The sequence below is a fragment of the Sorangium sp. So ce381 genome (assembly GCF_051473845.1).
In the GTDB taxonomy this organism is placed as follows: domain Bacteria; phylum Myxococcota_A; class Polyangia; order Polyangiales; family Polyangiaceae; genus Sorangium; species Sorangium atrum.
Window position 1 is genome coordinate 3237844 of record NZ_CP150336.1, and the last position, 113999, is coordinate 3351842.

The 113999-nt window shown below is 71.7% G+C and carries 94 protein-coding genes and 1 pseudogene (2 of these 95 only partly in view); 44 read left to right on the top strand and 51 right to left on the bottom strand.

All coding sequences use genetic code 11. From position 1 onward, the window contains the following. The 4 genes from WMF29_RS12355 to WMF29_RS12370 form a co-directional block, all read right to left on the bottom strand. Positions 1-145, bottom strand: the start of a protein-coding gene (locus tag WMF29_RS12355; protein ID WP_437329026.1) for a hypothetical protein. Its footprint begins 1601 nt before the window's first position; the window shows 145 of its 1746 coding nt (coding positions 1-145); it begins with the start codon at positions 143-145; the stop codon falls past the left edge of the window. 281 nt (positions 146-426) lie between these two features. Next, the gene (locus tag WMF29_RS12360) at positions 427-1797 is read right to left on the bottom strand and encodes a sigma 54-interacting transcriptional regulator (protein WP_437329027.1); all 1371 of its coding nucleotides are present in this window, start codon (positions 1795-1797) and stop codon (positions 427-429) included. Between the two features lie 151 nt (positions 1798-1948). After that, the gene (locus tag WMF29_RS12365; protein ID WP_437329028.1) at positions 1949-2179 is read right to left on the bottom strand and encodes a hypothetical protein; all 231 of its coding nucleotides are present in this window, start codon (positions 2177-2179) and stop codon (positions 1949-1951) included. Positions 2180-2464: 285 nt separating this feature from the next. Continuing rightward, the gene (locus WMF29_RS12370; RefSeq protein WP_437329029.1) at positions 2465-2836 is read right to left on the bottom strand and encodes a cupredoxin domain-containing protein; all 372 of its coding nucleotides are present in this window, start codon (positions 2834-2836) and stop codon (positions 2465-2467) included. Positions 2837-3169: 333 nt separating this feature from the next. On the opposite strand from WMF29_RS12370, the gene WMF29_RS12375 reads away from it, so the two are divergent. The 3 genes from WMF29_RS12375 (at position 3170) to WMF29_RS12385 (ending at position 6469) form a co-directional block, all read left to right on the top strand. Beyond that, complete coding sequence (locus WMF29_RS12375) at positions 3170-3811, top strand: glutathione S-transferase family protein (RefSeq protein ID WP_437329030.1); 642 nt, start codon at positions 3170-3172, stop codon at positions 3809-3811. Continuing rightward, positions 3801-4790, top strand: a complete 990-nt coding sequence (locus WMF29_RS12380) for an RNA polymerase subunit sigma-70 (protein ID WP_437329031.1) — start codon at positions 3801-3803, stop codon at positions 4788-4790. The genes WMF29_RS12375 and WMF29_RS12380 overlap by 11 nt, the downstream gene beginning before the upstream one ends. A gap of 200 nt (positions 4791-4990) precedes the next feature. Beyond that, on the top strand, positions 4991-6469 hold the full coding sequence (locus WMF29_RS12385) for an FAD-dependent monooxygenase (protein WP_437331111.1): 1479 nt from the start codon (positions 4991-4993) through the stop codon (positions 6467-6469). Between the two features lie 76 nt (positions 6470-6545). On the opposite strand, the gene WMF29_RS12390 is transcribed toward WMF29_RS12385, so the two are convergent. From WMF29_RS12390 to WMF29_RS12410, 5 genes are all read right to left on the bottom strand, one after another. Then, entirely contained in the window at positions 6546-8456 is a 1911-nt protein-coding gene (locus tag WMF29_RS12390; RefSeq protein WP_437329032.1) for an ATP-binding protein, read from the bottom strand. A 328-nt stretch (positions 8457-8784) separates the two neighbouring features. Then, positions 8785-9942 (bottom strand): hypothetical protein, encoded by a 1158-nt coding sequence (locus WMF29_RS12395; RefSeq protein ID WP_437329033.1) that lies wholly within the window; start codon positions 9940-9942, stop codon positions 8785-8787. Positions 9943-10057: 115 nt separating this feature from the next. Beyond that, positions 10058-13375 (bottom strand): beta-propeller domain-containing protein, encoded by a 3318-nt coding sequence (locus WMF29_RS12400; RefSeq protein ID WP_437329034.1) that lies wholly within the window; start codon positions 13373-13375, stop codon positions 10058-10060. Between the two features lie 464 nt (positions 13376-13839). Then, a complete protein-coding gene (locus tag WMF29_RS12405; RefSeq protein ID WP_437329035.1) occupies positions 13840-15084 on the bottom strand; it encodes an ATP-binding protein in 1245 nt (414 codons plus the stop codon). Between the two features lie 109 nt (positions 15085-15193). Then, positions 15194-16687: a protein kinase domain-containing protein gene (locus WMF29_RS12410; RefSeq protein WP_437329036.1), complete on the bottom strand. Its 1494-nt coding sequence runs from the start codon at positions 16685-16687 to the stop codon at positions 15194-15196. Positions 16688-17719: 1032 nt separating this feature from the next. On the opposite strand from WMF29_RS12410, the gene WMF29_RS12415 reads away from it, so the two are divergent. Further along, positions 17720-18091 (top strand): response regulator, encoded by a 372-nt coding sequence (locus tag WMF29_RS12415; RefSeq protein WP_437329037.1) that lies wholly within the window; start codon positions 17720-17722, stop codon positions 18089-18091. Here the strand turns inward: WMF29_RS12415 and WMF29_RS12420 are convergent. The 3 genes from WMF29_RS12420 to WMF29_RS12430 form a co-directional block, all read right to left on the bottom strand. Beyond that, positions 18060-23555, bottom strand: coding sequence for an AAA family ATPase (locus WMF29_RS12420; protein ID WP_437329038.1), 5496 nt, complete (start codon positions 23553-23555; stop codon positions 18060-18062). The genes WMF29_RS12415 and WMF29_RS12420 overlap by 32 nt on opposite strands. Positions 23556-23808: 253 nt before the next feature. After that, positions 23809-24048 (bottom strand): DUF6531 domain-containing protein, encoded by a 240-nt coding sequence (locus WMF29_RS12425; RefSeq protein WP_437331112.1) that lies wholly within the window; start codon positions 24046-24048, stop codon positions 23809-23811. A gap of 78 nt (positions 24049-24126) precedes the next feature. Continuing rightward, positions 24127-25029 (bottom strand): hypothetical protein, encoded by a 903-nt coding sequence (locus tag WMF29_RS12430; RefSeq protein ID WP_437329039.1) that lies wholly within the window; start codon positions 25027-25029, stop codon positions 24127-24129. Between the two features lie 598 nt (positions 25030-25627). On the opposite strand from WMF29_RS12430, the gene WMF29_RS12435 reads away from it, so the two are divergent. Beyond that, a complete protein-coding gene (locus WMF29_RS12435; protein ID WP_437329040.1) occupies positions 25628-26686 on the top strand; it encodes an IS1 family transposase in 1059 nt (352 codons plus the stop codon). Between the two features lie 211 nt (positions 26687-26897). Here the strand turns inward: WMF29_RS12435 and WMF29_RS12440 are convergent, their stop codons facing one another. From WMF29_RS12440 to WMF29_RS12455, 4 genes are all read right to left on the bottom strand, one after another. Further along, a complete protein-coding gene (locus tag WMF29_RS12440) occupies positions 26898-27401 on the bottom strand; it encodes a hypothetical protein (protein ID WP_437329041.1) in 504 nt (167 codons plus the stop codon). Positions 27402-27694: 293 nt separating this feature from the next. Continuing rightward, entirely contained in the window at positions 27695-27979 is a 285-nt protein-coding gene (locus WMF29_RS12445; RefSeq protein WP_437329042.1) for a hypothetical protein, read from the bottom strand. After that, positions 27976-28536, bottom strand: coding sequence for a sigma-70 family RNA polymerase sigma factor (locus WMF29_RS12450; RefSeq protein ID WP_437329043.1), 561 nt, complete (start codon positions 28534-28536; stop codon positions 27976-27978). Before WMF29_RS12450 ends, WMF29_RS12445 begins: the two co-directional genes overlap by 4 nt. Beyond that, complete coding sequence (locus tag WMF29_RS12455) at positions 28533-28868, bottom strand: transcriptional regulator (protein ID WP_437329044.1); 336 nt, start codon at positions 28866-28868, stop codon at positions 28533-28535. The genes WMF29_RS12450 and WMF29_RS12455 overlap by 4 nt, the downstream gene beginning before the upstream one ends. 521 nt (positions 28869-29389) lie before the next feature. Between WMF29_RS12455 and WMF29_RS12460 the strand changes: the two genes are divergently transcribed. The 10 genes and pseudogenes from WMF29_RS12460 (at position 29390) to WMF29_RS12505 (ending at position 37825) form a co-directional block, all read left to right on the top strand. Then, positions 29390-31390, top strand: a complete 2001-nt coding sequence (locus WMF29_RS12460) for a protein kinase domain-containing protein (RefSeq protein WP_437329045.1) — start codon at positions 29390-29392, stop codon at positions 31388-31390. A gap of 166 nt (positions 31391-31556) precedes the next feature. Next, positions 31557-31850: a hypothetical protein gene (locus tag WMF29_RS12465; RefSeq protein WP_437329046.1), complete on the top strand. Its 294-nt coding sequence runs from the start codon at positions 31557-31559 to the stop codon at positions 31848-31850. Then, a pseudogene (locus WMF29_RS12470) lies at positions 31847-32104 on the top strand (sigma factor); the annotation flags it as partial. The gene WMF29_RS12465 and the pseudogene WMF29_RS12470, both read left to right, overlap by 4 nt. A gap of 205 nt (positions 32105-32309) precedes the next feature. Then, positions 32310-32549, top strand: coding sequence for a sigma factor-like helix-turn-helix DNA-binding protein (locus WMF29_RS12475; RefSeq protein ID WP_437329047.1), 240 nt, complete (start codon positions 32310-32312; stop codon positions 32547-32549). A gap of 25 nt (positions 32550-32574) precedes the next feature. Then, positions 32575-33369, top strand: a complete 795-nt coding sequence (locus tag WMF29_RS12480; RefSeq protein ID WP_437329048.1) for a hypothetical protein — start codon at positions 32575-32577, stop codon at positions 33367-33369. Between the two features lies 1 nt (position 33370). Beyond that, the gene (locus tag WMF29_RS12485) at positions 33371-34552 is read left to right on the top strand and encodes a PEGA domain-containing protein (RefSeq protein WP_437329049.1); all 1182 of its coding nucleotides are present in this window, start codon (positions 33371-33373) and stop codon (positions 34550-34552) included. A gap of 19 nt (positions 34553-34571) precedes the next feature. Next, a complete protein-coding gene (locus WMF29_RS12490) occupies positions 34572-36164 on the top strand; it encodes a hypothetical protein (RefSeq protein ID WP_437329050.1) in 1593 nt (530 codons plus the stop codon). Further along, positions 36154-36519 carry a hypothetical protein gene (locus WMF29_RS12495; RefSeq protein ID WP_437329051.1) on the top strand — a complete coding sequence of 122 codons (366 nt, stop codon included), beginning with the start codon at positions 36154-36156 and terminating at the stop codon, positions 36517-36519. Before WMF29_RS12490 ends, WMF29_RS12495 begins: the two co-directional genes overlap by 11 nt. Positions 36520-36658: 139 nt before the next feature. Beyond that, complete coding sequence (locus WMF29_RS12500) at positions 36659-37435, top strand: PP2C family protein-serine/threonine phosphatase (protein ID WP_437329052.1); 777 nt, start codon at positions 36659-36661, stop codon at positions 37433-37435. Positions 37436-37642: 207 nt separating this feature from the next. Next, positions 37643-37825: a hypothetical protein gene (locus tag WMF29_RS12505; RefSeq protein WP_437329053.1), complete on the top strand. Its 183-nt coding sequence runs from the start codon at positions 37643-37645 to the stop codon at positions 37823-37825. A 99-nt stretch (positions 37826-37924) separates the two neighbouring features. On the opposite strand, the gene WMF29_RS12510 is transcribed toward WMF29_RS12505, so the two are convergent. Further along, entirely contained in the window at positions 37925-38362 is a 438-nt protein-coding gene (locus WMF29_RS12510) for a nucleotide triphosphate diphosphatase NUDT15 (RefSeq protein WP_437329054.1), read from the bottom strand. Positions 38363-38573: 211 nt separating this feature from the next. Here WMF29_RS12510 and WMF29_RS12515 point away from each other — a divergent pair, with 211 nt between their 5' ends. Beyond that, positions 38574-39269: a hypothetical protein gene (locus tag WMF29_RS12515; RefSeq protein ID WP_437329055.1), complete on the top strand. Its 696-nt coding sequence runs from the start codon at positions 38574-38576 to the stop codon at positions 39267-39269. Between the two features lie 101 nt (positions 39270-39370). Here the strand turns inward: WMF29_RS12515 and WMF29_RS12520 are convergent, their stop codons facing one another. From WMF29_RS12520 to WMF29_RS12530, 3 genes are all read right to left on the bottom strand, one after another. Beyond that, entirely contained in the window at positions 39371-40252 is an 882-nt protein-coding gene (locus WMF29_RS12520; protein WP_437329056.1) for a tRNA1(Val) (adenine(37)-N6)-methyltransferase, read from the bottom strand. 93 nt (positions 40253-40345) lie between these two features. Next, on the bottom strand, positions 40346-41044 hold the full coding sequence (locus WMF29_RS12525; protein ID WP_437329057.1) for a hypothetical protein: 699 nt from the start codon (positions 41042-41044) through the stop codon (positions 40346-40348). A gap of 148 nt (positions 41045-41192) precedes the next feature. Further along, the gene (locus tag WMF29_RS12530; protein WP_437329058.1) at positions 41193-42107 is read right to left on the bottom strand and encodes an SIMPL domain-containing protein; all 915 of its coding nucleotides are present in this window, start codon (positions 42105-42107) and stop codon (positions 41193-41195) included. A 186-nt stretch (positions 42108-42293) separates the two neighbouring features. Here WMF29_RS12530 and WMF29_RS12535 point away from each other — a divergent pair, with 186 nt between their 5' ends. Continuing rightward, entirely contained in the window at positions 42294-44462 is a 2169-nt protein-coding gene (locus WMF29_RS12535) for a serine/threonine protein kinase (RefSeq protein ID WP_437329059.1), read from the top strand. A gap of 19 nt (positions 44463-44481) precedes the next feature. On the opposite strand, the gene WMF29_RS12540 is transcribed toward WMF29_RS12535, so the two are convergent. From WMF29_RS12540 to WMF29_RS12550, 3 genes are read right to left on the bottom strand one after another with little or no spacing between them, the layout of a single operon-like run. Continuing rightward, complete coding sequence (locus tag WMF29_RS12540; protein WP_437329060.1) at positions 44482-46941, bottom strand: SpoIIE family protein phosphatase; 2460 nt, start codon at positions 46939-46941, stop codon at positions 44482-44484. A gap of 17 nt (positions 46942-46958) precedes the next feature. Further along, positions 46959-47336: a hypothetical protein gene (locus WMF29_RS12545; protein ID WP_437329061.1), complete on the bottom strand. Its 378-nt coding sequence runs from the start codon at positions 47334-47336 to the stop codon at positions 46959-46961. After that, positions 47317-47841, bottom strand: coding sequence for a hypothetical protein (locus WMF29_RS12550; protein WP_044964684.1), 525 nt, complete (start codon positions 47839-47841; stop codon positions 47317-47319). Before WMF29_RS12550 ends, WMF29_RS12545 begins: the two co-directional genes overlap by 20 nt. 769 nt (positions 47842-48610) lie before the next feature. Here WMF29_RS12550 and WMF29_RS12555 point away from each other — a divergent pair. After that, positions 48611-51496 carry a PQQ-dependent sugar dehydrogenase gene (locus WMF29_RS12555; RefSeq protein WP_437329062.1) on the top strand — a complete coding sequence of 962 codons (2886 nt, stop codon included), beginning with the start codon at positions 48611-48613 and terminating at the stop codon, positions 51494-51496. A 21-nt stretch (positions 51497-51517) separates the two neighbouring features. Here WMF29_RS12555 and WMF29_RS12560 read toward each other — a convergent pair whose 3' ends face one another. Next, the gene (locus WMF29_RS12560; protein ID WP_437329063.1) at positions 51518-55540 is read right to left on the bottom strand and encodes a serine/threonine-protein kinase; all 4023 of its coding nucleotides are present in this window, start codon (positions 55538-55540) and stop codon (positions 51518-51520) included. A 469-nt stretch (positions 55541-56009) separates the two neighbouring features. Between WMF29_RS12560 and WMF29_RS12565 the strand changes: the two genes are divergently transcribed. Further along, the gene (locus tag WMF29_RS12565; RefSeq protein WP_437329064.1) at positions 56010-56429 is read left to right on the top strand and encodes a hypothetical protein; all 420 of its coding nucleotides are present in this window, start codon (positions 56010-56012) and stop codon (positions 56427-56429) included. Positions 56430-56517: 88 nt separating this feature from the next. Here WMF29_RS12565 and WMF29_RS12570 read toward each other — a convergent pair whose 3' ends face one another. Beyond that, positions 56518-57051, bottom strand: a complete 534-nt coding sequence (locus tag WMF29_RS12570; RefSeq protein WP_437329065.1) for an N-acetyltransferase family protein — start codon at positions 57049-57051, stop codon at positions 56518-56520. 204 nt (positions 57052-57255) lie between these two features. Here WMF29_RS12570 and WMF29_RS12575 point away from each other — a divergent pair, with 204 nt between their 5' ends. Beyond that, positions 57256-57696 carry a CBS domain-containing protein gene (locus WMF29_RS12575; RefSeq protein WP_272103138.1) on the top strand — a complete coding sequence of 147 codons (441 nt, stop codon included), beginning with the start codon at positions 57256-57258 and terminating at the stop codon, positions 57694-57696. 126 nt (positions 57697-57822) lie between these two features. On the opposite strand, the gene WMF29_RS12580 is transcribed toward WMF29_RS12575, so the two are convergent. Then, complete coding sequence (locus WMF29_RS12580; protein WP_437329066.1) at positions 57823-58122, bottom strand: hypothetical protein; 300 nt, start codon at positions 58120-58122, stop codon at positions 57823-57825. A gap of 20 nt (positions 58123-58142) precedes the next feature. On the opposite strand from WMF29_RS12580, the gene WMF29_RS12585 reads away from it, so the two are divergent. Beyond that, a complete protein-coding gene (locus tag WMF29_RS12585) occupies positions 58143-58271 on the top strand; it encodes a hypothetical protein (protein WP_437329067.1) in 129 nt (42 codons plus the stop codon). A 533-nt stretch (positions 58272-58804) separates the two neighbouring features. Continuing rightward, positions 58805-59242, top strand: a complete 438-nt coding sequence (locus WMF29_RS12590; protein ID WP_437329068.1) for a hypothetical protein — start codon at positions 58805-58807, stop codon at positions 59240-59242. Positions 59243-59517: 275 nt separating this feature from the next. Here WMF29_RS12590 and WMF29_RS12595 read toward each other — a convergent pair whose 3' ends face one another. Together WMF29_RS12595 and pepN are read right to left on the bottom strand one after the other, a co-directional pair. Continuing rightward, on the bottom strand, positions 59518-60165 hold the full coding sequence (locus tag WMF29_RS12595; protein WP_437329069.1) for a class I SAM-dependent methyltransferase: 648 nt from the start codon (positions 60163-60165) through the stop codon (positions 59518-59520). 35 nt (positions 60166-60200) lie between these two features. Next, positions 60201-62816, bottom strand: coding sequence for an aminopeptidase N (gene pepN / locus WMF29_RS12600; RefSeq protein ID WP_437329070.1), 2616 nt, complete (start codon positions 62814-62816; stop codon positions 60201-60203). A gap of 743 nt (positions 62817-63559) precedes the next feature. Here pepN and WMF29_RS12605 point away from each other — a divergent pair. Beyond that, positions 63560-64420, top strand: coding sequence for a Uma2 family endonuclease (locus WMF29_RS12605; protein ID WP_437329071.1), 861 nt, complete (start codon positions 63560-63562; stop codon positions 64418-64420). Between the two features lie 46 nt (positions 64421-64466). Here the strand turns inward: WMF29_RS12605 and WMF29_RS12610 are convergent, their stop codons facing one another. The 3 genes from WMF29_RS12610 to rarD all read right to left on the bottom strand — a co-directional run bounded on the left by WMF29_RS12610 (position 64467) and on the right by rarD (position 67898). Continuing rightward, the gene (locus WMF29_RS12610) at positions 64467-65525 is read right to left on the bottom strand and encodes a lysylphosphatidylglycerol synthase domain-containing protein (protein ID WP_437329072.1); all 1059 of its coding nucleotides are present in this window, start codon (positions 65523-65525) and stop codon (positions 64467-64469) included. Positions 65526-65790: 265 nt separating this feature from the next. Further along, positions 65791-66882 carry a TauD/TfdA family dioxygenase gene (locus tag WMF29_RS12615; RefSeq protein WP_437329073.1) on the bottom strand — a complete coding sequence of 364 codons (1092 nt, stop codon included), beginning with the start codon at positions 66880-66882 and terminating at the stop codon, positions 65791-65793. Then, positions 66879-67898: an EamA family transporter RarD gene (rarD, locus tag WMF29_RS12620; protein ID WP_437329074.1), complete on the bottom strand. Its 1020-nt coding sequence runs from the start codon at positions 67896-67898 to the stop codon at positions 66879-66881. Before rarD ends, WMF29_RS12615 begins: the two co-directional genes overlap by 4 nt. 337 nt (positions 67899-68235) lie before the next feature. On the opposite strand from rarD, the gene WMF29_RS12625 reads away from it, so the two are divergent. After that, positions 68236-68580: a hypothetical protein gene (locus tag WMF29_RS12625; protein ID WP_437329075.1), complete on the top strand. Its 345-nt coding sequence runs from the start codon at positions 68236-68238 to the stop codon at positions 68578-68580. Positions 68581-68669: 89 nt separating this feature from the next. Here the strand turns inward: WMF29_RS12625 and WMF29_RS12630 are convergent, their stop codons facing one another. Next, on the bottom strand, positions 68670-69041 hold the full coding sequence (locus WMF29_RS12630) for a thioredoxin family protein (RefSeq protein ID WP_437329076.1): 372 nt from the start codon (positions 69039-69041) through the stop codon (positions 68670-68672). 100 nt (positions 69042-69141) lie between these two features. Here WMF29_RS12630 and WMF29_RS12635 point away from each other — a divergent pair, with 100 nt between their 5' ends. The 5 genes from WMF29_RS12635 to WMF29_RS12655 all read left to right on the top strand — a co-directional run bounded on the left by WMF29_RS12635 (position 69142) and on the right by WMF29_RS12655 (position 72747). Beyond that, positions 69142-69678, top strand: a complete 537-nt coding sequence (locus tag WMF29_RS12635) for an RNA polymerase sigma factor (protein ID WP_437329077.1) — start codon at positions 69142-69144, stop codon at positions 69676-69678. A 78-nt stretch (positions 69679-69756) separates the two neighbouring features. Then, positions 69757-70581, top strand: a complete 825-nt coding sequence (locus WMF29_RS12640; RefSeq protein ID WP_437329078.1) for an N-formylglutamate amidohydrolase — start codon at positions 69757-69759, stop codon at positions 70579-70581. A 112-nt stretch (positions 70582-70693) separates the two neighbouring features. Beyond that, entirely contained in the window at positions 70694-71308 is a 615-nt protein-coding gene (locus tag WMF29_RS12645) for an ArsR/SmtB family transcription factor (RefSeq protein WP_272103159.1), read from the top strand. Further along, positions 71299-72117, top strand: a complete 819-nt coding sequence (locus WMF29_RS12650) for an SRPBCC family protein (protein WP_437329079.1) — start codon at positions 71299-71301, stop codon at positions 72115-72117. Before WMF29_RS12645 ends, WMF29_RS12650 begins: the two co-directional genes overlap by 10 nt. A gap of 225 nt (positions 72118-72342) precedes the next feature. Beyond that, a complete protein-coding gene (locus tag WMF29_RS12655) occupies positions 72343-72747 on the top strand; it encodes a hypothetical protein (RefSeq protein WP_272103161.1) in 405 nt (134 codons plus the stop codon). Between the two features lie 84 nt (positions 72748-72831). Here WMF29_RS12655 and WMF29_RS12660 read toward each other — a convergent pair whose 3' ends face one another. Next, entirely contained in the window at positions 72832-74391 is a 1560-nt protein-coding gene (locus tag WMF29_RS12660; protein WP_437329080.1) for an SLC13 family permease, read from the bottom strand. Between the two features lie 135 nt (positions 74392-74526). On the opposite strand from WMF29_RS12660, the gene arfB reads away from it, so the two are divergent. Next, the gene (gene arfB / locus WMF29_RS12665) at positions 74527-74958 is read left to right on the top strand and encodes an alternative ribosome rescue aminoacyl-tRNA hydrolase ArfB (protein ID WP_272103163.1); all 432 of its coding nucleotides are present in this window, start codon (positions 74527-74529) and stop codon (positions 74956-74958) included. 51 nt (positions 74959-75009) lie between these two features. On the opposite strand, the gene WMF29_RS12670 is transcribed toward arfB, so the two are convergent. From WMF29_RS12670 to WMF29_RS12680, 3 genes are all read right to left on the bottom strand, one after another. Continuing rightward, positions 75010-75963: a Uma2 family endonuclease gene (locus WMF29_RS12670; RefSeq protein WP_437329081.1), complete on the bottom strand. Its 954-nt coding sequence runs from the start codon at positions 75961-75963 to the stop codon at positions 75010-75012. Positions 75964-76049: 86 nt separating this feature from the next. Next, a complete protein-coding gene (locus WMF29_RS12675) occupies positions 76050-76595 on the bottom strand; it encodes an NUDIX hydrolase (RefSeq protein WP_437329082.1) in 546 nt (181 codons plus the stop codon). A gap of 167 nt (positions 76596-76762) precedes the next feature. Further along, a complete protein-coding gene (locus tag WMF29_RS12680) occupies positions 76763-78250 on the bottom strand; it encodes a D-arabinono-1,4-lactone oxidase (RefSeq protein ID WP_437329083.1) in 1488 nt (495 codons plus the stop codon). Positions 78251-78520: 270 nt separating this feature from the next. On the opposite strand from WMF29_RS12680, the gene WMF29_RS12685 reads away from it, so the two are divergent. Beyond that, positions 78521-79489, top strand: a complete 969-nt coding sequence (locus WMF29_RS12685; RefSeq protein ID WP_437329084.1) for a hypothetical protein — start codon at positions 78521-78523, stop codon at positions 79487-79489. Between the two features lie 85 nt (positions 79490-79574). Here the strand turns inward: WMF29_RS12685 and WMF29_RS12690 are convergent, their stop codons facing one another. From WMF29_RS12690 to WMF29_RS12710, 5 genes are all read right to left on the bottom strand, one after another. Then, positions 79575-80399 (bottom strand): hypothetical protein, encoded by an 825-nt coding sequence (locus WMF29_RS12690; protein ID WP_437329085.1) that lies wholly within the window; start codon positions 80397-80399, stop codon positions 79575-79577. A 14-nt stretch (positions 80400-80413) separates the two neighbouring features. After that, positions 80414-81460 (bottom strand): nicotinamidase, encoded by a 1047-nt coding sequence (locus WMF29_RS12695; RefSeq protein WP_272103169.1) that lies wholly within the window; start codon positions 81458-81460, stop codon positions 80414-80416. Positions 81461-81516: 56 nt separating this feature from the next. Beyond that, the gene (locus tag WMF29_RS12700) at positions 81517-83478 is read right to left on the bottom strand and encodes a hypothetical protein (protein ID WP_437329086.1); all 1962 of its coding nucleotides are present in this window, start codon (positions 83476-83478) and stop codon (positions 81517-81519) included. A gap of 133 nt (positions 83479-83611) precedes the next feature. Then, positions 83612-84472: a protein phosphatase 2C domain-containing protein gene (locus WMF29_RS12705; RefSeq protein ID WP_437329087.1), complete on the bottom strand. Its 861-nt coding sequence runs from the start codon at positions 84470-84472 to the stop codon at positions 83612-83614. 275 nt (positions 84473-84747) lie between these two features. Further along, positions 84748-85437 carry an NUDIX hydrolase gene (locus WMF29_RS12710; protein WP_437329088.1) on the bottom strand — a complete coding sequence of 230 codons (690 nt, stop codon included), beginning with the start codon at positions 85435-85437 and terminating at the stop codon, positions 84748-84750. Between the two features lie 153 nt (positions 85438-85590). On the opposite strand from WMF29_RS12710, the gene WMF29_RS12715 reads away from it, so the two are divergent. Further along, a complete protein-coding gene (locus WMF29_RS12715; RefSeq protein ID WP_437329089.1) occupies positions 85591-86466 on the top strand; it encodes an STAS domain-containing protein in 876 nt (291 codons plus the stop codon). Between the two features lie 49 nt (positions 86467-86515). On the opposite strand, the gene WMF29_RS12720 is transcribed toward WMF29_RS12715, so the two are convergent. Further along, positions 86516-88006 carry a L,D-transpeptidase gene (locus tag WMF29_RS12720; protein WP_437329090.1) on the bottom strand — a complete coding sequence of 497 codons (1491 nt, stop codon included), beginning with the start codon at positions 88004-88006 and terminating at the stop codon, positions 86516-86518. 235 nt (positions 88007-88241) lie between these two features. Between WMF29_RS12720 and WMF29_RS12725 the strand changes: the two genes are divergently transcribed. The 5 genes from WMF29_RS12725 (at position 88242) to WMF29_RS12745 (ending at position 90567) form a co-directional block, all read left to right on the top strand. Then, positions 88242-88373: a hypothetical protein gene (locus WMF29_RS12725; protein WP_272103173.1), complete on the top strand. Its 132-nt coding sequence runs from the start codon at positions 88242-88244 to the stop codon at positions 88371-88373. Between the two features lie 13 nt (positions 88374-88386). After that, complete coding sequence (locus WMF29_RS12730; protein WP_437329091.1) at positions 88387-88929, top strand: RNA polymerase sigma factor; 543 nt, start codon at positions 88387-88389, stop codon at positions 88927-88929. Further along, positions 88919-89464, top strand: a complete 546-nt coding sequence (locus WMF29_RS12735) for a hypothetical protein (RefSeq protein WP_437329092.1) — start codon at positions 88919-88921, stop codon at positions 89462-89464. The genes WMF29_RS12730 and WMF29_RS12735 overlap by 11 nt, the downstream gene beginning before the upstream one ends. A gap of 197 nt (positions 89465-89661) precedes the next feature. Beyond that, positions 89662-90054 carry a DUF2809 domain-containing protein gene (locus WMF29_RS12740; protein WP_437329093.1) on the top strand — a complete coding sequence of 131 codons (393 nt, stop codon included), beginning with the start codon at positions 89662-89664 and terminating at the stop codon, positions 90052-90054. A 96-nt stretch (positions 90055-90150) separates the two neighbouring features. Further along, the gene (locus WMF29_RS12745; RefSeq protein ID WP_437329094.1) at positions 90151-90567 is read left to right on the top strand and encodes a GFA family protein; all 417 of its coding nucleotides are present in this window, start codon (positions 90151-90153) and stop codon (positions 90565-90567) included. Here the strand turns inward: WMF29_RS12745 and trxA are convergent. After that, on the bottom strand, positions 90564-90956 hold the full coding sequence (trxA, locus tag WMF29_RS12750) for a thioredoxin (RefSeq protein ID WP_272103178.1): 393 nt from the start codon (positions 90954-90956) through the stop codon (positions 90564-90566). The genes WMF29_RS12745 and trxA overlap by 4 nt on opposite strands. Before the next feature lie 260 nt (positions 90957-91216). Here trxA and WMF29_RS12755 point away from each other — a divergent pair, with 260 nt between their 5' ends. Continuing rightward, the gene (locus WMF29_RS12755) at positions 91217-91726 is read left to right on the top strand and encodes a hypothetical protein (RefSeq protein ID WP_437329095.1); all 510 of its coding nucleotides are present in this window, start codon (positions 91217-91219) and stop codon (positions 91724-91726) included. 49 nt (positions 91727-91775) lie between these two features. On the opposite strand, the gene WMF29_RS12760 is transcribed toward WMF29_RS12755, so the two are convergent. The 5 genes from WMF29_RS12760 to WMF29_RS12780 all read right to left on the bottom strand — a co-directional run bounded on the left by WMF29_RS12760 (position 91776) and on the right by WMF29_RS12780 (position 97642). Then, a complete protein-coding gene (locus WMF29_RS12760; RefSeq protein ID WP_437329096.1) occupies positions 91776-92255 on the bottom strand; it encodes a hypothetical protein in 480 nt (159 codons plus the stop codon). 427 nt (positions 92256-92682) lie between these two features. Further along, the gene (locus WMF29_RS12765) at positions 92683-94677 is read right to left on the bottom strand and encodes a hypothetical protein (RefSeq protein WP_437329097.1); all 1995 of its coding nucleotides are present in this window, start codon (positions 94675-94677) and stop codon (positions 92683-92685) included. A 498-nt stretch (positions 94678-95175) separates the two neighbouring features. Further along, positions 95176-95925 (bottom strand): hypothetical protein, encoded by a 750-nt coding sequence (locus WMF29_RS12770; RefSeq protein WP_437329098.1) that lies wholly within the window; start codon positions 95923-95925, stop codon positions 95176-95178. Further along, positions 95922-96491 (bottom strand): RNA polymerase sigma factor, encoded by a 570-nt coding sequence (locus WMF29_RS12775; RefSeq protein ID WP_437329099.1) that lies wholly within the window; start codon positions 96489-96491, stop codon positions 95922-95924. Before WMF29_RS12775 ends, WMF29_RS12770 begins: the two co-directional genes overlap by 4 nt. 35 nt (positions 96492-96526) lie before the next feature. Further along, positions 96527-97642: a hypothetical protein gene (locus WMF29_RS12780; RefSeq protein ID WP_437329100.1), complete on the bottom strand. Its 1116-nt coding sequence runs from the start codon at positions 97640-97642 to the stop codon at positions 96527-96529. 229 nt (positions 97643-97871) lie between these two features. On the opposite strand from WMF29_RS12780, the gene WMF29_RS12785 reads away from it, so the two are divergent. The 3 genes from WMF29_RS12785 to WMF29_RS12795 all read left to right on the top strand — a co-directional run bounded on the left by WMF29_RS12785 (position 97872) and on the right by WMF29_RS12795 (position 105045). After that, a complete protein-coding gene (locus WMF29_RS12785) occupies positions 97872-100052 on the top strand; it encodes a substrate-binding domain-containing protein (protein WP_437329101.1) in 2181 nt (726 codons plus the stop codon). Positions 100053-100317: 265 nt separating this feature from the next. Further along, a complete protein-coding gene (locus tag WMF29_RS12790) occupies positions 100318-104220 on the top strand; it encodes a protein kinase domain-containing protein (protein ID WP_437329102.1) in 3903 nt (1300 codons plus the stop codon). Positions 104221-104340: 120 nt separating this feature from the next. Continuing rightward, the gene (locus WMF29_RS12795; protein WP_437329103.1) at positions 104341-105045 is read left to right on the top strand and encodes a hypothetical protein; all 705 of its coding nucleotides are present in this window, start codon (positions 104341-104343) and stop codon (positions 105043-105045) included. A gap of 102 nt (positions 105046-105147) precedes the next feature. Here WMF29_RS12795 and WMF29_RS12800 read toward each other — a convergent pair whose 3' ends face one another. Next, positions 105148-106455 (bottom strand): ammonium transporter, encoded by a 1308-nt coding sequence (locus WMF29_RS12800; protein ID WP_437331113.1) that lies wholly within the window; start codon positions 106453-106455, stop codon positions 105148-105150. Positions 106456-106684: 229 nt separating this feature from the next. Next, positions 106685-108337, bottom strand: coding sequence for a 4-alpha-glucanotransferase (locus WMF29_RS12805; protein WP_437329104.1), 1653 nt, complete (start codon positions 108335-108337; stop codon positions 106685-106687). A gap of 289 nt (positions 108338-108626) precedes the next feature. Here WMF29_RS12805 and glgX point away from each other — a divergent pair, with 289 nt between their 5' ends. Both glgX and WMF29_RS12815 read left to right on the top strand, forming a co-directional pair. Then, the gene (gene glgX / locus WMF29_RS12810; protein WP_437329105.1) at positions 108627-110966 is read left to right on the top strand and encodes a glycogen debranching protein GlgX; all 2340 of its coding nucleotides are present in this window, start codon (positions 108627-108629) and stop codon (positions 110964-110966) included. A 252-nt stretch (positions 110967-111218) separates the two neighbouring features. Continuing rightward, positions 111219-112787: a serine/threonine-protein kinase gene (locus WMF29_RS12815; protein ID WP_437329106.1), complete on the top strand. Its 1569-nt coding sequence runs from the start codon at positions 111219-111221 to the stop codon at positions 112785-112787. Between the two features lie 84 nt (positions 112788-112871). Here the strand turns inward: WMF29_RS12815 and WMF29_RS12820 are convergent, their stop codons facing one another. Then, positions 112872-113537, bottom strand: coding sequence for a winged helix-turn-helix transcriptional regulator (locus tag WMF29_RS12820; RefSeq protein WP_437329107.1), 666 nt, complete (start codon positions 113535-113537; stop codon positions 112872-112874). 98 nt (positions 113538-113635) lie between these two features. Between WMF29_RS12820 and WMF29_RS12825 the strand changes: the two genes are divergently transcribed. Then, positions 113636-113999, top strand: the 5' portion of a protein-coding gene (locus WMF29_RS12825; protein ID WP_437329108.1) for a dihydrofolate reductase family protein. Its footprint extends 197 nt past the window's final position; 364 of the gene's 561 nt are visible here — the first part of the coding sequence; the start codon lies at positions 113636-113638; its stop codon lies off the right edge, out of view.

The following is a 113999-nucleotide window of genomic DNA, read 5'->3' on the forward strand; positions in this document are numbered from 1 at the left end:
GCGGCTCATCGCCGCTGAGCACGGCTTGCGCCGCTTCGCCGAGCGCGGCGGGGGCGTCGTCCGTCGCCGCGACACAGCCGAGCGCGGCGGGGCTCGATGCGAGGAGCGCGAGGAGCAGGTACCGGGGAGTGCCTTGCGTTGTCATGGTGTCGCGGCTCTTTAATGCAGCGCCCGTGCCGGGCGCGCAGCGCTCGTGCCGGGCGCGCAGCGCTCGTGCCGGGCGCGCAGCGCTCGTGCCGGGCGCGCAGCGCTCGTGCCGGGCGCGCAGCGCTCGTGCCGGGCGCGCAGCGCTCGTGTTTGCCCGCGCCGGGCGGCGGATCTCGCGGATCGCCGGCGCTGCCGTCCTCCTTCCGGCGGCGCTTTCCGCGCGGCGCGCCCCTGTCCCCGTAGGCGCGCGCCCACAGGTGTAGGCGCGCGCCTACGCGGCTACTCCTCGCGGGCCGACAGGTCGTGCCGGCGGAGCAGCTCGTGGAGGTGGCTCCGGTCCATGCGCGCCGCGCGCGCGGCCGCCGAGAGGTTGCCGCCGTGCGCGCGGAGCAGCCCCCGGAGGTACGCGCGCTCCCAGCGCGACGTGGCCTTCTCCTTGGCGGCGCGGAACGAGAGCGCCGGGTCGAAGGCATCCTCGGCCGCGGGCGGCGCGGCGCTGTCCGGCGCGCCCCCCTCGTCGTCCCCGCCGTCGCGCCACGGCGCCGCGTCGCCGAGGAGGACCGCGCGCTCCACGGCGGCCCGCAGCTCGCGCACGTTGCCGGGCCAGTCCTGCTGCGCGAGCGCCTGGAGGAGCTCGGCGGGCGGGCTCGGATCGCCGTCCGTGACCAGCTGCTCGTAGAAATGGGCGACGAGCAGCGGGATGTCCTCGATCCGCTCGCGCAGCGGCGGGATGCGGATCCGCACCACGTTGAGGCGGTAGAAGAGATCGGCCCGGAAGCGGCCGCGGTTGACCTCCTTCCGGAGGTCGCGGTGGGTCGCCGCGACGACGCGCATGTCGAGCGGCACCGGATCGAGGCTGCCGACGCGCTTGACGACGCGCTCCTCGAGCGCGCGGAGCAGCTTGGGCTGCATGTCGAGCGGCAGCTCGCCGATCTCGTCGAGGAAGACGGTGCCGCCGCGCGCCGCCTCGAAGGCGCCCGGGCGCGACGCGACCGCGCCGGTGAAGGCGCCCTTCACGTGCCCGAAGAGCTCGGCCTCGATGAGGTTCGGCGGGATCGCGGAGCAGTCGACGACGACGAAGGGCCCGCCCGCGCGCGGGCTGCTCTGGTGGATGGCCTCGGCGACCAGGCCCTTGCCGGTGCCGGTCTCGCCCTCGATCAGCACGGTGGAGGCGCTCCCGGCGATCCTGGGCAGGAGGGCGAACAGGCGGCGCATGGCGGCGCTCTGCCCGAGGGCGCGGCCGTAGCGCTCCTCGTGGCTGAGCGGCTGGCGGACCTCCTCGTCGAGGTGCTCGAAGCGCAGCGAGGTCTCGCCGACGCCGAGCACGGTCCCGGCCTTGAGGTAGGCGGAGCGGACGCGGTACCCGGCCATGGTCGTGCCGTTCTTGCTGTCGAGATCGCGGAGCAGGAACCCCTCGGCCGTCGCGGTGATGGCGCAGTGATGGCGGGAGACGGTCGGATCGGTGAGCGTGAGGTGCGTCCCCGGCGCGGAGCCGATCACGAGCTCCGGCTCGTCCGAGTCCCGCGTGAGGCCGCGCTCCGGGCCCTCCAGGACCTTGAGCCGGAAGCGCCTGAACACGAGCTCCGTGGAGCGGGACTCGAGCGCGCGGGTCTCGTCGGGCGAGGAGGGCGATGGCTGGCCGTGCGACATCGGGTCGAGGCTACCACGGCGCCGAGCGGCGGCTCTCCGCGGCGGACCCGCCTTGTACGCCGCGACCACCCGCTCGCGGAGATCGTTCGAGATCGGCGCCGCCGTCTCCCGGCCTGGACGAGCGCGAAGGAGAGGAACGAATACCCGTCGGTCAGGGCGCCTCGGAGAGCTGCGGTTTACACCTGCCCTCCGAGCACACCGCCGTCATTCCTTCAGGATACACGGGCGCGCAGGGAGGGCACGCGACGATCTCTTCGGGGCAAACGAGGGCGCCGAGATCCGCGCTCTGGTTGAGGGCGACGATGCCTTTCCCATCGCACGACTCGCAGCACCCAACGCCGTCGCGCAGGGCGCAGTCCGCGAGCAGGAGAGAGGTGAGCAAGCCCAGACCGACGGACAAGCTCCGGTATATTCCAAACACGTTGCAATCGGCGCACGTCCGGTCACCTGAGGATAAGACAATCGATCGTAGGATATGCATCCGTCTTCGATGGCATGTCAGGCGGTGGTGTGCCAGGCGACGCTGCATGCCGTGACGACGTGCTCGAGGTGCGGCGCGTCGCTCACGGCGCGCTTCCTACGTGGAGGCACCGTGTCCCACCTGTCGACGGATCTGCCAACCGGAGGGCTCGCTCGCGGTGAGCCAGGGAGCGCTTCCGTCTGCTGCTCACTTCCTCGGCGCGACGGCGATGGTGCCCTTGATCATCCCCATGCCGCACTCGAATTTGAGCTCCCCTGCCTTCAGCTCGGGGAGGTCGATGGTCACCGGCTGTCCGGTCGGCAGCTCCTTGCGGATGCCGAGGCTCGGGAAGACGATCTCCTTGGTGCAGTCACCGCTGTCGTGGCGGACGAGCTTGAGCTCCAGCCGCTCCCCCTCGACCGCGGCGATCTTGTCGGGCACGAAGGCGCCGTGGACCATGATCTCGACCACGCGCGGCGCCTTCTGTGGCTCGGCGCTCGCGGGCTGCGAGCAGCCGAGCGCGGAGGCGACGGAGGTGATGCCGAGCGCGATCGAGAAGATTGCGTGTGTGGTCTTCATGAGAGAATCTCCTTGAGGTTCTGGGTGGAAGACGCGCGGGCCTCCGCCGCATTACGGTCGAACGCGGATTTCAGCTCGCCCGCCGGAAACGGCGGAGCCGGAGGGAGCGAGAGCCGCTGTCTCGCCCGGCTCCAGCGCGATGCGTCGCGCTCCCCAGTTCTCTTTCAGGTGCGCGAGCGAGCTCGTCCCCGGGATGGGCAGCAGGAGCAGGTGGACGAGCTCCTGGCCCGACTGGGCGCGGGCGCTTCGGCCGGCCGCGGTTGAAAAAACTTCGCGGCCCCCGAACAGTTTCGGCCCCGGCGGCAGTCTTGGATGGGAGAGGTCAAGATCGCCATGAAACTCTATGATTTCGCGTTCTCTCCCAACTGCCGCAAGGTCCGTGCCGTCGCCTACGAGCTCGGCGTCTCGTTCGAGCCGGTCCATGTCGACCTCTTTCAACGAGCTTCCCGCGCGCCCGAGTTTCTCGAGCTGAACCCGAACGGGCGCGTCCCGGTGCTGGTGGACGACGACCTGGTGCTCTGGGAGTCGACCGCCATCATGCGCTACCTGGCCGCAAAATGCGGCGGCGGCCTGGTGCCGGCCACGGCGCGCGCCCAGGCCGAGCTGGATCGCTGGCTGGCCTGGCAGCTCGCGCACCTGGGACCGGCCATGACAGCGGTCGCGTTCGAGCGCATCGTGAAGCGCCTGACCGGCCAGGGGGCGCCCAACGAGGCGGTCATCGCCACCAGCAGCGCCGACTTCGCGCACCTCAGCAAGGTGCTCGATGCGGCGCTGTCCGGGCGCGACTACCTGGCCGGATCGCTCTCGCTCGCGGACTTCGCGCTCGCGTCGCACTACAGCCTGGCGCCCCTGTGCGGGCTTTCGCTGGCCGAGTTTCCGCGCATCGAGTCGTGGCTCACGCGCGTGCTCGGCCGCGATAGCATGCGCCGCGCCCTCGCCGACGCCCAAGCTGCCATGAGGCTCCATGCCGCCTAAAGACGACGCCACGTTCTTGCGATCGGTCGAGCCCCTGCGGGGCGCGATCCGCCTGCACTGCTACCGCATGCTCGGCTCCGCGCACGACGGCGACGACGTGGTGCAGGAGACCTGGCTGCGCGCCTGGCGCGCCAAGGATTCGTTGGCGGACGAGGCGCTTGTCAAGCCGTGGCTCTTCCGCATCGCGACCAACGTCTGCCTGGACGAGCTGAAGCGCCGGCCGCGGCGCTTGTTTCCGACGGACGCGTTCCCCGCGACGGAGGACGCCAGGCCTCCACTGCCGCGCGTCGAAGAGCCCGTCTGGCTGGAGCCGATGCCCGGCGCCTGGCTGGAAGGCGTCGAGGAGCGCGACCCCCAGGCGCGCTACGCGCTCAAGGAGAGCGTCGCCTTGGCCTTCGTGGCGGCCCTACAATGCCTGTCCCCGCTGCAGCGCGCGACGCTGCTGCTCCGCGACGTGGTCGGACTGTCGGCGGCGGAGACGGCGCAAGCGCTCGCCACGAGCGTGGAGGCCGCGAACAGCGCGTTGTTCCGCGCCCGCACCGCGATCGGCAGCAAGCTCGGCGGGGCGGAGCCGGTCGACATCGCGACGACCACGCAAGTGGATCCGCGTCTGCTCGAACAGTACGTGCGCGCCTTCGAGGAGGCGAACCTGGACGCCCTGGTCGCGCTATTCCACGAAGACATGCGCACCACCATGCCGCCGGCGCCAACCTGGGTCTCCGGGCGCGCCGCCAACGAGCGCTTCTACCGGCGGATGTTCGGCAGCATCGTCCCTCGGCAATTCCTGCACTTGCGCATCGCCGCGAACGGACAACCGGCGTTGGCCTTCTATCGTCCCCGAGCCGCTGGCGCGCCACACACCCTGTCGGCGATTCAGCTCGTCACCACGCGCGACGGCGCGATCGCGACCGTCGACCATTTCATGCTGCCCGAGGTGTACCCCCTGTTCGGCGTGCCGTCGGAGCTGCCCACCTCATGAGCGAGTCCATTGGGGCCCGTCGCCACGATCCCCCACGAACGCCGCACGATTGGAAAATTCGGCGCGCCGCCGTGTGCCGAGAGGCGCGCGTGCAGCGAGGAAACGAGCGCGCCTCCCGTCCGTCTCCAGCCCCAGCGTATACCAGACATGGGGGCTTGCCGGAAGCCCCCGGGCATGCCGCACCATGCTGCACCATGAAGATGCCGAAGCACGCCGTGGTGATCGCTGGTGGAGGTCCGACGGGACTCATGTTGGCGGCCGAGCTAGCGCTGGCGCGGATCGACGTGGCCGTCGTCGAGCGGCGCGAAAACCAGGACCTCGCCGGCTCGCGCGCGGGCGGCCTGCACGCGCGCACGATCGAGGTCTTCGATCAGCGTGGCGTCGCGGAGCGCTTCCTCTCACAAGGGCAGGTGATGCAGGTCGCCGGCTTCTCGTTCATCCCTCTCGACATCAGCGACTTCCCCGTTCGCCACAGCTACGGGCTCGCGCTCCGCCAGAACCGGATCGAGCGCATCCTGGCCGACTGGGTCTCCGAGCTGCCGGTGAAGCTCTATCGCGGGCGTGACGTGACGGGGTTTGCGCAGGACGATACGGGCGTCGACGTCGAGCTGTCTGACGGCGTGACGCTACGAGCGAAGTATCTCGTCGGGTGCGACGGCGGTCGCAGCCTGGTCCGCAAGAAGGCGGGCATCGACTTCGCCGGATGGGACGCGTCGACGAGCTACCTGATCGCGGAGGTGGACATGGTGGACGAGCCCGCGTGGGGCGTCCGCCGCGGCGAGAAGGGCGTCAACGCGCTGGGTAAGCTGGAGGACGGAAAGCGTGTCGGCGTCGTGCTCGTGGAGCCGCACGTCGGCAAAGCCGACAAGCCGACGCTGCAGGACCTGCGCGACGCGCTCGTCGCGGTCTACGGCACCGACTTCGGTGTTCGTAACCCGACCTGGCTATCCCGATTCAGCGACATGGCTCGGCAAGCGGTGTCCTACCGAGACCGGCGTGTCCTCCTGGCGGGCGACGCGGCGCACGTGCACGCGCCGGCAGGTGGACAGGGGCTCAACATCGGCGTCCAGGACGCCGTGAACCTGGGATGGAAGCTCGCCCAGGTGGTGAGCGGCACATCGCCCGACAGCCTGCTCGATACCTATCACGCCGAGCGGCACCCCATCGCTGCCCGCGTGCTGCGCCTGACCATGGCACAAACCGCGCTCGGTCGCGGCGACGATCGAACGGAGGCCCTGCGCGAGACCGTGACCGAGCTGCTCAAGATCGACGAGCCTCGCAAGCGCTACGCCGCGATGATGTCGGGTCTCGACATCCGCTACGACCTCGGTGAAGGACACCCGCTGCTCGGACGTCGCATGCCCGATCTCGACCTGGTCACCGAGGGCGGACCGCTGCGCGTATTCACGCTGCTGCACGAGGCAAGGCCGGTCTTGCTCAACCTCGGTGAGCCGGGGGCCTTCGACATCGGTCCCTGGGCCGCTCGTGTTCGGCTGCTCGATGCTCGCCCCGCTGGTGTGTGGGAGCTCCCGGTGCTCGGCGCGGTACCTGCGCCGACTGCTGTCTTGATCCGACCCGACGGACACGTCGCGTGGGTCGGAGAAGGGACGGACCACGGCCTTCGCGACGCCCTCACCACCTGGTTCGGACCGCCCACGCAGCGGAGCGCCACCGCGTAGAATGCCCCGGCAGTCTTCCACCAAGGAGACGTCGTCGTGGAAGAACCGTCGGCCCGGTGCGGGCGCGAGGTGCGCTTCAGCGATCGGCGAGCGGCAAGGTGAACGAGAAGGTGCTCCCGTCGCCAACCCGGCTCTCCACCCAGATTCGCCCACCGTGCGCCTGGACGATCCCCCGCGCAATCGCCAGACCGAGGCCAGTGCCGCGCTGCCTGTTGTTCGGGCGCGTCCAGTACGGGTCGAAGATGAGTGGGAGGTGTTCGGCCGCGATTCCGACACCGGAATCCCGGACGTAGATCCCCACCTCGCCGTCGAGCGCCTCGGCACGCACGCAGATCGCCCCGCCGTCGGGCGTGAACTTGTGGGCATTCCCGAGCAGGTTGGAGAGGACCTGGACGACCCGGTCGCGATCGGCGAGCACCCGCGGCAGATCCGTCGGAACCTCCACGTGCACCGACAACGAGCGGCTGGTCGCGCCGAAGCGCACCGTTTCCGTCGCATCCGCCACGAGGTCGGAGACCTCGTGGGGGGCGGGCAGGATCGATAGTCGGCGAGCGTCGATGCTCGCCACGTCGAGCAGGTCGGCGATGAGGCGGTTGCTGTGGCGCGCTGCGCGCTCGATCGTCCGTACGCCATCCCGCAACTTCTCCTCGTCGACGCGGGACGCCAGCTCCCGCTTCAGCAGGGCCGCCCGGAGCATGATGGCGCTGAGGGGGTTGCGAAGATCGTGGGCCACGATGCCGAGCATCTGCTCCCGCTTCCGGACCGCATCCTGTGCCTCGGCGCGGGCGCGCATCTCCGACTCGAAGAGGGAATTGCGCTCGACCGCCTGAGCGCACTGATCCGCCATCATGGCGACCAGCTGGCGCATCGCCGGATCGAGGCGGCACGGACCCTCGATGACGAATACCAGGCCGCCGAGATCCCGACCGTGGAGCCGGAGCGGCAGCGCCACGAGGCGTGGCGAGGCCATGGCGGACATGGTGGGGCTCGGGGCGAAGCGCGTGGCGGCCCCCTCGACCTCGTCGGGGTCCGGCAGGATGACCAGCTCGCCGCGGCACAGGGCCAGGACGACCGGCTGCTCCGGATCGGACGGGATCGACGGGAAGGGCGACGTCCCGTTGTCGCCGATCGAGGCCACGAGGCGCAGCCCTCGTGGGTCGTCCGTTCGCAGGTAGGCCTGCGCGCCCTGGGCCTGAAGGATCGCGCCGATCGCGCGGATCGCGACGCAGGCCGACTCTCCGGCGCTGCACGTGCGGGCGAGCGCGGCCGTGACGGCCTGCAGGCGGGCGAGCTGCTCGCGCGCCTCCTCTGCCTGGATCCGCCCCGCCTCCTCGGCCTCACGGCGGCGACTTTCCCATGACGCCTGCAGCTCGCGCTCGATGGTGTAGGCGATGTGCGCCACCAGCGCGAGCCGCTCGGGGCTGCCGGTCGCGACGGACGTGCTGACGTCGATCGCGCCGATGATCGTACCGTCGGGCGCGTGGATCGGCGCGCCGGTGCACGTGCAGTCGTCGAATGCGCTCGCGAAGTGCTCCGGCCCGACGATCGCGACCGGGCGATTGGCGGCAATGGCGGTGCCGGCGCCGTTGGTCCCCATCGCCCGCTCCGACCAGTCGAATCCGGGCAGGAGTCCGAATGTCTCCATCATCGAACGGGACGTGCCGATCGAGTCGAGGACGATGCCGTCCCCATCGACGACGTAGACGGCCGGCTCCGACGCCCGTAGGAGCGCGGCGGCCCAGTGCAAGTGAGGGATGGCGGCCCGGACCAGGTCGGCGCTTCGTTCCAACCTTCTCGCGAGCTCCTCGTCGTTGATCCGCCGGAAGGGCGGACGAACGGGGTCGACCGCCGCCGCCCGACTGCGCTCCCATGAGTCGAGTACGAGACGGCGCAGCGGGTCGGCGAGATCCAGCTCGCGGACGAAGTCGTTCCACGTGCGGAACCGTTCTTTCGCGACCGTGGCGCCCGGCGTTCCAGCATCCCCCATGGACATCAACCTCGTAACACGAGAGCTGCGCCAAAGCACGAGCCTGCTGACCCGATAGCTCGCCGTTCACGTCACCATGCTGCGGAGCGTGGTCGGCGTCGTGCGGCTGCTTGGCCGCATGGTTGTGTTCTCTCGCATGGCTGCCGGGGCGAGGGCCCTGTACGTCAGGGAAGATGTCGACTCCTCAGCCCGGCAGTCCGGCCTATAGAGCTCGGGAAATCGTGACCAGGGCGAGGTTGGAGAATTCGCCTGAGACTGGAGTATTCGAGGCTTTTTGAGAGACGATGGTTCAGCGGTCAGCGGATGGCGGGGTTGCTGTCCCGCGGTGCTAGCCGGATCGCCGGAACAAGCTCATCAATCGCTTGAGCAGCCCCGGTTTCGCGGTCGGCGCGGCCGCCGCCGGCTCCGCCTGGTCGCGGCGTGCTGACCTTGGCGCCGCGTCGCGGGGCTTTGCCACAGCGGCGTCACGGGGCTTTGCTGCAGCAGGAGGTGCTCCGGGCTCCTCACGGGCGGCCTCTACGCTCTTGTCCGCGGTGCGCTCGGCCGCGCGGCTCGGTGCCTGCTTCCCTGCGTTCTTTTCGGCCCGCGCCTGGACTCTGGCCTTCATTGCCTCCTTGGCGGTGAGCGCGGGCTTCTTCTTCCGCGGGAATGCGGCGCTGGGGGGAGGCACCCACACGGCGTCCCGGCGCGGCTCGGGAGTCGCCGTCGTCTCCGGCGCCGGAGCCGGCGCCGCGCCGCGCGTCTCGGCGGGCTGCGACTGCCGCGACGACTTGCGGGAAGCGTTGGCCTCTCCGGCGGCGGGCGCGCGCTTCGCGTCGGCGAGCGCGGCGTTGCGCTCCGCCTCGTTCTGCGCGGGATCCGCGGCGGCTGCCGCTCGTTGCTCTCGCGTGGCGGCGCCCGGAGCGGGATGGGCCGCGGGCGCGCGGGTCTGGGCAGCGCCCCCGGCGCCTGTCCGGCCGCGCGGCGTCGCCCCATCCCGCGCCCGCCTGGCCTTGTCCGGCGAGCGCCGCTCGGCCGCGCCGCCGTCGCGCGCCCCGCGCTCGGCCGGGCCGCCGTCGCGCGCCCCGCGCTCGGCCGGGCCGCCGTCGCGCGCCCCGCGCTCGGCCGGGCCGCTGTCGCGTCCTGCGCGCTCCGCCGGCCCGCGCTCGTGCGCTCCACGGTCGTCAGGTCCACGCTCTGCCGGCCGCGCCGAGCGCCGCGGCGGCGGCTCCTGCGAGGGCGCTGGCGTGCGCGGCCGGCGCATGTCGATGACCCGCGGCGGCCGCGATCGAGCGGGCGCCGCGGCGGCGGGCGCAGCGGCGGCCGGCACGACCGCGGCGTCTGCTGCGCTCGCTGCGCCCGCCGTCGTGGTCGTCGCCGTGCCGCCGGAAGAGGCCTCCACGCCCGCCTCCGCCGCCCCTCCGGCGGCTTCCGTCGCGCGCTCCTCGACGGGCCCCGCGCTCTCCGGTTGCCCCTCCCCGTTTTCCGCTGTGCTTTGCTCGACCATGGGGCTCCTCCATAGCGTTGTCGGGCGCTCCGCGAAACCGGATCTCACCGCCTCGCGCCGTCGCGGCAAGCCGGCCCGGGGCGCTCGGCCCCGGCCGGCTTGCCTTGCGGCCCGGCTACTCGCCCAGGTAGGGGACGAGGTTGACGGTCTCGCGATCGAGCTGGTGAATCCCGAAGCGCCCGGCGGCGAACAGGACCTCCTCGCCGCTGGTCACGAACCTCTCGGGCCAGCCCCAGAGGGGGAAGAACGCCTGTGCCTTCGGCGCCTCGGGCTCCTCGAGCGAGATCGCCAGGGCGCCGCCGGGCACCTCGAAGAGCGCCCGCATGTCGGCCGTGTGGCGCAGCGACGCCCACGAGGCGAGTCGGACGGTGGAGAGCACGTCGAACTCGGGGATCGCGGGGTTCTCGTTCTCGTTCTCCGGCTCGGGCGGCGGCGCCTCACCCGCCGGCGAGAGCGTGGTCAGCTTCTGGTTCGGATCCCATCCGCCGTACCACCCGTTGCCCGGACGCCAGATCAGGCTGTGGGACAGGACGGGCAGCCCGCGGCCGTCGATGGAGATCGCGTTGACCTGGCGGTCGGGGAACTTCTGGTACTCCTGCAGGTACGCGAGCCCCTCGTGCACCTCGAGCCGCGCGATCGCCGTCTCGATGAACTGCTGGCCCCACACCCTGTCCCTCGCGTAGATCGACGCCCCCTGGATCGCGAGGACCTCGCCGGGCACGTTGATCCCCGGATCGAGCGCGGGCTGCGACGGGTCGGTCAGATCGAGGTGCGTGAGGAAGTACTGCGTGCGCGGGCGCGGATCGTCCGGCGCGAGCCCGCTCATCGAGCGCTTGATGTTGAAGTAGAGCTCCCCGTCGTCGTTGAGGACATTCACGGTCTCGTTGTCGTCCGGCAGCGCGACGGCCGGCGCCACCGTCGGGTGGTCCGGGTCGGAGAGGTCGACCACGTGGACCTCGATTTGTGCCCAGCTGCGGCGCGGGACGTACTCATAACAATACGTCGACGTGATCCCCACGATGTCGTTCCGGTCGACCTCGACCGGCGTGCAGCTCGTGTCCGCGCCGGGGTGGTCCGTGCACTCCGCGAAGCCGCCGTTGCAGTACTCCTCGCCGCCGATGTTGCGGCACGTGCGCTCTCCGGCCATGTACGTGCAGCCTTCCTGCCCGAAGCAGCCCGGATCCTCGACCGAGTTGGTCCGGCACGCCCAGCCGACCCCGAGGTCCTCGGAGTGGCCGATGACGCGCAGGAAGGCGAGGGCATCGCGCCCGGGGTGCACGGTCGAGAACGAGCTCGCCCCACCGTAGTAGCCGCCCGTGGCGGGGAGATCGCTCGTGTCGAGCGTGCCCGCCCGCCGCGGCGCGGTCGGATCGGACAGGTCGATCACCTCGAGGTGGGTCACCTTGCCCACCCAGTTCTCGAAGGTGGTGGTCAGCGACACGAGCAGGTCGCCCACCTGATGGAGCTGCGCGTCGGCCGGCAGATCGAAGGTGGCGATCGGCTGCGCGAGCTGGGTGAGCCCGGCGCTCGGCACGACCTCCGCCTTGATCTTCCGGTTCTCGGCGGGGGTCCAGTAGAGATCGTAAGGCATCTTCACGCGGACGCGGTGCTCGCCGAACGCGAAGACCTTCACATAATCCGGGGCGAGATCGAGGTGTCCGAGCTTCTCGGGCGTGTCGAGCTTGTCCTGCGCATAGAGGGTGAGCTCCTCATCGGAGACGTTCGCGGTGGCGATGTCCTCGGCGCGGAACGTGCGGCGCGCGGGCGTCCCGTGCTCCATCACGCCGCGGCGGGTCAGCGTGGTGTCCGAGAAGGTGAAGATCTGCACGCCGGAGAACGGCCGCCGGTAGTTGTCCACGGTCCTGCTCGCAGAGAACGGGAGCAGCACGAGGCCCGTCTCTGGCTCCCCGCCCGGCGCCACGGCGTCCACCGCGTCGTCGAGCACGGTGAACGCGCGATGGTCCCAGTCGGCCTCGGACCAGCTCCAGCCCTGGGCGCCGCCGTCGATCTCGGCGCGCGCCACCAGCGGATCCTGGCTGGTCAGATCGGTGATGTCGTAGAGGCTGGCGGCGAGCTTCCGGCCGTTCTGATCGTTCACGCCGATGCCGATCAGGCGGGTCGCGCCGAAGACCGGGCGGAAGAAGTTGTTCCACCCGGACACGATGAACTCGCTCTCCTCGGTGATGTTCCCGCTCGGATCGATGGAGAAGGCGTGGAACGGATCCTGACGCCGGTAGGTGACCGCGAACGCCCTGTCGTCCAGGAAGATGGCGCCGTAGAGCGACTGTTCGGCGCCGAAATCCTCGCTGTCGATCGGCACGATGTTGTCGGGATCGGCCGCGTTCCAGGTCTCGAGGTAGCTGGGCGACCCGTCGGCCCACTGCGGACCGGAGAAGACCCGCAGCATGTTGTCGCGGAAGTCCATGTGGAACTGGGAGCGCACGTAGCCGGCCGCGCTCACGCTGTCGCGCAGCACCATGGACCCGTCGCGGTTCGAGATGTCGATGATCGAGATCTCGCTGGGATCCTGCGACCAGCTGCCGCTGTTGCGCGCCACGAGGAGCACGTCCGCCTCCGCGTGGATGGCGGTCACGGTGTCGCCGAGCTCGATCTCGCTCCTCTCGACGAGCGCGTCGGCGCCGACATCGAAGCTCCGGACGAGGGTCTTGTTGACCCACTGGAACTGCCCGGGGTTGATCTCCTCGAGCTCCGAGCCGTTCGAGGCGATGTAGAGCGAGCTCGCGCTCTCGCCGCGCGCGAGGCGGCTCGTCATGATGGCGCCCGTGACCGGGTATTGCGACAGGAGCTTCGGCGCGGCGCGGTCGGCGATGTCGATGAACAGCACCGTCCCGCCGGTCCGCCGCTCCACGGTGAGGCCATCGGCCTTGAGCTGGTAGCCGGCCCAGTCGTTCAGGAGCACGACCGCGCGGTCGCCGACGACGTACATCTCGACAGGGGTGCCGGCGATCTGCATCTGGCCCAGGAACTTCGGGTCCGACGGGTCCTGGATGTCGATGACCTGCAGGCCGCGGAAGGTGTTGAGGTTGAGGAGCTGCCCGCCGCCGAGGACGCGGTAGATGTCGCCTTCCTCGAGCTCGCGGCTCTCTTCCTCTTCTTCCTCCTCCTCTTCCTCTTCTTCCTCCTCGCCGAGGTACCCCTCGGTGAACGGATCATCGGCCGACACGAAATCGGTGGGCCCCTGTGGGGTCTCGGGCTCTGGCTCCTCGGGCTCTTCCTTGGGAGGATCGGGGTCAGGCTCCTCCTCCTCGGGCGGAGGGTTCTCGTTCTCTTCTTCCTCCGGCTCCGGCGGGGTCTGCTCCTGGGGCACGGGGTTGGTGCCGTCGCGCCCGCATCCCTGTCCGAGCATCAAGAGGAGCGCGGCCATCACGCTGGCCTGCGCCGACAGCACGCCTCTGAACAGTGCTCTTCTCATCACCACGGCTCACTCCTCCCTGGTACCTCGCTCGAGGTACGGAGACTGCACACATCGATGGCTCGACCACGGTTCAACGTGGTCGGAACGTCGCGGCTCGAGGGCGGCGTTGCGGCGAGTCCCGGCGAGCGATCGAGGGCGCGTCCGGCACGGCGCTGCCCGCGATCGAGCCGGTCTTCGCGCCTTCGTGCTACGGCGGACCGTAAGCTTGCATCCAGTGGAGTATCCACCTTCTGGAGGAGCCGCTCAACGTGGAATGCTGCGACGGAACGGCGGCAGAGCGGATCGCTCGGCGTGGCGCAGCAGGGTGTCTTGGGTGGAGCGGAGCGCCGAACGCTTACATGTGGCGGCGTCTGCCCACGCGACGCGACGCTGGTTGACCTCGGCTCGTGCCGGTCTGCGGGGCGCTCAACGCCCTCTATCGTGACGTCGAGCGGGGCGAGACTCGCGTTCTCGCTCGCCGATCAGGCCGCCTCTTCCTTCTCTTCCAATCGCGCCACCGGCAGCGCCACGAAGAACGTCGACCCCTTGGAGACCACGCTCTCCACCCAGATCCGCCCGCCATGGCCCTCGACGACCCGCTGCGCGATCGCGAGCCCCAGCCCGGTCGAGCGCTCCCCCCCGGTGCTGACCGTCCTCGCCCGCCCGAACGGCCGGAAGAGCTTCCCGAGGTCCTCCGCCGCAATCCCGGGCCCCTCGTCCCTCACCGACAGGATCACCTCGGCCCCTCCGCCGGCATCCCCCCCGCGGCCCCCCTCGACCCGGACGCGGATGGTCGTGCCCGGAGGCGAGTAGTGGATGGCGTTGCTGATGAGGTTGTTGAGCACCTGCTCCAGCTTGTGGACGTCGACCTCGACCCGCGGGACGCCCTCGTCGCTCTCGACGACGAGCTTCATGTTCTTCTGCCCCGCCAGCACCATGTTGAGCGCCACGTTCGACTCGACGAGCTGGACGATATCCGTGCTCTTCCTGTCGAGGTTCAGCTTGCCGAGCTCGATCATCGACACGTCGAGCAGATCGTTGATGAGCGAGAGCATGAATTTGCTCGAGCTCCTGATCATGTTGACGATCTCGACGCCACCCTCCTTGAGCAGCGACGACGGCTCCCCGCGCCGGTGGCTCATCAGCATGAAATCGCTGTAGCCCAGGATGACGCCGAGCGGGTTCCTGAGGTCGTGGGCCGCCATGCCGACGAAGCGGTTCTTCTCCTCGTTCAGCCGGACCAGCTCCGCGTTCTTCGCCGCGAGCTCCTCGTGCATCTGGACGAGCTGCCGGTTGCTCTCCTCCAGCGTGTCGGCGTACTGCTTGAGCTTGAGCTGGCTCCGCTTGTGCTCGATGGCATAGCGGATCGTGCGCTCGAGGATCTGCGCGTCGAACCTCCCCTTCACCAGGTAATCGGCGACGCCCGCGCTCATCGCGGCCATGTCGATCTCGTCGTCGCCGACCCCCGTCAGCATGATGATGGGGATCGCGCAGCCGAGGTGGTTGGCCTCGCGCACGACGTCGAGGCCCGTCCGCGCGTCGAGCCGGAAGTCGAGGAGGCAGACGTCGTAGCCGCCGGCGCGCAGCGCCCGGATCGCCTCGTCCGAGCTGCTCAGCCACGTCACGTCGTACCGGGTGCGGGGAGCGTCGCGCAGGAGCCTCCGCGTGACGAGGTGGTCGACCTCGTCGTCATCCACAAGCAGGACCTTCATCTCGCTGTCGTTCATCGGGAGCCTCGACCACGCCGGACATCGGCGATCTCCCGCCGGCAAGCTTCGCGCCACGCCCCCGGCATCGCCCCCGCCGTGGCGGAGGCCAGGGTCTTCGCCCCGACCCTCATTGCCGGCGCTTCTGCTCTTCCGCGACGCCCACGAGCGCGCGCGCCAGGGTGATGAGCTGCCCCGCGTCGAACGGCTTGACGAGGAACGCCGAGGCGCCGAGGCGCGAAAGGCACTGCCAGTCGGCCGCGCCCCCGGTCCCCGTCGCCACGATGATCGGGAAATCCCCTTGTGGGAGCTTGCGCACCGCCGCCGTGAGCGCGATCCCGTCCAGGCCGGGCATGTCGAGGTCGAACACGCCGAGGGAAGGGCGGTTCGCCTCGATGGCCGCGAGCGCCGCGGCGCCGTCGGGCGCCGTCTCGATGGCCGCGCCGGGCAGCGCCTCCGCGAGGACGCTGGTGAGGAAGCTGCGGAACGACGGGCTGTCGTCGGCGACCATGACGCGCGTCGTGCGCGCGTACGCCGGCATGGCGCCGCGCGCGTCGAGCAGCGCCTCGCGCAGCGCCTCCGCGCTCGCCGTGCGCTGGTCGGGCTCCTTGGCCAGCGCCGCGAGCACCGGCGCGTCGAACGACGCCGGCAGCTCCGTGCAGAGCTCGCTCGGCGGGATCGGGGGCTGATACGCGTGCTGCATGACCAGATCGACGGTGCTCGTGCTCTGGAACGGCAGGCGGCCGGCGAGCAGGTAGTACGCGACCACCCCGAGCGCGTAGACGTCGATGCGCGGCAGCAGCGCGGGATCGAGCTGCCGGCCCAGCGCCACCTCCGGCGCCAGGTACGCCGGGGTGCCGGAGAAGGCGAGCTCGATCCGATCGCCGCGGGGGATCCGCTTCGCGAGCCCGAGATCGGCCACCACCACGCGGAGGGCCTGGCCGACGAGGATGTTGCTCGGCTTGACGTCGCGGTGGGCGATGCCCGAGGCGTGGATCGCCGAGACGCCGAGGCAGGCCTGGTCGAGGACGCTCAGCGCCTCGTCGAGGCCGAGCCGGCCTCCCTTGCTGTGGACATGCGTGTCGAGCGTGACCCCGGGCACGTACTGCATGACGAAATACGGCGCGTTCTCGTACTCGCCGAACGCATAGATCTCGACGACGTTCGGGTGGTGGACGCGCGCCATCGCGCGCGCCTCCGCCAGCAGGCGGGCCTGCATCTGCGCGTTGTCGAGCTGCTCGGGCCGGAGCAGCTTGATGGCGACGTCCCGCTGGAGCTGCTCGTCGCGCGCCAGGAGGATGACGCCCATCGCCCCTTCTCCGAGGCGACCGAGGACGCGGTAGACCCCTCCAAGCAAAGTGCCCTCGGGCGGCACCTGAACCGCGCTGCCTCCCTCGTGCATGCTCGAGCGCGCCGCGGCCTTCCAGAGGTCCTCGTCGCTCAGCGTGGAGCCGTCGCCGTCCCGCTCGGCCGGCGGCTCCGCCCGCGCGGGAGGACGGTCGCGTACCACGGTGTCGACGCCCTGCAGCGTATCCGCGACGTCGGGCACGAGCGGCGCGGGGGGATCGCCGCCGTTTGCGCTTCCAGTGCTGAAGCCGGGCGAGCCGTCCGCCGCGTCTGCCATGGTGCGCATGATACGTGCCCTGCGCATGCCTATCAACGGAGAGCGTCATGCGCTGCAGCTGCGAACCGCGGTGCACGCGGCGGTCTGGCGGCGTGTCGCGGGCGCGGCACGGTCAAGCGGGATGTCGCTGCTGTGGCAGGATGCCACGCTGCGCGGCGAGCGTGGCTTTGCGCCGCGCTCGCCGGCCGTTTCGCGCGCTCCGCGCTCGCCGCGGCTGGACGAGCAGCACGAGCGGCGCCGCGAGCCAGAACATCGAGAGCGCGGCCGTGGCGAGCGCGAAGCCGCTCGTGGGCGCGGAGGAACCGGTCGATCTCGTAGCCCTGACCGCGGAGCAGGTCGAAGAGCCGCTCGTGCGCCTTCGCGTGCGCGGGGCCTGGGGAGCCCGTCCCGGGCGCGGGGCAGCGGGGCGCGGGCGCCGCTCCGCGTTCATACCAGAGCTATTGAACTGGGGTCAATCATGCCGCGGCGACGCGGCGCTGCGCGGGGGGGGCCGGGCGGGCGGCTGGCTCACGCTGCTCGGGGCACGCCGAAGAAGCGATGGCCTTGACGCGTGTCGCCGGCCTCGATTGTTTCAGCCGTCCAGAAGCGATCCCTCTCGTCAATCCATGGCGAGCTTCGCCTTTTCCCCGCCGAGCATAGCGACGGGCGAGCCAGCACGGCGGCAGGGTCGTCACGATCACCTCGACCGTGGGCTTGCAGGCAGAGCCAGGCCGCATGCCTGCCGTCGAACCTGCCTGTCGGCGGAAAGGCGGTTGCCGCGGGAGTAACCGTCCGGCGATGAGGGAGTTTTTGAAGGCCGACGTGAATCGGAATGGCTATACTCGAATGGCCATGAGGATGCTCTCGGTTGAGTCCGTCTGTGCCGGCGCGCCAGGAGCGAGGAATGGCTGCACAGTACAGTACAGGATAGAAAATGAGTGTTGATGGATAACGGCTAGCGGATCGATAGTGAAGAGAGCTCGACGGAGTCATCGGGCTCCCGGCTGAGTGAACGGAAAGGTGGCCTGAGCCCCATCGGTCACTCTGGGGGCCATGGAGATCGAGGTGACGATGAATATTCTCGTTGCGGAAGATGACGACGACCTGCGCGAGCTCGTGGTCATGATGCTCTCGGTGGAGGGATTCCATGTGCAGACAGCGCGGCACGGACAAGAGGCTCTGGAGAGGATAGGTGAACACATGCCCGACCTCATCCTGCTCGACATGAAGATGCCGGTCATGGACGGTCGGACCTTCGCGCGGGAGTTTCAGATCCGATACGGCCGGTCGGTGCCCATCATGGTCCTGACCGCGGCCGAGCACGCCGCCCTTCGAGCCCAGGAGATCGGCGCCGCAGGGTGGATCGCGAAGCCCTTTCACTGCGACCAGCTGGTCAGGATGGTACGGTCGCACCTTCGCATGTAAGGGGCAGGCGGACGTGGAAAGTGCTGCCACGGCCTTCCTCGCTTTCGAACCACATTTCGCCTCCGTGGCGCGCCACGATCGCGCGCGACAGGTACAGCCCCGTCCCCATCCCTCCGTGATCGTGGGGCGTATCGGTGTGGGCGCGATGGAAGCGCTCGAAGATCCGCGCCTGCTTCTCCACGGGGATCCCCACCCCCTGATCGCGCACGGACACCAGGGCGTCGAGCGCGTCCGCCATCCGCACGTCCAGCTCCACCTCGCCGCCATCCGGTGAGTACCGCAGGGCGTTGTCGAGCAGGTGCGCCACGACCCGCTCCAGGAGCTCGCGGTCACCTTGGAGCACCACGGGCTCGGCGCACGTGACCCGGATGCGGCGCGACCGCGCCCCCTGCTCCAGGCGCGCCGCCATGCAATCGACCAGCTCCCCGAGATCCACGCGCTCGAGCACCAGATCCAGCCGGCCGAGCTGGACTTGCGAAAGGAACAGCAGATCGGCCACGATCCGCTCGATTCGGTCGGCGCCCCGCAGCAGCCCGTCCAGGATCCGGCGCTGACTCGGCGGCAGCTCCGTCGCCGTGCGCAAGAGCATCTCGGCATAGCCCATGATCACCGTCACGGGCGTCTTGAGCTCGTGCGCGGCCACGCGGAGAAACTGGTCCTTGAGCCGGTCGAGCTCCACGAGCTCGGTGACGTCCCGCACGACCGCCACCGCGCCCACCACCTGCCCCCCCGCATCGCGGATGGGCGACGCGCTCGTGTGCACGTAGCGGGTCCGCTCCGCGCCGGGGAGCGAGATCGTCCCCTCATCCAGGGTCACCGTCTCGCCGCCGAGCGCGCGCACGAGCGGCGTTTGCTCCGCTTCATAGGGCGTCCCGTTCGGGCGGTCGAAGCGGAGCCGCCGCATCAGCTCCGCGATGGGCCCGCGCGCCTCGTCCGGGCTCGCGAGCCCTGCGAGACGCGCCGCCGCATGGTTGGCCAGGGTGACGCGCCCGTTCCGGTCGGCGACGAAGACGCTGTCGACCATGTTGTCGAGCACCGCTTTGATCTCCATCTGGCTCCGTTCGAGGTCGGCGTAGAGCATGGCATTGTCGAGCGAGATGGCCGTCTGGGCGCCGAGCAGCTCGAGCACCCGGATCGTGCCGGCCGTGAACGCCCCCGTCGCGACGTTGTTCTCCAGGTATACAAGGCCGCTCAGGCGCGCCTGCCGTACGATGGGGAGGCACAGCAGCGAGTGCGGCCGTCTCCGGGTGAGGTGCTCGTCCGAAGCGAACCGCGTCGCCACGGCGGCCTCGTCCAGGATGACGGGCTCACGCGTCCGCGCGACGTAGTGGAGGATCGACATCGGGAACGCCGCCGCCGAGGCCGGGACGCCCTTGTGGCTCGCGACGCGGAGCTCCGTCCCGTCGGTCGTGGCCTCGGCGTAGACGGCGAGCTCGCCTTCGCGGACCAGGATCAGCGCCCCTCGCTGCCCGCCAGCCTGCTGGAGCACGATCTGCAGCAGCGTCTCGCTGAGCTTCGGCAAGAGGATCTCGGACGAGATGCTCTGCAAGGCTTTGACCACCGAGAACAGGTCGAGCTGCTCGGGCGCGGCCACGAACGTGGCGGTGAGCGCGACCGATGGTCGCTCGACGAGCTCGGGGTAGCATCGATCGAGGCTCTGGACCTTGCCGTCGGCGCCCCAGCGGACATAGCAGGAGCGGGCCTCGCGCAAGTAGGTGTCGGCGAAGCGCACGAACCCTCGCGCCCGGTAAAACCGAGATGCGAGCTCGTAGGCAAGCGCTTCAACGTGGACGAAGCCGCTGTCGCGCGCCGAGTGGACGGCCTCTTCATAGAAGCGCATGGCGTCGAGGTCCCGGCCCTCGGTGCGGGCGACCTCGGCTGATACCAGGGCGTAGCGGGTCCGGAAGTTCTCGGGGCAGTTGTCGGCCCAGAGCTCCAACTTCTGCAATTGCTTCTCGAGCGTCTGCGCGAACTGCCGCTGCTGCTCGGCAGGGGCCTGCGCATAGAGCGCCGTCAGCGTGAGCGCGTGGTAGAAGTGATGCGTCGCCTCGATCGCCATGGATGCCACCTGGTGCAGCATCGACGTGGCGCTGGTCGCGGACTCCAGCGCTTCGGCATAGCGTTCATGGGTAAATGTCGCGATCTGCTTCATGACGTGGTAGTATGTAATTCCAAGGCCGAAGCCTGCCTTCTTGAGGGCCGCGATACAGCTCTCCTCGTCGAAGGTGTCGTCGCTGAAGCTCGTGGGCGCCTGCGTCGCTCCCTTCAGGCTCGCTGCAAACTGCTCTTCGATCCGGAGGACATGGTACACCACGTCATTGTGGGTCTGCCGGGCGAACGCGATGTGCTTCCGCGCGACATCGATGACATGAACGAGCGGCTCTCCGCTCTCCAGAGCGAGCCATGCCATGTTGTAGGTCAAGTAGCCGGCAAAGACGAGATCTCCGATGTCGAGGCAAGCGAGAAGAGCCTGCTCCATGAGCGGGAGGCTCGCTGCGAAGCGCCCGCACCAGACCTTGATGACGCTCGCGTTCTGGAAGAGCAGCTTCCCTTTCAGTTTTGCCGTGGCACTCTTGAATTTTTCATTCAACCTGAGCGCCATCTCGGAGAACTGAAGCGCGCGCGGGATGTCGCGGTAGACCGAGACCAGCACCATGCTGTAATTACTATAGATGAAAGAGGACTCTTCGGCGTGCCCGCACTGTAGGGAAACGCTCACCCCCTTGGCGGTGAGCAGGACCCAGAGCGCTGGTCGCGAGGTGTATACGATGGGGAACGATTCGGCGATCAGGCCGATGAGGGCCCGCACGCTCTCGTCGGTGGCTACAGGCGCATCGACGAGGTCGGCGATGGGGCGCCCCTGCAGGTTGATCGAGACCTGCCGGATCTCGGCCTCCGCGGCCATCTGGATCTCCGCGTCGGACTCCGGGAGCATCACCCGGTAGAGCTGCAGGGCCTGGATCATGACCGCCACGGCATCGCGGTGCCGTCCGGCGATCTGATAGAGCCGCAGGCGCAATCGGTACGCCCTGGATCGGTCGGGCTTGGAGCGGGCGTTCTGGAGAATCAAGTCGAACAGCTCGTCGGCCCGCTGGAAGCGGCCGACGAGGTACTCGCATTCGGCGAGCTCCAGGTGGAGCGTGAATGCATCCTCGTACCGTGCGCTCCAGGCGTCCGGCGGCAGCAGGGATGTCGCCTGGGCCAGGTAGCTGCGAGCCGACGCGTAGGCCACCGAGGCCTTTGCCTTGGTCCCCGCCTGGAAGTTGAGCCGGCAGAGCGCCTCCTTCTCGCGCGGGTCGGTGAGGAGGTGGGCACCGTGATTGAGCTGGTTTGCGACATCGAAGACCCGCTCTGTGAACCCCTGCTCTGGCAACCGAGACAAAAGGAGCCGGCCGAGCTGAAGATGCTTCTCGGCGCGCAGCTCCGCCGGGATGAGCGAATAGGCCGCTTCCTGGATGCGGTCGTGGAGGAACTTGTATGTGCTGTCCACGCGGATGACGAGGCCCGCGCGGACGGCCTCCCAGAGATCCGCGTGTACGTCGTGCTCCACGCTGCCGCGAACCATCGCCAGGAGGGCGACCTCGGCGGTATTTCCCAGACAGGCGAGCTGCTTCAGCGCTTCCTGGGTCTCCGCGGGCAGCCGCCTGAGCTTGCCGACCATCAGGTCGACCACGTTGTCGGTGTAGCCCTTCTCGCGGATCTTCGCGACGTCCCACCGAAAGGCTTCCGTGCGCTCGTCGAACTCGATCAGGCGCTCTTCATGGAGCGAGAGGAGGAACTGAATGGCGAAGAAGGGGTTGCCGGCCGTCTTCTCGTAGGCGAGCTCGGAGAGCGGCGCGGCGTCTTCGAGGCGGCAGCGAAGCGCCTCGCCGACGAATGCGGCGAGGTGCTCGTGCGGTATCGGGCCGAGCACGATGTTCGAGACGCGCGCGCCGTCTCTCCGCACCTCGTCCAACGTCACCAGGAGCGGGTGGGTGGGGGATACCTCGTTGTCGCGGTAGGCGCCGATGATGAGGAGATAGCGCATCTCAGGGTGGGCCAAGAGGTCCTTGAGCAGCCCGAGGCTGGCCGCATCGACCCACTGGAGATCGTCGAGAAAGAGCGCGAGGGGGTGCTCCTTCTGGGCGAACACCCCGATGAAGTGCCGGAACACCATGCGGAAGCGGTTCTGCGCCTCGGTCGGCGGCAGCTCGGGGACCGGCGGTTGCCGTCCGATGACCAGCTCGACCTGCGGGATCACCTCCACGATGAGCTGGGCGTTGACCCCGAGGACGTCGAGCAGGCGCCGTCTCCACGCCGCGATCCGCTCCTCGCTCTCGGCGAGGAGCTCGATCACGAGCTCCTGGAAGGCCTGGACGAGCGTGGCGTAGGGGATGTCGCGCTTGTATTGATCGAACTTGCCCGAAAGGAAGAAGGCCTGCTCCCGAATGATCGGCTTATGCAGCTCATGGACGAGCGCGCTCTTGCCGATCCCGGAGTATCCGGAGATGAGCAGGAGCTCCGGCGTCCCCGTGGCGACCACGCGGCCGAAGGCCTGCAGCAAGGTGGCGACCTCCGCCTCTCTGCCATAGAGCTTCTGCGGGATCTGGAGCCGGCCTGTCGTGTCCCGCTCGCCCAGCGCAAACGGCTCCACCCGCCCGCTCGCGCTCCACTCTGCGAGGCACCTCTCCAGGTCGCGCTGGAGGCCGCGAGCGCTCTGGTAGCGATCCTCGGGCATCTTGGAGAGGAGCTTCAGGGTGATGCGCGAGATCGTCTCGGGCACCTCGGGGACGAGCTCCGAGGGCGACGTGGGAACGCGGGCCACGTGGCAATGGACCCATTCGACCGGGTCGCGCGCCTCGAAGGGGAGCCTGCCGGTGAGCATTTGATTGAACGTCACGCCGAGCGAGTAGAGATCGGTGCGGTTGTCGATGGCGCGGCTCGTCCGGCCTGTCTGCTCCGGCGATAGATAGGGCAAGGAGCCCTCGATGAGCCGGGGGGGCTGCGCGCGCTGCTGCTCGCGGGGGAGGCGGGACGCGAACCCGAAGTCGGCGATCCTGACCTCGCCGGAGGCGGGGTTGACGAGGATGTTGCCGGGTTTCAGGTCCTTGTGGATGATGTCCTGCTGGTGAACGTCCGCGACCGCCGCCGCGATGCGGATCGCGAGGGGGAGGAAGCGCTCGATCCCCATGGGCGTCCCGAGCAGGCGATCGAGGGACTGGCCGCCGAAGTCCTCCAGGATGAGGGCCGGCATGCCCTGGTACGTCTCGAGGGCGAGCGGCTTGATGACGGCTCGGGCGTCGAGCAGCTGCCCGAGCTCATACTCGTGCTTCAGCCGCTCGCGGTCCTTCGGGCGGCTGCGCCGCGGATCGAGCACCTTGAGGATTACCGGGCAGCGATCGGCGCTCCTGACCGCACGATAGACGACGGCTCTGCCATCGAGGGAGAGAGGCATGGTGATCTTGTACGGGGAGGCGAGGGGCATGGAGAGGGTTCCTGATGCGCGACACGCTCGGCGGGGACGATGGGGCCGCGTGCGCTGTGCTCCACAGGGCTCGGGCGTCGCCGGCCGGGCCGCCGAGCCGGACCGAGAACGTGATTGAGCGCATCACGCGGGCTCGAATCCATACCAGCCGGGCTCAGCGCCCCGTGCCGGCAGGATCCTGTGAAGACGTGACGGACCGTGATGCCATGCGCTGTCGACATGAGCGTGGATCTTGTGCCTCACGTCGCAGGCGTCATGAGTCTGCGTTCCATAAAGAAAGGAAAAGGAAAAGCAGCCAACCAGGCAAGGCGGGTCCGGCTACGCTTGCCCGGACGGCGAGCCCACACCCCGCCCATACGCCCCGCCATCCGAACCCGGCGTCGCGATCGGCCATGGCGGAGCTGTACGACCGCTCCCAGACGAACTGCAGCGGACCCGGCAGCGCGCAGATCGGGATCGCGTGCGTGAAGACGCGGCCCGTGACGACATCGATGGGGTGCGAGACCGTCCCGCGCTCCGGGTACCCTGCCGGCGCGCGGGGGCGATGGGGGCGCGGAGCGGTGGTATCGGTTCAGCCGGGCGGCACGGCGCCCGGCGCGCCGGGCGGTGCAGGCGCCGCCGCGCCGGGCGGCACGGCACCCGCCGCGCCGGGCTGCGCCGGCGGAGCGACCTGCGGCGCCGCGTCCGTGTCGCTCGACGACGCTCCGCGACCGCCGCGGCCCTTGTAGAGGGACGGCGCGATCGCCTCGATGTCGTCCTCTTTCCAGCGGAGATAGGTGACGGCGCGGCGGGTCTGGTCGTACGCGTCCACGAACAGGGTGAACGCGCGCGCCCGCCTGTCCGCGGCCTCGCTCGGGCCCGGGGCGGCGCCGTGCTCCCTCACGCCGAGGGAGGCGAGGAGCTCAGGCCCGAGCTCGCCGGCGCGCCTCACCTCTTCCTCGGTCGCGGCGGTCTTCCCCGCGATCTCGGGCCAGCTGCCGCTGAACAGCGCCGAGAGCGCGACGAGGTCGTTCGCCGTGTCCATGTGACCGTTCCCCGTCCGGATCTCCGCGACCGTCTCGGCGTCGACCAGGCCGCGGCGGGCCAGGGCCTCCGCGTCGCCGAGGAGGTTCGCGCGCAGCGGCACCGCCTCCTCGACGAGCTGCTTCAGCCCGTTCTGCGCTCCTCCGCTGGACAGCCACGCCAGGTGCGCATACCAGGCGGCGAGCGCGTAGGTCTCCAGCCGATCGACCAGCCCGACATCGTGTGTCGGTAGCCGCTCGGCGATGAGCGGACGCAGCGCGAGCAGGCCGGGCAACACCCCGAGCACCTGGGAGACCGCGCGGGGGATATCGATGTTGATGGGGAGGAGCGCGTCACGCTCCAGCGCATCCATCTCGGGAGCGACCTTGTCGAACGCCGCCGCCGCCTGGGGAGGTGTCGCGGGTCTCTTGGGAGCTGGCTTTTTCTTGAGCGGAGCAGAAGGCTTGGCCATGAGGGGAACACCTCTCGTTGATGTCCGACGCGGAGAGGCGGAGAGCACCCCGTTGTGCTCTCGGTCCCCCGCGCTGGATTCGATAAGAACGCCCGGCGCGCGCCGGACGTTCAGCCTGGGATAATCATCCTGATCAGGCCGTCAACGTCGCTGGCTTGCTCTCCTGAGCTGCCTCCCCACCCAGCTCGGGAATCGAGGTTCCGGAGGCAGCCAGCTGCCTCCCCGGGCTCGGGAATCGAGGTTCCGGAGGCAGCCAGGTTCCTCCCCGGATTCGGGATCGATGCGCCGGAGGCAGCCAGCTGCCTCCCCGGATTCGGGATCGATGCGCCGGAGGCAGCCAGCTGCCTCCCCGGGCTCGGGATCGGGTAATGGTCAAGGTGCCACTCACCTTGACCAATGGTCGGACACAAGCTGTCCTATCTGACCCACGTCTCTGACGGCGAGTAATCGCGAAATCAGCTAGAATTAGGGCCTACCAAGCAAAAGCGCCATGCCCGGCTGGAACCCGAGCATGGCGCCAGAGCACCGAGCGGTAGGCCCGCCCGTCGCCCGCAACGTCGAGCATGGGCCATGCCGCTGAGAAAGGCAAGGCCCGGCCATGTCTCTGCTGTCGGCGGAGGCGCGCGCTCGCGTCGTCTCTCAGCTCGTCGAAGGCTGCTCCATCGCCTCCACGTGTAGGCTGACCGGAGTCAGCAAGCCGACCGTGCTCGCTCTGCTGCTCCGCGTCGGAGCCGGGTGCGAACGGCTGCACAATCGCATCGTCCGTGGCGTCACATGCCACGTTGCGCAGTGCGACGAGATCTGGTCCTTCGTCCAGAAGAAGCAATCTCGGGTGACCGCATCCGATCCTGCGGAGTTCGGCGACGCGTACACGTTCATTGGGATGGCCAGCGCGTCGAAGCTGATCATCAGCTACCGCGTGGGGAAGCGGGACGAGGAGAACACCGTCGCGTTCGTGAAGGACCTTCGCGCTCGCCTCACCACGATACCGCAGCTGTACACGGACGGGTGGCAGCCGTACATCGCCGCGGTCGGCTCGTCGTTCACTGGCGGCGTCGACTACTGCCAGGTCGTCAAGCGCTACAACCGGAAGGCGCGCAAGGACGACGATCACAGGTACGAGCCGCCACGCGATCCCTTCATCACGAAGACGCCGGTCTTCGGCATACCAGATGTGGAGCATGCCAGCACGAGCCATATCGAACGGCAGAACTGGACCATACGGATGCACATCCGCAGGTTCACTCGGCTCTGCAACGGGTTCTCGCGGAAGCTGGCGAATCATCGCGCCGCGGTCGCGCTCCACGTCGCCTGGTACAACCTCTGCCGGATCCACGAGTCGATCCGCTGTACGCCGGCCATGGAGGCGGGCATCGCCCGGCACGTCTGGAGCATCCCGGAGCTCGTCGATGCCGCCCTCGCGGAGCCCGAGACCGATCCGCCGACCCCGCAGCCGCTCAAGCTTCGGACGCCGCCCCCTGGGGCCCCCACGGCGCCCGCCAGGGCCTTGCCGAACGGGCGCGGGTTCCTGCGGCTCGTCGGGAGCGCGCCGGCTGCGCCTGTGGCGCCTGCGCCCGCTCCGGAGCCTCCGCCGTCAGCACCACCGCCTGCGCCGAAGCCGAGGCGGATGGTCCAGCTGTCGCTGTTCGATGAGTGACGCGGTCCGCTTCCTGCATGGACATCGCGTAGGCGCTTACGCCTGCGAACGGAGCTACGCACAGATGCAGACGGCACACAACGGCACAACTACCAGCGATTGCCGCTTGCCCTATTTCGGCGACGACGGGAAGGTGGTTGGGTACCTGCGGGTGCGCAACCCAGCCGCATACAGACCCATGTGGATTGGCGGCAAGTTCATGGGGTACGAGTCACGTGCCGGACGACACAGCAGGCTCCGGCATGCAGCGCTTGTCGATCTCATCAAACAGCTGTGCCGAAAGCTCGTTGGCAAGCTCTAGCACTGACGTGCTGCCATCAGCGTTAAGCTGAGCAACCGCCAAGCCTATGGCAACCTCGTACACTTTGAATGACGGATGAGTCGACATGTCTTGAGGCGGCGCGACGGATTTCAAGGTTACGGGTAGCAGGATTGAGAGGAATCTGTTTTTGGTCGGAATTGTGAGCGAGATGGCGCAGGCAACGCTGCCATCGTCTCCGATCCTGAAGTCGCCCTTATTGCCAACTGTCCTCCATGAGGCGTGGGCTTCGCCGAGCTCGGCATACTCCCAGCTTATGCCTAGGAGTTTCTGCACTTGGTCAAGAGTGTTCAGTAGAAACTCGTATGGCTTTCGTTCCCACGCCATCTTCTCTTCGTACTCCTTGGCAAGACGCTGCGTGAGCGTCAGCTGGCGTGGATGTCCAATAACTGTCATACAGTGCTCCCGCCCGCGAGGGGCTCGTGCGAGAGCCGATCCTTGACTGCGGCCACGCTGTCTGGCACTCCTGGGGAGTGCGCGATAGCGTTCCGCCGATCGAGGGGTCGGCGACCTGAGAGACCTGGCGCCGGTAACGCTCAGGTCTCTCACCTATGTAGGACAGCGTCCGTTGGGCGATGCGTCAAGCAAGAATCTGTCCGTCCGTTCAGAATTGACAGGCAGTAAGCGTGGAAATGTGGAAGTGTCTGGCGAGCGAGCACGCAGAACGAGGCGCCGCCGCAGCGCCCGGCCTAGTCCCAGGTTCGCCAGATCCGCCGCGAGCGGCGGCGCTTCGGGCGCCTGCCGGCAGCGATGTCGGCGAGGACTTCGCCGGGGGAGCGACGCTCGCGCATCGCGATCATGGCGACGATGCGGGTCAGCGGCACGCTCCGGTCGGTCCTGGCGGGCAGCAAGCCGTCGTCCACCCATCCGGTGTCGGCGAGGTAGCGGTCGATCTGCTCGGGCGTCACGGAGCGCGTGACGGGCTTGCCGGGCACGGTCACGCGGACGCGCCGCTTCGGGTCGCGGGGCTTCATCGCCTCCACCTCCGCAACTTCAAGGCGAGCGCTTCCCGGGCGATGCGGAGCCTGGACGCGGCGGTGCTCGGGTTCATCCTGCGCCGCTTGGCGTACGCGACGAGGCTCTCCGGGCTGTCCACGGAGAGCAGGGCCTCCAGCTGCCAGTCCGGCAGGCTGGCCATGGCGTCCAGCACTTCGCGCGCCTCGATCTGCGCGTGCATGTCGATGCCAACGGGCTCGCGCAGCAACCCGAGCGGGCTCGGATGGAGGACCGCGTGACGCACGTACGCGCTGTGCACGTAGTGCGAGGCGAGGCGCCAGGCGATGCCGTGCAGCCACTTCCGAAGCGCGTCGCGCGGCTTGTCCCGGGGGTCTGGACGATAGAGCCCACGGCGGACGGCGTTCCAGGCGTTGAGCAACACCTCGGCTTCCACGTCGCGGCGGTCGCGCATCGGGATGCCGGCGAGCGTCGCCAGGACGATCCCGCGTTCCGCGAGGATCGCCTCCATCGTCGGTCGCTTCCTGGGATGTCGTGCGGCAGGCGGGCGTCCGGCCCCCTTCCGCGGGCGCTTCACCCGCTCCTCCCGCAGGTTGGGCAGCGGTCAGCGGCCACGGGGCGGCCCAAGAGCCGCTCGATCGTGGTTCCGGCCGCACGCGCGGCGCGCATGGCGGTGCCGGGCGACCCGGCGAACTGGCCCGAGGCGATCGCGCGGATCGAACGGGTCGGCATGCCCATCACCTCGGCGAGGCATGCCCACGTGCCGTACGCGGCGCGCAGGTTCTTGAGCGCGGCACGGAGGCGCTTGCGCTCGGGTTCGGTGAGGGAACGGGTGACGAAGGGGCGGCGGCGGCGTGTAGGCACACCTCCGCCTTGCCCACCGTCGGGTGGGATCAGGTATAGCTGCACTGTCGGACTCCGTGGAAGCGGGGTTCGGCCACGCAGCCCGGGGTGGTGGTACACCCGCGGGCTGCACTTGCTTGAGGCCGAACCTACGGGCCCGATCCGAGCTCCGCTATCGCGAAGTGCTCACTTTGACCAATCGACTGGCACTTTGACCATTACCCGGGATCGATGCGCCGGAGGCAGCCAGCTGCCTCCCCGGGGCCGGGATGGGTGCGCCGGAGGCAGCCAGCTGCCTCCCCGGGCTCGGGATCGATGCGCCGGAGGCAGCCAGCTGCCTCCCCGGGGCCAGGATCGGTGCGCCGGAAGCATCCCGGGACCCATGGCCGCCCACGCCGCGCCTGTGCCCGATGCCTGGACGCACTGGAGCGCTGCCTCGGAGCCTCGCGCGGGCTCTCCGCGGCGTGAGCACCTCGCGAACCCTTTCCGGATAACCAGGCATGAAAGCGACGCGGGACCGTGGGAGGGCACGGCTCGCGGCGCCGGGCGGTCCTGGCGGCGTCCGGCGCGGGGCGCGGAGGGAGACGGTGAAGCGGAGGTCACGGGACGAGGACGACGTGGCGCGCGGGGGCGAGACGCCCCCGCGGGTGGCCGGCCGGAGCCGTCCCCCGCTCCTCGCGCCGGGCACCTGGTTCCTGCGGCGCTTCCGCGTCGAGCGGCTCCTCGGCCAGGGCGGCATGGGGGCGGTGTACGCCGTCAAGGACAAGGGGCAGACGTGGGCGCTCAAGATCGTGCGTTCCGAGTTCCTCGACGACCCGGGCCAGCGCCGCAGGCTGCTACGGGAAGGAGAGGTGCTCGCGCGGATGCGGCACCCGAACGTTGTCCAGGTCCACGAGGTCGGCCTCGCCGACGATCTCACCGCCTGGTACCGGATGGAGCTGCTCGACGGCGTGACGCTCCGCGAGGAGCTCCGCCGGCGAGGCGCGCTCTCTCTTCCGCTCGCGTGCGCCACCGTGCGCGCCGCGGCGCTCGGCGCCGGCCACCTGCACGCGTTCGGCGGCGTCCACCGCGACATCAAGCCGGAGAACCTCTTCATCCTGCGCGAGCCGCGCGACGTGAAGCTCCTCGACTTCGGGCTCGCGCGGCTCAGCGGCACCCCGGACACGCTCGACGCGCAGACCCACGGCTCGCCGCTCTTCATGGCGCCCGAGCAGATCCGAGACGAGGTGCCGACGCCGGCGACCGACGTGTACGCTCTCGGCCTCATCGCCTACGAGGCCATCGCCGGGTTCCACCCGTTCGGCGATGCCCGCGCCGCCGGCCGGATCGACGCCCTGTTCGCCAGGCATCTCAATGACGTCCCGCCGCCGCTGTCGCGGATCGGCGTGCCGGAGCCGATCTCGGAGGTGATCGCGCGGGCGATCGCCAAGGTCCCGCGCGAGCGGCACCGGGACGGGGTGGCGTTCGCCGAGACGCTGTGGGGCGCGTTCCTCGCCACCCGCGGCGCGCCGAGCGCGCGCGACACCAACCCGGGCGAGCCCGAGATGTCCGAGGTCCTGCGGTGGGGCAACGAGAAGGTCGCCGCGACCACGGGGCCCGCAGCGGCGGAGCGACCTCGGGGGCGCGTCGAGGGGGCCGCCGTGGCGGCGGCCGCTCTGTCGGGACCGCCGGGCGGAGCCGGGCCGCGCGACCCGCTGGACGGAGGCCATCCAGCGGGCGGCGCTGCCGACCTGGGCCAGGCGGGCGCCGGGTGGGCCATGACCGAGCGCCTGCCGGAGCGCTTGCGCGACCCCAGCTGCGTGGCCGCTCTCGCGCAGCGAGCGCCGGATCCGCCGCCGGAGCAGCCCGCGGCGGCGTGGGTCCCGGTGGAGAACACCGTGCCGCTCGCGCGCGCGGCGACGGGCGCCGGGACGCTTCGCGTCGGCGAGGCGCCGCCTGTCGGCGCCTCCCGCGCGGGCGCGGCGCCGACAGCCGAGGGCTCCCGCGCGGGCGCGGCGCTGCCTGCCGGGGGCTCTCGCGCCGGTGCGGGGCAGACCGCCGCCGCGGTCGGGCCGGTCGCAGCGCGCCCGGAGGCGCCGAGCGCGCGTGGCGCGGCCGGAGCGCGGCCGCGGGCGTGGGTCACCCTGCGCACGGCGGCGATCGGGCTCTCTCTGGGGGCGCTGGTGAGCCTGCTCCTCCTCGACGTCATCCTCCGGCTCCAGGGCGCCCCGCCAGCGGTGCCGGCGCTGGCGCAGGCAGCTTCGGCGCCGGTACCCAGCGCCGCGGTGGCCGCGGGATCCGAGCCGCCCGCGGCCACGAGCGCCGTGGAGGCAGCGAGCGCCGGCCGTCCCGCAGGGGCCTCCTCCGCGAGCGCGAGGGCCGAGGAGTCCCCGGTGGCAGGCGCCGCCGGAGCTCAGAGGAGCGAACGAGGCTTGGCCACGGCGCCGGCGCCCGTCGCCGCGGTGCCGGGTTCCGCCGCCGCGATGCCAGCGCCGGCCACTTCGACCATCGGTCCGGCCGGCGCGCCGGCCGCGGCGCCGCCTGCCGCCAAGCCGAAGCGGCGGCGCGTCGTTCGAGACCCCCATTTCTATGACGAGTTCCTGGAGTAGCGGCCTGGCCCAGCGCATGGGCCGGCCGGGAGACGCCGCGAGCGAGGCCCCCGGCCGGGTGTTCATGAGCGATCCCGAGAGGATCGCTGGATAACTGGAAGAGAGGCCGGGACGGCGCGTCCCGGCGGGGAGGCGGCCCACGGGGCGGTCTCGAGAGAGGCTCACGATGAAGACGACGTCGCGCGAATTCGATCCCGTGCTGGTGGAGGCGGTGGAGCGCGCGCTCGCGCCGTACCGGGGCAAGCTGTCGCCGGAGCTGATCGAGCACATGCGCGAGGAGGCGCTGGCGCTGATGTCGGCGCACCCCTATCCGGTCGCGCTGCTCCGGGCCCTGCAGCAGCGGCCCCCGCCCGACGAGAGCCACGAGCTCGCGCGAGACGGCGCGCCCGCCGCGGCGGATGGCGCGGAGCGCGGCGATCCTCGGGGCAAGGGGCGGCGCCGCGCCGCGAGCAAGCGATGAGCCGGAGCGGCACGGCGCCTCCTGGGGGACCGCTGACCCCGGAGCAGCAGGCGCTGGTGGCGGAGGCGATCGGCCTGGTCCGGGCCAGGGTGGCGGTGTATGCGCCGCACGTGCGGCCCGAGCAGCAGGAGGAACTCCTCGCGTACGCGTACACCGGGGCGGTGATGGCGGCGTCTCGATTCGACCCGGCGCACGGGGTCCGCTTCACCACCTATGCGTATGCATTCATCGACGGCGAGATCCGCGACGGCCTCCACCGGGAGCGGCAGCACCGTCGGCTGCACCGCGCGGCGAGCTGGGCGGCGCGCTCGTTCGTCGCGGAGACCTCCGATCGGTTCGACGTGGCCTGGGACGACGAGGCGACGAACGGCGGCCGGCTCGCGAGGTACGCGAGGCACCTCGTCAAGGCGATGGTCCTGGGGGTGGTCGAGGCCGGGGACACCCCTCGACGACACGGCGGTGGACACGGAGGACCGGCGCCGGGCGATCGAGATCGTCCGCGGCGCTTACGACACCCTGGGCGAGGAGGAGCGCCGGTTGTACGCGCTGCGCTACGTGGAGGGGCTGCCGATGCACGCCGTGGCGTCGGGGCTCGGCGTGTCGCTGTCGACGGCGAGGCGCCGCCACGACGCGCTGCTCGACCGCATGGCGGCGGCGCTCCTCGAGGGCGGCGTGACGGAGATGCCGCCGCGCGAATGAGCGCAGGGCGAGGGAAGCGATGCGTATGGACGACCCGAAGCGGCCGGTGGTGAAGCCCGGCGACGACCCCAGGCTCGACAGGCTGATCGAGGACCTCCGGCACGACGGGCAGGGCGGCGATCCGTTCTATCCGGTCGCGCGGCGGTGGTTCGGCAGGGCGGCGCGCAAGGCGGTCCGGCCCGCGGTGGTCGCGGCGAGCGGGGAGGGGAGCGGCGGCGGCGCGGCGGCGCTGGCGCCGTCGCGCGCGGCCGCGGGCCCGCCGCGCGGGCGGCTGTGGGGCGCGGCGCTCCTGCTTGCGGCCATCGTGGCCGTCGGCGGCGCGATCGCGCTGTGGTCGGCGGCGCGCGCGCCGCGCGGCGGTGCGCCGGCGTCGGGGCCGGCGCCGGAGCGAGAGCCGTCCGAGGGCGCGGCGGCCGGCGCGCAGCCGGTGCCGCGGAAGACGGCGGCGAGCAGCGCGCCGAGCGCCGCCGCCTCTGCGATCGCGCCGATGGCCGCGGGGTCGGGCTCCGCGCCGACGGCGGCGGGGAGCGAGGGGACCGAGCGGCGCGCGGCCGGCGAGGCGCCTGGCCCGTCGAGCGCGCCCGCGGCTGGCAGCGAGGGCAGGGGGCGCGGCGCGAGCGGCAGCGCGCCTGCGCCGTCGAGCGCGCCGGTGCCCGCGGCTCCGGCGCCCCCGAAGCGAACGGCGGACGCCGCCGCGCCTCGCCCGCCGGGCCACGTCGCCGTGCCCCAGGCCGCGCCCGCCGGAGTAAGCTCCGCGCCCGCAGGGGCGCCGCAGGCCAGCAGCTCGGGCGCGGGTTCTTTGCCACCGGAGGTGTTCTGAGATGAAGGCGAGAGCGAGGAGGGCCCGCGCGGCGGGCTGGCTGGTGCTGGTCGCGGGCGCGGTGGTCGCGGCGCCGCCGGCAGCGCGCGCGCAGGGAGCGCCGGCGGGGGCGCAGCCGGCGACGACGAGCGCGCAAGCAGCGCCGTCGGGGGCGCAGCTAGCGCCCGCGGGCGCGGATGCGGCGCAGGCCTCCCGCGACGCGGACGCGGCGTTCGCGCGGGGCAAGGAGCTGTACCGGCTCGGGAAGCTCGGCGCGGCGTACGAGGCGTACCGGACGGCGTGGTCGCTGAAGCAGAGCTACGACATCGCGGCGAACCTCGCGAACACGGAGCTGCAGCGGGGGATGAAGGTGGAGGCGGCGGAGCACCTCGCGTTCTGTCTGCGGAGCTTCCCGGCCACCGGGAACGCAGCGCAGCACGAGCAGATCCGGGCGCAGTTCCGTGCCGTGCGCAAGGAGGTGGGGTCGATCGTCGTCCAGGCGAACGTGGACGGGGCCGAGGTCTCCTTCGACGGGACGGCGATGGGGCGCACGCCGCTCCGGCACGAGGTGTTCGTGAAGCCGGGAACGATCGCGGTGGAGGCGCGGCTCGCGGGGCACGAGCCGGCGCGGGTGACGCTGGAGGTCCCCGCCGGCGAGACGAACACCGCGAACCTCGTCTTGCGGCCGCCGCGGGAGCAGCCCGCTCCGCCGGCGCTGGTCCCGACGCCGGGCGGGGGCGGGAGCGCGACGGGGGCGGGGGTTGTCGGGCCCGTGGCGGGGCAGCCGGCGGTGCCGGTGGAGACGCAACCGCTGCCGGAAAAGAGGAGCTGGGTGCCGGTGATCGCGCTGGGGGCGGCGAGCGCGGTAGGGCTCGGGGTCGCGGTAGGATTCACGGTGGCGTCGAACGATGCGAGCGCCGACGTCGACGCGTACGGGAAGGCCGTCGATGATGCCGCTGGGCAATGCAAAAGGCCGACGACCGCGCTCGCCGGCCTTTGCGCGGAACTGCACGATGCGGGCTCACGGCAAGAGACGTTCGGCAACGCAGCACGGGTAGCGTTTGCAGCGTCGGGTGCGCTGGCCATCGCCGCGGTGACCTATGCGTTGTGGTCTCGAGCGGATTCGCGGGTTGCGGCGCCGGTGCACGTGCTCCCTGATGTGAGTGCTCGTGGCGCAGGGGTCACCCTCTTCAGCGTTTGGTGACGAGTTCGGGCGAGCGACAATGAAAATCCAAACGAAATTCTGGGCATGGGCGACGGCGGGAACGGTCACGATGGCTGCCGGCTGCAATGTACTGTGGCTCGACGTCACAGGAGACTGCGAGCGGATGCGGACATGTGATCACTTCCTATCGACAGGCCCCGGAGGCGGTACCGAGAACCCCGGATGCGAGGCGGACCCGACCGAGGACGCGAGCACGGCGACGGAGGCGTGCGCGGTGTTCGCGAGCGCGAGCGCGAAGCCTGGCGGCGACGGGACGAGGGCGAAGCCGTATACCTCGCTTGCGGAAGCGGTCGCCAACGCGAACGGCAAGCGGGTGCTTGCGTGCGCGAGCGGAGCGTTCGCGGAGAGCGTGACCATCGGCGCCGAGGTCGACGTGATCGGCGGCTTCGACTGTGCGGCGGATTGGACGTGGAGTGCCGAGGCACGCAGCGCGATCGAGGCGCCCGCGGACGAGATCGCGCTGGTGCTGTCGGAGGGCGCGAGCGGGACGAAGGTGAGGAGCTTCGCAGTGCGCGCGGCGAACGCGACGCAGGCGGGCGGGTCGTCGATCGGGGTGGTGGTGGCGGACGTGGAAGCGGAGCTCGCGGAGGTGGAGGTGACCGTGGGCGATGGGATGGACGGGGCCAAGGGGGCGACGCCAAGCGAGGCGCCGGTGGCCGGGGCGAGCGCGGAGGCCGGGAGCGCGTCGAATGCATGCGCGGCGACCAACCTGGTCATCGGCGGGGCCGGAGCGGTGACGAGCTGCGAGGACGGCGAGACGGCTGGCGGGAGCGGCGGGTTGGGCGGGATCACGGAGGCGGACGAGGGCAACGGGCAGGTCGGGACGGATGGCGGGCCGGTGCCGGAGGAGAATCCGACAGGGCGAGGCCTTGGAGGGATCGGAGAAACGGCGAGCCAGGAGTGTGAGCAAGGAGTGAACGGGAAGAGCGGCGCCGCTGGTCCCCCCGGCGCCGGCGGAAACGGTGCGACGCTGGCGCTGACGGGCCTGAGCGGCGGCGACGGCGCTCCGGGCACAACCGGCGGCCGTGGTCAAGGCGGAGGGGGAGGCGGCGGAGCGAAGGCGGGGCTGTTCTGCCAGGTCGGACCGGACATCGTTGACGGCGTCGGGGCGAGCGGTGGAGGCGGCGGAGCCGGGGGCTGCGGAGGCAAGGGAGGCGGCGGCGGGCAGGCGGGCGGTTCGAGCATCGGGATTGTGAGCCTGGGCAACCGGCTGAAGCTGACCGGGGTGACGATCGCGGTGGGTAAGGCCGGTAACGGAGGCGCCGGATCGGCGGGGCAAAGTGGAGCCGCTGGAGGCAATGGGGCTGCCGGCGGGACGGCGTCCGGGACGGCGCCTTCCAGACCGGGGTGCCAGGGAGGAAACGGTGGTCTCGGCGGTCCAGGTGGCGCCGGAGGTGGCGGCCGGGGCGGCTATGCCGTAGGCGTTGCGTATGCGGTGACGCCAAGCGAAGCGCCGGCGGTGGACTTCACGGCCGGTACACCCGGCGCCGGCGGCAACGCCGGACCCGGCGGAGCACCGGAGAACGCCGGCGCGCCGGGGAGCGACGGGAGCTGCTGGGACTTCGCAGGGCAAGCGCCGTGTGGAGGGTGAAGCGATGACATCACCGAAGGCGCCGCCGGAGGGCCTGCCGACATGGGCCGACCCGGTGTGGAGCTCGGACACGCTGCAGGCGAGGGAGGAGCAACTGCGGGGGCTGGCCCGTGCGCAGGCGCGGGGCTCGCTGCTGTTTCGGATCGTGCGGGGCGAGGACACGCGGAAGGAACTCGCGCAGCTCGAGGCCCAGGCGGAGGCGATGGAGGCCATGGAGCAAGAGGTCGCCGGGGCATGGATGAGCGCGGCGATGGTGGAGAGCGGAGGCGAAAGGCGCTGGTCGCGGATCGGCGCGGTGGTCTTGGCGCTGGCGCTGTTGTGCGGCGCGGTGATCGCGAGCGTGTGGCTGCGCTGACGCAGCGAATCAGCGACGTAGCAACGTAGCGAACGGGCCGCGCGCGGTGCGGCCTCACCAACCAGGGAAACGCGCGCCGCAGAGCGCGGCGCGCCATGGCTCGGCTCGTCTTGTCGACGAGCGTGCGAGGAGGACGATCGTGTATCCAACGCTTGCCATCGAGGCAGCGGCCCAATCGGACGTGGGCCGGCGGCGTAGCCACAACGAGGACAGCTTCGCGGCGCTGCCGTGCGTGGGGCTGTTCATGGTGGCTGACGGCTTGGGCGGCAACGCGGGCGGCGAGGTGGCGTCGCGGATGGCCATCGAGGTGGTCAAGAGCTGCTTCGACGTGGACGAGGATCTCGAGGAGACGTGGCCGTATGGCACGGGGAGCGCGCACGACAGGGACGAGGTGAGGCTGGTGCTGAGCGTGCGGCGCGCGAACCGGGCGATCTACGAGGCGAGCCAGCGGCGAGAAGAGGTGCGCGGCATGGCGACGACGTTCGCGGGGGTGCTGCTCGGGGCGGGGATGGCGTACATCGCGCACGTGGGCGATTCGCGCGTCTACAGGATGCGCGAGGGGAAGCTGGAGCGGCTGACGCGGGATCACACGCTGCTGGAGGAGCTGCTGAACGAGGGCGACGGCGCGCTCGCGGCGCTGGAGGCGCTGAGCGGCCGAGCGGACGCGGTGACGCGGGCGCTGGGGTGCGACAAGAGCGTGGAGATCGAGTCGCGGGTGGAAGCGACGAAGCCGGGCGACGTGTTTCTCGTGTGCTCGGACGGGCTGTGGGGTCCTGTGCCGGAAGCGCGGATCGAGGGGGTGCTGGGGAGGCACCGGGACCTGAGCCTTGCGGCGAGCCTGCTGGTCGACATCGCCAACGAGCACGGGGGGCCGGACAACGTGACGTGCGTCTTGGCGCGGCTGGGAGACGGGTGACGTGCGCAGCGGCGACGTGCTGCGGCTGGAGTCCGAGTCGCTTCCAGGTGTGATCCTTGAGGTGTGCCGCAAGCTGAGCCGGTGAGCGGCTACGCAGGTATCGGCGTGTCGAGTCTCCTGATAGCTCGGTGAGTAACCTGTACGAGCCTGTTGTCTATCCATGGGCTCAGCGGGTTCCGGGGCTGGAAGCGGACTATCCTGCAAGCCATGCCACATCCGCAGCTCGGCGACGCTGGGCGTAACGTCTGGCCGGAGCTGTTCGTTAAGCTGTCGACGTACCTGAAACCGATCGGCATCACGGAGCATCGGCCATTCGAATACGGTGGCATCGGTCCGCGTTTCGATCTGGAGCGCAGCCAGGCTTGGCTCCGCCGCTTCCACGACCGCTGAGCGCGAAGGCGAGATCGATATGAAGATCACGACCGCGCAGTCTCCGCGCCTCCCCAGGACGGTGCAGGCGCCGGGAGGGCGGCACGCATGCGGCCGGGATCATGGATTGTAGCGGCGGCCGCTGCGGTAGCTCGCGATGGCCAGCTCCACCGGCCGGAACAGCGGGCTGGGCAGCGCGTCGAGCGGGTACCAGCCCCAGCCGGCGATCTTGTGGGGCTCGCGCTCCTCGGGCTCGCCGTCGAACTCCTCCGCGAGGAGCTGGATGTCCACGTAGTGCTTGCCGTAGGCGAGGATGTTGCTGAGGCAAAGGAAGGAGAGCTTCCTGACGAGGAGGCCGCTCTCCTCGCGCACCTCGCGGATGGCGCAGTCCTCGAACGACTCGCCGAGCTCGAGGTGGCCGCCGCACCACGAGTAGCTGCCGTCGCCGTGGCTGCCGCGCCGCCGCGCGAGCAGCACGCGCCCGTCGCGCACCAGCATGACGCCCACGCCGACCAGCGGTCGCTCCGCGGCGTTCCCTCCGACGATCGCCTCTCCCAAGGACACCTCCCGCGCGCGACACCCGTCGTGCGTGGCGCGCGCTCTAGCACGGCGCCACGCCCCAGCGGCGCCGCTCGGAAGGCGTCCGGTCGACCCGCCGCCCCCGCTGCGCGAGCCGCGCCGCCCGCGCGGCGCACGAAGCCTCCTCGCGCACGTGCAAGCGCCGGTACCGATTGACTTTTCAGTGAACACGCGTACCGTGCCAGACCCGATGGATGCGTCCTTGCCCTGGGAGCTGAACCCCGTCCTCCAGCAGAGTCGGCTCGTCCTTCTGGCGCAGACGGCGGTCGATGTCCGCAACAAGGCGTTCAGCGAGGCGAACCGCGAGGAGGGCGATACCAGCTGGGGCATCGGCTGCAAGGCGCACGAGCGGTTCGGTCATTCCCTCTGCAAGCTGGAAGAGAGCGGAAAACACCCCTGGCTGTCCGTCCATCGAGATGGGCTGTACTTCATGCCGCACATCGAGGGCGTCGCCGTGCGCGTGTACCGCGGTCCGGCCGACAAACCCTCGCAGCGGCACCTCGAGGCCGCGCGCAGCGAGCACGGTCGCCGCGCGGAGTCGCGACAGATGGCCTTCTCGTTCATGGGGGAAGAAACCGAGCCGGATGGCCCGTGGTTCTGGATGATGGCCGTCGAGACGGACGTCGAGGGGAGGGCGCTCCGCGCCGTGTTCTTCCAGGCCAACGAGGCCGGCGGGACCCGACACGCCTGGGAGGCCTCGGTCGAGAGCGTGTCCGCTGCGCCTGGGCCTGCGCCTGCGCCAGAGCCTGGAGACAAGCCGGCGCGCCCGGCGCGCCCGCGCCCGGCCCAGGGCCAGCAGGCGAAGGACGCGCCCGCGTCGCGCGACGGACGGCCGTTGTTCCGCGCGCAGACCATGACCCTTCCGCTCGTGTCGCAGCCGAGCTGACCGCCGCCGAAAGAGGCGGATCTGCCGGTGCGGATCGGCCGGTAACGAGTGCTGTCCAACAGCGGTGAGCCCCCGGCGCGACACCCGCGCAGGAGCCCGGGCTACACCGGCATTCCCATCGTCCGTCGGAGCGCGTCGAACTCCTCGGTGAAGCGCCCGTTCCCGCCCCTCAACACGAGCGGCGCCTCGTCCTGGCACGACGTCACGGCCTCGGCGCGGCGCAGGGCATAGACCGAGAACAGGGCCGCCTTGCCCTCCTTGGGGACGACGTCGCGCCACGCCTCGAGCGCGAGCCCCGCCGCCGCCGCCGCCGCCGCGACGCGAGGCCGCTGCCGCGCCGCCGCGCAGGCCACGAACGGAGCGCCGGGAGCGAGCAGCCGCGCGGCCGCGAGGCAGTAGTCCTCCACGCCGCCGCGGTGCTCGAAGCGGCACGGACCGCACTGGACCCGACCGGACTCGATGCCGGTGCCGACAGGCAGGTACGGCGGCGTCCCCGTCACGAGGTCCGCAGGCGCGAGCCCGTCGAGCACCGCCGGATCGCGCAGGTCCCCCCACCGGACCTCGCCGCGCGCGTCGACGCCGTTCCACGCGACCGAGCGCCGCGCCATCGAGGCGCTCACCTCCTGCGCCTCCACGCCCGCGCAGCGCGCGTCCGGGAAGCGCCACGCGGTGAACAGGAGCACCGTGCCGATGCCGCAGCCCAGGTCGACCGCGCGGCGCGGGGGCGCGTGCGCCACCCGCTCGGCCGCGAACCAGGCGGTCACGAGGTCGTCGGCCGACCAGCGGTGCCCGTCGAGCCGCTGCAGGATCCGGAAGTCGCCGGACAGATAGCAGAGGTCCTCGCCGGGGCCGGGCCAGACCTCCGGGCGATCCGGCGTCGCCGGCTGCGGCCCGGGGGCGACCCACCCGGGCGGCCGGCGCGCAGGGCGCACGACCCCGCCGCGCGGCGCGACGGACGGCTGGACATCAGGGGGAGCGATCATCGACCCCATGTACCACGCCCCTGCGGCGCCAGGGGCGCGCGCCATCCCCCCTCGAGCGCGCGGCCCCGCGTGGAGCGCGGCGGCCCCGCGGCGTCAGAGGTTCGCGCAGCGATCCTCGAGCGAGGGATCATCGCAGAAGAGGCACGGGATGGTCTCGCAATCCAGCGGAGGGCACGACGTGGGGCATGTCGGCTCGCTCGGGTCGCAGTCGATGATCTGCCAGGTGAGCGAGCCCATGTCGCCGGGGTCGTCCGGACAATTGCACTTGTTCGCGTTCAAGGCGTGTGTTGCCACCATGGTGACCGTATGACACTCGCGCCCCGGCGCCGCTCCGTCGTTCGGGAGAGTCACGAGGCCGAAGTTCAACTTGGCCGTGATGAGGCGCTGTCCGTCGGCGATGGTCCCGGCCGGAAACGAGGGCGATCCCGCGAACCTCCGGTACGGGTACGGGTAGTCTTCCGATGTGCGGCTCCCATAGTCGACGTACAGGGCGATCTGCACGGGATCACCGTTGTCCTCGGACAGCACCGTCGCGACGAACTCCTTGGGTTTGTCGTTGAATTTGTCCTCCGGAGTGATGTGGATGGGCCTGTGCGGGGGAGGAAAGACCGCCGTGAGCACGGGCGCGGTCTGCTCGGGATGCTCGTACGACGGCGGCGAGATCACGAGGCAGCCCGTGGTCGAGACGGCGAGCGCTGCCGCCGCGAGCGAGCGAACGAGCGCGGCGTGGCAGCGCGAGCGCGCCGCGAGGACGGCGGCGCGGCGAAGGAAAGGGCGGGACGGAGCGATCATGGTGGCGCTGTGCAGGGACCGATGGGGTTGGGGCCGTGCTGGATTCTGGGACTCTACCTGCTGGGGCGATGTGCGGTTGATCTAGCTGGAATCTGGCGGCCGCCGCGCAGGGCGGGGCCCACGCGGCCCCGCCACGCGCGCCGCGAGGTCACTTGCGCGGGGTCGCCGGCGCGCTCTCCAGCGCGTAGACGACCTTCACCTGCGTGCCGAACGGGACCTCGCCGGACGACACGGGCGTGCCGATGTCCGCGGAGTACCCGCCGGAGGCGGCCATGGGGCGGGGGGCGTAGATCGGGCCCTGCTCGACGACCTCGCTGATCGAGACGACGTGGCCGAGCGAGACGCCCTGGAGCCTGGCGAGCGCCTCGGCGCGAGCCCGCGCGTCCGCGATCGCCTTTTCCCGCGCGCGCGCCTCGAGCGGGTCGGTCTCGTCGAGGCCGAACGAGACGCCCCAGACGTTGTTCGCGCCGGCGGCCACGGCCGCGTCGAGCACCGCCCCGACCTGATCGAGCTTGCGGATCACGACCATCACCGTGTTGCTCACCTGATAGAAGTGCGTCGGCGGAGGCGGCGCTGCCGGCGCCAGGTCGGCGGGCGGCGGCTTCGGCGCGGGCGGCGGCGTCGGCTTCGGTCCGCGCCCCGCGGGCGCCGCGGTCGGCGCCGCCTGCGCGGGCGCGGGCACGGGCGCCGGCGGCGCGTAGCCCGTGGCCATCCAGGGCGGCACGTCGGACTGCCGCACGAGCTGGATGGAGTAGTTGCTGGTCTGGATGTCCTTCTCGGCCAGGCCGGCGTTCTTGAGCGCGGCGAGGATCTCGGTCATGCGCGCCGCGGCCAGCTTCGTCGCCTCGTGCACCGTCGGCGCCATCACCTCGATGCCCATCTGGGCCCGGGCGACGTCAGGCCTCGCGCTGACGTCGCCGCGGCCGACGACCGTGATGGTGTTGACCTCCGGAGCGTTGGCCAGGGGCGGCGACGCCTGCGCCGCGCACGCGGCGAGGAGCGGTGTGACCGAGAGCAGGAGCCCGGCGAGGCACGTGCGGGACAGGGAACGCTGGTTCTTCATGCCCGTGCAACGCGCGCCGCCCACGGCGGCTTACAGGGGGGCGCGCGCTTCGGCGCCCGCGCGCTCGACGCGGCGAGCAGACCGGCGGGCCGCTCCCCGAGGCGCTCCGGCGATGCCCGAGGCGGGGGCGTTGCTCCCCCTCGGCAAGTTGTTCCACGCCGCGCCGGGTGCGCTATGGTCGTTCACGTGCTCACAATACCCAGCGATGAAGAGGCCCTCGGAGGTCTGCAGGGTGCCACGATCGCCAGCGACCTCTCGTCAAGCATCGGCTACCGCATCGTGTCGCGCGCCGGGGCCGGGGCGATGTTCGTCTCGTTCTACGCGGTCCGCACCGCGCCCGAAGGCGAGACGCCCGTGGTCGTCAAGATCCTCCGGCCGTCGCTCTTCAGGCAGATGGGTCCGTCAGCGGCCGTCATCGTGAAGAAAGAGGCGGTGTCCCTCGGCCGCCTCAACGAGCAGGTCCCTCCGACCCCCTTCGTGGTCCGGCTCATCGACACCGGCACGTTCGAGGTCCGCCGCGGCACGAAGGCGCTCAATCTCCCCTGGATCACCATCGAGTACGTGCACGGCGGCGTGCAGGGCGTGACGCTCCGGCAGCGGGTGCAGGGGACCATCCAGGCCACGGGCCACGCGTTCGATCCTGCGCGCGCGACGCGCGCCATCGAGTGCATCACGAGCGGGCTGTCGGCGGTGCACGACGTCGGCGTCGTCCATCGGCAGCTCACGCCGGAGAGCATCCTCTGCTGCGGCTCCGGCGACGACGAGCTGTTCAAGATCAGCGACTTCGGCATGGCGCGGCCGCGCGGCATCCGCGAGACGATCATGGCCGGCGTCGTCGGCAACGCCGGGGTCGCGCCGCCGGAGATGCTGTCCGCGGATCCGAGCACGATCGGCCCGTGGACCGACATCTTCAACCTCGCGTCCGTCATCTTCTTCCTGCTCACGGGCGAGGAGTACATCATCGCGGAGTCGCAGGCGCAGGCGCTCATGGCCGCCATGGCGCGTACGCGCCGGAGCATCGTCGAGACGCGGTGGCTCCACCCCGCGCTGCGCGCCAACGAGCAGGCGTGCAAGTCGATCGACTTCGCGCTCCGCTGGGCGTCCACCGGCGAGGCGCAGGAGCGCCTCCAGGAGGCGGTGGCCGTGGCCGCGATGCTCTCGCCGTACCTCCGCCCCGCCTCGCCGATCTCCGCGCTGGAGCAGCGGATCGTGGCGAGCGCCGGCGAGCAGCGCGTGCGCGCCGCCGAGGAGGTCGGTCCGATGACCGTCCCGTCCACGCACCTGAAGGCGCCGGTGGTGCTCAAGGGGGAGCTCGGCCAGACGCTGCTGTCGCCGCGAAACGCCAAGGCCGCCGAGCGCCCGAGCCCGGACCGCCCGATCGAGGCCGAGATCATCACTGTGCCCCCGCGCGCCTCGCGGGAGCCCGCGCCGCGCCTGTCGGCGGTCGTCGAGCGCTGGACGTGGAGCGTGCTCCACCACCCGAGCCTCGATTCGGTCATCCGGAGCGTGGCCTGGGACGGCTACGGCCGGTGCCTCGCCGCGGCCACGGGGGGGCTGCTCTTCTGGAACGGGACGAGCTGGAGCGAGGCGTCGTCCGGCGGACTCCCGAGCCCGCAGGGCGTGCGCTTCGTGCACCGGATCGGGCCCGGCCGGTGGCTGATCGGCGGCGACGCCTCGACGCTCGCTGTGTACACGACGGGCGGCGTGACGGGCGTCTTCCAGCTGCCGGGAGAGCCGCAGAGCCACGTCGCGCTGAGCGGCGACCTCGAGGACATGGGCATCCTCGTCTCGACGACCCCGAACGATCCGCGGCCGCTCCTCCACGCGTTCATCGCCAAGCGCTGGCTGCGGCCGATGCCGGCCGACGGCGTCGCGCTCCTCGCCGCGGTCGCGCGCGTCGAGGACGAGCGGTGGCTCGTCGTCGGCCGGTCGAGCAAGGGCGAGGGGCTCGTCGCGCTCTACGCGCCGCTCGACTGGCACCTGGAGCGCATCCCGGCGCCGCCCGCGCGGGCGTTCGTCGCGTGCGCCGGGCGGCCCGATCTCGGCGTGGGCATCGCCGTCGGCGCGGAGGGGAGCGTCGTCTGGCGGTACGGGCAGAGCGTCTTCACGGAGAACATCGAGCCGCGGCGCGCCCTGTCGGCCGCGACGATCGACGCGGAGGGGCGCGCCTGGGCGGGCAGCGCGGGGCGCATCTGGGTGCGGCGCGGCGGCATCCCGCCCATGGCGGGGGTGTGGGAGTGCGTCTGGGAGAACGACGCGTGGGTCGGCCCGGTCGTGTCGCTGTTCGTCGACGGCGAGGTGGTCGTCGCCATCACCGCGGACGGCGGGATCATCGAGGGCCGCGTCACGGGCTGACGAGCCCGGCGAGCCGCCATCACCGCGGCGCGCGGTACCTGGCCACGACGAGCGTGATGTCGTCGTCCGGGCTCGGGCACCAGCCGTCGACCTCCCGCAGGATCCGGTCGCGGATGTCGTCGACAGGCGTGTCCTGGGCGGCTTCGACGGTGGAGCAGAGCCGCGAGAGCCCGAACTGCTCCCGGTGCGCGTTGCGCGCCTCCGTCACCCCGTCGCTGTAGAGCACGAGCAGGTCGCCGTCCTCGAGGAGGAGCTCGGCGTCCCTGGTCATCGCGTCGATGGACGGCAGGACGCCGACCCACACGCCGGAGCTCGGGATGCACTCGCTCCTCCGCGTCCTCGCGCGGCACACGATGATGTCGTCGTGCGCGCCCGCGAACGTCACCCGCCCGCCGCGCTCGTAGCGCAGCAGCAGCAGGGTAGCGTGCTCGTCGCGCTTCAGCCGGTCGCGGATGTTGTCGTAGATCGCCCGGTTGAGCGCCGAGACGACCTCGCTCGGGCGGGCGCTCGGATCCCTGCGCGTCATGGCCGCGACCATGCTCTGGATCATCAACATGACGAGGCCCGCCACGAGCCCGTGCCCCGCGACGTCGCCGATCCCGAGCCACCCGCCATCCCGCGTCGGGAGCACGTCGTAGTAGTCGCCGCCGACCTCCGCGGCCGGCCGCATCATCGCGGAGAGCTCGAGCCCGTCCACCACGAGGTGCGCCGGGACGAGCGTGGTCTGGATGTGCTTCGCGACGAGGGTCTCCTGGTCGACCCTCTCCTGCTCCAGCCGCTCGCGGATCTCCACGTGCCGGACGATCTCCCGGTGCATCGACACCGCCTTCATCGCGGAGCCGATCTGGAGGCGCACGGCGTCGTAGACCGTCTCGTTCGCGCCGCTGTTGACGAGCGCGATGCCGTAGTGCTCCGTCTCCCCGAACGTGAGCGGCATCGCGACGACGCTCCAGCGCTCCGACGAGCTCAGGAATCCGGGCGGCGCGAGGCACGCGGACGCGAAGGTCCCGGGCGGCGGCTCCACCTCGCGGCTGTTCTCCATCAGAAAGAGCGACTGCAAGGTGGCGCGCTGGGGGTCGTCGAAGAGCGATATGGCGACGTGCGTGAGATCCAGCTTCGGCAGCTCCGCCGCGAGCGTGCGCCGGAGGGTGGGCATGCCCAGGCAGGTCGAGAAGAACATGCCGGTCCAGCTGAGGTTGACCGACGCGCGCTCCAGGTACAGCCGCTTCTCGCCCTCGGCGCGCACGGAGGCGTTGCTGATCAGGACGCGGCACCTGTGCCAGAGCCGCTCGAGGCGGTCGTCGGAGGCGCGGCCGGGCGCCCGGCCGATCTTCGCGCGGAGCAGCGTGATCGCGCCCTGGAACTGGTCGAGGGCGACGCCCTCGCGCGCCGCCGCGTCGAGGACGTCCTGGAGCGCCGTCAGGAAGCGGTCCTCCCGCCCCGTCAGCTCCTCCTCGAGCGCCGACAGCAGCTCTCGGGGCCAGGCCTGAAGCGACGCCGCCGGGACGGTCACGCACCGCGCGAGCGCGCGCTCCAGGGGCTCCTGCTGCGCGGCGACGGAGGGCGGCTCGCGGCGCGGAGGCGCCCCGGTCGGGCGCGGGAGGGCAGAATAGTAGCCGCAGCCGCACGACTCGCGCCGCGTGAGCTCGACGGGAAGGAGGCTGCACTCCGGCACACGCTCGCCGCGGAGCTGGCGCACGACCGTCTCGACGGCGAGCGCCCCGAGCTCCTTGATCGGATGGCGGACGGTCGTCAACGACGGCCTGGTGACGCGCGAGACGGCGACGTCGTCGAACCCGCACACGAGGACGTCGCCAGGGATGTCGACGCCGTGCGCCTTCAGCGTGTCCATCGCGCCGAGGGCCATGTTGTCGTTGCCGGCGACGACGGCATCGAACTCGACCCTGCGCCCGAGGAGCTCGCGCATCGCGCGGCGGCCGCCGTCGATCAGAAAATCGCCGTGCACGAAGAGGCGCTCGTCATAGGGGAGCGCGCGCGCCTCGAGGGCCCTCCGGTACGCCCCGGCGCGCAGCTTCGCCTCCTCGTTGTTGGCCGGCCCGCTGATGTAGGCGACGCGCTTGCACGCGTGATCGTCGAGCACGTGCGCGACCGCCGCCTCCCCCCCGACCGCGTTGTCGACGATGACGCTCGGGATGCCGTCCAGCGCGAGCCCCACGCTGCACACGGGCAAGGGCGCGAACGCTCGGCAGAACTCGTGCGCTCCCTCGGAGCCGACGTAGTTGGTGAGCGCCGACGACATGATCACCGCCCCATCGACCGTCGTCGCGCCGATGAGCGCATAGATCCCGCCCCGGGCGTCCAGCGTGTAGCCCTGGCGGGCGCGCGTCTCGCCGAAGGCCACGATGAGGTTGACGCCGTGCGCCTCGGCCGCGCGCTCGACCCCGAAGCGCGCCTCGGACTGGTACTCGCCGCAAAGATAGTCGGTCAGGAGGGCGATCGTGTGGCGCTTCGCCGCCATGATCTATCGCTCCCCGTTCACTTGTCGTGGATGGAGACGAGGCCCGGGGACATGCGCTCCAGGGCCGCCAGGCTCCGCCGCTGCCACCCGAGCCTCGCGTCCGTGACGAACCGAACCTTGCACCTGGGGCCCTCGCCGGTGACGCCGGCGATGAAGGCGATGAACGCCTTCAGGCAGCTCGAGTTCAGGAAGTACAGCGCGCGTATGTCGAACTCCACGGCTGCGAGCGAGAGGCGCCGCACCTCGTGCTGGACCTCCTTGCAATAGGCGCCGAGCGGCGCGGCCGCCGCCATGTCGCCCGTCCCGGTGAGCTTGATACTCAGGCGATCGCCGAGCAGCGCCGGCTCGATGCCGAAGCTGTCCGTGGTGACGCGATCAACCCTTAGGCTGTCCATTCATCCTCCACCGCTCGAGCGGCGCGTGCGCGATGATCGTGAGCTCGTTGCCCTCGATCTTGTAGTCGACGTCGAGCCCTCCCTCGGCGCGGACGCGCGCGAGGCCCAGGCCGGAGACGCCCTCGACCATCGCTGTCTCCGTGATGAGGTCGTCGTAGTGCTTCAGCGGGTCGCTCGCCGTCTTCAGGTCGAGCAGCCGCTTCTCGACCTCTCGCAGCCGCTCCGGCGACGCCTCGTTGCGCGCGCGGATCTTCATGATGTGCGACCTCTCGTCCTCCTCCAGCGCGAGCTCGAGGCTGACGCGAGGGCCGGTGGAGTATTTCGTGATGTTCTCGGCGAGCTCGTGCGCGGCCATGTAGAACCGCGAGCTCACATTCGCGTCGTCCAGCACGGCGCCGCAGAAGCTGGACACCAGCCGCAGCACCGCCGTCGCCAGGCGCTCGCTCGGAAAGAAGGTGATGCAGAGGAATAGCGAGGCGCTCTGCGTCGGTTCGGGGGATGACACAATCTGTTATGTTACGCCGCCCTGGCGCAGGATCCAACCACTAGTTCCGCGGGCGGCGCGGCTTCTTCCCGTGGCTCTCGTGGCTCTCGTGGCTCTCGTGGCTCTCGTGGCTCTCGTGATTCCCGTGAGAGCGTGAGGGCGATCGCGGAACAGAGAGGGCGCCCGGAGCGAGCTCCGCCTCCGCCTCCGCCATTGAGCTTCCGATGTGATGCGGTTCTCACCTCGGAATGTGATGCGCTTCGCAGTTCGCGCGTCGGCGCACTTCGCGCCAGGGCATAACGCGACGCGTTGTCCGCGGCGGAGTGGCATGCTCGTTGATCCTGCTCGTCGATGACGAACATGGCGTCCATCGGCGCCCAGGTGTGTCCATGGATCCGGTGCGGCCACCGCGCGCCTCGCGCACATACGCCTTCACCTGAGGGAAAGATCCTGCCGGGCGACCCTGCAAGGAGGGTATTGCTGAATGAAACAACGACGCTTCTCGCTCGGGCCGCCCTGGCCACTCGGGCTGTCGCGCCGCCGCCCGCATCGCTTGGCGGCGATGACGGGCCTCCCTTTTCTCGTGATGCGCGGCGTCCTGGCCGGCGCCGCGGCGGCGGCGGCGATCGGCTGCAGCACCGCGCCCGGGACGGCGGGCGAGCCCGGGCGCCCCGCCGGCGCGAGCCACGGTGTCGGAGAGGGCGATTCGATGGCGCTCGGAGCGGCCCCAGCAGCGCTATCGAGCGATGGTGCCGTGTGCGTCACCATCCAGCGTGGAGCTCTCGGCACGGTGAGAGATGCGACACTGTGGCAAAACGCTCCGGGGTGGAACGACTCCGCATCTCCGAACCTCTCGACGGGGTGGGCCGCGGGCGCCGGCCGCCGCCGGTCTGTCGTGTACTTCGGGCTCTCTCCCGTGCCGGTCGGCGCGACGGTCCTCTCTGCCTCGCTGGCCTTCCATCAGACGTACGCGGTGGAGAGCAGCGCTGTGAGCGTACACCGCGTCACGATCCCGTGGGACGAGCGCACCGTCACGTGGTCGAGCATCCGGGACAGCGGCTTTGAAGGCGAGAGCGCGGCGACCATCGCGGCCGAGGCGGGCGTCGGCGCTCGGGCGGCGGACGTGTCGGCGCTCGTGCAGTCGTGGGCGCTCGGGACGGCGCGGAACGACGGCGTGCTGCTCGCCGAGGGCGACGAGGAGCGCGCCCACACGACCTACCTGAGGAGCAGCGAGATCGGCAGCACGCAGGAGCGCCCCAGGCTCGACGTCTGTTACGTGACCTGCTCGGACGGGGTGATGAACGGCCTCGAGGTGGGCCTCGACTGCGGAGGGCCGCACTGCGCTCCCTGCACGGGCGCGACGGTCGGCACGTCGAGCGCCGCTGTGTCGAGCGCCGCTGTGTCGAGCGCCGCAGCGTCGAGCGCCGCCGTGTCGAGCTCGACCGGCGCGTCGAGCGCGGCGGCCGATGATCCGTGCGCTGGCGCGGCCGCGCTGCCGCCCGATCCGCTGCCGCCCGCGCGGCTCTCCGAGACCGGGCTCTACGCCGACATCACGACGCGATCGCGGGCGGCGGGCACGCGCGAGTTTCGTCCTGCTTACGAGCTCTGGTCGGACGGGGCGGCGAAGCGGCGCTTCGTGTACCTGCCGCCCTGCTCCACCGTCGACACGAGCGACATGGATCACTGGTCGCTGCCGGTCGGCGCGCGCTTCTGGAAGGAGTTCCGCGCGGAGGGCGTGGCCGTGGAGACGCGGTTCATCCACCGGTTCGGGCCGGGCATCGATGACTGGCTGTTCGCCGCGTACGCGTGGGATCCTGCGAGGAATGACGCGTTCCTCGTCGAGGAGGGCGTCGAGGACGCGCGCGGGACCGCGCACGACATCCCCCGGACCGCGGACTGCTGGGAGTGCCACGGCAAGCTCCCGGAGCGCGTCCTCGGCTTCAGCGCGCTGCAGCTGAGCCACGATGGACCGGGCGAGACGATCGCGTCCCTGAGCGACGCCGGGTGGCTCACCGTCCCGATGCGGGGAGGGGTGCGCCCGCCGGGCGACGCCCGGGCCGCCGCCGCGCTCGGCTATCTCCATGCGAACTGCGGCAATTGCCACAACAGCACAGGCGTCGCGACCCTGCGGACGCGCCTCCTCGCGGCGAACACCACGGTGGAGAGCACCGATACGTACACGACCGGCGTGCGCGTGACGCCCAGCTTCTGGGAGCCCGGCGCGCTCTACCGGATCACGCCGGGAGATCCCGAGTCGAGCGCCGTCGTGCGCCGGATGGAGAACCGCGGCTCCAGGGCCCAGATGCCCCCGATCGCGTCGGACACCGCCGACGCGGCGGGCCTCGCCGCTGTCCGCTCCTGGATCGAGGGCCTCGGGCCGCCGCCCGAGGCAGGGAGCGGCGGCAGCGGCGCAGGCGGCGCGAGCGCTGGCGTCAGCAGCACGAGCGCGGGCTCCGGTGCCAGCAGCGGCGGCTCCGGTGCCAGCAGCGGCGGCTCCGGTGCCAGCAGCAGCGGCTCCGGCGCCAGCAGCGGCGGCTCCGGCGCCGCGTGCGCCGGGGTGCCGCGCCTGAAGCTCACGCAGGTCGCGGCCGGCCTGGCGACACCCGTCTTCCTCGCCAGCCCGCCGGGCGACCGATCGAGGATGTTCGTCCTCGAAAAGGACGGCATCGTCCGCCTGATCAAGGACGGTGTCCTCCGGTCCACCCCGTTCCTCGACATCCGGGGCGGCGCCTCGTGCCCGCCGGCGCGGCCGGCGAGCGCGAACCCGCTCGTGTGCACGCCCAGCCCGACCGCGGAAGGCGGGCTGCTCGGGATGGCGTTTCACCCGGGCTACGCGAGCAACGGCAGGTTCTGGCTCTTCTACACCGCCGCGCCGAGGGGCAACGTCACGATCGCCGAGTTCCGCCGCTCGGCCTCGAACCCCGATGTCGCGGACACGTCGGCGGGGAGCGTGCCTGTCCGGAAGCTCCTTGACGCGAATCACGGCGGCTGGAACCACGCGGGCGGCACGCTCGCGTTCGGCCCCGACGGCTACCTCTACGCGTCCGTGGGCGACTCGGCTGTCACGCCGTATTCGGCCTCTCCGGCCAAGGATCTCTCGTCTCCGCTCGGCAAGATCCTGCGGATCGACGTGGATAGCGGGCTCGGCCCGTCAGGCAACCTCTCCGGCGCAGGCGTGAACCCGCTCGTCTGGGACTACGGCCTGCGCAATCCATGGCGCATCAGCTTCGACCGGAGCACCGGGGATCTCTACATCGCCGACGTGGGACAGAACGCCTGGGAAGAGCTCGACATCGAGCCCGCGCGCACCGGGCGGCGCAATTACGGGTGGCCGGCGATGGAGGGCGACCACTGCGTCGCCGCCGGGTGCTCCCGCGTCGGCGTCGCGCCCGCCGTGGAGCACAGCCACTCGAGCGGGGAGGGCGGCTCGATCACGGGCGGCTACGTCTACCGCGGCTCGGCGATCCCGTGCCTCCGGGGAAGGTACGTTTACGGCGACTACGGGACGCACCGCTTCTGGACGCTGCGGTGGGACGGCTCGCGGGTGCGGGATCACGTCGAGATCACGGCGGACCTCGAGTCGCGCCTGCCTGCGGCCTCGTTCGGCGAGGACGCCGCCGGCGAGCTCTATGTCGTCATGCTGACCGGCGAGGTGTTCCGCGTCGATCCGAGGTGAAGGCCTCGCGCCCCAGCGGCGCTACCCCGCGAGCTGCCCGTCGCCCGCCCGGAGCTTCGCGAAGCGCGGGCGCCAGGCCCGGCTCTCGGCGAGGAGCGGCGCGGTGCGCGCGAGGAGCAGCGCCAGATCCTCGGGGCGGCCGGCGTCGAGCAGGGCGCGCGCCCGCCAGTAGAGGAGCTCGACCCGCTGATCGGCGCTGAGGCCGCCGCCCAGCTCGCCGGTCGGCTCCCCCTCCTCGCGCACCGTCGCCCGCGTGCGCGGGCTCTCCATGCCGGACCTCGGGTCCTTCACGGCGAGCTGCATGACGCCGAGGAGGGCCTGGGCGTACGGCGGCAGATCCGCGACCGCCCCCTGCGCCCTCAGCCACCGGAGCTGCCGGCTCGCGTCCGCGTGTTCGTCGCGCATCGCATGGATCCGCGCGAGCAGGAGCGCGCTCCTGTAGGCCGGCTTGTCCTTGAGCTGCTCGTCGAGCGAGCGCGCCTGCCGCACCAGGGGCAGCGCCTCGTCCTCGTGCCCCCAGAGGTAGAGCAGCTCCGCGAGCTTGATCGTCGCGTCGCGCTCCGCCAGGGCGCTCGCCTCCTCGCGGGCCAGCTGGACCGCGCGCCGGAGGTCCGCCATCGCGCGATCCGGGGCGTCGAGCGCCGGCCAGAGCTCCGCGCGGCGGACGAGCGCCGCGCAGAGGTGGCCCCGGTCGCCGCGCTCCTCGCAGCTGCGCACGGCGTCGTCGAAGCGCCGCTCCGCCTCCTCCAGCTGGCCGGACCGCGCGAGCACGCAGGCCAGCAGCGTGAGCCCCGTCACGTGCGTGTCGTGATCGGCCTCGCGGACGCGCTCCACGCCCTGCGTGAGCCGCTCGAGCGCGTCGTCCAGGTTGCCCTTGCGGAACGCCGAGCGGCCTGCCGCGACCTCGAAGCGCGCGGCGAGCGCGGCGTCGGCGCGGCCCTCGCGGACGTCGAGCAGCGGGATCACCTCCTCGACGCGCGCCGCCGACTCCTCCCAGGCGCCGGCCCAGTCGAGCGCGGTCGCCTCCTCGAGCAGCGCCTCCGCGATCATCCGCGGGTCCTTCATCGTCCGGGCCAGCGCCCCCGCGGAGCGGAGATCGTCGAGCGCCTCGCCGGTGCGCAGGACGCGGTAGCGCACGCGCGCGCGGCCGAGGAGCGCGAGGTACCGCTGGCGTTGATCGTCGCCGTCGGCCCAGAGGAGCGCGGACGCGTAGTGGCCCTCTGCCACCGCGTTGTTGTGCCGGTCGCGCTGGAGATCGCCGAGGAGCAGGTACGCGTGCGCCGCGCGCGCGCGCGCCCCGGCGGCCGCGGCGTGGCGCGCGATCGGCTCGAGCAGCTCCGGCGCCCTCGGCCGGGCCTCGGCCCTGAGCTCCCAGACGGCGAGCGCGTGCCGGTGCATCGCCGCGCGCTCCTCCTCCGGGAGCAGCGCGTAGATGGCCTCCTGCAAGAGCGCGCTCCGGAAGGCGTAGCTGGCGCCGCCGCAGAGGGCGCCGTCTCGCGGCGCGGCGTCGTGCGCGCCGCGGGGCACGAGGAGCCCTCGCGCCACCAGCGCGCGCAGGGCGCTCGGGACGTCGACGTGGTCGACGTACGCCGCCGCGCCCTCGCGTTCGAACGCGCGTTGCACGCTCGCCGCCACGTCCTCCGAGACCTCGAAGCCGAGCACCGCGCAGAGCCTCGCGCAGGCGGCGAGCTCCGGCGGGAGCGCCTCGAGCTGCCGCGCGGCGAACCACTGCCACGCCGGCGACGGCGGGAGCCTCTCCAGCTCGGCGGTCGCGAGCTGGTGGCCGCTCGATCTCGCCCGCAGCCGCACGAGGCCCGCCCGCTTGATCGCCCGGGTGAGCTCCACGAGGCCGCGGGGGTTGTAGCCGGCCCACGCGCAGATGCGCCGGAGCGTCGCGCTCGGCGGAGGCTCCGCGGGCCGGAGGAGCTCCGCGCAGAGCAGGAGCCCGGCGGCGTCGTCGAGCGGCGAGAGCGCGACGTGATCGCGCGCGTGGCCGCGGGCGCTCAGCGCGTGGCGCCGCGGCGTCGGCGAGCAGCGCGCCGGCGCGCCGGCGAGCAGCACCCAGAGCGCGACCGACGCCTCGCGCCGCGTCGCGAGGTCGAGCGCGTCGAGCGTGGCGCTGTCGGCGAGGTGCGCGTCGTCGACGATCACGACGACGGGCCGCTCCATCGCCCGGCGGCGGAGCGCCTCGGCGAGCGCCCGGATCACGCTCCCGCGGCGCGGCGGCGGCCGGCCTGCGGAGCCGCCCGTCCAGCCGAGGATCGCGGCCACGGCGGGCCACACCTCGCCGCCGAGCGGCTCTCCGAGCCGCTCGACGCAGAACGCGCGCGGGTCGTCGGGCGCCGCGGGGGCGCCGTCCCTCGCGCCGAGCACCTCGGCGAGCAAGGCGGCCGCGGTCCGGCCGAAGCCGCCCCCGGGGCGCGCGCCGAGCTCCGGCTCGGCGCGCAGCGAGATCACGAGCGCGCCCGGGTGCGCGCGGCGGCTGCTCTCGGCGAGCTCCTCGGCGAGCCGCGACTTGCCGACGCCGCGCTCGCCGATCAGCGCGCAGAGGCCGGGCCCCAGGCCCGCGAGCGCGCGCTCGCGGCTCTCCTCGACGGCGCCCTGAGCGTCGCCGCGCCCGACGAGCGGCGGCGCGGCGCGCGCGGCGACGCGATGGCCCGAGGGCGGGGGCGCGTCCGGGGCGAAGAAGTAGCGGCCGTCCTCGCTCGCCGCGACGACGTCGAACCCGGGATGCGCGGTGACGAGCTCGGCGCTGAGCGCGATGCCCCGCCACGAATCCGCGGGGAGCCACGACTCGGGCCGCTCCACGGCGATCCCGGCGGCGTGCACGCTCTCGGCGTCGCGGCGGAGCTTCAACGGCGCGATGTGGATCGCGAGGGGCGCGCCGACCGAAGCGACGATCTCCCGCCCCGCGAGGAGCGCGCGCTCCGCGGCCGCCTCTTTCGGGCCGGGGAAGATCGCGACGAAGCGGTAGCCGCGCTGCCGCGCGAGGTGCCCGTCGTGGCGGGCCACGGCGGCGCGGACCTCGGCCTCGGCGCCGCGGGCCTCCAGGGCGAGCACCACCGTGTCGTGCCGGTCCGTGGAGCCCGTGGCGACGTCGTCTCCCGCGGTCGCCGCGGCGCCGGCGGCGCCGCCGGCCAGGGCGAGCGCCTCGGCGCCCGCCGACGCGAGCGCGGCCCGCAGGCCCGCGGCGTCGGCCGGGCGGAGCGCACGCTCCTTGGCGAGGCAGGCGAGGACGAGGGCCTCGATGGACGGAGGGACCGGGGCGATCTCGCTCGGCCTCGGGGGGAGCCGGCCGAGGTGCCCCTGCGCGACGTTCGCGCGATCGCCCGCGAACGGAGGGCGCAGCGTGAGCAGCTCGAAGAGGAGCGCGCCGAAGGCGTAGAGGTCCGCGCGCGCGTCGAGCGGCTCGCCCCGGAGCCGCTCGGGCGCGGCGTACTCGGGCGTCCCGAGCATGGCGCCCAGCGTTGTGAGAGCGCTGTCCGCCGGGTGGCAGACGACGCCGCGCTCGCGCTGCGTGAGGCCGAAGTCGAGGAGCCGCACGCCGCCGTCGGGCTCGAGGAAGACGTTCTCGGGCGCGAGATCCAGGTGGACCAGGCCGCGCTCGTGCACCACCTGGAGGCAGCTCAGCACGCCGAGCGCGACGTCGAGGGCGGAGCGCAGGTCGGGCGCGGCGGGCAGGCCCTCGAGGTGGGCCGCCAGCGTCTCGCCGCGGAGCCGCTCCATCGCGATGTACGCGCGGCCGTCCTCGAGCACGCCGTTCTGGAGCAGGCGAGGCGAGGCCGGGGGACCGAGCTGCTCGAGCGCCCACGCCTCGCTGCGGAACCGCTCGCGCGCGAGCAGCGAGTGGGCCCTGCTGACCTTGAGCACGGCGGGGGCGCCGTCCTCCGCGCGCGTCGCGGCCCAGATGACCGAGAAGGCGCCCGCCGCGAGCGGCGGGCCGACGAGGAAGCCCGCGACGGACGGCGGCGTCTCGGCGCCGAGATCGACCGGCGCTGGGCGGGACGGCGCCGTGGCTCCGTCCGTCGGGCAGGAGGTGAGCACTGCGAGTCGGCGATGGCAGGAAGGGCAACGCGGCAAGAAGACCTCGGATGACCTCGGGTGGGGCCCGGCGCGATCCGTGACCGATATTACCGGTTATCGGGGTTGCCACGAGCAGGAAAACCGCCTTGCGCCACACCCCCTTATGCCCATAGCGAAAGTGCGTGCTCGGTCTTCTCGGTCTTCTCGGTCTTCTCGGTCTTCTCGGTCACCCGCGACATCGTGGGCGTCGTGTCGACACAGGAGGACAGCGGCGGCCTCCGTCGCGCTCCGTGGGAGGGACCGCGGCTGTTGTCCTCCGAGAAGCCGGGCGCGCGAACGGCAGGGGGTGAACCTCCGTCGAACACCCACCTTCGGAGACGTGGAATCGGGTCTTCGCGTGACTGTCGCGCGCGGACGTCGGCGGGGCTCGGCTGAGCCGCGCCGATCCGCGAGCCGTCGTGTATGCTGTTCCGAGCGGTCGGAGGGCTGGATGATCCATCGACAGACGGGCGAGATCGAGCTCACATCCGGGCTTCGCATCGGACCCTCGTACTCGGAAGCGCAGTTCTTGTCGTCGCCGCTCGCGCGGATGGCCAACGCCCTGAGCGAGACGCAACCGTGGAGCGGATACCGGACGTCGCGCCAGCGCATCGGCTTCCGGACCTTCCGCATCACGCTGCACTTCTGCAGCGGCAAGATCGCGTGGGTCGAGCTGTTCGAGGTCGGCGCCGAGTCGAAGGCGTTCTGGAACGACTGGTCCGAGAAGGAGGAGGCGGAGCGCAAGGCCAGCCACGACGCCTGGCTGGCGTCGATCCTCGGCGCGCCGCCGTACGAGTATCCCTGGGGAAAGATCACCTCCCAGTACGACCCGCGGGGCGGCTACAGCAGCATCGTCGTGCGCTTCGGCTAGCGCCGGCGCGCTGGGGCCCAGGGCGTCGCTGGTCGCCGGTCCACGCGCCGGCGCCGCCCTCGGCGTGGCATCCGGCATCCGGGGCGCGCTACAGCGCTCGCCGGTAGCGGATCTCCGGGAGGCTGCCGGCGCCGACCCGCGCCCACCGCCGCGCGCCGTCGCGGGTGAAGCCGGAGAGCTCGTAGAAGCGGCGCGCGCGGGTGTTCCCCTCGAGGACCCAGATCGTCATGGTCCTGTGGCGGCGCCGGGCCAGGTCGGCCTGCGCCGTGTCGAGCAGCGCGGCGCCGAGCCCGCGCCCCCACGCGGCGGGCAGGAGGTAGATCGTGTAGAGCTCGCCGACGTCACCTGGCCCGTCGTCGTCGCGCGTCGGCCCGGCGCTCGCGAAGCCGAGCCCGGCGCCCTCGGCGCAGAGCATCCAGGTCCGCGTCCCGGTCGCGGGGTCGCGGCCGAGGATGCGCCGCCAGCTCGCCTCGCGCGCCGGCACGGAGAGGGCGTTGAGATCGGCCGCCGGGATCAGGCCCAGGTAGGCCGCCTGCCAGGAGTCGACCTCGATGCGCGCGATGACGGCCGCGTCTGCCGGCTGCGCCTGGCGGATGACCGCCCCTGTGATCCGCTCTGACATGGTGTCTCGCACCTCAGGTTGGCTGGCGCCGCGGCGCTCCGCCAGGGCGCCGCCCGGCGCGCTCGCCGGCCGGAGGCGCGATCAAGCGGTGCCCGACGCCGCATTCATCATGATGCTCCATCCCTCGCCCGCGATGGTCCCCTAAGGTCCTTTTGTGCGCTGTGACGCTACCGGGCGCTGCAAGAGGAACCGAAGGAGGGAACCATGCTGTGCAAGGAGATCATGAAGCAAGACATCCAGAGCGTCCTGGCCGACGACACCATCCAGACGGCCGCGTGCAAGATGCGCGACGCGAACGTCGGCTTCCTTCCTGTCTGCGACAGCGCCGGGAGGGTGCTGGGGGCGCTGACGGACCGCGACCTCGCCATCCGGGTGCTGGCCCACAGCAGGCCGCTGAGCACGAAGGCGGGCGACGTCATGACGCGCGGGGTGGTCGCGTGCCGGCCCGACGACGACGTGCAGCGCGCGGAGCAGCTGATGGGGCAGCACCACAAGTCGCGCGTCCTGTGCACCGAGGCGGACGGCCGCCTGGTCGGCATCATCAGCCTGTCGGATATCGCGCAGAGCGAGGACGACAGGCACACCGCGCAGACCGTCCGCCGGGTGACCGAGCGGGAGGCGGTGCAGCACGAGAGCACGCGATAGGCTCGCCGGGCGATAGTCCGAGCTTCGCGGCGGCGCGCGGCGCGGGCGACGAACCTGCGACGTTCGCCCTCGCCCCGCGCATCGCCCGCCGCGGCGGCCGCGCGTGCCGCGGCGCCGCCGGCGCGCTTAGCCGCGGATCTTGAGAACGGCCTTCAAGCCGGCATGGAGCACCGACCCGCGATGGTGAACCTTCACGGTGAAGATCGCGCGATCCACCTCGTCCTCCGGCATGTTCTTCAGGGAGAAGTGGGCGATGACCTCGAGGTGAGTGCGGCAGTTCGCGCAGTTGCTCACGCTGTAACGGCTCAAGACAGCGTGGTAGCCCAGGTAGTATTCCCTGGTCTTGCCGCCGTCGTCCGCGACGGTCGCGTGCGCCGTCAGCAGGAACGACCCCTGGAACAGGGCGCGATCGATGCCCCTGACCATCGGGGCCGTTCAGCCAGGCCATGATGTTGTTGTCGAGCAGCGCGTCGTTCGTGTTCTGGCCGGGATACCTCTGGTTGTGGGCGTACGTCAGCTCGGAGTCCCCGAAGTCGCCCACCAGCCCCGAGAGCGGGTACCGCACCGTCGTGTAGCCGGCACGCTTGTAGTACGGGTGCGCCTCGTCGGCGTCTGCGTTCTGGTCCCCCCAGTAGCTGTCGGAGACCGAGATGGGCAGGGTGAACGACCGCAGCGGGTTGGGGATACCCATCAGGCCGTAGCTCGGGAGGTCGACCGTCGGCTGATTAAAAATGGCCGGGACGCCGTGATGGAGAGAGTAGTCGTCCGCCTCGTCCCAGAAGGGCAGCATCACGCCCCGCACGATGCTTTGCAGCGCGTCGCGCCAGAACTTGCCCCCGAGCACGGCCGACGCGCCCGCGAGGCCTGCGAGCATGGGCGGTAGTCCTGGCTCGCCAGCGCGCGCAGCACGAGCGCGCCGAGCGCCCAGGAATGGAAGAGAACGACATGACAATGCACATCATTTTTCTGATCGATAGCAATGCTCTCAAGCAAAGTCCGGGAGGCCGGTTTGGCAATCCCCAGGGATTATCCGGGGCCGCACCCCCCTCTCAAGTACGGGAGAGGAAACGACCCCAATCCCTACACCAACCAGAGCGGGGACACTCCCGTGACTGTGTACTTCAACGAGGAGGTCCTCATCTCCGTCCAGGACTCGAACTCCAACATCGGCGTGGCTTGCGCCCCGGTGGGCTTCGTCGCGATGACCTGGCAGTCCAATCCGATTACCCTCGGTGACCTCACCGGCGGGGATGCGGTCATCGGAGACATCAGCTTCCGGGACACTCGCGTCAACTCGTACGGTTATGACTATGTCACCGGTTCGAACTCTCCGTGGGCGCCGGAGAATGACAACACCAATTACCTGGTCACCCGCCACGACGCGAGCCTGACTTCGCCCGTGAAGCGCAACCCGTACATCCTCGTTCCGGCGCTCGCCACCGCGGGCGTGCTGCAGTACGGCCTCGAGTTCTATTGCTCGATCGGCGGAGAGTATATCGGTAACTACTGGTTCGATCCCTCGATCACGATCGCAGCACCGCAGTGACCACGGGCGCCGGCGTCAGCCGGGCCGCCCGAGGACGCCCCCTTGCTTCTTGTCGGACCTGACCACGATCGACGACGAGGCGAGGCGCGAAGCTGCTGCGCGCGTTCTACTTCGATGGACCACCGGAGCTCGGGCCGGTGGTCCACGTCGACCGCCAAGGCGCCACCCTGAGCTCCGGCGGGTACGGCGACTCGATGGGGCCGATCCGCACCAGCTCGTTCATCGAGCGCAGGCGGCTGCTCCGCGAGTTCGAGCTGGTGAACGCCTGCCGGTGCTCAGCCTATCGCCTCGGCCGTGAGCAGGCGCGTCCGCCGGCCCGACGCCAGCGTGAGGTGCTGTCCCCAGCTGGTCTGGTGCGGCATGTCCCCCTCGACGATCTCGCTCGCCCGGATCTCGAAGCCCGCGGCGCGGTAGGCGGGGCGCAGCGTGTCGTCGACCCACGCGTCCGAGAGCTCGGGGAGCCCGAGCCGCGCCGCGTAGGGCCGGTCGTCGAAGACGCTCTGGTTGAGCAGCGCGATGAGCTCTCCGCCCGGCCGGACGAGCCGGCGCAGCGCCTCGATCACCGGCGCCTCGGGCAGCACGAGGGCCGAGAGCAGCGAGGCCCAGGGGAAATTGAGCGTGAGGGTGTGGGCGAGCCCGGTGAGCTCCGCCGGCAGCGCTTGCACGGACGCGACGACGAAGAGCGCGTTCGGCCGGCCGCCTCGGGCGACCTTGCGGCTGGCGCGCCACGACACCTCGCGCATCCGCTCCCCCGCGGGATCGACGCCGATGCAGTACGTGTCGGGGTGGGCGCCGGCCGAGCGGTACACGAAGCGGCCGTCGCCCGTGCCGACGTCGATGAGGACGCGCGCGTGGCCGGCGAGCTTCGCCTCGAGGTCCGCGCGCGTCCACGTGAGGGACGTCTTGCCGAGCTGCACGATCATCGTCGCCTCGAGCGCCGCTCTCCTGGGTTCCTCGCTCAGCCGGGGGCGCCCCCGCCCCCCGGGCGGTGCCCCTCGGCGCTCGCCGCCGCGAGCTCCCGGCAGGCGAGCGCCCGCACGAGGTCGTCGCTCGCCTCGCGGAGCATCCGGACCAGCATCGGCAGCCGCGGCGTCGCCGGCGCGCCGTCCGGGGCCCGCCCGAGCGCCGCGGTCCGCGCCTCCGCGCGGGCGAGGAGGTCCCGATCGACGCGGTACGAGGGGAACAGATGGGTGAAATACGCGGACGCGAACTCGTGCGTCCGCGCCTCGAAGACCTGCTGCACCCGCTCGAAGAACGCCTGCGCGTACGGCTCGAGCAGCGCGCGCTGGAACGACCAGTTGAAGCCCGACATGGCCGCGCCGGTGAGGTGCAGCGAGCCGTACCCGTCCTCGTGGAAGCGCGCCCACGCCGCGGCCTTCGCCGCCGGATCCGGCCGCGCCGTCTCGGCGCGCAGCGCGGCGCGCTGCCCGCGATCGGACGGGTCGTGCTCGCGCTCGGCCGCGAGCCGCTCCTCCGCGCCCTTCATGCCGCGCGCGATCCACTTCACGGCGACCGTCCAGCGCATCTCCTGGTCGATCTCGAGGCCCTCCACCTCGATCTCGCCGTCCGCGAGGCGCGCGGCCAGCGCGAGATCCGGCGCGGAGTACGCCGCGTTGAAGAGCGCCCGCGCCCACACGATCTGCGCGTCGCCGCGGGGGGCCGCCCGCAGGGCCGCGAGGGCGAGGCCCGTGAACGCGCTCGCCTCGGCCTCGCGCAGCGGATCCGGCACGTAGCGCGCGAGCGCCGTCGCCGCGTTCGCGAGCACCGGGTCGACGAGCGAGAGGTCCGGCTCGGCGGGCAGCTTGTCCCTCACCAGCGCGAGGTACGCGGGGGAGGCGAGCTTCTGATCGCGCACCATGCTCCAGAGCGACGACCAGAGCAGCTGGCGCAGGAGCGGATCCTCCACGCGGCCCATGTGCTCGCGCACGAACGCGAGCGAGGCTGGGTCGAGCGCGATCTTCGCGAACGTGAGATCGTTGTGGTTGGGGAACACGAGGAGCGGCGCCCGCTGCCCCCGCGCGGCGGCGACCTCGGTCGCCGCGCCGTCGATCTCCGCGGGGACGGAGTCGACGACGAGCGCGCCGTCCTCCTCGCGCGCCAGCGCGACGTCGATGCGGTGCGGCCGGAGGGTCGGGTAGTCGGCCGGCGCCGTCTGCAGCACGCGGAGCCGGCCGATGCGGTCGCCCTCGGGCTCCCACTCGGCCGTCAGCGTGTTGAGGGACGCCCGCTCGAGCCAGAGGCGCGACCACGCGCCGAGGTCGCGGCCGGAGCCCTCCTCCAGCGCGGACAGGAACTCGCGCAGCGTCGCGTTGCCGTACTGGTAGCGCTTGAAGTACCGGCGCATCCCGTCGCGGAAGGCCGGGAGGCCGATCGCGGCGACGAGCTGCTTCATCGCGGCGGCGCCCTTGCCGTACGTGATGCCATCGAAGTTCAGGAACGTCTGCTCCGTGTCGGCGAGCTCCCCGGCGATGGGGTGCGTCGTCACGAGCTGGTCCTGCCGGTAGGCCCAGCTCTTCATGACGTTGAACGCCTTCCACACGGCCGGCTGGAACCGGGTCGCCTGGTCCATCGCGAGGAAGGCCATGTACGTGGCGAAGCTCTCGTTCAGCCAGAGATCGTTCCACCACCGCATGGTCACGAGGTTGCCGAACCACATGTGGGCCATCTCGTGGAGGAGCACCTCCGCGCGCGTGAGGCGCTGGTGGTCCGTCGGCGGGTCCCGGAAGATCATGCGCTCGCTGTGGGTCACGGCGCCGACGTTCTCCATGGCGCCGGCGTTGAACTCCGGGACGAAGACCTGGTCGTACTTGCTGAAGGGGTAGGGGTAGTCGAAGAACTCCGGGTAGAAGTCGAAGCCCTGCTTCGTGATCGTGAAGAGCTCCTCGGCGTCGAGGTGCCTCGCGAGCGACCTGCGGCAGTAGAGCCCGAGGGGGATCCCGCGGTGCTCGTCGCGGACGCCGCTGTACGGGCCGGCGATCAGCGCGAAGACGTAGGTGCTGAACCGGGTCGTCTCCTCGAACACCCGCGTCATGCGGCCGAGGCCCGCGCCGAACGTGCGGCTGACGCGGGCGTTGCCGATGACCTCCCAGTCCTCGGGCGCGGTGACGGAGAGCCGGTAGCTCGCCTTGATGTCCGGCTGATCGAAGCAGGGGAACACGCGGTGCGCGCTGAACGGCTCGAGGTCCGAGTAGAGGTAGTCCTCGCCGTCCTCCGGGTCGCGGAAGTGATGGAAGCCGTCGCCGGTGTGATCGTAGTCGTTCTCGTAGACGACGCGCACGCGCGTCTCCGGGGCGAGCAGCCTCCCCGGGAGGACGATGCGGCAGTCGGACCACGCGGGCTCGACCTCGACGCCGTTGATCTCGAGCCGCTCGATGCGCCGGCCGCGGAAGTCGATGAACGTGTCGCCGTGGCCGCGGACGTCGAAGTAGGCGATCGCCTCGCCGCGGTAACCGCGGGCGTCGCGCGAGAGGTCGAGGGAGAGCTCGTAGCGCGCATTGCCGATGCGCGCGGCGCGCTCCTCGGCCTCTGTCTGGGTGAGCACGTCCCTTCCAGGGCCGCCGGTCGTCTCCGTCATGACTGCACACCCTAGGACGAACCGCCGGAGGGTGGCCAGCGATCTGCCGCGGTCGTGGTCGCTGCGCCGTCGGGCGGCCGCCGCGCCGCGTGCCCGGCTGCCGCGTGACCGCGAGGCGCACGAGGGGGGCGCCTGCCAGGCGGCCGGGCGAGGGAGCGGACGACCGGGCGAGTAGGCCGCCCTGTACGGCCGGCGTCGCATGCTCGAGGGTGCGTGGAGCGATCCCCGGGGCGTCGGCCTCACCCGTGCCGCCGGGATGCCCGACGCCGCGGGCGGCCTCCGGAGAGAGCTGTACGCCCTGGTTCTGTGCCAGAACGGGGCGGCGCTGTGCCGGGGGAGGGGGTCCGGCACTGGCTCAAACGCAGTGCACTGTGACACACCGGGGTCCGGACCCCTCAATAACGCTTGGTCGAGCGATTTTCAGGGCAAGGTTGTGCCAAACAACGCATTTTTCGGCGAAATTCTGTGCCAACAACCCAGCATGCACCCTCTTCGTTGTGCCACAAGGGGGTGCCGGACCCCTCCGGACCGCAATGCAGAGCGCTTGCGGGGTGCCGGACCCCTCCGGACCGCAGAGCAGAGCGCTTGTGGGGGTGCCAGACCCCCTTCCGGGCGCAAGGCGCGCGAGCGGGGGTGCGCGGCTCGGCGTGGTCTGGAGCGCCCCTGGACCTGGAGCGCCCTCGAGGGGCCGATGCCGTGCGTGCGCCGTGGTTGCACCTGCGCGGGCCCGCTATGCTCGGATCATGCAGCGCGCGCCGACGTCCTGGGTGATCGATCCCGACGATCCGCGGGCCCCTCCGCAGGAGCTCTGGGACCGCATGACGCCGGAGGAACGGCAGCGCGTCCTCGATACCCTCCCGTCGGAGTTCGAGATCTCCGAGGCGTGCCCTCCCGAGGGCGACTTCCACTTCAACCCGAAGGTGGCGGCCAGGGACGCGCTGGGCGGGTACTTCCAGCGCATCGGCCGGCGCGTGTACCTCGCATGCGAGCTGCCCGTCTACTACCCGGCCGAGCGGATCTTCGCGCCCGACGTCATCGCGGTGCTCGACGTCGAGGTGAAGGAGCGCGCCCGCTGGTCGGTGAGCGCCGAGGGCAAGGGGATCGACTTCGCGCTGGAGATCCTCTGGAGCGGGAGCAGCAAGAAGGACCTCGAGGACAACGTCACCCGCTACGCGTCGCTGGGCATCTCCGAGTACTTCGTCTTCGACCGCAAGCGAAGGCGGCTGCGCGGCTTCCGGCTCGCCGAGGGCAGCGCGCGGTACCAGCCGATCGTCCCGCAGGAGGGCCGGCTCGCGAGCACGGTGCTCGACCTCGACCTGAGCCTTGAGGGAGACCGGCTGCGCTTCTTCCACGGGCTGGCGCCGCTGCCGGAGACGCACGAGCTGCTCGCCCGGCTGGGCTCGATGGTGGGCGACCTCGAGGCGCGCATCGAGGAGACCGAGACGAGCCTCGACGAAGAGCGGCGCCGCTTCGACGAAGAGCGGCGCCGCTTCGATGAAGAGCGACGCCGCCTCGATGCGGAGCGGCAGCGCGCCGACGAGGCCGAGCGGCGTCTGGCCGAGGCCCTGGCTGAGCTGGAGCGCATCAAGCGCGAGCGCGGCTGAGCGCACGCCGGAGGCGCGCGACTCCCTGGCCCCAGTCGAGCTCGGCTCAGGGCGCCGGAGGGCTGCGGCGCCACACGAGCGCGGCGGCGATCCCTGCGAGCGCGAAGGCCGCCTGGAGGAGGTGGACGAGCAGCGAGATCGCGATGGCGGAGCTCTCGGTGAGGCCGAGCAGCGAGGCGGCGAGCGCGAAGGCCCCGTCCGTTGCGCCGACCTGGCCCGGGATGAGGTCGCCGGCCGCCGTGCCGGCGGCGCCCACGCCGTACGCGGCGAGCGCGCGGAGGGGGCCGCTCTCGGCGCCGACGACGGCGAGCAGCACGCCGTACTGCACCGCCTGGAGCGCGCGGCCCGCGAGGCAGGCGGCGAACGGCCAGGCCGGGACGGGCGGGCGCTCGTGGACGGCCTCCTGGAAGGCGGCGGCGAGCTGGCCGGCCCGGGCGAACCGCCGGGTGATCCACGCCGAGGCGGTGCGCTGCCGTGCGGCGAAGGCGATGCCGAGGCCGCTCGCGACCAGGAGGGCGGCGTGCGCGAGCACGCCGAGGGCGAGCGGGGAGGCGCCGCCGCCGAGGTGGAAGAGGACGAGGGCCGCGAGGAGGGAGAGCGGGGCCGAGGACAGGAGCGCGAGCGACTGGTTCGCCGTGGCGATCGCGGCCGCGCGCGCGGCGCCGACGTGGGGGGAGAGCAGCGCGGCCTTGACCGCCTCGCCCGCGGGGCGGCCGGCCGGCATCAGCGTGATGACGGGGTAGGTGACGACGTGGATGCGAAGGAGCTCTGCAATCGGGACGCGCCGCGGCGCGCAGAGCACGCCGGTCGCGAGCGTTTCGCAGCCGATGCGCGCCGCCTCCAGCGCGATCAGGAAAGGCACGAACGGCGCGGCGCGGGTCACCGCGGCGAGCATCTCCGCCGCGCCGACGTGGCGGATGAGCGCGGCCAGGGCGGCCAGGCCGAGGCCGCCGAGCGCCGCGTGGAGCAGCGCCTTTCGCCGCGCGCGGCGGGCGGCGGGCGCGTCCGGGGCGGCGGGCGGAACGGGATGGACGCGCGCCCCGCCGCTGGGCGCGGGCCCGGGATCGCCGCCGGCGCATTCCTCTGCCGCTCGGGCCGGAGGCAAGGGAGCCATGGGAAGGGGGCGCTGCGAGGAGCGTGCCGGTGACGTGTGGGTGCAGCGCGCGCACGCGGCGGTGAGCTGCCTCGCAGAGCGCGCGCCATGGGCATGCAGCGCGCGCACGCGGCGGTGAGCTGCCTCGCGGAGCGCGCGCCATGGCATGCAGCGCGCGCACGCGGCGGTGAGTGTCGAGCTCCTCGGCAAGCAGGAGCTCAGTGGGGCCCTCCGGACGAGCCGCGGTGAGCGCCCCGGCGCTCGCGGGCGCGGCCGCTCACGCCGGATCGAGCGGGACGTGGAGCCGTGTGCCGGGCACGACGATGCCCCCGCGGTCGCCGGGGGTCAGCGAGCCGTAGCGCTCGCGGAACACCGGCGGCAGCGGCCGCGCCCCGGGCGGAGCGAGCCAGAGGCGGAGCAGGTGCCGCTTGCGATCCGGCTCGGGCCAGTCCTCGAAGGCCGTGCGATCGTGGAGCAGCGCGTGGTTGTGCACGAGCTGGATGTCGCCCGGGCGGAGCTCCATGGTCATGTGGAGCGCAGGGTCGTTGGCGAGGGCATCGAACAGGTCGAGCGCCTCGATCTGCCGCGCGGTGAGCGGCGGGACGTCGGGAAAGCGCCGGGCCGACTCGATGTACTGCCGCTGGTAGATGGCGGACAGGAGCCCCGCGTGCCAGCTCAGCACCGGGATGCGGAAATAGGGCCGCTCGCCCGCCGGCACCTCGCTCCGGCGATCGGTCTCGATCGGCGCGAACAGCGCCTCCGCCAGGTCCGGGCGCGCCCGCCGCATCTCGTTGTACAGCGTGACCGAGCTGACCAGCGCCGAGAGCCCGCCCGCCCTGGCGGTCCGGAGACAGAGCAGCGCCACGACGTCGCACGAGTCGGTGTGGAAGGTCTGCCGCTCGCGCGTCTGGTAGATGCGCACGCTCGGATCCTGGCTCGACAGGCCGAGGTCCTTCACGTGACCGAGGATGTGCCCTCGCGCGTTCTGCGAGCGCGCGCTCCCCAGGTGGCTGCCGATGCCGAGGAACGCGATCGCGGCCGCGCGGAGGTCGCCGCGGTCGAGCCACGGGCCGCGCAGCCCGCGGAGCAGAACGAAGCCGCGGCCATCGAGCACCTCCGCGAGCACGCGGCGGAGGCGCGCGGCGAGCGACGGCAGCGGGAAGGCCTCGCTGCGGAGGTGCGCCGGGTCTTCGCCCGTCTCGGCGAAGCGGCGGACCGCGGCCTCGACCTCCTCGAGCTCCGCCTGGGTGATGTGCTCGATCCAGCCGTCGCTCTGCGCCATCGCGGGGCCGTACCAGGCCGCGGGGCCGGGGATCTGCGCCGGGATCTGCGAGAGGTCGGTGCTCGGTGCGGTCTCTTCCGCGCTCATCGTCTGGCCTCGGCTCCTCTCGCCTGACGCCCCTGGCATTTCGGTGGCTCAGATTCTTCCTGTCTCGTCTGCCGTGCGCTCAGGGGGCGCTCGTCCCTTCGTGCGCTGCGCGCGCGGCGCGCGCGAAGCACGGCGTCGGCGCTGAACACCGCGAGCCCGGTCCAGATGAAGGCGAAGCTCACGGCCTGGGCCGCCGTGAACGGCTCGCCATAGACCAGCACGGCCAGCAGGAACTGGCCGCTCGGCGCGAGGTACTGGAGGAAGCCGACGGTGGTCAGCGACAGGCGGCGCGCCGCGTTCGTGAACCAGACGAGCGGCAGGGCCGTGATGATGCCCGTCGCGGCGAGGAGGACGTGGGTCCGCAGATCGGCGTGGCCCGCGGCGCCGGCGCCCTCGGCGTGGAGGGCGGCCAGGTAGGCCGCGCCGAGCGGGGCGATGAACGACGTCTCCAGGGTGGAGCCGGGGAGCGAGCCGACGGCGACGACCTTCCGCAGCAGGCCGTACACCGCGAACGAGCCGGCCAGGCCCAGGGCGATCCAGGGGATCGAGCCGGCGCGCACCGCCAGGTACACGACGCCCGAGGCGGCGAGGCCGAGCGCGAGCCACTGGGCGGGCCGCAGCCGCTCGCGCAGGAAGAGCATGCCGAGGAGCACGCTGAGCAGCGGGTTGATGAAGTAGCCGAGGCTCGCGTCGAGCACGCGCCCCACCGCGACGGCGTAGATGAAGAGGACCCAGTTCGCCGACACGAGCGCGCCGGTCACCGCCATCGCCGCGACGACGCGCCGGTCGCGCAGGGCCGCGCCGAGCGCACGGCCCTGCCCTGCAGCCAGCGTGAGCGCCACGAACGAGAGCAGGCTCCACACGGTGCGATGGGCCAGGAGCTCGACCGCGCCGACGTGACGGAGCTGCTTCCAGAAGACGGGGACGACGCCCCAGGAGCTGTAGGCCGCGATCCCGTAGGCGACGCCCCACGCGGCCTCCCGGGGACTGTCGCGAGCATCTTCGGGCGTGCGCATCGGGGTCGTGCTTCCTCGGCGGGCGTCGCTCGACGCCGCCCGTCGCCCGGCGCCGCCGCTGCGGGGCGCCGCTCGCGTTCGATCGGACGGCGAACATGGCGAACCTGCTCGGCCATTTCAAGCCCTGCCCGAGAGAGCCGGGCTCGCAGGCCCGCCGCGAGGCCGCATGGCATTCGCGTTGCTGGACGCGGGGCGCGGCGCTGGAGTCCGCACCGAGCACAGCGAGGTAGGTATGCGAAGTGTCTACGGTCTGGCAGGGCTATGTGCAGTGATGATGGTCGCGTGCACACAAAATACGACCGGCGAGACGGAGCCTGGAGGCGCGCACCCTGAAGACATGGGGTTCGCCACCGTCCAGTGGTCCATCGGGGACAAGACCGACGCCGCGCAGTGCAAGGCGCGCGGCGCGCAGGCGGTCGAGCTGGTCCTCATCAACACGAAGAACAACGAGATCACGCGGCAGGTGGTCCCCTGCGATCGATTCGACGCGAGCGTGCAGGTCGCCGCCGACAAGTATGTCGGGACGATCTCGCTCGTCGATGAGAACGGTAAGGCGGTCAGCGAGCCGCTGCCGGTGGGGCCGTTCGATGTCTCCGCGTCCGAGGCGACGACGCGCAAGGTCACCTTCCCGGCCGAGGGGCAGCGCGATACGCACCGGCGTCACGAGAGGCCACGACGATAGGCCACGGGCGAGCCCGAGATCGGCGCGCGTAGGAGCTCCGCGCGCCGATCTCTGCCGCACGCCGGCGGAGGAGCCCGATCGCGCCGCCCTCAGGGCGGCGAGGGCGCCCGGTCCCTCCCCGTCCCGCCGGGGAGCCCGCTCCCTTCGATCAGCCGGAGGAGCTTGTCCTTCGTGGTCAGCCCCACGTGACGGGCCAGCTCCTTGCCCCCGGCGAACGCGACGACCGTCGGAAACGCGCGGATGCCGAGGCGGCGGGCGAGCGCCGGGCACCGATCGCCGTCGACCGCCACCACCTTCAGGCGCCCCGCGCCTTCCTCCGCCAGCTTGTGCAGGACGGGCGCGAGCGCGCGGCACGGGGGGCACCATTGCGCGGTGAGCTCGACGAGGACGGGCACCCCGGCCTCCAGCACCTCGGCGTCGAAGCTCGCCTCATCGATCTCGCGGACAGGATTCGTGGACATGGCGTGAACCTCCATGCCCTGGCAGGTCTCGAGGGCGGCATCCATTACAGCGGTCGTCCGTTGTAATGTGGGCGCGGCTCGACACCTGACCTCCTGGACCATGGACGCCATCAAGGACGCGGACGACATCCTGAACCATGTGTCGCACCTTGTGCGCTCCGAACGTGCGGCGCTCGCGGCGCTGGCGCGCGCGGAGGGGGTGACGCCCGAAGACGCTGTCGACTGCGTGCAGGAGGGCCTCTGCACGCTGCTCACGCTCGCGCAGCGGGGCGCGCTCCCGGCGGACGTCGGCGCGTGGGGCGGCGTGCTCGCCGGGACGGTGCGGAACGTCGCGCGCAACCGGCGCCGCCGTCACTTCCGCGCCCGGCCGCACGACGACGTGGACGCGCACCCGGAGGCCGTTGGGGACGCGCCGGCGACCGACGAGGCGATCGCGCGGGCCGAGGAGCACGTCCGCCTGCGCGCGTGCGTCGAGGAGCTCTGCGAGATCCAGAAGGCCGTCGTGACGCTGCGCATGCTCGAGGAGCAACCCGGAGAGGACGTGGCGCGCGCGCTGGGCATCTCGGCCGGCCACGTCGCGGTGCTCCTGCACCGGGCCAAGCTCGCGCTGCGCGCGTGCATGACGTCGCCGCACTGAGCCCGCGCGCCGCGCGCCCTCGCGAGAGCGCGCGCGGCGCGGGCGCGCCGGTGTCTGCTATGTCTTGGCCGAGACGTCATGAGCTCTTCTTCGTCCGCTTCGCCAGCCCTGCGCATCCTCGCGCCCGATGAGCCGCCCGCGTTCGAGGTGGTGAACCCCGAGGGCCCCTCCAGCGCGGTCCTGCTCTGCGACCACGCGTCCAACGCGGTTCCGAGGAGCCTCCCCGAGCTGGGCAGGCAGCACGAGGCGCTCCGCGAGCACACCGGCTGGGACATCGGCGCGGCGCGCCTCTCGCGCCGCATGTCCGCGCTCCTCGACGCGCCGCTCGTGCTCTCCGGCTACTCGCGGCTCGTCATCGACTGCAACCGGCCGCTGGGCTCGCCGACGTCCATCCCCGAGATCAGCTGCGGCGTGCCCATCCCCGGCAACGCCATCGACGCCGCGGAGGCCGGCGCCCGCGCCGACGCGTGCTTCTGGCCCTACCACCATGCGATCACCGCGCTCCTCGACGCGCGGCGGGAACGCCGGAAGCGCACCGCGATCCTCAGCATCCACAGCTTCACGCCCGCGATGCCCGGTCAGGAGCGGCCGTGGCACGCGGCCGTCCTCTACGGGCGCGACCGCAGGCTCGCCGCGCCGTTCCTCGAGGCGCTGCGGCGCGAGCCTGGGCTCTGCGTCGGCGACAACGAGCCCTACCGCGTGACCGAGGGCGGCGACTACGGGATCCCCACGCACGGCGAGGCCCGCGGCCTGCCCTGCGTGCTCCTCGAGATCCGCCAGGACGGCCTGATCAGCGACGAGGGCGTGGAGGTCTGGGCGCAGCGCCTCGCGGCGAGCTACCGGGCCATCGAGGCAAGTGGCGATCTGAACGCTCTCCCCCCGGACGCCGCCGCCGGCGGGTGACGTAGGCGGGGCTCGGCGCCCGACGGCGAGGGGATCGCGCCCCTCGCCGTGGTGGGGAAAGTACGGCCTGCAGTCATTGACAAAAAAAACTGTCAATGATACCCACGGGGGTGTGCTCGATGTCGACGTCATCGAGGATCCGGCCGCGGCTGCGGCGGCGCTCGAGCCTGTCAGGAGCCGGCTGCTCTCGGAGCTCTCGGCGCCCGCCTCCGCCGCGACGCTGGCCACGCGCCTCGGGATCGCGCGCCAGAAGATCAACTACCACCTGCGCGCCCTCGAGGCGCACGGGCTCGTGCGCATGGCCGGGACGCGCAAATGGGGTGGGCTGACGGAGCGCCTGCTGGTCGCGAGCGCGGCTTCCTACGTCGTGTCGCCCGGCGCGCTCGGGCCTGTCGCCGCAGACCCGGAGCGCGCCTCGGACCGCCTCTCCGCGACCTACCTCATCGCCCTGGGCGCGCGCGTCGTGCGCGAGGTCAGCGATCTCCTCCGGCGGTCGCGGGAGGCCGACAAGCGCCTCGCGTCGCTGTCGATCGACGCCGAGGTCCGCTTCCGTTCCCCGGCGGAGCGCGCCGCCTTCACCGGCGAGCTCACCCGCGCGGTGACGGCGCTCGTCGCGCGCTACCACGATGATTCGGCGCCAGGCGGGCGATCGCACCGCCTGGTGATCGTCGCTCACCCCACCCCCACACCGAACGAAGCACCACGAAAGGAGTCATCATGCCCGTGAGAAAAGACGCGTCCGGCCGTCGCAGCGTCGAGGCCGAAGTCGAGGTCCCCGGCAGCCCCGAAGAGGTGTGGAGCGCCATCGCGACCGGGCCCGGGATCTCGTCGTGGTTCGTGCCGAGCGAGGTCGAGGAGCGCGAAGGCGGCACGACCGTCTCTCACTTCGGCCCGGGCACGAGCATGGATGCGGTCGCGACCATCACGGCCTGGGAGCCGCCTCGCCGGTTCTCCGCCGAGGCCCCGGAGGACATGGGACCAGGCGGCCCCAAGGTGGCCACGGAGTGGATCGTGGAGGCGCGGTCCGGCGGGACGTGCGTCGTGCGCGTGGTGCACAGCTGGTTCGCGAGCACCGACGACTGGGACAACCAGTTCGAGGGCCACATGCACGGCTGGGCGGCCTTCTTCCGCATCCTTCGGCTCTATCTGGCGCATTTCCGCGGCCAGCCCTGCGCGGCGTTCCAGCTGATGGGCGCCGGATCCGAGCCTCGATCCGCGACATGGGACGCGCTGATCGGCCCGCTCGGGCTCGCCGGCGCCGCGGAGGGCCAGCGGGTGAGCTCCGCCGCCGGCGCGCCGCCGTTCGCCGGGGTGGTCGAGCGCGTCGGTCCGAGCGAGCATCCGGAGCTGCTCCTCCGGCTCGATGCGCCGGCGCCGGGCATCGCCCACCTGTTCGCCCTCCCCATGGCCGGGCAGATCTTCCTGCCGATCCGGCTGTACCTGTACGGCGACAGGGCGCCCGCCGCGGCGGCGCGCGACGAGCCCGCATGGCAGGCGTGGATGGCCGAGCGCTTTCCGGTGCGCCCGCCCGGCTGACACCTCCGAGGCACCTTGTCTCATGTGTGGCGGCCTGACGCAGGCGAGCCTCCGCCTGGGGCGGCGGAGAGGGTCAGTCCGGGACCGCGCACGTCGCTGCGAACAGCCCGATTCAAGGCGGTTTCCGGCAAATGCTCGGGGCGGCACCGTTCGTGTATCGCCAGGCTCACCGCAGCGATCGGCCCTCGCGCCGGCGCTCGTTCAACGGAGTCGATGGAGGTACCGATGAACCACGCAGTCAATCCGAGGTGGTGGGATGATCACAAGACGTCCGGCTGGGATCGCGTGAAGGAGGCGCTGCGCCGCGACTGGGAGCAGACCAAGGCGGACTTCACCGACACCAAGGGGCAGGAGCTCAATCAGGACGTCGGCGATACGGTGAAGCAGGCGCTCGGCAAGCAGCCGATCCCGCCGCGCTACGCGCCGAACACCGACTGGAACCAGGTCGAGCCGGGGCTGCGCTACGGCTGGGGCGCGGCGAGCCATTACAGCGATCACACCGACTGGGACGATCGGGTCGAGAGCAAGCTCAAGGAGGAGTGGAACGACCTCAAGAGCGGGCGAACCTGGGACGAGGCCAAGAGCGCCGTGCGGCGCGGGTGGGAGTCGGCGCGGCGCAAGGTCTCCTGAGCCGCGCCCGGGCGCCGGCCCCGGCAGCGAGACGGGAGCGACCAGGCCGGCGACGGCGCGCCGAGCGCCGCTGCGCCCCTGCGCTCAGCCGCCGATGAGGTGCCGCGCGTAGCCGTACACGTAGACCGTGATGAGCGCGGCGGCGGCCACGTCGAGCAGGAAGCCTGTCCGGATCATCACCGGGAGCCGCACGTACCCGCTGCCGAACACGATGGCGTTGGGCGGCGTGCCCGCCGGCAGCATGAAGTCGCAGGACGCTGCGATCGCGGCCGCGAACAGCACGCCGAGGTCCTGCGGGAGCACGTTGAGCGCCACGTTCACCGTGGCGGTGTTGGAGGCCAGCGCCGACAGGGCGATCGTGCCGGCGCTGGCGAGCCCGAGCTGCGCGAGCAGCGGCGCCTCGGCGACGACCGCGAGCTTCGCGGCCATCCACGCCGAGAGCCCGCCGCCCTCGATGCCGGCCGCCATCGCGAAGCTGCCGCCGAGCAAGGCGAGCGTGCCCCAGGGCATCCGGCGCAGGGAGGCGAGGGAGAGGGCGCGCAGGGCGAGCAGGCCGAGCGCCGCCAGGACGGCCACGGTCGCCTCGTAGTGCTTGCCCTGCACCTTGAAGCCGGCCGCGGCGCCCGAGCCGAGCGCGGCGCCGAGGCCCCTGAGCGCGGCCTGGAGCGGGGGCGCGAGCGCGGCGCGCAGCGGATCGCCGAGGATCCAGAGCGCGCTGGCCGCCGCGAAGATGGCGGCGACGGTCTTCTCGCCGCGGCTCATCGGGCCCATGGCCGCGAGCTCGCGGTCGAGCGCGTCGCGCGCGTGGCCGGGGCCGAGCCCGTCCCGCTTGCCCACGCGCCACAGGGCGAGCCAGAGCAGCGGGACGAAGAGGACCACGAACGGCAGGGCGATCGCCATGTACCGAAGAAAACCGAGGTCGTGGCCCAGCTTGTCGGCGAGGAAGCCGCAGAAGATGGAGTTCGTGCCGGTGCCGATCTTCGTGCCGATCCCGCCGACGTTGGAGGCGTAGGCCACCGCCAGCATGATCGCCGTCCCGTAGTGCGTGAGCCTGCGCCCCCCGGCGGCCGACTCCAGCTGCGCGAGCAGGGCGAGCCCGATCGGGACCATCATCACGGCGGTCGCGGTGTTGGAGATCCAGAGCGAGATGGAGCTCGTCGCGACCAGCATGCCGAGCAGGAGCCGCTTCGGGTCCGTGCCGACCGCCCGCATGATGTGGAGCGCCACCCGGCGGTGAAGGCTCCACTGCTCCATGGCGGCGCCGATCGCCATGCCGCCGAGGAAGAGGAAGATGTACGCGTCGACGAACGGCGCGGCGGCGCGGGCGGCGTCGCCCGCGAGCCCGCGGCCGAAGACGCCGAGCAGCGGGAAGAGCACGAGCGGCAAGCAGGCGGTGAGCGCGACGGGGAGCACCTCGAAGAGCCACCACAGCGCCATCCACGCAGCGACCGCGGCCGCGTACGCAGGGCGGTGGCCAAAGCCGGGGACGGCGTGGAGCCCGCTCGGGATGAGCGCGATCGCGAGGGCGGCGGCTGGACCGGAAGCGACGCCGAGGCAGCGCAGCAGGCTGAGCCGCGCAGGCGGCGGCCGGCCTCGGTGAGGGGCGCCCGGCGGCGCGGCGGCGGGATCGGGGGGGCACTGCATGGCGACTCTATCGCACACGCGCCTCCTCCCCGGCAGAGCGCGCCCTGCGCGCAGCGCGGCGGGCGCGGCGGGCGCGTGCTAGGCGTCAGGCGCTCCGCACGGCGCTCGCGCCGCCCGCAGGGCAGGAGAGCCGCTGTGTCCGATCCCCTCGTCGTCAACGATGCGCTGACCGCCCCGGCCGCGCTCCTCAGCTGGAGCGCCGTGCGCGCGTCGGGGCCCGGCGGTCAGAACGTCAACAAGGTCGCCTCCAAGGTGGAGCTGCGCTTCGACTTCGGCGCGTGGCCGGAGCTCGCCGATGACGCCAAGGCGAGGCTGCGCGAGCTGGCGCGCGGCCGGCTCGACGCCGAGGGGCGGCTGTTCATCGTGAGCCAGCTGACTCGCGACCAGCTGCGCAACCTGGACGACGCGCGCGAGAAGCTGCGCGCGCTGATCCTGCGCGCGCTCGAGGTGCCGGTGCGGCGAAGACCGACGCGGCCGACGCGTGCGTCGAAGGCGCGGCGGCTCGACGAGAAGCGGCGCACGGGCGAGAAGAAGCACGTGCGCCGCGGCGGGGGCGATCACGAGTGACGGGGCGCGCGGGGGAGGGCGCCCGGCGCGCGCGCCCGCGCCGGCCCTCGCTCAGCGCTTGCGCCGGGAGCCGGCGACGACCTCGGCGGCGGTCGTCGCGGTCGCAGCGCGGGTGAGCCATCGCCGCAGCTTGCTCAGATCCTCGCAGCCGGCGATCGCGCGGGCCATCTCGGCCGGCGTGGCGATCCCGCGCGACTTCAGTACCGTGAGGATGGCCTCCTGCGCCATCCTGATCTCGCCGCGGGCTTCACCGCGCGCCTCGCCGCGGGCTTCACCGCGCGCCTCGCCGCGGGCTTCACCACGCGCTTCACCACGCGCCTCGCCGCGGGCTTCACCGCGCGCCTCGCCCTCCGCGAGCGCTGCCTCGAGCGCGGGCACGCGCTTGTCGAGCAGCGCGCGGGCCACGGCGTCGTCCGAGGACGCGGCCTCGAGGAGCGCCTGGATCGGCAGCGGGCGCACGAGGCAGGGATCCTCGATGACCGCATCCTTGGGCAGCGGGCGCCAGCCGTCGGTCTCGCGCGACCACTCCATCACCCGGCGCTGCTTCACCAGGATGCAGAACACCCGCCGCACGCCGCGAGCGATCAGCTGGCGCGCCTTGGTGGTCGGAACGGCGAGGGCCTGCTTGTCGCTGACCTCGAACGCCAGCTCCTCCAGCCGCCGGCGGCCCGCGCGGTCGGGCTTCTGCGCGAAGATGCTGGCGTCGGCCGCATAATCGCTGCCGAGGTCGGTCCGGGTCAGCATGTCCACGGCGCCCCGGTAGCCCTCGGCGACATGGGCGCCGAGGACGTAGGTCAGATCGAAATGCTGCGTCGCGTGCGGCGGATCGGCCGGGGCGGCGTAGACCTCGCCGCCGTGGAGGTACTCCACCCGCGTCTCGGGCGGCGCCAGCCGGTCGTCCACGTGCGGCACGTGCGGGCGCGCCCTGCCGGCCGGAGGCGCGTGGACCGTGCGACCGGAGGCGCCGGCACCGGGAGCGAGGAGGACGTGGTCGTGCCTGCGCATGAGCTCCACCATAGCGCAGCCAGCGACCGGCGAGGATCGCGGCGCCGGCGTCCGCGCACTTCCGCCGCGCGGCCCCGTGGCGAGGCTCAGGCGCTCGCCCTCAGACAGCCCAGCTCGTAAAGCCCCATCCACCCGACCTCGGGGTCGGTGCAGGCGCCCTCCCTGAGCTGCTCCACGAAGTCCTCGATCGGCTTCTCGACCACGTCGATGAACTCCGTCTCATCCAGCGCTTGCGCCCCGTCGCGCACGCAATCGACCGCCAGGAACGCGTGTCGTTCGATGGTCGAGTAAGCGCACTCCAGCGGGCGGCCGAGCGGCACGAGCCGCCCGGCGACATACCCTGTCTCCTCGAGAAGCTCCCGCGCCGCCGCCTCCTCCGGGGCCTCGCCTGGCTCGACGCCGCCCCCCGGGAGCTCGTCGAGGATCCGATCGGGCCCCGGCCTGTACTGGCGCGCCAGGATCACCTTCTCCTCGCGGGAGATGGCGAGGACGCAGACGACCCGTCCCTCTTTCTTGAGCGAGAACGTGCGGACCTGCCCGTCCGGGAGCTCGAAGGTGACGTCCTCGATCCTCCGCCACGGCGAGTGCTGGACCACGCGCCGCTCCAATGCCTTCCACCGCACGACCGTCATGACCAACCCACCTCGCAGCCGCGACCGCTCCGGCGCCGCCGCTCGGAGGGGCGAGGAGCACGGACGGCCGCACGGCGAGCACGGCTACCAGGCGCGACAGCCGACATCAAGAGGGCGAGCGCGAGGGCCCCTGTCGCATGAGCCCGTCCGGGGCCCGGCGCCCTCGCTCAGAGGGGGGCCGGCCGGGCGCTCATGGGAACGGCCTCGCTCGCGACGGTGAAGTGCCGCCGGATGAAGTCGTTTGCGAACATGCCGATCGGGTCCAGCTCCTTCCGGATGCCGGCGAAGTCGGCGTACCGAGGATATGCCTTCTCTGCGTACTCTCGATTCGTGAAATTGATCTTCCCCCAGTGCGGTCGGCCTTGATGGCGCTCGATCATGAAGGCCTCGATCTCGGCGAAGATCGCCTTCCAATCTTCCGCCTCGGAAGGGAAGTGCGCGAAGGTCAGGAACACCGAGTCGCGACCGTAGGCGGGGCTCATCCACGCCGTCTCCTTGGTGACCGTCCGCGCCAGGATGTACCCGTTGATCTTGAACGTCCTCCGCTCCATGAGCTCGAACAGCGAGGCGATCGCCGGCCCCAGGCCCTCGATCGGGATCGCGATCTCGGACTCGATGTGGCCAGCGACGACCTTGAAGCGAGGATCGTGAGCGAAGAGCAGGAGATCGTACGATTTTCCGACCTGGTAGGAGCTCGTGCTCACCGCGGCCAGCGCCGCCTTCAAAAAGCGCGGCTTCAGGTCGATCGGGACCAGCCGCGCGGCGTTCATCAAGACGCTCAACGTGAGCCTGTCGCCCACGGCGAGGACCGGGTTGCGCAGCCTGTCCCAGAGGGACGGCTCCGACAGCTCCTCCGCCTTCGCGGCGTAGATGTGCTGCGTGCCGTACGGGAAGAAGAACACCTTGTTCATCGCGTACGGGTCGGAGAGCGAGAGAAAGCGGGGGGCGTTCGCGATCGCCGCCTTCGTCTCGAAGACCTTCTGGTGCTTCAGCACGTTGAACGACTCGCGGACCGCGAGCGTCGCCTCGACCACGATCCCGAGGCAGCCAAGGTTGGTCCTGACCGCATCGAGGTACTGTGCGTTGCGCGCGCTGGATATCTCGATGACCTTGCCAGACGACAGCAAGAGCTTCGCGGAGAGCACGGCGCTGGAGAACGAGCCGGTGCTTCCGGAGCCGTGCGTCGCGGTCGCGATGACGCCTCCGATGTGCTGCGCGTCGACCTCTCCCAGGTTGACGAGCGCGAGGCCGGCGGCGTCGAGGTGATCGATGAGGTCCGCGACGCGCATCCCTGCCTGGACGGTGACGGTCTTGTTCTTCCGATCGAGCTCGATCAGCTTGTTGATGCGCGCGAGGCTGACCATCCATTCGTCCGTGCACACGATGTCGGACCAGGAATGTCCCGCGCCGACGATCCGGATCTTCTTGGACCTGGCCCTCGCGCCGTCGACGATCGCCACGAGCTCGTCGATCGACCCCGGCTCATGGAAGCTCTCGGGTTTGCACCGATGGTTGGCTCCCCAGTTCCGCCAGGTTCCATCCGGACGAAGCGCATTGGACGTTGCGAAGAACCTTCGGATGCCCTGCGTGAACGCGCTCGGAAGCTTGAGGTTTTCGAGACGTTTCTGGTGTCCTTCAACGAATCTCGGCTGCATGAGACCTCCGCGAGACGCCCTCGGGCTCACCCACCCGCAAATAGTTGAATGGTGAGTGGCCGGCCAGCGAGAACCTTGGGCACAGCGGGAGATCGAGATGAGCTATGTCCCGGACGCTGTTCGCGCAGCGCATGGCAGGTGGCTCCGAGCCGAGCGCTCGCGGCGTCGAGCCGCCGCGGACCCCGCTCCTCGGCCAGGCGGCGCGCTCGGTCAAGACATTGGCGTCGCCGGTCAAGGACGGGACGCGCGCGCGGCATCATCCTCCCCGGCATGACCTACCTCATCCCGAGCCAAGAACAGGCGCACGCGGGTCTGCGTGCCATCAAGGTCGTCCTTACCTCGGCCGGCCCCCTCGACGGGTCGCGGCGCGACGCGATCGGCGCGGTGCAGCGGCACCTCCTCCACACCGACTTCGACATCGACGCGCTCGCCCCGATAGCGCCCGAGGAGCTCGCGCGCGCCGTCGAGGACCCTCCGCTGCGCGAGCAGCTCGTCAACGGTCTCTGCGCCATGACCCTGTGCGGCGAGCGCGTCGAGGAGCGCGAGCTGCTCGAGGTCGAGCGCTTCGCCGCGGCGCTCGGGGCGCGGCCGAACGCGGTCCGCCAGCTCCACCACCTCTACGAGCGGCGGCTGCTCCTGCTGCGCATCGACATCAGCCGGAGCTCGCTGCTCGGCAAGAACGTGCGGCGCATGCTCGATGAGGGCGGCCTCTACGGGCTCGCAAGGAACGTCGCGAGCTTCGCGGGCATCCTGGAGAACGAGCCGGTCGCCGCGCGCTACCGCTCGCTCGAGGCGTACAGAGAGGGCACCCTCGGCAAGGCGCTCTTCACCTTCTATCGAGAGAACGGCTTCTCGTTCCCCGGCGAGAAGCGCGGCGTGCCCGAGGGCGTGCTCACCCACGACCTGAGCCACATCCTCGCCGGTTACGGCACCGACCTGCGCGGAGAGGCGATGACGATCGCGTTTCAGGCGGGGTATCGCCGCGAGAACCCGTTCGGCATCCTCGTGTTCCTGCTGGTGCAGCTCCAGCAGGGCATCCAGCTCACCGTGCTGGCGCCGTCGCAGCAGGGGATGCTCGCGACGCCCGGGCTCGCCGACGAGCTCGTGCGATCGTTCGTTCGCGGGACGAAGATGAGCGTCGACCTGATGGACGACTGGGACTTCTGGGCCGACATGGCGGTGGATCTCGACGAGCTGCGCCGCCGTTACGGTGTCGTCCCCTGGGAGGCCGCGGCCTGATCCGGGTCCTCCGCTGAATCCGCCGAGAGGTGTGGAGGGCTCGCCGCGGCGCAGGGGGGCCCGCGGCGAGCCGGGGGCGCGCGCTTCACCCTCCGAAGCCGCCGGCGGCCGTCTTCGAGAACGACGCGCCGCCCTGGCTGGCGCGCACCGCCGACTGGGAGAACAGCGCGAACGCCTTACGGACGTCCGCCGCGTCGCTCTTCGGCGTCAGGATCCAGCGGTCCTCGATCCCCATGTCGCGAAAGACGGCGCGGAAATCGGTGTTTCCGTCGTCGATGCCGATCGCCGCCACGATGTGGGCCTCGGCCCGCCGCATGTCACGGACGAGGGCGCACACGTCCTTGGCCTTGGCCCACGTCGAGCCCGCGTCGGCGCCGTCCGAGATGATCAGCGTGACGGTGCGCGCCGGGACGCCGCTCAGCGCGAACTCCTGCGCCTTCGCGATCACCGTTCCGAGCAATACCACCGTCTGATCGTAGAGGGGCGTGCCGAGCATGGGATCGTAGTTCTTCGTGTCCATCTTCACGGCCTGGGCGATCGGGCAGTACGGATACAGCACCGCTCCGTTCAGGTAACGGTTGTGCGCCAGGATGGAGTCGCGCTGCCTGGAGTCGGCGAGGGCGCCCACGACCAGGTTGTGCCCGTCCCTCACCGACGGGGCGTTGCCGGCGAATTTGATGGATCCCGAGTCGTCGGGCATCACCGTCACCAGCACCACCTCCGACGACGCGACGTCGTCCACCTGCACGCCGAACCCGGCCTGGATCTGCGCGCCCAGGTCGGTGATGTGCAGCGCCTGCATCGCCTCGGGCGAGAGCGCGCCGTCGTCCCGCGCTGCCTCGAAGAGCTGCTCGATGTCGAGCGAGCCACCCTGGCTCGTTCCGTTGTCGTTCTCCTTGTTCTTGCTCATCGGATCCTCCACGGTCATGCGCCCAAACACGGAATCGGGTCGGTGCTCTTCACGAGGTTCATTCCGGCGGCGGCGAAGCGGGCGAGCGCCTTGTCCGCCTCGGCGGTGAAATCGACGGCGAAGCCCCCCTTGCCGTCGGGCACGGTGACCGGCGACATGCAGTCGGTCATCACGTAGATCTTCTTGGCGAGCGCGCGGTCGGTGAGCGCGATCTCCGTCAAGATGTCCTCGATCGAGCTGCGGACGCAGTGGCTCGCGGCCTGGCCGGCGATGATCACCGCGTCGGCGTGGAGCAGCGTCCTCAGGAAGCCCGTGCTCCGCTGCGCGAGCGGCTGGCCGTCGTGCCGCGTCAGCACCTCGGGCTGCATCACCGAGTAGTTCTCGGTGAGCGGGTTGCCGCCCTTGACCTCGACCCACGACTGCACCCCGCGCGCGAACGCGTGGAACATCCGCGCCTCGTGCACGACGCCCGCGAGCGCGTGGCCGTCGCTCCCGAGGATGCAGTGCGGCGGCCACAGGTAGAGCTTGTATTTCCCTGCCTTCTCGAGCTCCTCGCAGTAATACCGGACCTGCTTCATGAGCCACGGGTAGCTCCCGCCGCAGAGCCACTTCGCCACCGCGGGGTTCGGCCGCACCTCCCCGGCGTCGATCTGCGCGGTCGTGATCTCCCGGTGCGCGGTCAGCGGGCGGTCCTCGCGATCCACCCAGAAGGCCGGGAAGAAGATCTGGTAAGCGAAGTGGGTGTCCATCGTGACCGTGATGTTCGTGATGGACGCGAGGTTCCTGTAGATGAACTCCGCGATGCGGCGGCTGTCGTCGACCGCGCCCGTGCCGCTCCTGCCGGCGACGTAGAGCGAGCCCTGCGGGAAGCAGAAGTCCTTCTGGACGTCGATGAGCAGGACGTGGACGTTCTGCGCGTCCGCGGCCGACGGCTTCACGCCATGCGCCTTCCGCCACGCGGCGGCGGCGCCGTGCAGCGCCTCTTCATTGGGGTGGTAGCCCCACCGCTCGGCGTTCTTGGCGTCATAGAAGGCGGGCAGGGGGAGCTCTGTCGATTTCATGGTCTCTCTCTCCTCTCGATCGGCCCGCGAGCGCGGGCCGTCAGCTCAGCGTGGATTCACGAGATGCGAAGCAACGTGATCGCCTGTGCGTCGACGACGAACAGGCCCTCTGGCCCGACGAGCAGCCGGGAAGCCTGGGTGACGAACGGCTCGGTGCCGGGGAACTGCCGCGTCTCGACGAGCGCGCCCCCGCGGACCTCGACGCGGACGACGCCGCTGTCGGTCGCGGAGAGCAGGAACCCGGAAGCCGCGCACTTGCCGGTCAGCGCGCCGAGCCACGAACCGCCTTCCCCGTCGCCGTCGGCGACCGCCTCGACCGCGCCTTCCTCGCTCACGACGACGCACCGATGCACGGTCCGGCCGGCCTGCTCGGCGGCGAGGAACAGCCATGCGCGCCCGGCGCGGGGGCGCCCGCGGCCTTCGTTGGGGCGCCCGCGGCCTTCGTCGGACCGCGAGCTCGGGCCGGCGTCGAAGACGCAGGTCGCCGCGGTGAGCTTGCCGCCCGGGAAAGGCAGCTTGACCGTGTCCTTGAGGCCGGGCCGCTCCGCGTCGAAGACGAACGCTATCGAGACGTTCCCGGCGCGGTAGAAGCCCAGTCCGAAGCTCGGGCCCACCCAGAACAGCGTTTGCCCGGCGAGGACCTCGCCCATCGGGACGGCGTCCGCCTCGCCCGAGAGCGCGGCGGCGCCCGGCCTCCCGCTGCGCAGGAGCTGCCCGCCGCGCGTCCAGTAGCGGGCGCGCGCGTTGACGTCGAAGATCGGCCTCGTCCCGACGCAGTCCACCTGGATCCGCTCGGGCGCGGCCCCCGGCGAGAGCACCACGAGATCGCCGCCCCGGCCGATCAACGTGGCTCTCCCATGCACCGCGAAGCGCGTCGCGGGGTGCGGCGCGCCGGACATCACGACGGACCGATCCTCCCGCACGAAGCGGCCGCCCTCGTTCACGAGATAAGAGAGCCCGCCGGGGCCGAGGGCCGCGGCCAGGATCACCCCGCGCGTGCTCAGGATCCGCGTCGCCAGCACCTCGCCGTGGACGACCGTCGACTCCTTTACTGCGGCCGGCGCGGCGCCGGCGCAGGCCGGGCAGGCCGGGCGCGCGTGCTCGACGCCGCACGAAGGGCACCTCGTCCAGGCGAGGGCGTCGAGCAGCCGGCGCGGGAACACGCCGCGCCGGTCCTCGACGAAGATGCGGTAGAGCGCGTCCAGGAGATCGTCCGGCAGGACGCGGTACGGGATGGCCGGCTTCGGATACCGCACCTCGCGGTCGAACACGGTGATGCGGCGGAGCGGCCTCGCGCTCTCGGGCACCCGCGCCGACGCGGACCGCGGCCGGAAGACGCCGCCATAAGGCCCCACGCAGAGCAGGCTCTGCATGACCATCACGGCGAACGCGTACCAGTCGGACTCCTGCGAATACGGCCTCGACAGGAGCGGGCGCGGGAGAGCAGGGTCGCAGAGCAGCGGATCGACGAAGCGCTCGGTGAACACCTGGCAGAGGTACGGGCCGAACTGGAAGCTGTCGGCGTCGATGACGAACACCTCGCCGCCGGCGACGAGCACGTTGAGATCGTTGAAGTCGCCGATCACGACGCCCCGGTCGTGGATCGCCGCGACGGCCCTGTGGAGCCGCGCGAGCACCTCGGAGACCGCGGCCGACGACAGCCCGCCGTGGCGCATCGACGGCTCGCCGTAGCGCAGGAGCGGCTCCGCGCCGCGCACGAGGCGCATGGCGTAGCCCACGATCCGCTTCCTGCTCCTGTCGGTCGCGAGCTCGAGGGGCGCGATCACCTGATCGGGCAGGGCCGGCGGGAACGCGCGCAGCTTGTCCTGGTGGCGCTCGATGCGGGCCTGGGCGGCGCGCTGCTCGGCGTCCTGCCCGGCATAATCCGGGTGATCGGGCGTCTTCCAGACCTTGAGCGCGCGGCCGTCGCCGAGGTCGAACACGTCGGCCTCACCGCCTTTGCCGATCGAGGACCGAGGGTCGAGCCGAACCCGCTTTGAACCAAGAACCACGTCCACCGTTGCCTCCTCCGGACGCAATCGAACACAATCGAGCGCAATCGATTGCAATCGAGCGCAATCGACCGCAATCGACCGCAGACGCCCTGTCGTTTCCCTCCGCGACTCCTGCGCCTCCGCGCAGGGCCGCGCCTCAATCGCGGGCGCCTTGCGCCCTCCGCACGACGATCACCGTCGTGTCGTCGCGGAGCAGCCCGCCCTCGCGCTCCATCCGCTCTTCCTTCCACACGGGCCGCGCCACGGATCGGTTGATGAGCGCGAGCCGCCGCCTCACCGCGTCGGGGTTCCGGAAATACCGGTCGTCCTCCCAGAGCCTCGACAGCGGGCCGACCTCGCCGCCCCCCGGGATCTGCCGTGACGACGACTCCAGCAGATCGATCGCGCCGTCGGTCCCGAGCAGGGCAGTCTTGAGCGCGCTCGACGGGAAGGCGCGGTGCACGGTGAAGCGCGGCGCCTCGCCGCCGGGCGGCCGATCGAGCAGGCCATACGCGAGGTAGGGGGGCTCGTCCCTCGGGAAGGGGCCGAGCCGCAGGAGCTCGTCGCCGAGCGCGATGAGGCCGTCGCCGAGCGAGAACGCGCACGCCCTGTCGCCGGAGATCGCGAGGCCGACCACGGTGAAGAGGAAGAAGGTCGACACGACCTCGGCGAAGCTGCCGCCCATGCCGGCGGCCACAGCGCGGAGCGGCGCGAGCGCCCCGCGCCGCACGTCTTCCCACGTCGCGGGCGAATCGAGGTCTCCGCCGTTCCGGAGCGCGCCGAGCACCTGCTCGGTCACGATCCGCGCCCCGAGCGCCGCGCCCACCTCGCTGCGCGCGCCGCTGCCGCAGCCGTCGCAGACCACGGCGACGAGAGAGCCGCCCTCGGCCCGGAAGGCGTAGGCGTCCTGGTTGGGCCGCCCCACGGCGAGGTGATCGGTCCCGGTCACCGTCCCTCCGGCGACCTCGAAGGCCGAGCCCCCTCCCATGTCCGCCAAGAAAGCGACGTCCCGAAGCATGGAGTTCCCTTCTGCGCCCGGCGAGGGCGCGCTGCGGCCGGACCCGGGCAGACGGAGGCCGGGGCGCGCGGTCCTCCCGGCGCCGGAGCTCCATCGTCCGCTCGGCGGTCAACGCCGACCGTAAGCGCCCGCGCCAGGCGAGCGCCCGATCGTTCGTGTATCTTACACACCAAGCTTAGTGTTCGTTGTACACATTGTCAACCCGGTCGCCGGCGTTCCGGCCGCGCTTCCGGAGGCGTTCGAGCGCGTCGCCGACACACGAGCCGGCGCCCGCTTCAGATCTCGAAGCTGAAGCCGTCCTTCTCGAGCCGCTCGTACTTGCGGCGGTCGAACCGGTAGAGCCGCGCCGCGCGGTGCGCGACGTCCTGCTCGACCTCGTCGAGCTCCACGAGCAGCCCGGTGCCGAGCGCCTTCTTCCGGAAATTGCGCTTGTCGAGCGGGCGCTCGAGGATCGCCTCGTAGAGCCGCTGGAGCTGCGACAGCGTGAACTTCGGCGGCAGGAGCTCGAACCCGATCGGCCGGTATCGCACCTTGCCCTTGAGCCGCTCCAGCGCGGCCGCGAGGATCTCGTCGTGATCGAAGGCGAGCGCCGGGGTGTCGTCCACCGCGAACCACGCCGCCTCGCGCGCGTCGGTCGCTGCCTTGACCCGGTGATCCCCGAGCTTCACCAGCGCGTAGTACGCCACCGAGACCACGCGCTCGCGCGGATCGCGCCCGAGGGCGCCGAACGTGTAGAGCTGCTCCAGGAACACGCCGGAGAGCCCCGTCTCCTCCGCGAGCTCCCGCCGCGCGGCGTCGTCGAGCGCCTCCTCGACACGCACGAACCCGCCCGGGAGCGCCCACCTGCCGCGGAACGGATCGAGCTCCCGCCGGATGAGGAGGACCTTGAGATCCGCCTCGTCGAGGCCGAACACGACACAATCCACCGTCAGCGCCGGCCGCGGGTGCTCGTAGGAGACGGACATTCAGCCCTCCGTGTAATTTGCACACGAATCTTGGTGTCATTCGAACACCATGTCAACCGCGCCCCGGGGCTCGGCTCCTCGGCGCGGGGGAAACGTCGTCGGCCGACCGACAGCCCCTCGACGGCCAGCGCGCGTGCGCGGTAGAAGGCTCCCATGACGGGGGACGCGGAGTCGGGCGCGGCGGGGGCGGAGACGCGGGAGGAGCTCGAGGCGAAGCTCCGTGAGGCGCAGCTGCTGCTCCGCGCGATCCTCGACCACATTCCGATCACCGTGTGCCGGTACGACCGTGCGGGCGTCTTCACGTTCCACGACGGCAAGGGGCTCGAGGCCGTCGGCGTGAAGCCGGGGCAGCTCCTCGGAGCGAACGTGCTCGAGCTCTTCGCGAACGACCCGGCGACCCTGGAGACCAACCGGCAGGCGCTCGCGGGCAAAGGCGCATACAACGTCTACGACGCGTACGGCGCCTCCTGGGAGTCATGGCACGTCCCCGTGCGCGACGGCAACGGGGAGCCCGACGGCATGATCACCCTCAGCCTGGACGGCTCCGCGGCGAAGCGGCGTGAGCAGGAGCTCCGGGCGAAGATCGAGCTCATCGAGACGCAGCAGGAGGTCATCCGCGATCTCTCGACGCCCATCATCGAGGTCTGGGACAAGGTGCTGACCCTCCCCATGGTGGGCGTGGTGGACAGCCTGAGGATCTCCGAGGCGATGGACAACCTGCTCTCGGCGATCGTGAACAAGGACGCGCGGTACGCGATCCTCGATCTCACCGGCGTCGACGCGGTCGACACGCAGACCGCCGGGTACCTCATCGAGATGATCAAGGCCATCCGGCTCCTCGGCGCGGAGGGGATCATCACGGGGATCCGGGCGAACGTGGCGCAGACGATGATCGCGCTCGGACTCGACCTCTCCGGCGTCACGACCGTCGGCAACCTCCGCGCCGGACTCAAGCTCTGCATGCGGCGCATGGCCGCGGCGGGCGAGGGGGTCGAGCGAGCCGCGGCGGCCAGCGCGCCGGCGAAATAGCGGGCTCCGGCAGGCGCGACGCGGGCGCGCTCCCGCGCCGGGCGGCGGCTCAGCGATGGATCACGACGCGCGTGGACGGGTCGTCGCGCGTGGCCTGGACCGCGTACCACTCATCGGGCACGGAGGGCTCGGTCCAGTGGAAGAGCCATTTCGCGTCGACCGGCGAGAGGTTCACGCACCCGCCGCTCTGCCCTTCGCCCCAGCGGTCGTGCCAGTAGGCCGCGTGAAGGAGGTACTTGCTGAAGAAGTGCTGGCTCCACGGCACCTCCGCCTCGATCCAGTCGTCCGCGTCGACGTGAGGCGTGATGAGCGTCTTCGTCACCCATTTGCGGCCGATGCTGTACTGGCCGAGCGGGGTCGTGGAAGGCGGCACGAACGGCTCGACCTTCTCCGGCTCCTCGGCCCCGTTGCGCCCGGCCGAGATGAGGGTCGCGAACACGGGGCGGTCGTCCTCGTAGGCGATGAGCCAGCCGTCGAGGGCGGCGATCTCGACCCACGTGTTCCTTGGGCCATCGGCCGGCGCCGAGGGCGGCTCGCCGCCGAGCTGGATCGGGCGGCCCCACGGGTTCCGCGCCCTCCGCGGCTGGACGACCACCGCGTCTCGCTCGAGCACCCAGTGCCCGTCGTCCCGGGTCTCGAGGTACGTCAGCTCGCCGACCCGCTTCGATCGGCCCGTCAGCCCGACCCGGGCGAGGCGGTCCCACACGGCGTCCGTCTTCGCGGGCCGGCCTCCCTCCGTGAGGCGGTGCTTCGGGCGCGCCTTGCGGCGAAAGAAGGCCATCGGCAGGCGCGCCTCGGCGCCGAGGTACACCCCCTCGAAGGTGGTGGGCTCGTACGGCTTGACCTTGTCCTTCGGTATGAACGTCAGATCCGAGGCCCAGAGCCATGTCGTCCCGCCGGCCTCGACCTCCTCGGTCCAGGCGACCGACGAGCGCGGGCGGACCTGCATGTGCCGCAGATCGTGGATCCCCTCCGGCCACGCCGGCGCGTCGAAGCCGTCCACGCGGAGGAGGCGCTTGAGGCCGAGCGACTCGCCGTAGCGGTACGGGAGCGGCCGATCGGCGAGCGGGGCATGGGGGATCAGCGCCTGGCGCACGGGATCGGCGGTGTCCAGGGTGGCGCGCTCGCCGTCGACGCACACGTAACCGCGCGGCTCCACGGCGTAGAACGCCGGGCAGCCGCCTGCGCCGCGGATGGGCTCGACGCTCTTCAGGCGGACCGAGCCGCCGATCGCGAGCATGCCGATCCACTGGGCTTTGGGCCGCGGCGCGGACCGAATCCACACCTCGCGGCCCCTCGAGTACACGCGCGCGGATCGCGCCCGCGCCGCCTCCACCTCCAGGACCGGCGCGGACGAGGTCGAGGCGGCTAGCGCCTCCGGCGGCGGCTCCGGCGCGGCGGGGCGCGGGGCGGGCGAGGGCTCCGCGACCGCCACGCCCGCGCTCGAGGCCGCGTCGGCGCGCGAGCCGGCGTCTTGCCGCGACGGCGTGCACCCGAGCCAGAGGGCGCCGAGGGCAACGAACCACGAGCGGCCAGGCATAGGCACGAGACCCTAGCACGTCGAGCCCGGCCGTCGGAACGACGTGCCAGGCTGGACAAAGGCGCTCGCGCCGCGACGCGAGCGGGGAGGAGGTCGTCGCTCGTGCGGCGATCTGCGGCGACGGCGCCGGGCCGCCGGATTTCGATCGCCGCGGGTGTCACGCTCGCCCCGCTCGCGCCTAGAGCCGAGGAAGGTCGGCGAGGACAGCCGGCCAGAGAAGACAAGGAGAGATCCCATGCGTCGTTGGCTCAAGGTGACCCTGATCGCGGCCGTCCTCGGAATCCCGGCGGTGGCCTATGCTGGGACGCAGCTCAAGGGCGGCTGTCCGTGCGCGGATTGCCCGTGTCCGGACTGCCCCTGCGGCTGAGGACCCAGCGCCCTTGGAACCGCGCGCGCGATCGCTGCTCAACGCGTCGATGAGGCGCCTCGCCGACGGCGATCGCGCGGCGTTCGATCCTGTCTACGCCGCGCTCTGGCCGGCGATCGGCGCGTTCTGCCGCCGCATGCTCGGGGGCGGAGCGGACGCGGAGGACGCGGCCCAGCAGGCGCTCTTGAAGGTGTTCGACCGCGCCAGCTCGTTCGATCCCGACGGGGACGCGCTGACCTGGGCGCTCGCCATCGCGACGTGGGAGTGTCGCACGACGCGGCGGCGGCGTTCCCGGTCGAGGGAGGCGCCGGACGAGCATGTCCCGTCGATCGCGGCGGACGCGCCGACGCCGGAGGACGCGGCGATCGCCAGGGATCTGGACGACGCTGCGCGCGAGGTGCTCGGCACGCTGGCCGAGGCGGATCGCGAGACGTTGAGGGCGACCCTGCTGGAGGGCGAGCGCGATCCTTCGGTGTCGGGCGCGGCGCTCCGCAAGCGCCGCGAGCGCGCATTTGCTCGCCTGCGGGAGGCGTGGAGGAGGATCTATGGAACGTGAGGCGCTCGCCGGCCTGAGCCTGAAGGAGAGGGCCTATCGCGCGTACGAGCGGGGGAGGGCGAGGAGGGCCGCCTGGGCAGCGACACCGACGATCGCCGTGGCGCTCGTGGCGGCGCTGATGAGCGACCGTCCGGTCACCACCGCGATCCTCGGCGCGGCGCTCTACGTCGCGGCGGCGCTGCTCTCGTGGCGCGGGCAGCACCTCGGGCGAGGCGTGCTCCCGGGCGTCGCGGCGGGGCTCGTGCCCTTCGCAGCGGCTCACGCGGCGCGCATCTACGGTCACCTGTGCACGCCGGAAGGGTGCGTATCCGTCTGCGTCCCTGCATGCCTGGCGGGCGGGGTCGCCGCCGGCGTGCTGCTCTCGCGGGTGCTGCGCCGCTCGGAGCGGCTCGGGGCGTCGTGGGCCTCGGCGTGCGGCATCGCCGCCCTGACGGGCGCGCTCGGCTGCGCCTGCGTCGGCTTCGGCGGCGTCGTCGCCCTCGCGGCGGGGCTGCTCACCGGCACCGCGTCGCTCGCCCTCCGCCCTGCGCGCTAGAGCGACGGTCACCCGCTTCGGATACGGGCCCAGATCGGCGTTTTCGGTGCTCAGCGCACCGGAGTGCGCTTCCGCGCCGAAAACGCCGATCTGGGCCCGTCTCCTGTGCGGGTGACCGCCGCTCTGCCGTGTCCTGTGCGGGTGACCGCCGCTCTGCATGGTGCAGAGGTGGGCGGAAACCGCTGTAGGCTCTGCGCATGCCGGAAGTCGCTCGCAAGCGCCTCGCGCTGGCGCTCCTGATCGTCGCGGTCGTCCCTGTCGGCCTGATGGCCCGGTTCCACGGCGGCCCGGTCTGGCTGCGCAACAGCGCCGGCGCGGTGCTCTACGAGGTCGTGTGGATCGCCGCGGCGCAGATCGTGTGGATCTCCGCGCGCACGCATCGGTTGGCGCTCGCGGTCCTCGCCGCGACGTGCGCGATCGAGCTGCTCCAGCTGAGCCAGGCGCCGTGGCTGTGGGCCGCGCGCAGCACCACCCCGGGGCGGCTCATGCTCGGCGCGAACGGCGGCTTCGATCCGGCGGACTTCGCGCTGTATGGCCTCGGCTGCGTCCTGGGTTACGGGCTCTGCCGGCCGCTCCGGGCCCCCGCGTGAAGCCAGCGCCGCGCCGAGCGCGCGCGCCGGTTGCCGCGCGTGCCGTGAGGGGCCAGGCTGGCGATCGCGAGATCCAGGAACCAGGAGGCGATGGCCATGTCCGAGGCTCACCACACCGGCGGCTGTTTGTGCGGCGCGATCCGCTATCGCGCGCGCGGCGCGCCGGTGAGCGTCAATGTTTGCTATTGCAGCCAGTGTCGGCGCCAGAGCGGCGCGCCGATGCCGGCCTTCGCGTCCTTCTCTGACGAGCAGTTCGAGCTGCTCTCCGGCGCGCCCGCGACGTTTCGCTCATCCAGCTTCGCCGTCCGCCAGTTCTGCGCGACCTGCGGCTCGTCGCTGTTCTGGCGCCGCGACGGGGCGCGGGAACTCGACATCTTCCTCGGCACGATGGACAGGCCCGGCGACGTGCCGCCGCCGTCCTTCCAGCTCTGGACCGTGCACCGCGTGCCCTGGCTGCCCCCCATCCAGGGGGCCACGGACTATCGCGGGGACAAGGCCGGCAGCCAGAGCTAGCCGGCGCTGTCTTCGCCGGCGGCCTCCTTCGCTTCCTCCTCGGCGATCTTCGCCCGCACCTCGTCCATGTCGAGCGAGCGCACCTTCTCGATCACCTGATCGAGCGCCGATGCGGGCAGCGAGCCCGCCTCCGCGAACAGGAGGACCTTCTCGCGGAAGATGAAGAGCGTCGGGATGGAGCGGATGTTGAATGCCTGCGCCAGATCCTTCTGGTCGTCCGTGTTGATCTTCCCGAACACGATGTCCGCGTGCTTCTCGGAGGCCTTCTCGAAGACGGGCCCGAAGACCCGGCACGGGCCGCACCAGGGCGCCCACCAGTCGACGAGCACGATGCCGTTCGACTCGACCGTCTTCTCGAAATTCTCCGCGCTGAGCTCGATGGTACTCATCCGCGGAGCATACCCCCGGGGCACGCCCGTGTCGTGGAGCGAGCGGCCAGGCGCCGCCGGCGGCGCTCAGAGCGCGTTGCATGCGAGGATGGGCTCGATCGGCTCGACGAGGAGCTGATCGACGCGTACGCGCCCGACGTCGCGGCGCGGGCGGAACCGCTCCGGCGTGCTCCTCCACCGAGGGAGAGCCCCGCGTCCCGGCTCCGCGCGGGCGCCGTGCTACACCATCGGCACAGCTTACCGTCGAAGGAGAGCGCGCCATGACCAATGCGTCAGTTCAATCCCTCGCAGATGCCATGGATCTCGGGTCGCTGCTGCAGGAGATCCGGGATCGACATGGCGAGTTCGATCTCCTCGCCCACTGGAAGCAGGGCGAGTTCCACCACGACGTGGTCCTCCGGGTGCACCGCTTCGCGCCGCTGCCGGCGCCGGTGCTCGTCGTGAGCACGAACTGCAACGGCGGCGTAAAAGAAGTGCTCTGCTTCGGCGACGTCCCGGAGCGTTATGCCCTCTGGCATCATCGCTGCCCCGGCGTGCCGGAGTTCTCGGGCGAGCTGCCGCCCATCGCCGCGCAGGCGCGGACGTCGCACTACTTCGATCCGTGCGAGCTGCTCGCGGCCGACGCGCGCAGCGAGCTGCGCCCCGAGTTCCGCGAGCGCGACGTGGGTGGAGGATGGCGCTCGCGGTGCGGGCAGCCCGGCCCGGCGCTCGACGCCGAGGGAGAGCCCGGAGGCGCTCGCGGGTCAGCGCCAGGGGAGACGTGCTCGTGATGTGCCGGTGATCCCCGCCGCGCCGCTCCTCTCCGGCGGGGGAGGTCGCTCAGCGGCGCCGTTCGCCCATCGCGCCTCGCCCCGTGGCGCGCGCCGCGCAGAAGGCCGCGTCCAGCCGCCACGCCGCGCGCGACGCCTCGCCCTCCGTCGCGCCGCGCGCGCCCGCGGCCGCGGCGATCGCCTTCCTGAAGTGCGCGCCTGCCCTGCGGCGCTCGATCGTGACGAGCGCCAGACAGAGCGCGACGAGCAGCACGTCGCGGGCGCTGGGCTCCGGCAGCGTCCACGCGAGCCAGCCGGTGGCGATCGCGAGCATCGCGGTACAGAGCTCCCAGGACGCGGCGCGCTCGGCGCCCTCCGACTCCGCCGTGGCGGCCAGCGCGCGCGTCACGCTGGGTGGCGGCTCGAGCTCCCCTCCGGAGAGCTCCGGCGCCCCTGCGCCGGGATCAACGGTCGCGCCGGCGCTCGCCGCGGGACGCGCCAGGGACGCTGCGACTACATTCGTTGCCGCACCGGGATGGATTGAGCTCATACAAACACCCTCCTCGCCTTGCCGTCCGGCCCTGCACGATCCCAGGCTCGCACGCCGCGCGCCAACGTGAAAAGAGCGACCCGACGCGCTCTGCGAGGCTCGGAGCACGCATCGCGTGCGCGTCTGTTGTGCAGGACACGCAATCGGTGCATCTGTTATGCAGGACACTCAGTCCGCTCGTGCTGCACGAGCCGTGCTCGCACCCGGGGCGTAGGGGGGCTTGTCGCTCTATATCGCACCTTCGTTGGTCTGGCGCGAGGCGCGGGCGCTCTTGGCGGGGAGGAGCGACGAGGCGGTGTATGGGCGCGTGTGGGAGGATCGGTATCCGAGGGCAAGAGAACAAGAGAAGAAGAGGGCGCCGGTGGGTGGCCGGCGCCCTCTTCATGAGCGAACGCTCGCTCTCACGCTCACGAGCGCTCGCTCGCGGTCAGTTCTCGAACCGCACGTTGTCGAGGTAGTACGGACCGGAGTTGCTGGTCACGTTGAGGTTGAACTGCAGCTTCACGTCGGTGGCCCCTGCGTTCAGCGCGTTCTTGGTGGCCGTCGGCAGCTGGGCGAACTGGATCCTCACGAACTGGCCCCGGGTGAGCGGGGTGAGCGCGACGTTGCCGGCCCACTGGTTGTGGATGCCGGCCGAAGGGATCGAGATCAGCACTTCGATGTTCCCGACCCAGCTCGGGTTCGGCTGGGCGGGAGAGACGAAGAGATCGAGCGTGATCTTGTTGCCCACCGGGGCGAGGTTCGCCGAGCTGAAGTTCGGGCTGATGATCGCGTTGAACGCGGAGGGCGTCTTCACCTGGAGCGACGAGATGCCCTCCACAACCCGGCCCGTGTGGACCGACAGCTGGGCCTGCGCCGACGTCCACGCGCCCGGCTTCTCGAACCCGAGGATCGGGTTGTTGAGGAGGAAGTCCGCCATCACGTTCTTCCGGAACGGGATGAACACGCCCGTGAGGGCCTCCGAGATCTTGAAGCGCTGCCCGCCCGGCTCGTCCGGATCGGCCTCCAGCTGCTCGGAGGTCTGCGTGAACGGCCTCAGCTTCGCCAGCGTCGCGGTCGTGCCGAGATCGAGCCCGACGGTCGGGGAGCCCGTGGCGTCGCCGATCGGCTCATGGCACCCGCTGCACGACAGGGAGAACGCGCGACCCACGACCTGATCCGGGGTGAGCGCGCTGCCCATCGCGGTGAGCTTGTTCTGGATGCTTGTCCTGAGGGCCGAGGGCCCGGCGCCGAACGTCGCGAAGTAGTTGTTCTGGAGGCCGATCATCTGGCTCTCTCCGGCGTTCATCGTCGTCGGATAGCTCGGCTCGAAGGCGAAGCGGTTGATGTCGTCCGCCGCGGCGAGCCGCTCCACGAGGCCCGGGAACGACGTGCTCCTGAAGGCGACGGCGCGCGCGTCGGTCGAGGCGGGATCGAAGAGCGGCGCGGCCGGGGTGTCCTTCACGAACGACGGCGTGACGACCAGCGTGCCGCTGCTCCCCGAGCCGCTGTGAAGGAGCCTGAACTCCCGGAGGTTCCACGTCGTGAAGGGCTCGGGCGCAGTGTTGTCGACCGCGGGGGCGAAGAGGAACTCGTTGGTCCGGATCTGGCCGCCGTACGGCCCCGCGTTCTGGCCGTAATGATTGATGTGGAAGACGGGCTCGAACCCCCCGGGCAGGCCGTCGAAATAGAAGGAGAGCAGATCGTCCCTCCGTTCCGCCAGGCTCTTCGCCGGATCCGACAGGTGGTACCAGAAGTCGACGACCGGGCGGCACCCTTCTCGGCCAAGGCTCGGGGTCGGGTTGGGCAGCCGGCCCTCGAAAATGATGAAGTTGCGCATCTGGAACGCCCCCTCCGGGATGCCGGAGCGCCTGGCGAAGACGACGCGGTACTCGCCGCAGTTGGCGCCGTCCGGCGGGGCGAGGTCGAAGCGGTTCGACAGGGTCGTGGCGACGTAGGCGTTCGGGGCTTCCTCATCGGCGAAAGGATCCCTGTCGGCCTCCAGGCCCACGACGCGGGGGCAGTCGATCGGCCACCCGTTGATGGATCCGGCCGAGCCGGGGATCACCACGTCGTCGCAGTGCGGGCCGAGGCCGATCCCGTCTGCGGCCTTCCGGTTCGTGTCCATGAACTGCCGGAAGAGCTGGAGGGGCGTCAGGCTGACGCCCGCCTGATCGATGAGCTGCTGGAGCACGTCCTTCAGCTTGAACGCGCCGACGATCTCGGTGTTCGTGACGACGAGCGAACTCCGCTCCTTGATGGGGAAAGTCAGCGAGAGCGCCTGGCCGGCCTCCGCGATCTCGCCCTCGGCGAGATCGGCAGGAGCGCCGTCCGTGGGCCCGAGATCCGCGCAAGAAATCGGCAGAATCGCGAGCGCGGCCAGCGCGGCGCGCCGCGCCCCCTGCCACGCGCCGGGGGAGGCAGAATCAGAATGAGAGCGCACCGGACTGCTCGAACTCGACAGCTTCGACGACATGAAACCTCCTGAAATGACCACGAAGAACGGCGGAGCCGCGCGAGAGCGCGAACGCGCGCTCGCGGATGGAACGAGCGGCCCGAGGAGGACGACCGCCGGCGAGCGCGCGCGTCGCATGGGCGGCGTGCCTCGCCGCGGCCAGCGCTGCCACGGCAGCCTGGCCTCATCGAGCCGCTGAATCCACCGTTCTTCGATGAAACGCCAGGGCGCCGGCGCCTCTCGGCGCGGCCGCCCGTGAACGTGGGGCGTATGTTAATACTGTTTAGGTACCGGGCAAGCGATATGAGCGCTCGTGTTTGTACTCGCGTTAATTTTTCGCGGTCCGCGTGAGCGTCGGTTTCATGTCGATTTCTTGTGGTCCGTGTGAGCGTCGATGTCGTCGCCGCTGGCACAGGCGAGGCGATCCGGCTCGGTTGCTCGAACGTCGTGTGGAGTTCGCGGGTGGAGCCGTCGTCGTGGAAGCAATCACCGAGCCGCGGCGACGATGCGGCGCAGCGGCTCGGCGAAGGAGCTCGATGGATACCGCGCGAAGAACGCCGCCGCGCGCGCCCGCGCCTCGTCGGCGCGCCCGAGGCGCACCAGCGCGCGGATCGCGATGAACTCCCGCTCTTCCGCCAGCCGCCCCTTCGGGAACTGGGCCTGGTGCCTCTCCAGCGCGGCGAGGGCGGCCGCCGGATCCTGCGCGAGCGCCGCTCTGGACGCGTCGACCAGGTTGGACTCCCGGACCAGGTCGTCGCCGTCCGCCGAGGCGGTCGCCTCCGGCGCCGGCGCGGCCGGCCGGGGGCTCCGCGGCGCCTCGCGGCGGAGGGCGGACGGGGGCGGGCGCGGCGCGTCGGCCACCGGTGCTTCGGCAGCCGGCGGCCCGGCCGCCGGCGACCCGGCCGGCTCGCGGCCGCCCGCGCGTGAGAGGAGCCGCTCCAGCGGCAGATCGGTGAGCACCGGAGGGGGCGCGACCGGCGCGGCGGCGCTCGGGGCCTCGCCGAGGGCAGCGTGGAGCCCTGCTCCGCCGGCCCCGATGCCCACCGCGAGGAAGATCCCCTTGATCCACGCCGGCACCGTGGCGCCGGCGGCCGTCTCGAGCGGCGCCACCCGGGCCGCGGTGCGCGCGAGCTCGGCGGACGTCATCGGGCGGATGGGCGCGGCGGCGCGGAGCAGCTCGCGCGCGCCCGGCGGAGCGCCTCCTCCTTCCTGGTTCCATCGCTTCGGATCGCTCATCTGGCCCCCCTGCGCGCGCGCTCGACGTCGGACTTCTTCAGGAGCGTCGCGAACTCCTTCCGCGCCGCGTGGAGCCGCGAGTAGACGGTCCCGATCGGGACGCCGACCAGGCGCGCGATCTCGTCGCACGGCATCTCCTCGATCTCGAACATGACGAACACGGCCCGTCGATCGAGATCCATGGCCGCGAGGATGCCCTCGAGCTGCAGCCGCGCCTCGCGGCGGGAGGTGATCTCTTCCGGGCCGCGCGCTGGGTCCGGCACGTCGTCCACCACCTCGCCGAGCCGCTCGCGGCGCGTGTGGGCGCGGCGGCGGTGCGACGCGGCGACGCGGCGGCAGATGGCGAAGAGCCAGGTGGTGATGGGGCAGGCCCAGTCGAAGGACGGGAGCCGCTGCTGGACGACGACGAAGACGTCCTGGAAGGCATCCTCCAGGTCAGGGTGCTGGATGCCGAACCGCTGGAGGGTCGCCCAGACGAAGTTGCCGTGCTCGGCGTGCAGGGCGACGAGGCTCCGTGGCGGCTGCTTGGCGTCGCGCAGGACGTCGGCTCGTAAGCACTGCTCCACGGGAGGCTGAATGCCGGCAGCCCGTGGATCCTTCATCAAAATGTGAGGCCGACCCCCCCGAACGCCGCGGCGGCGAGCGCGGCCTGCTCCAGGCCCGTCGGCCGCCCGCCCTCGAGCTGGAAATCGTACCGCGTCACGGGGACGAAGAGGTCGATGCCGGTCTCGAGCCGCAGCGGCCCGAGGACGCGGACGCCGAGCCGCGTGCCGGCCCCGAGGCTGAGCCACGCGCGCGAGCCGACGTCGGTCGGCAGGATCGTCGGGAGGACGCCGTCGTCCCCGTAGATGACGGCGTAGATGGCGCCCGCCACCGCCCGGCCGCAGAGCCCGAGGGCGACCGAGCGGCTCCGGACCATCTCCAACTCTAAGCACGCGCCGAGCCAGCCCGCCGTGAGCCCGAAGGCGAACGTCCGCTGGGCCGCGCGCTGCTCCGGGAGCCACAGCACGCCCGTCTCGAGCGTCCACCGCGGCAGGATCGACCATTCGCCCGACAAGGCGACGCCGAACCCCGGCGAGGGGACGATGCCCATGGAAGCGAGCCCGCGCCAGGCGACCGAGAGCCCGGGGGGCGGCGGGCCCTCGGCCGGGGGCGGCGTGGTCTCGGCCTCCGCCGGCCAAGGGAACGGCGGCTCCGGCGCCCGCTCCGCGGCCGGAGGGCGCGCAGGAGGGGCCGGAGGGCGCGGCGCCTCGGCGGCCTGCGGGGAGCGCGGCGCCTCGGCGGCCTGCGGGGAGCGCGGCGCCTCGGCGGTCGGGGGGGAGAGGCCGGCCTCTGGATCGATCGTGAGCAGGATGTGCACCGCCGCTGCGGCCACGATGCCGTCGCAGCTTTGGGTGGGGTCGGAGAGCTCGCGGACCGTCGGCGGGGAGCCGTCGCACAGCTCGGTGCGGATCGTGGCCGACCAGGCCCCGGGGGGCCCCTGCACCACGGCCTCGATCGAGGCGGCCTTGCCCGTCGTGACGAGCTCCCGCCCGAGCCGCCGCGAGATCTCGGCGCGGAACCGGGACGCCGACGGGCACCGCCCCTCCGCGCCCGCGAGGCGCACCCACGACACGTCCGCGGCCGCACGATCGCACTCCGCCCGCGCGCTGGCCGGCGTGAGCGCTGCGCAGGCGCCGAGCGCCGAGACGAGCGCACGCACGGCCGGCGCGCTCACCCTCCGCTCCCTTCCTCTCGCCCGATCGATCCCTCTGCGGGGAAGGACGTGGGCTCGTAACGGGGGCGCGCCATGACGGCGAGGATGTTTCGATCGATGGCCAAACGGATCGGCGATGCTGTACACCCGGACGATTCGCGAGTCACCGGAATTTCTGGCAGGTGGCGGTGATGGCCGTCGGTGAGCGAGACGGAGATCCGGTATTCATCCATTCGCGAGCCCGCAGCCCATGCACTCCCGCCCGACCACCATCGGCGTCCTCACGCCCTTCCTCGACGGCTTTTATTTCACCTCGGTCCTCAGGGGGATCCATCAGGAGGCGCAGCAGCGCGGCCATCGTGTCTTGGTGGTGCGCGGCACGCCGGCGTACGTCCAGGCGCCCTCGCTCGCCCGGGACCAGGTGGACGGGTGGATCGTCGTGCTCGCCACGGATGGCATCGAGCTCCTCGCGCAGGCGCGTGTCCCGCTCGTCACGGTCAGCTCCTGCGCCCCCGAGGCGGGCTGTCCGACCGTCATGCCGGACAACCGCGAGGGCGTCCGGAGCGCGGTGCGCCACCTGATCGAGCATGGACACCGGCGCATCGCGTTCGTCGGCTGCATCGATCAGGACGACATCCGCGCGCGCTTCGACGGCTACATGGAGATGCTCATCGAGAGCGGGATCCCCTTCGATCCCGGCCTCGTCTTCGACGCCGACAACAACTGGCACTCCGGCGGCCAGCGCGCCGCAGAGGCCCTCATCGCGCGCAGGGGAGATCTCACGGCCGCGGTCGTCGCCACGGACAAGAACGCGCTCGGGATGATGTCGGCCCTCCAGGCCGCCGGATACCGCATCCCCGACGATCTGGCGATCATCGGCTTCGACGACATCACCGATGCTCAGTGGTCGGCCCCTCCGCTGACGACCGTGCGCCAGCGCTTCGACGCCATCGGAGCGCTCGCGTACGAGCTCGTGCTGGCGCAGGTCGCGGGCCAGGTCGTCCCGTCCGGGCCCGTGCTCGCGCCGACCACGTTCGTCAGGCGGCGGACGTGCGGGTGCGACCCGCTCCATGGCGTGCTCCACGGGAAGCGCGCGGCGCCGGACGACGACCTCGAGCGGCAGATGGTCGAGCTGCTCCTCCGCCTGCCGCTCCCGCCCGAGGCGCCCCCGGCGTCGGTGTGGCCCGGCGTCGCCGCCGTGATCGCGGGATATACCGCGGCGCTCGAGGGCGCCGCGCCCCCGCCCGCGGCCGAGATCGACGAGGCCTGTCAGCAGGCCGTCCGCCTCACGCCTGACGTGGAGAGCCTCATGGGGGTCGTCCGCCTCCTCGGCCGGTCCGGAAAGCGACGCCGCGCGCGCCTGGACAGGGAAGCAGCGGAGTCCGCGGAGGAGCGAGCCGAGGAGTTCCAGGAGCGGCTGCGCCTCTCGCTCATGCTGGCTCGCGTCGAGACCGAGCGGCAGTTCGTCGACGAGCTCGGGGCGCTCACGCGGTCCGATCACGAGGTGAGCCTCGCGCTGCTCGGCGGCACCCAGGAAGAGTCGCGCTCGCTCTCCTGGCTCGACTCGACCGCCGCCGTCTGGGGCTGTCTCGCGCTCTGGGAAGACCCGACCACCCGCGCGCGCCTCGTCATCGCAGGCGCCTACAGCCGCGATGGCAGCCCGACTCCCCCGCTCGGCGCCCTCTGCGCGCGGGAGGATTTCCCGCTCGCAGAGCACTTGCCGCCCTCGACCGCCGGCGGCCCGTTCATGGTGACGCTCCTGCCGATCCGCACGCTCCGCCACGACTGGGGGGTCCTCGCGATCGTCGGCCCGAGCTCGATCGAGGTCGCCGGCGACGAGGGCACCATCTCCATCTGGGGGGCGCTCCTCGGCGCCGCCCTCGAGCGGGACGCGCTCGTGCAGTCGCTCTCCGAGCAGCACGCGAGCCTCCAGGAGGCCTATCAGCGCGAGCGCACCCTCTCGGCCGCGGTGCGCGAGCTCGGCTGCCCGCTCATCCCGCTCATGCCCGGCGTGCTGCTCGTCCCGCTCGTCGGCGAGCTCGATGGAGATCGCGCCCGGCAGATGCTCGAGCGGGTGGTCGATGGGGTGAGCCGACACGGGGCGCGCTGCGTGCTGCTCGACATCACGGGCGTCCCGAGCATCGACGCCCAGGTGGCCCACGCGCTCGGGCAGACGCAGCGCGCGGCCTCCCTGCTCGGCGCCCGCGTCCGCCTCGTCGGCGTGCGCCCCGAGCTCGCGATGCGCCTCGTCGCCCTCGATATCCAGCTGGGCGATCTGTCCAGCCACCAGTCGCTGGCGTCGGCGCTCGAGGACCTCGCGTCGACCGAGGTCCCCTCGCTCCGCACGAGACGGAATGACGTGGCTGAAGCGCCGCTGCGGTCGTCGCGCAACGCGATCTCGGATAGGAGGCGTCGCGGAGGATCGGAGTGACGCTCCGCGCGCCGCGCTGAGCGCGCGCGCAGCGCTGTGGCCCCCGCCCTCGGCGCGCCGCCGGCACCGGTCTCGTCTGCCGCTGAGCACGTCTCGAACGTGCATGTCGTCTCCCACGGTGCTTGTCGAGCACGCAACATGTGCGGGACATTGCGAGGCGTCGCGAGGTATCGCGAGAGCTCGCGAGATGCTGAACGATGTGCCGTGTCTCCCCCGGCCCGACGCGCGCTGGACAGGAGATCCGCCGCCGGGCGATACTCGATCCATGCGCGTCGGCGACGTCGTCGGGGAGCGGTTCGAGCTGCTCGCGCTCGCCGGCTCCGGCGGTATGGGGGAGGTCTATCGGGCGCTCGATCGGGTGACAGGCGCCACCGTCGCTCTCAAGGTGGTGCTCGGGGCGGGCGCGCACGAGGCGCGGTTCGACCGGGAGGCAAGGTTCCTGTCGGAGCTCTCGCACCCTGGGATCGTGCGGCACGTGGCCCACGGGAAAACCTCCTCGGGGAGGTCCTATCTCGCCATGGAATGGCTCGAAGGAGAGGACCTCTCGCGGCGCCTCCTGCGCGGCCGCCTCACCGTCGAAGAGACGCTGACGCTCGGCGTGAAGGCCGCCGAGGCGCTGGCGGAGGCGCATGCCCGCGAGATCGTCCACCGCGATCTCAAGCCGAGCAACCTGTTCCTCGTGGACGGGCAGATTGAGCAGGTGAAGATCCTGGACTTCGGGATCGCGCGGCGGCTCGACGCGACGCCGATGACGCTGACCGGGGTCGCCCTCGGGACGCCGGCCTACATGGCCCCGGAGCAGGCGCGCGTCGGGTACAGCGCGCTCACGCCGCGCGCCGACGTGTTCGCCCTCGGCTGCGTGCTCTTCGAGTGCCTCGTGGGCGCCCCCGTGTTCGTCGGCGAGAACATCCCCGCGATCCTCGCGAAGATCCTGTTCGGCGAGGTCCCCTCGATCCGCTCGCTCCGCCCCGAGGTCCCCGCCCAGCTCGACGCGGTCGTCCACCTGATGCTCGCGAAGGACCCGGAGGAGCGCATCGGCGACGGCGCGACCGCCGCCGTGATCCTGAGCACGCTGCGCGCCGCCGGGGCCTCGGCGCGCGGGGCCGCGAACGAGCGCCCCGAGGCGCTCACCGCGAGCGAGCGGCGGCTGCTCTCCGTGCTGCTCGTGGGGCGGGAGGCCACGCCGGCGATGGCCGACACAGCGCCGCTCGATCAGACGCTCGAGGTGACCGTGGGGGCGCAGCTGCGGAAGGTCGTGGAGGCGCACGGAGGGCACATGGAAGCGCTCGCCGACGGCTCCGCCGTGGTCGCCATCGTCGCGGGCAGGGACGCGACCGACCAGGCGTCGCAGGCGGCGCGCTGCGCGCTGGCGCTCCGGAAGGTGGCTCCGACCCGGCCGATGGCGCTCTCGACGGGCCGGGCGCAGCTGGCGAGGCAGCTGCCGATGGGGGAGGCGATCGACAGGGCCGCGCGGCTGCTCGACGCGTGCGAGGCGAGGCGGGCCCACGAGCGGCAGCCCGACCCGCGCGGGCCGCCCATCGCGATCGACGACGTGACGGCGCGGCTGCTCGGCGCGCGGTTCGAGGTGTCCGGCGAAGGCGAGCGGAGGGAGCTGCACGGCGAGCGCGACGCCGCGGGGAGCGCCGGGACGCTGCTCGGCAAGGCGAGCGCGTTCGTCGGGCGGGAGCGCGAGCTGCTCACGCTGACGACGCTCTTCACCGAGTGCGCCGAGGCGCCGATCGCCCGCGCCGTCCTCGTGACGGCGCCCGCCGGCATCGGCAAATCCAGGATCGCCCACGAGTTCACGCGCGCGCTCCGCGCGCACGACGAGCACGTCGAGATCTGGACCGCGTGCGGCGATCCGCTGCGCGTGGGCTCCGCGTTCGGCCTGCTCGGGCAGGCGATCCGGTGCGCGTGCCGCATCCAGGACGGCGAGGCCGCCGCGGTCCGCAAGCAGAAGCTCGTGGCGCGCGTGGCGCGGCACGTCCCCGGCCCCGACCGCGAGCGCGTGGCGGTGTTCCTCGGGGAGATCGCCGGCGTCGAGCTCGAGGGCGAGGAGAGCGCGCTGCTCTCTGCGGCCCGCGCGGACACGGAGACCATGGGGCGGCAGATGCGCCGCGCCTGGGAGGACTTCCTCGCGGCCGAGACGTCGGCGCACCCCGTCGTGCTCGTGCTCGAGGACCTGCACTGGAGCGATCTGCCGACCGTGCGCTTCGTCGACGCGGCGCTCGGCTCGCTCGGCGAGCGGCCGTTCCTGGCGCTCGGGCTCGCGCGCCCCGAGGTCCACGAGATGTTCCCGGCGCTCTGGGGCGGGCGCGCGCTCAACGTGATCCACCTGACCCGGCTGCCGCGGAAGGCCTGCGAGCGCCTGGTCCGCCACGCGCTCGGCGACGGCGTGGACGCGGAGACCGTGGCGCGCCTCGTGGCCCACGCGGACGGCCACGCGTTCTACCTCGAGGAGCTGATCCGCGCCGTGGCCGAGGGGATGGGCGACGCGCTGCCGGAGACGGTGCTGGCGATGGTCCAGGCGCGGCTCGCGGCGCTGGGCGGCGAGGCGCGCAAGGTGCTGCGCGCGGCGAGCGTGTTCGGGGACGTCTTCTGGCGCGCCGGCATCGGCGCGCTCCTCGGGAGCGCGGCGCCGCGGGTCTCGCCGCACGACGTGCTCGCGGAGCTGGTCGACGGGGAGGTGATCGTCCGCCGCGAGGAGAGCCGTTTTCCGGGGGACGAGGAGTTCATGTTCCGGCACGCGCTGCTGCGGGAGGGGGCCTACGAGATGCTCACGGAGACGGATCGCGTCCTCGGGCACCGGCTCGCGGCCGCCTTCCTGGAGGAGCGAGGCGCGAGCGATCCCGCGATGCTCGCCGAGCACCTCGAGCGCGGGCTGGACCTCGCGCGCGCCGGGAGCTTCTACCTGCGCGCCGCGGAGCAGGCGCTCCGGGGGAGCGATCCGGACGCGGCGATCGCGCGCGCCCGGCGGGGGCTCGAGTGCGGCGCGCCGGACGCCGTGCACCTCAGCTTGCTCGGCGTGCTCTCGGAGGTCCACGCGTGGCGCAGCGAATGGGACCACGCCTTCCTGTACCTCGACGAGGCGCAGCGCCTCCTGACGCCCGGGAGCATGCCCTGGGTGAGGACGGTGCCCGCCAAGATCACCGCGGACATCCACCTCGGCAGGCTCGACGAGCTCATGGCGACGGTGCGCACGCTGCAGGCGGTCGAGCTCGCCCCGGAGGGGATCGGCTCGGCGGCGTTCGCGCTCGCCGCCGGGAGCTACTACGCAGCGCAGCTCGGCGAGTTCAGGCTCGCCGACGCGCTGACCAGGCGGGTGCGCGAGGTGACCGAGCCGGTCGCGGAGCGGGACCCCGTCGCGCGCGGGTGGCTGCAGATCGCGCTCGCGTTCCACGAGGCGTGGAGGGACGGGGACCTGTGGACGGGCCTGCGCATGGCCGAGGCGGCGCGCGCGAGCTTCGTGCAGGCGGGGTACTGGCGCGGCTCGATCGTCGGGCAGGTGGCGATCGGGATGATCGCCCGGCTGCTCGGCGATCTCCGGCGGGCGGAGCGCGAGCTCGGCGAGACGATGCCCGCGGGGGAAGAGCTGGGGCCGGTCTCGTGGCTCCGGACGTTCCTGTGCATCGAGGTGCTGCTCGACCTCGGCGCGCTCGACCGAGCGCGCGCCGAGACGGCGAGGATGCTGGGGGTCGGGATCGAGCGGCGCACCCCGCTGCAGCAAGGGTTCGCGCGCTGGGCGCTCGCGAGCCTGCTCCGCCGCGAGGGGGACCTCGAGGCCGCGGAGCGCGAAGCGCTGGCCGCGATCGAGCTCCTCGCGTCGTTCCCGCTCGAGCAGGTGGGGGCGAAGGCGCTCCTTTCCTCGATCCAGCTCGCCGCGGGCCGCGCCGCGGACGCGCTCTCCACGGCGCGGGAGGCCGCGTCGGCCCACGAGCGCTGGAGCGCGCCGGGGTACAAGAGCACGCTGGCGGATCTCGTCCATGCAGAGGCGCTGCACGCGGCGGGCGACCGCGAGCGCGCGTCCGCGGTCATCGCCGGCGCGCGCGAGCGGCTGCTCGTGCGGGCAGAGGCGCTGCCCGCGGCGCAGCGCCCGAGCTTCCTCGACATCCCCGAGAACGCGCGCGTGCTCGAGCTCTCCCGGCAGTGGCTGCGCGCCGCGAGCTGACGCTCGAGCTCTCCCGGCGGTGGCTGCGCCGCGAGCTGACTCCGCGCCGGCGCTCGGCCGCAGCCGGCGCGCCCTGGCGCGTGTCCACGCCGACGCGTGGTAAAGTGTCCTGTGCCTTCCATGAACTCGGTGCGTGCCCCGCGGCTCCCCGTCGCGGGATTGCGGCGATGGCTTCGCCGGGCGCTGGCCGGCGCGTGCTGCGCCGGGGCGATGGGCTGCGCGGAGGGCGCACCCCCCTCGACGGCGCCGCTGGCGCGGGTCGCTCCCGCTGCGCGGGTCGCTGCGCCGGCGCCCGCCGTGAGCGCCGCGCCCGCCGGCACGCCGCCAGCGTCTCCGCCGACAGAGGGGGAGCGCCCTGGCGACGCGCCGGCGCGCGAGCGCTGGGTCGGTACGATGACGCTGACGAAGGGCTCGCAGCCCCTCATCGCCGGGAGGATCCTGTCGCGCGAGGACGCCGAGCGCTGGCTCGGTCCGGACTGGCGCGCGCTGAGCGGGCAGCGCGTCCGCGTGCTGGCGGTGCTGGGGGACCACGTCTGCGAGCCGCACGCGCAATGCATGATCGGGGGGATCATCCCGCTGCTCGAGCAGGTCGCGTCCGTCGAGCTGTGCAGCGACGCGGGCTCCTCCGGCGGCGCGGCGGTCGTCGATTGCGCGCCGTCGCCCGCGCAGAAGGAGCGTTGCCAGGACGAGTGCCGCACGTTGAGCGACGACTGCGATCACAGCGCCGACGGCGACCGCGGAAGGCTGCGCCGCTGCGGGTGCGCCAAGGTCACGTGCGACCACGGCTGCGAGGAGACCGGCGAGCCCGCCTTCAGTTGCAGGTGACCGCTCCCTGCCGGGAAGGGCAGGGGGCCAAGGGGACAAAACGACGAAGGCCGCCTGGCACCCGCCAGGCGGCCTCCGCGAGCGAGCCTCCGCTGCGCTCGATCAGGCGCTTTCGCGCGCGAGGACAGGCGCCGGCGCCGGCCTGGCGACCGGGGGCTCGCTCTCGACCGCATGAGCGCCGCCCTCGCCGAGCGAGTAGGCCTCCTCGCCGTGGAGGGCGCCGTCGAGGCCCTCGTCTTCGACCTCCTCGTCGACCCGGAAGCCCATCACCGCGCTGATCCCCTTCACGAGCACGAAGGTGACCACCCCAGCGTAAGCCGCCGCGACCGCGGCCGCGATCGCCTGCTCGGTGAGCAGCGCCGAGTTGCCCTTGATGAGGCCATCCTGACCGGCCGAATTCCACACCTTGGAGGCGAACACGCCGGTGAGCAGCGCGCCCAGCAGCCCGCCCACGCCGTGGATGCCGAACGCGTCCAGGCTGTCGTCATAACCCAGCTTGCCCTTCAGCATCACGGCGCCGTAGCACACAGCGCCCGCGGCGAGCCCGATCGCGACGGACGCCATCGGCCCGACGAAGCCCGCCGCCGGGGTGATGGCGACGAGGCCCGCGACGAGCCCCGACGCCACGCCGAGGAGCGACGGCTTGCCGAAGCGCACGGCCTCGATGAGGGCCCACGCGAGCGCCGCGATCGCCGCGGCGATGTGCGTGTTCACGAACGCCACGGAGGCGAGCCCGTTCGCCGCGAGCGAGGAGCCGCCGTTGAAGCCGAACCAGCCGAACCACAGGAGGCCGGCGCCGAGCAGCGTCATGGTGAGGTTGTGCGGCACGATCTTGCGCGTCGGGTACCCCTTGCGCTTGCCGATCACGATCGCGATCACGAGCGCGCTCGCGCCCGAGGCGAGGTGAACGACGGTGCCGCCGGCGAAGTCGAGCGCGCCGCGCGCGAGGAGCCACCCGCCCGGGTTCCAGACCCAGTGGCAGATCGGGCTGTAGACGAGGAGCGACCAGAGCAGCGTGAACACCACATACGACGAGAACTTGATGCGTTCCGCATAGGCGCCCGAGATCAGCGCCGGCGTGATGATGGCAAACATCATCTGGAACGCCATGAACAGGAGGTGAGGCACCGTCGTCCCGACGCGCGGCTCGGTGCCAACGCCGTTCAGGAACGCGTAGTCGAAGCCGCCAATGAACCCGCCCTTGGATTCGGCGAACGCCATCGAGTACCCGAGCGTCACCCACGCCAGGGTCACGATCCCCATGGCGAAAAAGCTGTGCATGAATGTGCTGAGCGTGTTCTTCGTTCGGACCATGCCCCCGTAAAACAGGGCCAGCGCTGGCGTCATCAGCAGAACCATTGCCGACGAGACCAGGAGCCAGGTGGTGTCCGAGGCGTTGATTTCGTTCACTGGTGGCCTCCTCGACCGCGACAGTAAGAGAAGGCAGTTTTCGGGAATGTTTCGTCGGGATATACTTCGTGACTGCACGAAGCATACCGCGACGACGCAGCGAGTCAGCGCGTGGGCGCCTCTGCCGTCGGCGCGCTGGCCGACTCGCTGCTACAGCGGATCTTGGGATTTTTGGTGAGACTATATCGCCGGCGGGCCGAGGGGGCGTGAGGCGGCGGGAGATGACGCGTTATCCGCGCCCGCTGGCCTCGACGCTCTCGCGCACCCGATCGAGCGCGGCCCGCACCTCGGGATCCCGATCGAGCGCAGCGGGCGGCGCCGGCAGCCGGAGCGACCAGTTCTGCGGCCCCACGGTCCCCGGGACGTTGATCCGATCGCGCGTGGCGAGCACGTCCTGGAGGAGCAGCAGCACGAGCTCGCTCTTCGAGCCGAGGATCAGGTCGAGCAGCGCGCAGTGGGTCTCCTTCGTGAACTGCGGGCCGAGCGCTTGCCGGCGCGGCGCGAGCTGCGGCAGCTCGAGGACCCCGGCGCGCTCCCGGTCGTCCCGCGACTCCCACCACACCACCACCGAGTCGGTGTCGTGCGTCCCGAAGCAGGCCACCGAGAGCGCCGGATACTCCGCCGGATCGCGGAACACGACGTCGTCCTTCTCCCAGATCAGCACCTTGTAGCCGGGCACCCCGAGCTCCGAGAGCGACTCCCGGACCCACCCCGGCACCGCGCCGAGATCCTCCGCCACGAGCTGCGCCCCGGTCTCCGCCGCCCCCGCCAGCATCGCCCGCACGACCCGATCGCCGTGCTCGCGCTGCTCCGGCTCCTCCGCGGGATCGAAGGTCGCCCTGGGCCGCTGGCCCTCCGGGCCCGTCTGCCCTTGCTCCGGGAAGATGTACGTCCGGTAGAAGCCGACCAGGTGATCGATGCGGAACCGGTCGTAGAGCAGCCCCGTGTAGCGGCAGCGCCGCCGGAGCCATGCGAAGTCGTTCTCGCGCATCCGCGCCCAGAAGTACGGCGGGAGCCCCCACCGCTGCCCCTCCGTGTCGAACTGGTCGGGCGGCGCGCCGACCGTCATGTCGTGCCGGAACTCGCCCTGGTGCGCCCACACGTCGGCGCTGTCGCGCGCCACCATGAACGGGAGATCCCCCATGATCTCGACGCCCTTGCCCCGGAGATCCGCGCGCGCCGCCTCCCACTGCGCGTGCGCGAGCCACTGGACGTACTCGTAATAGAGGATGTCCCGCGCGCGCTCGCGCCGCAGCGACTCGAGCGCCTCCGGCCTGCGCTCGCGGATCGCCTCGGGCCAGTCCCACCACGCGACGCCTTCGAAGGCGTCCTTGAACGCGCGGAACTGCGCGTAGTCGGGCAGCCAGTCCGACTGCCGCTTCACGAACTCGGCCAGCTCGGCCGCGCGCGGCGTCTGCTTCGCGTGGTGCTCGCGCTCGAACACGTCGAAGGCGAAGCGCAGCGCCCGCCGCTTCACGCGGCGGACGAGATCGTAGTCGACGCGCGCGCTGCTCCGCGCCCGATCGAGCGCCCCGAGGTCGTCGCCGAGCGCCTCGCCGAGCCGCTCCTCGGGGAGCTCGGGGACGGCGGACAGCGAGATGAACATCGGATCGATCCCGAACGCGGAGAGCGCCATGTACGGCGACGTCTCGCCCCCCGACACCTCGCCGAGCGGCAAGAGCTGCACGAGGCGCAGGCCCGCGGTGCGCATCCACGCGGCGAACTCGGGGAGATCGCCGATTTCACCGATGCCCCACGAGCGATCGCTGCGCAGGGAGAAGAGCGGCACCGTCACGCCGGCGGTGCGGCGGCGCGCGCCGGAAGCGGGACCGGAAGGGGACGGCGTGCTCTGGGACTGATTTTCAGCAGAGGGGGAAGACATGGGCGTTTTTCGCTTGGCTCCAGGCGTTCAGGGGCGGAGTCTATCCCGGGTCGCGCCGCCCTGGATGCTCCTTCTGCGACCGTGCGGTAGCGCCGTCGCGCCGCCGCCGCGGCCGCTGCCGAGCTCGCACAGGGGGCCGCGACATCGCGCACGGCGCGAGGGGCGGCCCGCCGAGCGGCCTGGCGCCGGGCGATCCCCGGGGGCGGCGGCCGAAAAATCAGGCCGCGCGCGCTTGTGTCTCGACAGCGGCGCCGATCTCGCGAATAGGGCGGCTTCACAGGTTTTTCAGATGACCAGACGCATATGGCCCGGCACGCCCACCCCACTCGGCGCCGTCTTTGACGGCGAGGGGGTCAACTTCACGCTGTTCTCCCAGTCCGCCACCAAGGTCGAGCTCTGCCTCTTCGAGGCCGTCGACGATGTCGTGGAGCGCGAGCGCATCGAGCTCCCCGAGCGGACGGCCCACGTCTTCCATGGCTACGTGCCGGGGCTCAAGCCCGGCCAGCTCTACGGCTACCGCGTGCACGGGCCTTACGACCCGCGCTCCGGGCAGCGCTTCAACCCGGCGAAGCTCCTCGTCGATCCGTACGCGTACGCGCTCGCCAGCGAGCCGAACTGGAAGGCGCCGCTCTTCGCCTACGACCGCGGGGGGCACCCCGAGCGCGGCGAGGGCGGCGCCGGCCGGCCCAAGGAGGCGGGCCGGGACGGCGCGGCGCCCGAGAAGGGCGAGGGCGGGCGCGGGGGCAAGACGGCGAGCGATCGCCGCGCCGCCGAGGCGCGCGGGAAGGACTCCACGCCGCCGCCCCCGCCGGCCCCGCTCGACGACCTGGAGATCTGCCACCGCGACAGCGCCTGGGGCGCGCCGAAGTCCGTCGTCGTCGACCACCGCTTCGCGTGGGACGGCGACCGGCCGCCGGCGACGCGCTGGCAGGACACGATCCTCTACGAGGTCCACGTCAAGGGCTTCACCCAGCGGCACCCGGGCATCCCGGCGAACCTGCGCGGCACCTACGCCGGGCTCGCCTCCGAGGCGGCGATCGCGCACTTCAAGAAGCTCGGCGTGACGGCGCTCGAGCTGCTCCCCGTACACGAGATGGCGAGCGAGCGCGAGATCTGGGAGCGCGGGCTCGTCAACTACTGGGGTTACAACACGCTCGCGTACCTCGCGCCCGCGGGCCGCTACTCGTCGAGCGGGCGGCTCGGCCAGCAGGTGACCGAGTTCAAGGCGATGGTGAAGGCGCTCCACGCCGCCGGCATCGAGGTGATCCTCGACGTCGTGTACAACCACACCGCGGAGGGGAACCACCTCGGCCCGACGCTCTCCCTGAAGGGGATCGACAACTGGACCTACTACCGGCTCGTGCCGCACAACCCGCGCTACTACATGGACTTCACGGGCTGCGGGAACACGGTGAACACGCGTCATTACCAGACGCTCCAGCTGGTGATGGACAGCCTGCGGTACTGGGTGACCGAGATGCACGTCGACGGCTTCCGCTTCGATCTCGCGTCGGCCCTCGCCCGCGGTCACCATGATTTCGATCGCCTGAGCTCGTTCTTCGACATCATCCACCAGGATCCGGTCCTCTCGCGCACGAAGCTCATCGCGGAGCCATGGGACGTGGGCGAGGGCGGCTATCAGGTCGCCAACTTCCCGGTCCTCTGGACGGAGTGGAACGACCGTTACCGCGACTCGGTGCGCCGCTTCTGGAAGGGGGATCTGCTGGCGGCCGATCTCGGGTATCGGCTCACCGGGTCGAGCGATCTGTATGCGTCGAGCGGGCGCCGCCCTTACGCGAGCATCAATTTCGTGACGGCGCACGACGGCTTCACGCTGAACGATCTCGTCTCGTACAACGAGAAGCACAACGAGGCGAACGGCGAGGGCAACCGGGACGGCACGAACAACAACCACAGCTACAACCACGGCGTCGAGGGCCCCTCCAGCGACCCCGCGGTCGTCGAGCTGCGCGAGCGCCAGAAGCGCAATCTCCTCGCGACGCTCCTCCTCTCGCAGGGGGTGCCGATGATCAACGCCGGCGACGAGATCGGAAAGACGCAGCTCGGCAACAACAACGCCTACTGCCAGGACAACGAGCTCTCCTGGCACGACTGGGACCTTGACGAGCGGCGGAAGCAGCTCTTCGAGTTCACCTGCCGCCTCATCGCCCTGCGCCGGAGCCAGCCTGTGCTGCGCCGGCGGATGTTCTTCTCGGGCGGTTACGTGCACGGGAGCGGGCTCAAGGACATCGTGTGGTTCCGCCCCGACGGCGCCGAGATGACGCCGGAGGACTGGACCCACCCGAACGCGCGGGCGATCGGCTACCTGCTCGGGGGCGACGCCCTCTCGGCGCTCGGGACGCGCGGCGAGCCGATCTCCGGCGATACGCTGCTCGTGCTCATCAACGCGAACCACTCGCCGCTGGAGTTCGTGCTGCCCGCGATCGAGTTCGGCGAGCGGTGGGAGGTGCTCATCGACACCCGCACCGCCGGGGAGCCGGCGCGCACGGTGCCCGCGAGGGCAGGAGGAGAGCGCTACCTGCTCGTCGACCGGTCCGTGGCGGTGCTGCGGCTCCTGGAGCGCAAGGAGAAGAAGAAGGTCAAGCGGGTGAAGGCGCAGCGGGCATAGTCGTCCCGACGCCGTGCGGCTGGCTGAGCTCGGACGAGCAGGCGTACGAGCTCGCGAGGCTTACCCTGGACCTCTTTGCGTACCCACGGCGCCAACCATCGACAAGTACAGCAGCGCTGCGCCTCGCGACGCTGCCGCGCGGGCCAACAGGCGCACGTGCGCGAGGAGGGCGGGGTCTTCGCCGTTCAAAGGCATCCGCATTCGCGTTACGCTGAGGGCATGTCGTCGCCCCTCTCCTCAGGTCGTTGTCCCATGGACGCATCGACCGGTCTGGGAAATGGTGGCGGCACGAAGATCACCGGCGTGCTGCAGCCGCCCTCCCTGGGTCGACCGCCCGATTCCTCGGCGAGAGACGCCGCGCGCGACGCCACGACGCTGGGCGGGCAGCCTGCGCCGCTCGGTCCTCGTGCTCCGGGCGGCGCAGGGCGGGACGAGGCGCGCGCCGCGCTCCTTCCGGGCCGCGTCGTGGCGGGGCGGTACCGGCTCGTGCATCCGCTCGGCCAGGGCGCGATGGGCGAGGTGTGGTGCGCGCACGACAGCGTCCGGCGCTTCGATGTCGCGCTCAAGTTCCTGGTGCTCCCGCGCCAGAACCTGGCCATCGACGCGATGGAGCGCTTCCGCTTCGAGGCGCAGGTCGCGGCCCAGCTCGGGCGGAAGACCGACTTCATCGTCACCGTGCACGACGCCGGCGAGGACGCCGAGGCAGGCCCGTACCTCGTCATGGAGTACGTGCGCGGCCGGTCCCTCCGGCAGCTGATCCACGAGCGCGGGCCGGTGCCCGCGGCCGAGCTGGCCGCGCTCCTCCGTCAGATCGGAGAGGCGCTCTCGGTGGCGCACGGCCTCGGGATCGTGCACCGCGACATCAAGCCGTCGAACATCCTGCTCCGCGAGGGGCGCGACGGGCGCCTGCGGGCCAAGGTCGCCGACTTCGGGATCGCCAAGTGGATCCGCCAGGATCTGGCGGCCGATTTTCCGCGCCAGACCGCGGAGGGCGTGGTGCTGGGCACGCCGGGCTACCTCAGCCCGGAGCACACGTGCGACGGGCACGCGGACCCGCAGCTCGACATGTGGGCCCTGGCGGTGGTCGCGCACGTGGCGCTCACCGGCCAGCAGCCCTTCGCCGGCCGCACCATCGCCGATGTGCTCGCCTCCATCCTCGAGGGCGCGCGCCCCCCGCTGTCGACGCTGTGCCCCGGCGCGCCGCCGGAGCTGGAGACGTGGTTCGCGCGCGCCTTCGCGCTCGATCCGGCGGAGCGATTCCCCTCGATCTCGCCGATGATCTCCGCCTTCGTTGCCGCGGTCGGCGCTTCGGAGGCGGCGACCGCGCCCGCGCCCGCCGCGCCGGCGCGGCGGACCCGGCTGCACCTCGCTGCGGCTGGCGTCGTCGTGGCGCTCGGGCTGGGGCTCTCGCTCACCACCGCGATGCCCTCGCAGCGCCTGGAAGCCGCCGCCGGGCTGCGGGCGATGAGCGGCGAGATGCTCGCCGCCAGCCGCGGCGATCTCGTGGCGCAGGCGCCCGCGGCGCCCCGGGCGGGCACGACCTCGACGGTTCCCGCGGCCGTGCCCGCGACAGCGCCGTCCCCCGTGCCCGCGTCTCCGGAGCCTGCACCGCTTCCAGCCGCGGCGCGCCCCGTCCCGACGTCGCCGGCGTCCACGTCGCGGTCAGCCGCGGCGCGCCCCGTCTCGGCACCTCCTGTGCCCGCGCCGCGGCCGACCGCGGCGCGCCCCGGACGCGCGTCCGGCGCGCCGGTGAGCACCGGCAAGGCGCCCTCACGAAAGCGGACGACCGACGCAGGCACGGGGAAGAGCGCGATCTTCTGAGCGTCGACCGCGAAGGGCGCCTCGGCGCCACCTGGTGAATCCCCGCGGGGGCCTCGGACGCGCCGTGATCGTCGGGCCGGCCCGTCATCCAGCGGGCGTGCTGCCAGCGGGCGTGCTGCCAGGAGTCGATCGCGGCCGAGCGAAGAGGCGGAAGAACGTTCGAGCGATGCGCCTGTCGCCCTGGAGCTCGACCGGCGCGTCCGCGAGCTTCTGATCCCCGAAGACGACCGCCCGCAACGTGGCGGGGTCGGTCGCGATCACGGCGTCCGGCGTGCGCGGAGCGCCCCGCGCGATGGTGATGGTCGCGCGATCGACCTCGATCGAGAACCGCTCTTCGCCGAGCCGTAGCTCGAAGGTCGCGCGGAGATCGGCGGCCTCGCCCGCGACGAACGTCGCCTCGAGCGCGATCATCAGCGCATCGACGCTCAGGGCGCCCGCGGGCCGGACGGGCGATCGCGCGCCCCAGCGGCCGAGCTGCACGAGCAGCGGATGGAGCTCGCGGCCCCAGTCCGTGAGCTCGTAGGTCGGCGCGCCGACCTTGTGCCGCCGCACGACGCCGCCGCCCTCGAGCTCGCGGAGCCGCTGCGACAGCACGTTGGGGCTCGCGCCGGCCAGGCCGTCGCGGAGGTCCGTGAACCGCTTCGGACCGAGCAGGAGCTCACGCACGATGAGGAGCGCCCACCGCTCGCCGACGAGATCGAGCGCTCGCGCGATGCCGCAGGGATCCCCGTAGCTTCTCAGACCGGTCATGACGGCCACATCCTACAGCACTTGCGCATCACTTGCGAAAGAGGACCAAATGGTCCTAGAATAGGACTAAAGCAGACGCGGACAGCAGGAGGAACAGCATGCGCAAGCTCACCGTCTTCAACCAGATCTCGCTGGACGGTTATTTCTCGGACGGCCACGGCGACATGAGCTGGGCACACAAAGCGGACGCGGAGTGGCGCGCGTTCACCGCGGAGAACGCGCGCGGCGGAGGAGAGCTCGTGTTCGGGCGGGTCACCTACGAGCTCATGGCGAGCTTCTGGCCCACCCGCGCGGCGCTCGAGGCGGCCCCCGCCGTCGCCGAGCGGATGAACAGCCTGCCGAAGGTCGTCTTCTCGAGATCTCTCGACAGCGCGTCGTGGAACAACACGCGGCTCATCAAGGGCGATCTCGCGGCAGAGGTGCGCAAGCTGAAGGCGGAGCCCGGGCCGGACATGGTCGTGA

Coding starts and splice junctions, on each gene's coding strand:
- WMF29_RS12360 (WP_437329027.1), bottom strand. CDS start 1,797: ATGTCGCACGGCCAGCCATCGCCCTCCTCGCCCGACGAGACCCGCGCG.
- WMF29_RS12370 (WP_437329029.1), bottom strand. CDS start 2,836: ATGAAGACCACACACGCAATCTTCTCGATCGCGCTCGGCATCACCTCC.
- WMF29_RS12375 (WP_437329030.1), top strand. CDS start 3,170: ATGAAACTCTATGATTTCGCGTTCTCTCCCAACTGCCGCAAGGTCCGT.
- WMF29_RS12380 (WP_437329031.1), top strand. CDS start 3,801: ATGCCGCCTAAAGACGACGCCACGTTCTTGCGATCGGTCGAGCCCCTG.
- WMF29_RS12385 (WP_437331111.1), top strand. CDS start 4,991: ATGCCGAAGCACGCCGTGGTGATCGCTGGTGGAGGTCCGACGGGACTC.
- WMF29_RS12390 (WP_437329032.1), bottom strand. CDS start 8,456: ATGGGGGATGCTGGAACGCCGGGCGCCACGGTCGCGAAAGAACGGTTC.
- WMF29_RS12395 (WP_437329033.1), bottom strand. CDS start 9,942: ATGGTCGAGCAAAGCACAGCGGAAAACGGGGAGGGGCAACCGGAGAGC.
- WMF29_RS12400 (WP_437329034.1), bottom strand. CDS start 13,375: ATGAGAAGAGCACTGTTCAGAGGCGTGCTGTCGGCGCAGGCCAGCGTG.
- WMF29_RS12405 (WP_437329035.1), bottom strand. CDS start 15,084: ATGAACGACAGCGAGATGAAGGTCCTGCTTGTGGATGACGACGAGGTC.
- WMF29_RS12410 (WP_437329036.1), bottom strand. CDS start 16,687: ATGGCAGACGCGGCGGACGGCTCGCCCGGCTTCAGCACTGGAAGCGCA.
- WMF29_RS12415 (WP_437329037.1), top strand. CDS start 17,720: ATGGAGATCGAGGTGACGATGAATATTCTCGTTGCGGAAGATGACGAC.
- WMF29_RS12420 (WP_437329038.1), bottom strand. CDS start 23,555: ATGCCCCTCGCCTCCCCGTACAAGATCACCATGCCTCTCTCCCTCGAT.
- WMF29_RS12430 (WP_437329039.1), bottom strand. CDS start 25,029: ATGGCCAAGCCTTCTGCTCCGCTCAAGAAAAAGCCAGCTCCCAAGAGA.
- WMF29_RS12435 (WP_437329040.1), top strand. CDS start 25,628: ATGTCTCTGCTGTCGGCGGAGGCGCGCGCTCGCGTCGTCTCTCAGCTC.
- WMF29_RS12440 (WP_437329041.1), bottom strand. CDS start 27,401: ATGACAGTTATTGGACATCCACGCCAGCTGACGCTCACGCAGCGTCTT.
- WMF29_RS12445 (WP_437329042.1), bottom strand. CDS start 27,979: ATGAAGCCCCGCGACCCGAAGCGGCGCGTCCGCGTGACCGTGCCCGGC.
- WMF29_RS12465 (WP_437329046.1), top strand. CDS start 31,557: ATGAAGACGACGTCGCGCGAATTCGATCCCGTGCTGGTGGAGGCGGTG.
- WMF29_RS12480 (WP_437329048.1), top strand. CDS start 32,575: ATGGACGACCCGAAGCGGCCGGTGGTGAAGCCCGGCGACGACCCCAGG.
- WMF29_RS12485 (WP_437329049.1), top strand. CDS start 33,371: ATGAAGGCGAGAGCGAGGAGGGCCCGCGCGGCGGGCTGGCTGGTGCTG.
- WMF29_RS12490 (WP_437329050.1), top strand. CDS start 34,572: ATGAAAATCCAAACGAAATTCTGGGCATGGGCGACGGCGGGAACGGTC.
- WMF29_RS12505 (WP_437329053.1), top strand. CDS start 37,643: ATGCCACATCCGCAGCTCGGCGACGCTGGGCGTAACGTCTGGCCGGAG.
- WMF29_RS12515 (WP_437329055.1), top strand. CDS start 38,574: ATGGATGCGTCCTTGCCCTGGGAGCTGAACCCCGTCCTCCAGCAGAGT.
- WMF29_RS12520 (WP_437329056.1), bottom strand. CDS start 40,252: ATGATCGCTCCCCCTGATGTCCAGCCGTCCGTCGCGCCGCGCGGCGGG.
- WMF29_RS12525 (WP_437329057.1), bottom strand. CDS start 41,044: ATGATCGCTCCGTCCCGCCCTTTCCTTCGCCGCGCCGCCGTCCTCGCG.
- WMF29_RS12530 (WP_437329058.1), bottom strand. CDS start 42,107: ATGAAGAACCAGCGTTCCCTGTCCCGCACGTGCCTCGCCGGGCTCCTG.
- WMF29_RS12540 (WP_437329060.1), bottom strand. CDS start 46,941: ATGGCGGCGAAGCGCCACACGATCGCCCTCCTGACCGACTATCTTTGC.
- WMF29_RS12545 (WP_437329061.1), bottom strand. CDS start 47,336: ATGGACAGCCTAAGGGTTGATCGCGTCACCACGGACAGCTTCGGCATC.
- WMF29_RS12565 (WP_437329064.1), top strand. CDS start 56,010: ATGATCCATCGACAGACGGGCGAGATCGAGCTCACATCCGGGCTTCGC.
- WMF29_RS12570 (WP_437329065.1), bottom strand. CDS start 57,051: ATGTCAGAGCGGATCACAGGGGCGGTCATCCGCCAGGCGCAGCCGGCA.
- WMF29_RS12575 (WP_272103138.1), top strand. CDS start 57,256: ATGCTGTGCAAGGAGATCATGAAGCAAGACATCCAGAGCGTCCTGGCC.
- WMF29_RS12580 (WP_437329066.1), bottom strand. CDS start 58,122: ATGGTCAGGGGCATCGATCGCGCCCTGTTCCAGGGGTCGTTCCTGCTG.
- WMF29_RS12585 (WP_437329067.1), top strand. CDS start 58,143: ATGATGTTGTTGTCGAGCAGCGCGTCGTTCGTGTTCTGGCCGGGATAC.
- WMF29_RS12595 (WP_437329069.1), bottom strand. CDS start 60,165: ATGATCGTGCAGCTCGGCAAGACGTCCCTCACGTGGACGCGCGCGGAC.
- pepN (WP_437329070.1), bottom strand. CDS start 62,816: ATGACGGAGACGACCGGCGGCCCTGGAAGGGACGTGCTCACCCAGACA.
- WMF29_RS12605 (WP_437329071.1), top strand. CDS start 63,560: ATGCAGCGCGCGCCGACGTCCTGGGTGATCGATCCCGACGATCCGCGG.
- WMF29_RS12615 (WP_437329073.1), bottom strand. CDS start 66,882: ATGAGCGCGGAAGAGACCGCACCGAGCACCGACCTCTCGCAGATCCCG.
- rarD (WP_437329074.1), bottom strand. CDS start 67,898: ATGCGCACGCCCGAAGATGCTCGCGACAGTCCCCGGGAGGCCGCGTGG.
- WMF29_RS12625 (WP_437329075.1), top strand. CDS start 68,236: ATGGGGTTCGCCACCGTCCAGTGGTCCATCGGGGACAAGACCGACGCC.
- WMF29_RS12630 (WP_437329076.1), bottom strand. CDS start 69,041: ATGTCCACGAATCCTGTCCGCGAGATCGATGAGGCGAGCTTCGACGCC.
- WMF29_RS12635 (WP_437329077.1), top strand. CDS start 69,142: ATGGACGCCATCAAGGACGCGGACGACATCCTGAACCATGTGTCGCAC.
- WMF29_RS12640 (WP_437329078.1), top strand. CDS start 69,757: ATGAGCTCTTCTTCGTCCGCTTCGCCAGCCCTGCGCATCCTCGCGCCC.
- WMF29_RS12650 (WP_437329079.1), top strand. CDS start 71,299: ATGCCCGTGAGAAAAGACGCGTCCGGCCGTCGCAGCGTCGAGGCCGAA.
- WMF29_RS12655 (WP_272103161.1), top strand. CDS start 72,343: ATGAACCACGCAGTCAATCCGAGGTGGTGGGATGATCACAAGACGTCC.
- WMF29_RS12660 (WP_437329080.1), bottom strand. CDS start 74,391: ATGCAGTGCCCCCCCGATCCCGCCGCCGCGCCGCCGGGCGCCCCTCAC.
- WMF29_RS12670 (WP_437329081.1), bottom strand. CDS start 75,963: ATGCGCAGGCACGACCACGTCCTCCTCGCTCCCGGTGCCGGCGCCTCC.
- WMF29_RS12675 (WP_437329082.1), bottom strand. CDS start 76,595: ATGACGGTCGTGCGGTGGAAGGCATTGGAGCGGCGCGTGGTCCAGCAC.
- WMF29_RS12680 (WP_437329083.1), bottom strand. CDS start 78,250: ATGCAGCCGAGATTCGTTGAAGGACACCAGAAACGTCTCGAAAACCTC.
- WMF29_RS12685 (WP_437329084.1), top strand. CDS start 78,521: ATGACCTACCTCATCCCGAGCCAAGAACAGGCGCACGCGGGTCTGCGT.
- WMF29_RS12690 (WP_437329085.1), bottom strand. CDS start 80,399: ATGAGCAAGAACAAGGAGAACGACAACGGAACGAGCCAGGGTGGCTCG.
- WMF29_RS12695 (WP_272103169.1), bottom strand. CDS start 81,460: ATGAAATCGACAGAGCTCCCCCTGCCCGCCTTCTATGACGCCAAGAAC.
- WMF29_RS12705 (WP_437329087.1), bottom strand. CDS start 84,472: ATGCTTCGGGACGTCGCTTTCTTGGCGGACATGGGAGGGGGCTCGGCC.
- WMF29_RS12710 (WP_437329088.1), bottom strand. CDS start 85,437: ATGTCCGTCTCCTACGAGCACCCGCGGCCGGCGCTGACGGTGGATTGT.
- WMF29_RS12715 (WP_437329089.1), top strand. CDS start 85,591: ATGACGGGGGACGCGGAGTCGGGCGCGGCGGGGGCGGAGACGCGGGAG.
- WMF29_RS12720 (WP_437329090.1), bottom strand. CDS start 88,006: ATGCCTGGCCGCTCGTGGTTCGTTGCCCTCGGCGCCCTCTGGCTCGGG.
- WMF29_RS12725 (WP_272103173.1), top strand. CDS start 88,242: ATGCGTCGTTGGCTCAAGGTGACCCTGATCGCGGCCGTCCTCGGAATC.
- WMF29_RS12735 (WP_437329092.1), top strand. CDS start 88,919: ATGGAACGTGAGGCGCTCGCCGGCCTGAGCCTGAAGGAGAGGGCCTAT.
- WMF29_RS12740 (WP_437329093.1), top strand. CDS start 89,662: ATGCCGGAAGTCGCTCGCAAGCGCCTCGCGCTGGCGCTCCTGATCGTC.
- WMF29_RS12745 (WP_437329094.1), top strand. CDS start 90,151: ATGTCCGAGGCTCACCACACCGGCGGCTGTTTGTGCGGCGCGATCCGC.
- trxA (WP_272103178.1), bottom strand. CDS start 90,956: ATGAGTACCATCGAGCTCAGCGCGGAGAATTTCGAGAAGACGGTCGAG.
- WMF29_RS12755 (WP_437329095.1), top strand. CDS start 91,217: ATGACCAATGCGTCAGTTCAATCCCTCGCAGATGCCATGGATCTCGGG.
- WMF29_RS12760 (WP_437329096.1), bottom strand. CDS start 92,255: ATGAGCTCAATCCATCCCGGTGCGGCAACGAATGTAGTCGCAGCGTCC.
- WMF29_RS12770 (WP_437329098.1), bottom strand. CDS start 95,925: ATGAGCGATCCGAAGCGATGGAACCAGGAAGGAGGAGGCGCTCCGCCG.
- WMF29_RS12785 (WP_437329101.1), top strand. CDS start 97,872: ATGCACTCCCGCCCGACCACCATCGGCGTCCTCACGCCCTTCCTCGAC.
- WMF29_RS12790 (WP_437329102.1), top strand. CDS start 100,318: ATGCGCGTCGGCGACGTCGTCGGGGAGCGGTTCGAGCTGCTCGCGCTC.
- WMF29_RS12795 (WP_437329103.1), top strand. CDS start 104,341: ATGAACTCGGTGCGTGCCCCGCGGCTCCCCGTCGCGGGATTGCGGCGA.
- WMF29_RS12805 (WP_437329104.1), bottom strand. CDS start 108,337: ATGTCTTCCCCCTCTGCTGAAAATCAGTCCCAGAGCACGCCGTCCCCT.
- glgX (WP_437329105.1), top strand. CDS start 108,627: ATGACCAGACGCATATGGCCCGGCACGCCCACCCCACTCGGCGCCGTC.
- WMF29_RS12815 (WP_437329106.1), top strand. CDS start 111,219: ATGGACGCATCGACCGGTCTGGGAAATGGTGGCGGCACGAAGATCACC.
- WMF29_RS12820 (WP_437329107.1), bottom strand. CDS start 113,537: ATGACCGGTCTGAGAAGCTACGGGGATCCCTGCGGCATCGCGCGAGCG.